General features: G+C 37.1%; 92 protein-coding genes, 1 tRNA gene and 1 riboswitch (2 of these 94 only partly in view). Of the genes, 68 read left to right on the top strand and 25 right to left on the bottom strand.

All coding sequences use genetic code 11. The features are described 5' to 3' along the window. Positions 1-436 carry the 3' portion of an alpha-amylase family glycosyl hydrolase gene (locus B176_RS0104295; RefSeq protein ID WP_017257547.1) on the top strand. Its footprint begins 1,379 nt before the window's first position, so 436 of the gene's 1,815 nt are visible here — the last part of the coding sequence; its start codon lies off the left edge, out of view; its stop codon occupies positions 434-436. Positions 437-651: 215 nt separating this feature from the next. Here B176_RS0104295 and B176_RS0104300 read toward each other — a convergent pair whose 3' ends face one another. Beyond that, on the bottom strand, positions 652-1,614 hold the full coding sequence (locus B176_RS0104300; RefSeq protein ID WP_017257548.1) for a glycoside hydrolase family 18 protein: 963 nt from the start codon (positions 1,612-1,614) through the stop codon (positions 652-654). A gap of 262 nt (positions 1,615-1,876) precedes the next feature. Here B176_RS0104300 and B176_RS18970 point away from each other — a divergent pair, with 262 nt between their 5' ends. From B176_RS18970 to B176_RS0104315, 3 genes are all read left to right on the top strand, one after another. After that, positions 1,877-4,222, top strand: a complete 2,346-nt coding sequence (locus tag B176_RS18970; protein ID WP_017257549.1) for an alpha/beta hydrolase family protein — start codon at positions 1,877-1,879, stop codon at positions 4,220-4,222. 495 nt (positions 4,223-4,717) lie between these two features. Beyond that, positions 4,718-7,756, top strand: a complete 3,039-nt coding sequence (locus B176_RS18975) for a SusC/RagA family TonB-linked outer membrane protein (RefSeq protein WP_083852680.1) — start codon at positions 4,718-4,720, stop codon at positions 7,754-7,756. Positions 7,757-7,771: 15 nt separating this feature from the next. Then, on the top strand, positions 7,772-9,175 hold the full coding sequence (locus B176_RS0104315; protein WP_017257551.1) for a RagB/SusD family nutrient uptake outer membrane protein: 1,404 nt from the start codon (positions 7,772-7,774) through the stop codon (positions 9,173-9,175). Between the two features lie 108 nt (positions 9,176-9,283). On the opposite strand, the gene B176_RS0104320 is transcribed toward B176_RS0104315, so the two are convergent. Further along, positions 9,284-9,655: a hypothetical protein gene (locus B176_RS0104320; protein WP_017257552.1), complete on the bottom strand. Its 372-nt coding sequence runs from the start codon at positions 9,653-9,655 to the stop codon at positions 9,284-9,286. A gap of 279 nt (positions 9,656-9,934) precedes the next feature. Further along, complete coding sequence (locus B176_RS20120; RefSeq protein ID WP_017257554.1) at positions 9,935-13,186, bottom strand: chondroitinase-B domain-containing protein; 3,252 nt, start codon at positions 13,184-13,186, stop codon at positions 9,935-9,937. Between the two features lie 420 nt (positions 13,187-13,606). Here B176_RS20120 and B176_RS0104335 point away from each other — a divergent pair, with 420 nt between their 5' ends. The 21 genes from B176_RS0104335 to B176_RS0104435 all read left to right on the top strand — a co-directional run bounded on the left by B176_RS0104335 (position 13,607) and on the right by B176_RS0104435 (position 48,372). Then, the gene (locus tag B176_RS0104335; RefSeq protein WP_026063147.1) at positions 13,607-14,503 is read left to right on the top strand and encodes a heparin lyase I family protein; all 897 of its coding nucleotides are present in this window, start codon (positions 13,607-13,609) and stop codon (positions 14,501-14,503) included. A 5-nt stretch (positions 14,504-14,508) separates the two neighbouring features. Further along, positions 14,509-15,324: a hypothetical protein gene (locus B176_RS0104340; protein ID WP_017257556.1), complete on the top strand. Its 816-nt coding sequence runs from the start codon at positions 14,509-14,511 to the stop codon at positions 15,322-15,324. A gap of 36 nt (positions 15,325-15,360) precedes the next feature. Beyond that, on the top strand, positions 15,361-18,066 hold the full coding sequence (locus B176_RS0104345; protein ID WP_083852681.1) for a beta strand repeat-containing protein: 2,706 nt from the start codon (positions 15,361-15,363) through the stop codon (positions 18,064-18,066). 26 nt (positions 18,067-18,092) lie between these two features. Next, positions 18,093-20,048 (top strand): sialate O-acetylesterase, encoded by a 1,956-nt coding sequence (locus B176_RS18985; protein WP_083852682.1) that lies wholly within the window; start codon positions 18,093-18,095, stop codon positions 20,046-20,048. Positions 20,049-20,151: 103 nt separating this feature from the next. Next, the gene (locus B176_RS0104355) at positions 20,152-20,892 is read left to right on the top strand and encodes a FadR/GntR family transcriptional regulator (protein WP_017257559.1); all 741 of its coding nucleotides are present in this window, start codon (positions 20,152-20,154) and stop codon (positions 20,890-20,892) included. Between the two features lie 57 nt (positions 20,893-20,949). Next, positions 20,950-23,124, top strand: a complete 2,175-nt coding sequence (locus B176_RS18990; protein WP_017257560.1) for an alginate lyase family protein — start codon at positions 20,950-20,952, stop codon at positions 23,122-23,124. Positions 23,125-23,262: 138 nt separating this feature from the next. Beyond that, entirely contained in the window at positions 23,263-23,598 is a 336-nt protein-coding gene (locus B176_RS0104365; RefSeq protein ID WP_017257561.1) for a cupin domain-containing protein, read from the top strand. 150 nt (positions 23,599-23,748) lie between these two features. Next, the gene (locus B176_RS0104370) at positions 23,749-24,630 is read left to right on the top strand and encodes an alpha/beta hydrolase (RefSeq protein WP_017257562.1); all 882 of its coding nucleotides are present in this window, start codon (positions 23,749-23,751) and stop codon (positions 24,628-24,630) included. Continuing rightward, a complete protein-coding gene (locus tag B176_RS0104375; protein ID WP_017257563.1) occupies positions 24,627-25,643 on the top strand; it encodes a chondroitinase-B domain-containing protein in 1,017 nt (338 codons plus the stop codon). Before B176_RS0104370 ends, B176_RS0104375 begins: the two co-directional genes overlap by 4 nt. A gap of 4 nt (positions 25,644-25,647) precedes the next feature. Beyond that, positions 25,648-26,940, top strand: coding sequence for an MFS transporter (locus B176_RS0104380; protein ID WP_017257564.1), 1,293 nt, complete (start codon positions 25,648-25,650; stop codon positions 26,938-26,940). 8 nt (positions 26,941-26,948) lie between these two features. Then, positions 26,949-27,701, top strand: a complete 753-nt coding sequence (locus B176_RS0104385) for an SDR family NAD(P)-dependent oxidoreductase (RefSeq protein WP_017257565.1) — start codon at positions 26,949-26,951, stop codon at positions 27,699-27,701. A gap of 247 nt (positions 27,702-27,948) precedes the next feature. Continuing rightward, the gene (locus B176_RS0104390; protein ID WP_017257566.1) at positions 27,949-32,028 is read left to right on the top strand and encodes a hybrid sensor histidine kinase/response regulator transcription factor; all 4,080 of its coding nucleotides are present in this window, start codon (positions 27,949-27,951) and stop codon (positions 32,026-32,028) included. A gap of 269 nt (positions 32,029-32,297) precedes the next feature. After that, positions 32,298-35,513 carry a SusC/RagA family TonB-linked outer membrane protein gene (locus B176_RS0104395; RefSeq protein ID WP_017257567.1) on the top strand — a complete coding sequence of 1,072 codons (3,216 nt, stop codon included), beginning with the start codon at positions 32,298-32,300 and terminating at the stop codon, positions 35,511-35,513. Positions 35,514-35,535: 22 nt separating this feature from the next. Beyond that, a complete protein-coding gene (locus tag B176_RS0104400; protein WP_154647882.1) occupies positions 35,536-37,176 on the top strand; it encodes a RagB/SusD family nutrient uptake outer membrane protein in 1,641 nt (546 codons plus the stop codon). 23 nt (positions 37,177-37,199) lie between these two features. Further along, positions 37,200-38,777, top strand: coding sequence for a hypothetical protein (locus tag B176_RS0104405; RefSeq protein WP_017257569.1), 1,578 nt, complete (start codon positions 37,200-37,202; stop codon positions 38,775-38,777). Between the two features lie 78 nt (positions 38,778-38,855). Next, on the top strand, positions 38,856-41,189 hold the full coding sequence (locus tag B176_RS0104410; RefSeq protein WP_017257570.1) for a polysaccharide lyase 6 family protein: 2,334 nt from the start codon (positions 38,856-38,858) through the stop codon (positions 41,187-41,189). Between the two features lie 16 nt (positions 41,190-41,205). Beyond that, positions 41,206-41,997 (top strand): polysaccharide lyase family 7 protein, encoded by a 792-nt coding sequence (locus B176_RS0104415; RefSeq protein ID WP_154647883.1) that lies wholly within the window; start codon positions 41,206-41,208, stop codon positions 41,995-41,997. A 138-nt stretch (positions 41,998-42,135) separates the two neighbouring features. Continuing rightward, a complete protein-coding gene (locus tag B176_RS0104420; RefSeq protein ID WP_017257572.1) occupies positions 42,136-44,598 on the top strand; it encodes a glycoside hydrolase family 2 TIM barrel-domain containing protein in 2,463 nt (820 codons plus the stop codon). A 3-nt stretch (positions 44,599-44,601) separates the two neighbouring features. Beyond that, on the top strand, positions 44,602-45,765 hold the full coding sequence (locus B176_RS0104425) for an alginate lyase family protein (protein WP_017257573.1): 1,164 nt from the start codon (positions 44,602-44,604) through the stop codon (positions 45,763-45,765). An 88-nt stretch (positions 45,766-45,853) separates the two neighbouring features. Continuing rightward, complete coding sequence (locus B176_RS0104430) at positions 45,854-47,053, top strand: glycoside hydrolase family 88 protein (protein ID WP_017257574.1); 1,200 nt, start codon at positions 45,854-45,856, stop codon at positions 47,051-47,053. Positions 47,054-47,058: 5 nt separating this feature from the next. After that, complete coding sequence (locus B176_RS0104435) at positions 47,059-48,372, top strand: polysaccharide lyase 6 family protein (RefSeq protein ID WP_017257575.1); 1,314 nt, start codon at positions 47,059-47,061, stop codon at positions 48,370-48,372. A gap of 71 nt (positions 48,373-48,443) precedes the next feature. Here B176_RS0104435 and B176_RS18995 read toward each other — a convergent pair whose 3' ends face one another. Further along, on the bottom strand, positions 48,444-49,031 hold the full coding sequence (locus B176_RS18995; RefSeq protein ID WP_017257576.1) for a hypothetical protein: 588 nt from the start codon (positions 49,029-49,031) through the stop codon (positions 48,444-48,446). Positions 49,032-49,168: 137 nt separating this feature from the next. After that, positions 49,169-49,405, bottom strand: coding sequence for a hypothetical protein (locus tag B176_RS0104445; protein WP_237739794.1), 237 nt, complete (start codon positions 49,403-49,405; stop codon positions 49,169-49,171). A gap of 56 nt (positions 49,406-49,461) precedes the next feature. Between B176_RS0104445 and B176_RS0104450 the strand changes: the two genes are divergently transcribed. After that, positions 49,462-50,901, top strand: a complete 1,440-nt coding sequence (locus B176_RS0104450; protein WP_017257578.1) for a M20 family peptidase — start codon at positions 49,462-49,464, stop codon at positions 50,899-50,901. Between the two features lie 58 nt (positions 50,902-50,959). Here B176_RS0104450 and B176_RS0104455 read toward each other — a convergent pair whose 3' ends face one another. The 3 genes from B176_RS0104455 to B176_RS0104465 form a co-directional block, all read right to left on the bottom strand. Next, complete coding sequence (locus tag B176_RS0104455; RefSeq protein ID WP_017257579.1) at positions 50,960-52,306, bottom strand: MATE family efflux transporter; 1,347 nt, start codon at positions 52,304-52,306, stop codon at positions 50,960-50,962. Positions 52,307-52,379: 73 nt separating this feature from the next. After that, entirely contained in the window at positions 52,380-52,844 is a 465-nt protein-coding gene (locus B176_RS0104460) for a GNAT family N-acetyltransferase (RefSeq protein ID WP_017257580.1), read from the bottom strand. 2 nt (positions 52,845-52,846) lie between these two features. Then, positions 52,847-53,332, bottom strand: a complete 486-nt coding sequence (locus B176_RS0104465) for a DUF4442 domain-containing protein (protein WP_017257581.1) — start codon at positions 53,330-53,332, stop codon at positions 52,847-52,849. Between the two features lie 247 nt (positions 53,333-53,579). Here B176_RS0104465 and B176_RS0104470 point away from each other — a divergent pair, with 247 nt between their 5' ends. Further along, complete coding sequence (locus B176_RS0104470; RefSeq protein ID WP_017257582.1) at positions 53,580-56,072, top strand: glycoside hydrolase family 31 protein; 2,493 nt, start codon at positions 53,580-53,582, stop codon at positions 56,070-56,072. Positions 56,073-56,261: 189 nt separating this feature from the next. Then, positions 56,262-58,460, top strand: coding sequence for a 1,4-alpha-glucan branching protein GlgB (gene glgB / locus B176_RS0104475; RefSeq protein ID WP_017257583.1), 2,199 nt, complete (start codon positions 56,262-56,264; stop codon positions 58,458-58,460). A 71-nt stretch (positions 58,461-58,531) separates the two neighbouring features. On the opposite strand, the gene B176_RS0104480 is transcribed toward glgB, so the two are convergent. Next, positions 58,532-59,362: an alpha/beta hydrolase gene (locus tag B176_RS0104480; protein WP_040539818.1), complete on the bottom strand. Its 831-nt coding sequence runs from the start codon at positions 59,360-59,362 to the stop codon at positions 58,532-58,534. Positions 59,363-59,566: 204 nt separating this feature from the next. Beyond that, positions 59,567-60,523 (bottom strand): TIGR01212 family radical SAM protein, encoded by a 957-nt coding sequence (locus tag B176_RS0104485; protein ID WP_017257586.1) that lies wholly within the window; start codon positions 60,521-60,523, stop codon positions 59,567-59,569. A gap of 58 nt (positions 60,524-60,581) precedes the next feature. Between B176_RS0104485 and corA the strand changes: the two genes are divergently transcribed. The 3 genes from corA to B176_RS0104500 all read left to right on the top strand — a co-directional run bounded on the left by corA (position 60,582) and on the right by B176_RS0104500 (position 63,838). Next, entirely contained in the window at positions 60,582-61,535 is a 954-nt protein-coding gene (gene corA / locus B176_RS0104490) for a magnesium/cobalt transporter CorA (protein WP_017257587.1), read from the top strand. A 108-nt stretch (positions 61,536-61,643) separates the two neighbouring features. After that, positions 61,644-61,928 carry a DUF485 domain-containing protein gene (locus B176_RS0104495; RefSeq protein ID WP_017257588.1) on the top strand — a complete coding sequence of 95 codons (285 nt, stop codon included), beginning with the start codon at positions 61,644-61,646 and terminating at the stop codon, positions 61,926-61,928. Further along, complete coding sequence (locus B176_RS0104500) at positions 61,925-63,838, top strand: solute symporter family protein (RefSeq protein ID WP_017257589.1); 1,914 nt, start codon at positions 61,925-61,927, stop codon at positions 63,836-63,838. The genes B176_RS0104495 and B176_RS0104500 overlap by 4 nt, the downstream gene beginning before the upstream one ends. 119 nt (positions 63,839-63,957) lie before the next feature. Here B176_RS0104500 and B176_RS0104510 read toward each other — a convergent pair whose 3' ends face one another. Continuing rightward, positions 63,958-65,253, bottom strand: coding sequence for a M28 family metallopeptidase (locus B176_RS0104510; RefSeq protein ID WP_026063150.1), 1,296 nt, complete (start codon positions 65,251-65,253; stop codon positions 63,958-63,960). A gap of 410 nt (positions 65,254-65,663) precedes the next feature. Here B176_RS0104510 and B176_RS0104515 point away from each other — a divergent pair, with 410 nt between their 5' ends. Then, the gene (locus B176_RS0104515; protein WP_017257592.1) at positions 65,664-66,794 is read left to right on the top strand and encodes a hypothetical protein; all 1,131 of its coding nucleotides are present in this window, start codon (positions 65,664-65,666) and stop codon (positions 66,792-66,794) included. A 46-nt stretch (positions 66,795-66,840) separates the two neighbouring features. On the opposite strand, the gene B176_RS0104520 is transcribed toward B176_RS0104515, so the two are convergent. Beyond that, positions 66,841-67,314 (bottom strand): hypothetical protein, encoded by a 474-nt coding sequence (locus B176_RS0104520; RefSeq protein ID WP_017257593.1) that lies wholly within the window; start codon positions 67,312-67,314, stop codon positions 66,841-66,843. 150 nt (positions 67,315-67,464) lie between these two features. On the opposite strand from B176_RS0104520, the gene ychF reads away from it, so the two are divergent. Next, complete coding sequence (gene ychF / locus B176_RS0104525; protein WP_017257594.1) at positions 67,465-68,565, top strand: redox-regulated ATPase YchF; 1,101 nt, start codon at positions 67,465-67,467, stop codon at positions 68,563-68,565. 53 nt (positions 68,566-68,618) lie between these two features. Beyond that, a tRNA-Arg gene (locus B176_RS0104530) sits at positions 68,619-68,690 on the top strand. A gap of 359 nt (positions 68,691-69,049) precedes the next feature. Here the strand turns inward: B176_RS0104530 and B176_RS0104535 are convergent. Both B176_RS0104535 and B176_RS0104550 read right to left on the bottom strand, forming a co-directional pair. Continuing rightward, positions 69,050-69,595, bottom strand: coding sequence for an REP-associated tyrosine transposase (locus B176_RS0104535; protein ID WP_017257595.1), 546 nt, complete (start codon positions 69,593-69,595; stop codon positions 69,050-69,052). A gap of 868 nt (positions 69,596-70,463) precedes the next feature. After that, positions 70,464-72,215 (bottom strand): DUF262 domain-containing protein, encoded by a 1,752-nt coding sequence (locus tag B176_RS0104550; RefSeq protein ID WP_017257598.1) that lies wholly within the window; start codon positions 72,213-72,215, stop codon positions 70,464-70,466. A 457-nt stretch (positions 72,216-72,672) separates the two neighbouring features. Here B176_RS0104550 and B176_RS20885 point away from each other — a divergent pair, with 457 nt between their 5' ends. Both B176_RS20885 and B176_RS0104555 read left to right on the top strand, forming a co-directional pair. Then, on the top strand, positions 72,673-72,876 hold the full coding sequence (locus B176_RS20885) for a hypothetical protein (protein WP_154647884.1): 204 nt from the start codon (positions 72,673-72,675) through the stop codon (positions 72,874-72,876). Positions 72,877-73,542: 666 nt separating this feature from the next. Then, the gene (locus B176_RS0104555) at positions 73,543-74,163 is read left to right on the top strand and encodes a hypothetical protein (RefSeq protein ID WP_017257599.1); all 621 of its coding nucleotides are present in this window, start codon (positions 73,543-73,545) and stop codon (positions 74,161-74,163) included. 250 nt (positions 74,164-74,413) lie between these two features. On the opposite strand, the gene B176_RS0104560 is transcribed toward B176_RS0104555, so the two are convergent. Continuing rightward, the gene (locus B176_RS0104560; protein WP_017257600.1) at positions 74,414-74,890 is read right to left on the bottom strand and encodes an SRPBCC family protein; all 477 of its coding nucleotides are present in this window, start codon (positions 74,888-74,890) and stop codon (positions 74,414-74,416) included. Positions 74,891-75,004: 114 nt separating this feature from the next. Then, the gene (locus B176_RS0104565) at positions 75,005-75,478 is read right to left on the bottom strand and encodes a ribonuclease H-like YkuK family protein (protein WP_017257601.1); all 474 of its coding nucleotides are present in this window, start codon (positions 75,476-75,478) and stop codon (positions 75,005-75,007) included. A 237-nt stretch (positions 75,479-75,715) separates the two neighbouring features. Here B176_RS0104565 and B176_RS0104570 point away from each other — a divergent pair, with 237 nt between their 5' ends. The 3 genes from B176_RS0104570 to B176_RS0104580 all read left to right on the top strand — a co-directional run bounded on the left by B176_RS0104570 (position 75,716) and on the right by B176_RS0104580 (position 77,731). After that, entirely contained in the window at positions 75,716-76,726 is a 1,011-nt protein-coding gene (locus B176_RS0104570; protein WP_026063151.1) for an NAD(P)H-dependent glycerol-3-phosphate dehydrogenase, read from the top strand. 41 nt (positions 76,727-76,767) lie between these two features. Continuing rightward, the gene (locus tag B176_RS0104575) at positions 76,768-77,121 is read left to right on the top strand and encodes a hypothetical protein (RefSeq protein WP_017257603.1); all 354 of its coding nucleotides are present in this window, start codon (positions 76,768-76,770) and stop codon (positions 77,119-77,121) included. Between the two features lie 76 nt (positions 77,122-77,197). Further along, on the top strand, positions 77,198-77,731 hold the full coding sequence (locus B176_RS0104580) for a ferritin (protein ID WP_017257604.1): 534 nt from the start codon (positions 77,198-77,200) through the stop codon (positions 77,729-77,731). Here the strand turns inward: B176_RS0104580 and B176_RS0104585 are convergent. Further along, positions 77,728-77,994, bottom strand: a complete 267-nt coding sequence (locus tag B176_RS0104585; RefSeq protein ID WP_017257605.1) for a (2Fe-2S) ferredoxin domain-containing protein — start codon at positions 77,992-77,994, stop codon at positions 77,728-77,730. The genes B176_RS0104580 and B176_RS0104585 overlap by 4 nt on opposite strands. A gap of 1,302 nt (positions 77,995-79,296) precedes the next feature. Continuing rightward, a complete protein-coding gene (gene sucC, locus B176_RS0104590) occupies positions 79,297-80,487 on the bottom strand; it encodes an ADP-forming succinate--CoA ligase subunit beta (protein ID WP_017257606.1) in 1,191 nt (396 codons plus the stop codon). A gap of 124 nt (positions 80,488-80,611) precedes the next feature. On the opposite strand from sucC, the gene B176_RS0104595 reads away from it, so the two are divergent. The 4 genes from B176_RS0104595 to B176_RS20130 are packed head-to-tail and all read left to right on the top strand — an operon-like array spanning position 80,612 to position 84,210. Beyond that, positions 80,612-81,268 (top strand): ABC transporter ATP-binding protein, encoded by a 657-nt coding sequence (locus B176_RS0104595; protein ID WP_017257607.1) that lies wholly within the window; start codon positions 80,612-80,614, stop codon positions 81,266-81,268. Positions 81,269-81,270: 2 nt separating this feature from the next. Continuing rightward, complete coding sequence (locus tag B176_RS0104600) at positions 81,271-81,972, top strand: hypothetical protein (protein ID WP_017257608.1); 702 nt, start codon at positions 81,271-81,273, stop codon at positions 81,970-81,972. After that, positions 81,973-82,578 carry an HAD hydrolase-like protein gene (locus B176_RS0104605; protein WP_017257609.1) on the top strand — a complete coding sequence of 202 codons (606 nt, stop codon included), beginning with the start codon at positions 81,973-81,975 and terminating at the stop codon, positions 82,576-82,578. Between the two features lie 57 nt (positions 82,579-82,635). After that, positions 82,636-84,210 (top strand): S41 family peptidase, encoded by a 1,575-nt coding sequence (locus B176_RS20130; protein WP_017257610.1) that lies wholly within the window; start codon positions 82,636-82,638, stop codon positions 84,208-84,210. Between the two features lie 570 nt (positions 84,211-84,780). Here B176_RS20130 and B176_RS19010 read toward each other — a convergent pair. After that, the gene (locus tag B176_RS19010; RefSeq protein ID WP_202803332.1) at positions 84,781-85,137 is read right to left on the bottom strand and encodes a GNAT family N-acetyltransferase; all 357 of its coding nucleotides are present in this window, start codon (positions 85,135-85,137) and stop codon (positions 84,781-84,783) included. Positions 85,138-85,278: 141 nt separating this feature from the next. Beyond that, a complete protein-coding gene (locus tag B176_RS0104620; protein WP_017257613.1) occupies positions 85,279-87,015 on the bottom strand; it encodes a phospho-sugar mutase in 1,737 nt (578 codons plus the stop codon). 179 nt (positions 87,016-87,194) lie between these two features. Here B176_RS0104620 and B176_RS0104625 point away from each other — a divergent pair, with 179 nt between their 5' ends. Next, positions 87,195-87,623 carry a hypothetical protein gene (locus B176_RS0104625; RefSeq protein WP_154647885.1) on the top strand — a complete coding sequence of 143 codons (429 nt, stop codon included), beginning with the start codon at positions 87,195-87,197 and terminating at the stop codon, positions 87,621-87,623. Between the two features lie 12 nt (positions 87,624-87,635). Here B176_RS0104625 and B176_RS0104630 read toward each other — a convergent pair whose 3' ends face one another. The 3 genes from B176_RS0104630 to B176_RS0104640 all read right to left on the bottom strand — a co-directional run bounded on the left by B176_RS0104630 (position 87,636) and on the right by B176_RS0104640 (position 90,216). Beyond that, entirely contained in the window at positions 87,636-88,859 is a 1,224-nt protein-coding gene (locus B176_RS0104630; protein WP_017257615.1) for a sensor histidine kinase, read from the bottom strand. 94 nt (positions 88,860-88,953) lie between these two features. Further along, on the bottom strand, positions 88,954-89,619 hold the full coding sequence (locus B176_RS0104635) for a response regulator transcription factor (protein ID WP_017257616.1): 666 nt from the start codon (positions 89,617-89,619) through the stop codon (positions 88,954-88,956). Between the two features lie 327 nt (positions 89,620-89,946). After that, positions 89,947-90,216, bottom strand: a complete 270-nt coding sequence (locus B176_RS0104640) for a hypothetical protein (RefSeq protein WP_154647886.1) — start codon at positions 90,214-90,216, stop codon at positions 89,947-89,949. 211 nt (positions 90,217-90,427) lie between these two features. Then, a riboswitch (cobalamin riboswitch) is annotated at positions 90,428-90,618 on the top strand. Between the two features lie 88 nt (positions 90,619-90,706). Between B176_RS0104640 and B176_RS0104645 the strand changes: the two genes are divergently transcribed. The 7 genes from B176_RS0104645 (at position 90,707) to guaB (ending at position 99,165) form a co-directional block, all read left to right on the top strand. After that, on the top strand, positions 90,707-92,692 hold the full coding sequence (locus tag B176_RS0104645; protein ID WP_017257618.1) for a TonB-dependent receptor: 1,986 nt from the start codon (positions 90,707-90,709) through the stop codon (positions 92,690-92,692). 4 nt (positions 92,693-92,696) lie between these two features. Then, positions 92,697-93,767: a DUF5074 domain-containing protein gene (locus B176_RS0104650; RefSeq protein ID WP_017257619.1), complete on the top strand. Its 1,071-nt coding sequence runs from the start codon at positions 92,697-92,699 to the stop codon at positions 93,765-93,767. Positions 93,768-93,823: 56 nt separating this feature from the next. Then, entirely contained in the window at positions 93,824-94,399 is a 576-nt protein-coding gene (locus tag B176_RS0104655) for a DUF6580 family putative transport protein (protein ID WP_017257620.1), read from the top strand. A 130-nt stretch (positions 94,400-94,529) separates the two neighbouring features. Further along, complete coding sequence (locus tag B176_RS0104660; RefSeq protein ID WP_017257621.1) at positions 94,530-95,765, top strand: M16 family metallopeptidase; 1,236 nt, start codon at positions 94,530-94,532, stop codon at positions 95,763-95,765. Positions 95,766-95,817: 52 nt separating this feature from the next. After that, a complete protein-coding gene (locus tag B176_RS0104665; protein WP_017257622.1) occupies positions 95,818-97,089 on the top strand; it encodes a M16 family metallopeptidase in 1,272 nt (423 codons plus the stop codon). Between the two features lie 58 nt (positions 97,090-97,147). Next, positions 97,148-97,489, top strand: a complete 342-nt coding sequence (locus B176_RS0104670; RefSeq protein WP_017257623.1) for a hypothetical protein — start codon at positions 97,148-97,150, stop codon at positions 97,487-97,489. A gap of 206 nt (positions 97,490-97,695) precedes the next feature. Then, complete coding sequence (gene guaB / locus B176_RS0104675; RefSeq protein ID WP_017257624.1) at positions 97,696-99,165, top strand: IMP dehydrogenase; 1,470 nt, start codon at positions 97,696-97,698, stop codon at positions 99,163-99,165. 57 nt (positions 99,166-99,222) lie between these two features. Here the strand turns inward: guaB and B176_RS0104680 are convergent, their stop codons facing one another. Further along, on the bottom strand, positions 99,223-99,669 hold the full coding sequence (locus tag B176_RS0104680) for an RrF2 family transcriptional regulator (protein WP_017257625.1): 447 nt from the start codon (positions 99,667-99,669) through the stop codon (positions 99,223-99,225). A 316-nt stretch (positions 99,670-99,985) separates the two neighbouring features. Here B176_RS0104680 and B176_RS0104685 point away from each other — a divergent pair, with 316 nt between their 5' ends. The 17 genes from B176_RS0104685 (at position 99,986) to B176_RS0104765 (ending at position 113,489) form a co-directional block, all read left to right on the top strand. Continuing rightward, positions 99,986-102,895 (top strand): TonB-dependent receptor, encoded by a 2,910-nt coding sequence (locus tag B176_RS0104685; protein WP_017257626.1) that lies wholly within the window; start codon positions 99,986-99,988, stop codon positions 102,893-102,895. A 60-nt stretch (positions 102,896-102,955) separates the two neighbouring features. Beyond that, on the top strand, positions 102,956-103,888 hold the full coding sequence (locus tag B176_RS0104690; protein ID WP_017257627.1) for a sulfite exporter TauE/SafE family protein: 933 nt from the start codon (positions 102,956-102,958) through the stop codon (positions 103,886-103,888). Positions 103,889-103,975: 87 nt separating this feature from the next. After that, on the top strand, positions 103,976-104,869 hold the full coding sequence (locus B176_RS0104695; protein WP_017257628.1) for an aldo/keto reductase: 894 nt from the start codon (positions 103,976-103,978) through the stop codon (positions 104,867-104,869). Between the two features lie 22 nt (positions 104,870-104,891). Further along, entirely contained in the window at positions 104,892-105,479 is a 588-nt protein-coding gene (locus B176_RS0104700) for an LOG family protein (protein WP_017257629.1), read from the top strand. A gap of 140 nt (positions 105,480-105,619) precedes the next feature. Continuing rightward, on the top strand, positions 105,620-106,438 hold the full coding sequence (locus B176_RS0104705) for a phosphatase PAP2 family protein (RefSeq protein WP_017257630.1): 819 nt from the start codon (positions 105,620-105,622) through the stop codon (positions 106,436-106,438). A gap of 69 nt (positions 106,439-106,507) precedes the next feature. Further along, on the top strand, positions 106,508-107,020 hold the full coding sequence (locus tag B176_RS0104710) for a YdeI/OmpD-associated family protein (RefSeq protein WP_017257631.1): 513 nt from the start codon (positions 106,508-106,510) through the stop codon (positions 107,018-107,020). 4 nt (positions 107,021-107,024) lie between these two features. Then, positions 107,025-107,348 (top strand): Rieske (2Fe-2S) protein, encoded by a 324-nt coding sequence (locus B176_RS0104715; protein WP_017257632.1) that lies wholly within the window; start codon positions 107,025-107,027, stop codon positions 107,346-107,348. Positions 107,349-107,459: 111 nt separating this feature from the next. After that, positions 107,460-107,897: an RrF2 family transcriptional regulator gene (locus B176_RS0104720; protein ID WP_017257633.1), complete on the top strand. Its 438-nt coding sequence runs from the start codon at positions 107,460-107,462 to the stop codon at positions 107,895-107,897. A gap of 49 nt (positions 107,898-107,946) precedes the next feature. Next, positions 107,947-108,279, top strand: coding sequence for a hypothetical protein (locus B176_RS0104725; protein ID WP_154647887.1), 333 nt, complete (start codon positions 107,947-107,949; stop codon positions 108,277-108,279). Then, complete coding sequence (locus B176_RS0104730) at positions 108,263-110,083, top strand: cbb3-type cytochrome c oxidase subunit I (RefSeq protein ID WP_237739795.1); 1,821 nt, start codon at positions 108,263-108,265, stop codon at positions 110,081-110,083. Before B176_RS0104725 ends, B176_RS0104730 begins: the two co-directional genes overlap by 17 nt. A 6-nt stretch (positions 110,084-110,089) precedes the next feature. Further along, positions 110,090-111,097 carry a cytochrome c gene (locus B176_RS0104735; protein WP_017257636.1) on the top strand — a complete coding sequence of 336 codons (1,008 nt, stop codon included), beginning with the start codon at positions 110,090-110,092 and terminating at the stop codon, positions 111,095-111,097. Between the two features lie 5 nt (positions 111,098-111,102). Beyond that, a complete protein-coding gene (locus B176_RS0104740) occupies positions 111,103-111,387 on the top strand; it encodes a hypothetical protein (RefSeq protein ID WP_040540045.1) in 285 nt (94 codons plus the stop codon). Then, positions 111,387-111,797 (top strand): hypothetical protein, encoded by a 411-nt coding sequence (locus tag B176_RS0104745; RefSeq protein WP_017257638.1) that lies wholly within the window; start codon positions 111,387-111,389, stop codon positions 111,795-111,797. Before B176_RS0104740 ends, B176_RS0104745 begins: the two co-directional genes overlap by 1 nt. Positions 111,798-111,817: 20 nt before the next feature. Continuing rightward, positions 111,818-112,201 carry a group III truncated hemoglobin gene (locus B176_RS0104750; RefSeq protein ID WP_017257639.1) on the top strand — a complete coding sequence of 128 codons (384 nt, stop codon included), beginning with the start codon at positions 111,818-111,820 and terminating at the stop codon, positions 112,199-112,201. A gap of 2 nt (positions 112,202-112,203) precedes the next feature. Next, entirely contained in the window at positions 112,204-112,584 is a 381-nt protein-coding gene (locus tag B176_RS0104755) for a group III truncated hemoglobin (RefSeq protein WP_154647889.1), read from the top strand. A 109-nt stretch (positions 112,585-112,693) separates the two neighbouring features. Next, positions 112,694-113,167 carry a hypothetical protein gene (locus B176_RS0104760; RefSeq protein WP_017257641.1) on the top strand — a complete coding sequence of 158 codons (474 nt, stop codon included), beginning with the start codon at positions 112,694-112,696 and terminating at the stop codon, positions 113,165-113,167. Further along, positions 113,145-113,489 (top strand): 2Fe-2S iron-sulfur cluster-binding protein, encoded by a 345-nt coding sequence (locus tag B176_RS0104765; protein ID WP_017257642.1) that lies wholly within the window; start codon positions 113,145-113,147, stop codon positions 113,487-113,489. The genes B176_RS0104760 and B176_RS0104765 overlap by 23 nt, the downstream gene beginning before the upstream one ends. A 100-nt stretch (positions 113,490-113,589) precedes the next feature. On the opposite strand, the gene gyrB is transcribed toward B176_RS0104765, so the two are convergent. Next, positions 113,590-115,343, bottom strand: the 3' portion of a protein-coding gene (gyrB, locus tag B176_RS0104770) for a DNA topoisomerase (ATP-hydrolyzing) subunit B (protein ID WP_017257643.1). The gene runs 205 nt beyond the window's last position; 1,754 of the gene's 1,959 nt are visible here — the last part of the coding sequence; its start codon lies beyond the right edge, outside the window; its stop codon occupies positions 113,590-113,592.

A 115,343-nucleotide genomic window follows, 5' to 3' on the forward strand; every position in this document is an offset into this window, starting at 1 on the left:
TGATACAGATCCAATTGATTGGAGCAGGTTAAAGAAATTTAAAGGCTATTTCAATCTGCATAAAGATTTGATCACGCTAAGACGAAATCTTACTGGTTTTACTGCTGGTTTAACAGGGCAACATATTCAGATTATTAGAACTGATAACGAGCAAAAAATTATTGCATACCAACGTTGGAAAGAAGGTGGTGCAAAAGATACTACATTGGTTGTATTAAATTTTTCTGACGGTGATAAAGCGGTTTACAGAATTGGATTTCCCGCTCCGGGTATGTGGAAAGTTAGGTTTAACTCTGACTGGGAAGGCTATAATGCTGAGTTTGGCAACTATCAATCATATGATGTTGAAGCTATATCCGACGCGTGTGATGGTTTTGAGCATAGCGCCGAAATTTCTATTGCACCTTATACAGCTTTGATTTTATCGCAGGATTAAATTTTAAATATATTGGCAAATTTTTTTGTGTAAACTTACCGTAGGTGTGCTAGTAGCCTTAAATTTTGGTCTAAAAACGGGTTAGCATATAACATGTGACATTATTCTAAATCAGTTCTTAACTTAATTTGTCAGGATTCAGCTTTAATATTAAAGCTGAATCCTAACAAATTCCACTCACACATTTTGTGTGGTACAAAAACTGGTCAAAATATTTACTTCTTTGCCTCTTCGTAAATAGCCCGTAACAAGGACATTGGGTTTGAGTAGGGCACATCTTGGGTTAGCTCCCAAATCATAATTCCTTTGTAGCCGGCTTCTTTAAAATATCTCACTTTCTCTCTCATCACTTCAGCGCTGTTAAAAGAAAAACCATCGTAAATCGAGATGACTTGGTTGCCAGCTAATTTGTCTGCAAATTGGTAATATTTTTGGGTACGCCTGTCTGCGTGGCGGCCATAAAAAGGAACCCCAATTAATAAGCGGTTATTGGGATAGTTTGATTTTGTATAATTCTCCAATCTTTCTTTAACTGTGTAAAGCGGTGCGTGTAATCCTTCTTTATTAAGTGTACTGTATAACATAACGCTAACATCTTCAACTAAGCCAGATATATCCGTGGCTTGTTGACCCGAAGATCCACCCAAAGCTGCAGTCAAAATAGAGTTTTTAGGCATTTGGCCCTTAATGCTAGTAAGTAACGCAATTAAGTTTTCGGTGGAAACCTTTTTTGCTGGTTTAGACTTCCAATCTGTTTCCCAATCCATATCTATTCCATCAAACTTATATTTCTTCGCAAAAGCGACCAGTTCTTTCACAAACAGTTCTCTTTTTTCTGGATTGTCACCCATTACATGCATATTGGCAACCAAACCCCCGCCTCCAACAACAAGCAGTATTTTCTGATTTTTATTCATCTTCGAGCGTACCAATTCGTAATTTTTGATGTAGGCGTCACTCACAGTAAAACGACCTTCACTATCCGGAGAAAGTCCGAAGAAGAAAATTCTATCGAGGTATTTGATGAATTCTAAATCAGTTGTTGGTTTAACCCAAGAAGAGTTTAGATAACCGGTCACTAAAAATGGATCTTTTGCAGGTTTTACGGGGTTTGTAGCTTGTAAGCTTTGGGTTGATAATAGCGCAAAAAAGAGCACTAACGCTTTGAATTTTTTCATGATTATAAATTGATTTGTTTTTTATCGAATGAAATTGTTTTAGAGAAATACCCATTTAAAAAATAGAGAGAGAAAAATTCTTGTAAATAGCTTTGCGTAGCTATAAAAAATCTTTACTTTCGGTAACGTAAACATAGCTATTTAATTTAAGTTTTCACAGGGATATCTATAAGTAATACATAGGTGTAATTTTGGAAAACTTTGCTTTTATCTTGCATGTATTACTTTGGGTATTTTTTGTAAACTTAAATAGTTATTATAAATGTTGAAAAGATTGAAACAGATCACTTTGTTTATCGCGACTTTAATTGTCGTAGCAGATGCTTATTCACAAACAGGTATAGATCGACAAAAGCAATACCTTAATGACTTTGAGAAAATCGCAATTCCGCAAAGAATACAAGCCAATACACGCCGTACAACATGGCAGGATAGTACATGGAAAGATTGGTTAAATCGTAGTGGCGAATTGCCACCAGATTTTTCGCAGATGAAATCTATTCCGTTTTTACCAGACCCGTTGATGCAGGTCAAAGACGGTAAAGATCAAAAGATTACCACGAAAGCAGACTGGGAGGTTAAAAGGGTATGGATAAAGGAGCAATACCAAAAATATATATCTGGTGTACAACCGCCTGCACCGAAAGACTTTAAAACTAGAGTGCTATCGGATAGGGTGGAGGATGGTACACGAATTCAAATGATTGAAACCAGTTTTGGACCAGGTTACAAAGCTAAAATTACTTTTGAACTGATGATCCCTGCTGGGAAAGGTCCTTTTCCAGTATATATGACGCAGTGGAATCATCGCAATTGGGCACAGCTTGCGGTAAGGCGTGGTTACATAGGCTGTGTATATGCTGCAGCTGACACCAAGGATGATACCCAAGCGTATCAAATACTCTATCCAGAATATGATTTTAGCATGTTGATGCGAAGAGCTTGGGGCGCTTCACGTGTTGTAGATTACCTCATCACACAAAAGGAAGTTAAAAAAGAACAAATTGCTATTACAGGACACTCCAGAAACGGGAAGCAGGCCTTATGGGCGGCTGCTTTTGATGACAGGTTTGCGGCAGCTATTCCCGTTAGTTCAAGTACAGGTGGCGATTCGCCATGGCGATTTGGAGATCCACAATACGCCAGCGAAACCATAGATTTAGTAACTGGTGCCAATAGCCATTGGTTTATTCCACAATTACGCTTTTTCTTCGGTCATGAAGATAAACTACCTGTTGATCAAAACTCGCTGGCAGCACTTGTAGCACCAAGACCGCTGTTGTTGCACTATTCTTTGGTTGAAGCTGGCTTAAACTCTTGGGCAATAGAACAAAATTATTATTCCGCTAAAAAAGTTTATGATTTTTTAGGTGCCCGTGATAAAATCGGTGTGTTTAACCGCTACGGTAACCACTTTGTTGCTGCGAGGGATATCGAGTACGGAATCGATTTTTTAGATATTCAATTTAATAGAAATACCAAGAAATGGCATAACAATCTATATTATGAATACGATTATGCGGAATGGGAGAAAAAACATGCGTCGGACAAAATAGTTGCTGGAAAAATTAAGCCGATTATACTTAAGGATAAATATAAAAGTATTCAAGCGTTTGAGGAAGATAAGAAGCAGATAGCCGAGAACCTCCAATGGATTTTGGGTAAAGAGCCATCAGGTGTTAAACCAACGCCGATGGTGGAAACCGTTGACTCTCGTAGGGATTGGTTGAATTCCGTAATCCAATTGCCCAATGTTCCAGGTTCAAAACTTAATTATTTTGGGGCATACACTTCTATGGGAGACAATTTAAACGGTTTTCTTTATTATCCTGTGGATAAATCGGGTAAAATGAAACTACAGCCAAACGGCAAGTTGCCAGTTATTGTTTATTCTCATCAATACGCACATTCTACTGGTTTTGCAAAAGGATATACGAAAAACGGAGGAAATGGCACAGGTTTGTTGTTTAAAGAGCTTATTAGTAGAGGATTTGCTGTTTTAGCTATAGATATGTACGGTTTTGGCGCCCGCATAGAAGAAGCAAAAGATTTTTATGATAGGTATCCGGAATGGTCTAAGATGGGGAAATATGTTCAAGACGTGAAAAGCAGTATCGATGGTTTAGAAACGCTCGATTATATAGATAAAAGTAAAATATATCTTTTGGGGAATACTTTGGGTGGTAGCGTTTCTCTCATAACCGCTGCATTAGATTCCAGGGTAGCAGGAGTAGCTGCAGTAGCTGCTTTTTCTCCATGGCGGACATCCGATGATCAATTTGAGAGTATAAGAACTTATTCCAATCTACATGGAAGTATGCCACGTTTAGGTTTTTTTGCCGAGAATCCAAAAAACACACCAGTAGATTTTGGGGAAATTATTTCAGCAATTGCGCCTCGTCCTTTACTGATTATAGCTCCAGAACTAGATCGTTATACCGATATCCCAGCCCTTAAGTCTGCGATGACGCCAGTGTTTAATGTTTATGATCTTTATAAGCAAAAAGCAAATTTAATGGTGGAGTATCCACGTGAGATTAATCGTATGACAGATAGTATGACTAAAGAAGTAGGTGAGTTTTACAGCAAACTTTTGACTACCCATTAATTTTTAAATAAATCCGAATAGCTGGTTTTTCGCTGGCTGTACGGATTTTGTCTTTTTAAGGATTAAGATCTAATGTGCTTTGTTCATTGTTTTTTTTAGTTGAAAACAATGAACTTTATTGCAAGCCTTTTGGTTTTTTGAAATTTTAGCACCTTATACGGCTTTAATTTTATCGTAGGATTAAGTTTGTTTTTTTTGTTAGTTAAAAGGAAATTTCAAGTTAAAATGAAGCTACTTTTTTTGTTTAAGTTGAATCTGTTTATCGAATAAATGTTACGCTTACGAAAATAATTTCTGTATTCCCCATTTTAGATTAACATCAAATCTTCTCTTTTTCTTTGCATATTAATCTAATAGTATGCCTCTAGGTTATTTAAATAGCTATTGCTACGCTTCCAATAAAAAAAACGTAAAACCTTTGATTTATAATATTTAATACCATATTTTTGGTAAACCAATTATTGGTAAACCAATTATTTACTAAAATTATTTTTTATGAAGTCAATGTACAGCATATGTTTGTTGTGGGCAGCGTTCTTTGTTTTTGGAACAATTTCCGCACAAGCGCAGACGTTAATTAGCGGGATAGTAAAAGATATAAGCGGGGAATCCTTACCCGGCGTATCTGTTGCCGTTAAAGGGAAACCCGGTGGAACCGTTACGGGAGCCGATGGCAGTTTTAAAATTAATGCGATGTTAAAGGATGTACTAGAAGTAAAATATCTAGGATTCGAAACCAAGCAAATTACCGTAACAAATAGTTCTTTGTTAAACATTACGCTAAGTCAATCAAGTAGCGCTTTAGATGAAGTAGTGGTTATCGGTTACGGAACCCAGCGAAAATCGTCGCTAACCGGAGCGGTGGCAAAACTTAATAATGATAATCTTAACCAAATTCCAGTTTCTAGAGCAGACCAAGCATTGGCTGGTAAATTAGCTGGTGTACAGGTTATCAATACAGATGCTACAGCTGGTGCAGCGCCAGTAATCAAAGTTAGAGGGTCGGCGTCAATTACTGCGGGAACAACACCTTTGTATGTTGTAGATGGTTACCCTATACCAGGCGATCTTTCAACCATCGATATGAATAATGTAGAAAGCATAGAGGTGTTAAAAGATGCGGCATCTGCAGCAATTTACGGGTCTAGAGGTGCTAACGGGGTAGTGTTGGTTACCACGAAAACTGGTAAAGCTGGCGATACAAAATTTAGCTTTAATAACAGTACAGGTACTAAAAGTGTTTACCGCAAATTAGACTTTCTTACCTTGACCGAATGGGCTAACCATGTTAAAGAGGTAAACAACGGTGTTTTGAGCCCAGAGATTATTGCGGCTCAAAAATATGACGTTGAAACAGACCCGCAGGATATCGCTTTCCAAACTGGTTTTTTTCAAAACACCCAGTTTAGCGTAAGTGGCGGAAGCGATAAAGTAAAGTTTTATGTTTCTGGAGAAGGTTTGTATGATAAAGGCGTAATCAGAACTAATGATTACAAGCGTTACGGCGGACAAGTAAATCTTAATATTACACCAAATAAGAAATGGGAAATTGGGGTTAATTTAACACCATCATATACCATACAAAGAGCACCAACTTTTAAAATACATGATGTTATCCGCTCTGTTGCCCTTTGGTTGCCATTATATGCAACACAAACTATTGCCGACGGAACAGGAATTCCCTTAGGATATATCGTTCATCAAAGAGATTTTGATCCTTCAACAAATACCAAGTATACTGGTGTAAATCTGTCGGCAACTGCAAATAATACGGGGTATACAAATTTGGAAGGTGTTTCAAATATGATTTATATAACAAAAACCTTAGCCAATGCTAATGTGAAATATAACATTACAAAAGACTTATCTGTAAAAGTTTCTGGTGGCGTTTATTTCAGCAATGCTAAGAACGAGTTTTTTCAAAAATCTTGGGCAACAAAAGACCCGTTAATACAAGGTATTACAGCAGCAAGGGCGTCAACTAAAGCAACTTTGGCTAATAACCAAAGTGTTGATTGGCTTTCAGAAAATCTGTTAAACTACAATAAAACTATTGGCAAAAGCAACTTTAATGCTATTGCAGGCTTTACAGCACAATCTAACTTAGCTAGTTACAGTAATTCTGCAGCGACTAATTTTTTAACGGATAATATTCCAACACTAAATGCAGGTACTTTAAACGCGGTAAGTTCATCCAAAGAAAGAAACAATTTAGCATCGGCACTTTTTAGGGTGAATTATAGCTATGATGATAAATACTTGGCCTCTTTTGCTTCTCGCTGGGACGGAAGTTCTCGTTTTGGTGCTGGTAACCGTTGGGGGTTTTTCCCTTCTGCGTCTTTAGGTTGGAGGGTTAGCCAAGAAGATTTTTGGTCGCCAGATAATTTTGTTAACGATTTAAAAGTTAGGGCAAGTTATGGCGCAACCGGAAACAATAATATTGGTAATTACAGAGCTTTTGCCAATGTAAACACCGTTGGTGCTATTTTAGATGGCAGCGGAACCACCTTGGGTTTCAATTCTGATTTATACGATAACCCTAATTTAGGTTGGGAGAAAAACTATAGTTTTAACGGAGGCGTAGATTTTGGGTTTCTTAAAAACAAGTTCACTTTATCAATTGATGCTTATAAATCAACTACTAAAGATTTATTGCTTTACCTAGCTATTCCTTCCGTTACCGGTAGTACAGGTGTTTGGGGAAATACTGGAGAGGTACAGAACCAAGGTTTAGAATATGAGCTTACTGCAAATATTCTCAGCCAAAAGAACTTCAGATGGAACGTTTCTACCAACGGATCTACTAATAAAAATACCGTCAAAGATTTAGGAAACAGTAATCTTTTAATTAATGTAGGTGATCCAAAAAGACCAAATTATTTTTTGAGTCAGGTGGGCAGTCCTTTAGTTCAGTTTTATGGTTTTGAGTATGAAAGTGATATTCCTGTGAGCGGAAACTTCTGGCCGATTAATGTACATTCTGATAAAGCTATTGTAAAGGATAGAGATAATAATGGTGTAATTAACGATTTGGACCGTGTAGTTTTGGGTCAGCCAACTCCAAAGTTTATTTGGGGATTAACCAACAGTTTCGAAATTAAAAGATTTGATGTAAGCTTTGTGCTTCAAGGGTCACATGGTGCAAGTGTTTTTAACGCCGATCCAAACTATTACGAAACGCAATTTGCAGCAACAGGAACCAACGCGTACCTAAATTTGGCTCCTGCTTTAAGGGCGAAAGTGAAGTATAAAACGGAAACTAGTTACGCTATTGAAGATGCATCTTACATCGCATTAAGAAGTTTAAATGTTGGGTATAAGATCCCTGCTAAGTTCTTAGGTAAAAACAATAGTAACTATTTACGCGTTTACGCATCTGCCTATAATTTATGGTACCATTTCGCAAGTGGTTATAGCAGCTATAACCCAGAAGGTATAAATGAATATACTGATGATCCTTTGAGAAATGGTTACCAGAGAGGTGCAGCTCCAATAACAAGGAACATCACTTTCGGAATTAACGCTAATTTTTAAATAAAACTCAATCACATGAAAAAAATTATCATAGCACTTCTGGCGGTTTCTAGCTTAGCCAGTTGCGAAAAGTTTTTAGATCAAAAGCCTATTTCATCATTAACAGAAAATACATTTTACAGAAACACCGACGAGGTTGAAACTGGAGTTATTGCATGTTATGATGGTTTGCAAAAAGTTTACGATGCCGAATACCAGCTTACGGAAATTAGAGCCGACAATACTTCTGGATATTCTTTAGAAGGAGACTGGGGCTCCATTAAATTTTTTAGAGAATCACCTGCCAATTTCTTTCTCCTAGATTTTTGGCAACGCTCTTACAATACCATTGCCCGTTGTAACTTGGTTTTAAAGTACCTGGATAATGTTACAGATCCTGTTAAAAAGAGTGCTTTTGAAGGTGAGGTGAAATTTATACGTTCTTTAATGTATTTCAATTTGGTGAGACTTTATGGTGATGTACCTTTAATTACCAAATCTATTGCGTTTGACGATCAGGCAAGCTTTGTAAAAACCACCAAAGAAGCAATTTACACACAAATTAAAATTGATTTGTTGCTAGCAGTAAGTAATTTAAATGTGAACGCTTCGGCTACTGTTCCATCTGCAAGAGCAAATAAGCAAGCTGCAGAAGCGTTACTAGCTAAAGTTTACATCACTTTGAAAGATTTTGGAAGCGCAAAGCCATTGTTGGAGGCAATTGTAGGAACAAACTTAAAAGGAATTGCGCCCTATGGTTTAAATTCTTCATACGCTGCAATATTTAGTACCGCAACAGAAATGAGCAAAGAAATAATTTTTGCAGTGCGTTATAAAGCAAGTTCAAGTAGCGAAGGAAATTCTTTTTCTTATGAATATAGCAATAGCGGAAACGCCAGAAATGTAAAAGCTTCTGCCGAATACCAAGCATTGTTTGAATCTGGAGATGTTAGAAAAGCAGTAACATTTACTACCACGGGCGCTAATATTGGGCTGGCTGCTAAATTTATTGATGCAGCAGCTCCGCAAAGAGATGCCGGAAATGATTTCCCGGTTATCCGATTTGCAGATGTTTTATTAATGTATGCAGAGGTGTTAAATGAACTTGGTACCGTACCAACTGTAACCACACTTGCACCCTTAAACGAAGTGAGGACAAGAGCAAACGTTGCTAATTACCTTCCTGCCGTGGTTACCACTAAAGAGCAAGCTCGAGATTTGATTTATAAGGAAAGACAATTGGAGTTTGGCTTTGAAAACCAACGCTGGTATGATTTGCAACGTATGGATCAGACCAAAGCAATTGCAACTTTAAACGCATATCTAACGGCAACTGGCAATAGCATCACCGTTAAACCATATCAGTTTGTTTATCCATTACCACAAACAGAAATTAATATAAGCAAAGGCAAACTGGTTCAAAACCCGGATTATCTTTAGTACAACTATTTAATTTGTTTGATAAAAGCAGTTTCAGCAGAAGTTGAAACTGCTTTTTTGTTTATAATCAACATACCTACACTAAGTTTGAGGTGTTCGTCCAAAAGTTCAATTTTTAATTTCCTTGATAAAAGTTTCAGAATTGTCCGTAAACCCATTTGTGATATACATGTTTCCAAGTACGACGCTATCTTTCTCAACTTTTAAAATTGGGTGTTGCGTTTCTTCTGTCGAATTGGGTAATCTTATGAAAAGATTTCCTCCATTAATTCGGTATAAATATTCTTCATATCCATAGTGTTTTCTTACCAAATTTTTACCGTTTATAAAGTCTAATGTGTCCGCTTTATCAAGGCTAATCCACAGCCCGGCTCTGTAATGTGTGTTGTAAAAATCATTCGCCCTGTCGTTTTCTTTTTTGCATGAAAAAACACAAATCATAAAGGTTAGTAAAATAAAAGTAATCAGAGTTTTCTTCATGTGAATAATGATTAGGTTGATAATCTGAATACGTTAAATTTGTATTCTTTGCTACACGCAGCAAAGTGGTGATTAAAGGTTAATCCCTAATAGGTAAAACGTTCTATGTACGCACTTGATTTCTGCACTAATTCTTGCTATGTCGCGGTGTGAATTGTTTGATAAAAGCACCATCTTTCGATAATTTAACAACAGTTTTAGAAGTTAAACGCTACGGCTTTTTAACAAAAAAGGGAAACTTTTTACAGCTTCCCTTCAATTTTGCACTAAAATAAAAACTTATTGCTTCATTATTTTATGCACCATTGTTCTTTTGCCATTTTGGAATAAATGCAAGTAATAAATGCCGGTTGTCAAACCTGTTAAATCAAATTGATAGCTGTTTGTAGCGCTCGCTTTTTGAACTTTTATTACCGAACCTAGACTGTTTGTCAGCGTCCATTTATCATTTGAGGTTAAATTCTCTTTAAGTTCTATATTGACAATTGAGGTAGTTGGATTTGGGTAAACGCTTGCAGAAAATGATTTCTTTATCGCAACAATGGGAGAATATCCAAAAGAGCCATCTGTATCAACTATTTTTAAGCGATAGTAATTATTGCCGGTAGCAGCATTTTGATGGATATAGGAATAATTAACCAAACTGTTGCTCTCTTGTTGTACATCAACTTTACCAATTTTTAAAAAATTAGAATTTTCCTTTTTCCACTCCACCTCATAGTGATTAAAGTTAAGCTGAGTACTTACCTGCCATACAATCTTCATGTCGTTAAGTTGCGGATAAGCATTAAAACTGATCAATTTAACCGGTAAAACTCCCTCATAGTTGTAGCTGTACGAAAAGCCTTCAGCATTTGGACCTGTATAGGTTTCTGTTAAAGCGCTTGTATTTATGGTTTTTGCACCGCTATATTCATACGCACCAATATCCTTTAATCCGGTTCTGGTCTGTTGCTCAAAATCTCCGTTTACATAAGTGAAAACACCTGTTGCCGCATCTATTGCGGGGCTGTTATCTGCTAAACGGAAAATTTGTGCGGCTGGGTTTAATTCACAATCTGGCCCTGTACATGCTGGTTTAATTAATTTAGGATTAGTGTTGTTTATTTCCGTATTACTTGCAGAAATTCCAATACTGGCTGTGGCTGTTGGGTACATCATGTTGTTTGCAAAACTTACTCCTGCTAACGAAGTGCCGCTGTAAGATTTAACAAGAGGGCTTGTATTGCCTACCACTATATTATTTGCCAATAAAACATTTACAGGCGCTTTAGGGTAACTACCTCCATTGTCAAAACCTATTTCAATATTGGATTTGTTGTTCACTAAAGTGTTAAAACTTATCTCCACATTTTCCGGAATATTGTGGCTAGAGTTGCTGGTGGTGGAGTTTAAAACATCTCCATTGGTAATAACAAGAGCTGCATCCCATTTTTCGCCAGTTAATCCTTCAAAATAATTATTGAAAACTTTATGATCTAGGCCGTAAACCCGGATTCCGCCACAGCCAATTGTACTTGTTACTCCATTATTTGTAAATGTACCCGTTTTGCCTTCCCCAAAAAAGTAGTTTCCTTCAGCAGTATTTCGTACACCTTGTCTAAAAGATAAAGTCCCTAAACATCTTCTAAAAGTATTGAAACGGACAATATTATCGCATGATTTTATGGAAACAATTTCTGGATCGCCGTCACAATCTTCAAATAAATTATGCTCAATTACGGTGTAACCGCTACTTCTGGTCAAAGTACTAACGCCCACACGAATGCTTTCCTTTTCATTGGCAACCCTTGGACCATTGTTTTTAAAAATATTATAGCTAATGGTGTCATGCTGAGACTGATGGTCTATGTTTCCATCTAAAACAATGAATTTACCTGCTTCTGTTTTGCCGTCGAATATATTATAATCAATTTTATTATGCCCAGATTTTAGCGGTTCTGTACTGCCAAAGGTATCACCAATGTAAATCCAATTACAGGAAGCATTTTCCACAATATTAAATTTATTTCTGGTAATGCGTACATGTGTACTGTTCTGAAACTTAATTCCAGTACCAATATTTGCACTTTGGAAAGAAAAACCCTGAATAGTTACATAACTAATGCTCTGTAAAACCAATGCTGTAGCTCCGTTTAAAATAGCACCGCCTTCATTTTTAGCTTTAATAACAATCGGTTTCAGCATACAGCCACCTCTGTCAATTGTTAAACTACTAAGGTTATAAGTGCCATCCTCCACAACAATAACGTCTCCTGGATTCATTGATGCTAAAGCATTTTTAAACTCAGTAACGGTGGAAACGTTCCTTGTTACAGAAGGCGTATTATTGATCGCTATATCTGCACCAATATTTACATCGCCATTTACGGTAAGGGTTTTTGAGGTCTGGTTGCCAGATAAATCTCCCGTCCAGTTGTTAAATTGGTAACATGCCTCGTAATTGATTTTGGCCGTTACCACAGTACCTTGATAATATTTGCCACCGGTTGGCGCTGGTGTTAGAGTAATGGAGCCGTTTGCAGGCTGTGTGATGTTTACATCAAAAGCAGCGGGCGGGTTTAGCGGATCAATACTTACGGTTGCACCAAATGCTGTGTTGGCTGAAAGCGTAAAAGTTTTTATGAGTTCGGTTCCTGATAAATCGCCTGTCCATCCCTCATTTTGGTAACCCGCCGGTAAAGTTAAAGTTGCAGTAACTTCATCGTTTAAATTATAACTGCTTTTTACTGGCGACAGAGAAATAGTTCCAAAAGCTGGTTGTGTCACCGTAATTGTTCTGGCTGTTGAAGAAGCTCCAAAATCAATACCTGTTATTGCGGTAGTGCCAACATACAAATCATCAATGTAAGTTTCTGTTGTGCCCGTAGAAGTGTCATCACCATGGTTAATTCTAATAGCGTGAAATTCTTTTCTGTCAGCAACTCTAGTTCCGCTTAATGTTGGCGTATAGGACTCTCTTAAACCAAAAGCAGTTGTACTTCCACCTGATACTGTGGGTTTAACCACCCCATCTAACGCAACGTAGTACTTCTCTGTCGCAAAATCTACTTTTACAGAAACTCTTACCCAAGTATTAGAAGTCCAAGTACCAATTTGGACAGCACTTGAACCGTTATAGGCTCTAATTTTATTATCCGTGGTAAAATCTATTACAAATATTCTTTTGGCACTTGCTCCAAATAGGTCATAAGCATTTATAGCAAATCCTTTTGTGGTATAAGCAACTGGTTTTACCCATAAATCGGTGTAAAATTCGGTGTGTAGTCCAGGTATACTTCCAGAATAACCGATGTAATTAGCTAAAAGAGCAGTGCCAGACGCACTAAATTTAGCAGATTGAGTACCTGATTTTGAAAACGTATTTGAGACACTGCCATTACCTGTAGTTACCGTCCAGCTATTTTGGCTAGCCAAATTTCCAATAATATAGGAAGTAATTTCAAAGGAGGTATTTATTGCTGTTTGACTTCTGGCACCTAGCATAAAAAATATTACGCAGGCTAGCGATAATAGTAGATTTTTTTTCATTTAACACGTTGTTTAATTGGTTTACCAAAAATTGGTTTACCAAAAAGACGCATTTATCTTGATATTTTAAAGAAATTAGGAAACTAAATTTTTGGTAACTAAGACGTTAGCGGGGTTAATCAATTTGAAAGAGCTTCCAGTTAAGTTTAAAAAGTCAGATTTATTGACACGTCACGTGTTTTTATAGCTAAAAAACTGACTTTAAAACTCTTTTGACCGCTTTTTAGGTAGCGTTTAATATTCTCCTCTATACATTTAAGAATATACCCTATGCTGAGTTAGTGCTTAGCGTAAATTGGTGTGCACCAAACGTTTTTCTTGTAAAAAGATTTAAACGAATTTATTTGGTTAACCAGATTATATCATTACATTTGGTTAACCAATAAAATGGTTGACCAATTTAAATTTTCTTACACCGCAATGAAAACAACAATACCTGTTTTGGTTATGCTATTAATTAGTAGCCTTTCGTGTAGTAAAAAAACAAGCAAGGAGGATTATGTTTCTCCTATTGTTAAAGTTGAAAATCCAATTGTTCCAGTTGAACCAGAAAAAACTAGCGGAGTTACGTTATCTGCTGACGGGCTCACCAATACTTATACTTTAATAAATAAATATTTTGGTGGCACTGGCGATGTTATAGAAACCCCAGATTGTGCACATTCTCCGGGTGCGCCACATATTACTCAGATTTATGATGAGCTTTTGAAAAAGTATGTTTTTGCTTTTCAAATTCATGTAAGTCCTGATAATGATCGCTGTTTGCCTGCTACTGATAGGCAACGTAACGAGATCAAGACTTATGATAAATCTCCAGACTCGCTATTGGCATCCTTAAATGAAACGGTTAGATACAGTTGGAAATTTAAACTTGATAAAGATTTTAAACCTTCTCCAAACTTTACCCATATCCATCAAATAAAAGCTTTAGACGGCGATGATGATTTGCCTTTGATCACCTTTACAGCAAGGTATAAATCATCTGGTAATAAATTGGAGGTTATCCATACTGGCGGAACAGGAACGACCTCTTTAAAATATATAGCCAGTGTGCCACTTTCTGATTTTATGGGAGAATGGGTTGAAGTAAAAGAGGAAGTTAGTTTTTCTTTCGATGGAAAATATCAGGTTTTGATTAAGCGAATTTCTGACGGGAAAACACTTTTAGATTTAACCGTTAACAATATAGATCTATGGCGTGACGCTACAACCTTATGCCGTCCAAAATGGGGGATATATAGGAGTTTATTGTCTCCAGAATATATACGAGATGAACAAATTAGGTTCAACGATTTTAACATAACTGAAATTAAATAGATAATATGATCAAGCAAACTTTATTAGGTATCTGCCTTTTGGCTTCAACATCAGTTTTAGCACAAACTAGTCCTTTCAATTATGGTTTTGGGGATGCTAAGGCTTCATTCGCTCCAAATCCTGGTGCTTCTTCCACCAAGTTTTTGCTTAGGATAATGGGGTCGGTAAAAACAATTAAACCAGTTGTTAGGATACGTACTGCTTCAGACGGTTCGGGCGAGTTTAATTTGGTAACCGATGGAGCAAGTTTTATAAACGGTGCAGGATTAGAAGTAATTGCGGGAACTACCACCAGCAAGCTTTCTATGTATGACTTGGAAATGAAAAAAACTACCAAAACGAGTTTCGATATCAAATTTGATGAAAGTAAGACTGGACAATGGATTTTTGCTAATGGCAACTCTGCAAGTGAGGAGGATGTTTTCCAAGGAAACTCAAGTGTCAAAGAAACCAATACCGAGATTTTTGCGGGCTTACGTTGGGTGCTTTCTGAGAGTAATGAATTAAGTTTTTATGTGCGTGAAGGTGCTAAGTGGGAAAAAGTTAAAGTTCATCCTTTTGTAAAAGGAAAAGAATATCATTTGGATATTATAAGCAACAACGCTGCAACAGAACAAACTATTGAAAGTTATAAAGTTTCAGAAGGTACTTATCAGATTATGCTTAGCGGAAGTCAAATTGGGCGGGCGTACAAAAGTGGGGGCTTGCAATCTGACACAAATTTAAATGCTATCCTATTTTTAGGATACAAACCGAAAGATAGCAGCGAAAAGCCTAAAGCAATATTGGATAACATTTCTATAACAGATACTCCCAAGTAAAGCCAAAATAAATTATAAACCAATTTTAAATTAAATATGATGAGAAAGTTACTTTTTACAACAGTGCTAATGGCATTTGCCATGTTGAGTTTTGGACAAACCACGTATTATTGGGTTGGGGGGACTACGGATGGTAATATTAATACTGCCGCTAAATGGAATACGCAATTAGATGGTTTAGGAGCAACAAGAGCGTCAATTGCGGCAAGTGATATACTAATTATTGACGGGGCAAATATTGGAGGAAATATTCCTATTACTGGTGTCGCGTCTATTATTGTAAATACATCCACAACTGCTCAAGTAAAATTAAAAAATAACGCCTCTGTCGTTTTGCTAAGAGCTTCAAGTAGCGGATCTCTAACGATTGCAAATAATACCCCAGGAGAAGCAGGACTAACAATAGATGCGAGCTCTTCTTTACAGTTAGGTAGACAGGAAAACCCTATAGTTAATACAGGTAGCGTTTATGTAGATTTCCCTGCTTCCACAGCTTCCATTTTAGGTAAAATAAAGATGGTGCAAGGAGGAGCAACGGGTTTTCAAAGAATAACTAGCCGTACGGTTGGTGCGATAATTTTTGAGGATGGTTCAAGTTTAGAATATGATAACGTTTTAGGTTATCCCTTTGGAACTCCAGGGGGGGGGACAAGTAACTCGTCAAACTATGCTATTGTATTTAAATCAGGAGCAAGTTTAATCAACAACAGTATTTACAGTCCTTTTGGAAATAATTCGGCGAGTTCTATAGTGGATTTTAAAAGTGGTAGTAATTATTATGTAAGAAAAACTATTACAACGGGTTCTGTTACAAATTCTAAAACATTTGCTAACGTTTTTATAGAAAATGGTTCAACTTTAACGACAGATGCCTCGATAATAAATAAAATAGAAAATCTTACTATTGATGCTGGTTCTAATTTCTCTGTGGGAGGAACTTCAAATACTCAGTTACCTATTACTGGAAATTTAATAGTAAATGGTGCTATTAATGTTGGAACTTATGGTGCTATTTTAGTAATGGGTGGTAGTGCACCTCAATCAATAAGCGGTACTGGATCTATAAAAGTAGTGAATTTTGTGGTCGCGGATAAATCTAGCGTAACCTTAGATAATGATGTGGATGTAAGCGTAGCGGTAAACGTTTTCGGTAAATTAAATTTTAAACAAAATAGAATAAAAGGAGATGGAACATTTGCGTCGCGTGTAAACTTCGTGTCTTCAACTGGTGCTACACAAGCTGGCGCTATCCTAACAGAGGGTTCGTATCAAATCACTGTTCAGACAAATTTAGCTTTATCAGCTTTACAAGGTTTAGCTATATCTGGAACAGGTATTCCTGTAAATACGAATATCGTATCCTATTCATCGGGTAATGGACAAATTAATTTGTCTAAGCCTGCTACTGTATCCGCAACAAATGTAACCTTAACATTTGGAAGCAATGTGGCTACTTTAACTACATCTAACACAAATGGTTTTGACGATGCTTTGGGTAGCGTGGTTGTAACAGGAACTAAAAATTATGAAGCTGGCACAAACTTCATTCTTAATGCCGCTACCAGTACTCCTTTTTCAATAATTAATTCAAACGATTTAGGCGATGTAACCTTTAACGCGGCAGCAACAACAAATAGAGACGTTACTATCAACGGAAAGTTAACTTTAAACAATGCAAAATTAACTATCCGTAATGGCGATAATTTAACAATGGGTTCTTCTGCTACTTTTGATGGTACTTTTGGAAATATGGCTTACATCGCAACAGAAGCCAATACCTCAACAGGCATTGTAGGGACATTAAAATTATCGACAATAGCTTCTGTTACACAAATCCCAATAGGCACAACTTTAAACTACACACCAATTAGTATAACGCCTGCTGAAGCGTCAGATTTTTCTATCAATGTTTTCCAAGGCGCAACAACAGATGCAACACCTAACGGAACCGCATTTACAGCAACCCAAAAAAACGGTGCAGTTGATGCGATTTGGAACATTAACCGGACTTCAGGAACAGGTAATTGTGATTTAACTTTTGCTTGGAACGATGCTTTAGAAGGGTCTAGTTTTAGTGGAAGCGGTTTGGGAGTTGCCAATTATACTGGTGGTGCGTACGGCGCTTTTGCTGGAACAGCAAGTGAAACTACCAATACAGCAACTGTTTCATCTACCACATTAGGTCAATTTTTAGTAGGTAAACCGTCAGTTTTACCTGTTACTTTAATTTCATTCACTGCAAAAAATAACAATAACAACGTTGCACTAGCTTGGCAAGCAACAGCAGAAGTAAATTTATCACATTACATTGTTCAACGTTCTACAAACGGAGTTGATTTTACTGATTTAACTATTGTAGAAGCAAACAATACAACTGGCGTTTTTAATTATGCTTTTTTAGATAGAACTGCAAATTTCGGAACCAATTACTATCAATTAATAAGTGTTGATACCGACGGAAAAACTCAAAAAAGCGAATTAAGATCTGCTACGTTGGGAGCGAGTGTAACAAGTGTAAAAGCGTATCCAAATCCAGCAATTAATCAGCTAAATGTTTCAGGTCTTGCGTTAGGAGATATTATTAAAATGTTCAACACTTCGGGGCAATTATTAATAAGTCAAAATGCGGAAAGCAATCAAGTAAATGCTGTAAATATGACTACAGTAAAGCCAGGGATTTATATTTTGTCTATTGAAAATGCAGGTAAAGTAAGTTCAAGTTACCGAATTGTGAAACAGTAAATTTTATAGAGTTAAAAATTGAATAAATGAACCATCTATTTTCCATTTCCAAAACATTGTTTTGTGCCATTCTATTAATGGTTGCCAACACTGGTTTTGCCGAAGTAAAATTACCGCAGATTTTCAGCAGTAACATGGTTCTACAGCGAGATAAGCCCATCCCCATTTGGGGCTGGGCAAATTCTGGCGAAGAAGTTAAAGTTAACTTTTTAGGGGATAATTATTTAGCAAAAGCAGATGCAGACGGTAAATGGGAAATAACCATGAAAGCTGTCGTCTTTGGCGGACCCTATATTCTAAATGTAAATAATTTAGTATTGACAAATATTTTAGTAGGGGATGTGTTTTTATGTAGCGGGCAAAGTAACATGGCTTTTATGTTACAGAATGCTGATGGGGGAGAAGAAGCCATAAAAAATTCGGAGAGCCAAAATATTAGGTTATTTACAGTTCCCAGAGCAATTGAATTTTATCCGTTAGATGATATTTCTGAACAAACAGATTGGCAGCTTTGTAATGCTGAAACAGTAAAAAAGTTTTCGGCTGTGGCTTATTTAATGGCCCGTAAGCTTCAGAAAGATTTAAACATACCCATTGGTGTGGTACATAGTAGTTACGGCGGAACCGTAATTGAACCCTTTATTAGCGCAGTGCCTTTAGATACCATTGCTCGTTTAAAACCCATTTTAGAAAAAATTGGAGATAAAAATGTAGAAAAGTTTATTGAAAGCAATGTTGCCGATTATCAAAAAAAGTACGGCAACGTAAATCAAGATTTAAGTGCTGAGGTATTGTGGGATACCATTAATCCTGTTTTGCCTAAATATGATAGCAGTTGGAGAATAATGAAATTACCCACTTTATGGGAAAAAGCAGGTTTACAAAATGTTGATGGTGTAATCTGGTTTTATAAAGAAATCAATTTAAATAAAAAAGACTGTAGCAAAAATGCCTTTTTGAGTTTGGGAAGAATTGCCGATCAAAGTGTTGCCTACTTTAACGGTACAAAATTAGGTTCTTCTATAGATAGCCGTGATTTTGAGAGGACGTATAATATTCCAAAAAATATTTTGCAAGCTGGAACAAATACAATTATGGTAAGGGTTGCAAACAAGGGGCGAAATGGAGGTTTTTGGGGTCCAGAAGCGCTACTTTATTTTAAAAATGCTAATCAGAAAAAGCTAAGTCTTTCTGGTAACTGGAATTATAAGGTACAAGAGATGAAGATTGCAGTTCATCCAAATGATGTTTCTTCTTCAATTTACAACGCCATGATCAATCCTTTAAAAAGTCTTCAATATAAAGGAGTAATATGGTATCAAGGCGAAAGCAGTGCAAATTGGGCAAATGAGTACGAAGAGTTACTGAAAATAATGATCAAAGATTGGCGTACGCAGTTTAATCAGCCAACGCTTCCGTTTGTCATCATCCAGCTCCCTAATTATAAAAAAATTCCACAGCAGCCTCAAGTTAATTCAACTTGGGCATTAATAAGAGAAGCTCAGGCAAATACAGCAAAATTGCCAAACGTAGGTTTAGTAAGTATTATTGATTTAGGTCTGGCTGATGACATACATCCTACTAATAAAATACCTGTAGGAGACCGAACCGCATTGAAAGTTGAATCAATGCTATATGGGAAAAAGCTTATGGCAGATGGCCCAATTTTTTACATGGTAAGTTTTGAGAAAGGAAAAGGGGTTGTAACATTTAGCAGCGCAAAAAATTTGCATGAAAGTGGAAAAATCAATCATTCTTCTTTTATGATTGCTGGTGCAGACAAAAAATTTGTCTGGGCTCAAACTAAATTGATTGATGATAAAATAATAGTTTGGAATAACGCTATAAAAAATCCAGTTGCCATTAGATATGCTTGGGCAGATAACCCTGGCGATACTTATTTTTGGAATTCTGCTAATTTGCCTATGCAACCATTTAGAACAGATAACTGGAAAATTCAAATAGAAGAAATTCCTAGATAAAAAATAAATTTATAATAATCAAAAATATGTTTTTACATTAACTGTCTTTATAGTATATTTGGTAAACCAATTAATTGGTTTACCAAAATTTTAAAAATTTTGTATGAAATCATTGATAGATACCATTACCGCAATACAAGTAGAGTCGCCGGTTGATAAGATAATTATTCAACTCAAGCAGCTTATTACCTCTGGTCAATTAAAACCAGGAGATCGGTTACCCGCAGAACGCGTTCTTTCAGAAAAATTTGGGGTTGGGCGTAGCTACATAAGAGAGGCGATTTTGAAATTGGAGTTTTATGGGCTTTTGAAAATTAATCCTCAGAGCGGTACCTATGTTGCTGGTTTAAGTATTAATGTGATTGATAGTATTATATCAGACATCATCAACTTTAATAAAGATGATTTTAACGCTTTAATAGAAGCTAGATGTTACTTGGAATTTAGTGCCGTTAAGTTAGCTGCTGAACGGAGAACTGAGGAAGATTTGGCAGCAATTAAGGAGGCATTAGTTAATTACGAAGACAAAATCAATAGCGGAGTTAATAACGCTGTTGAAGAGGATATGCTTTTTCATATTAAAATCGCTAAGGCATCAAAAAATTCAGTGATAGAATCTATGATTTTAATTTTGATCCCTGATTTGATTAAGAATATTGTTGACAATAAAGTGTGTGGCGAAAACAGAGGAAAATCTGCTATTCCAGAACATCGAGCGATCTTAAAAGCAATAGAAACTAAAGATGTTGCACTTGCCGAACAAGCAATGACAACCCATTTAAACGAAATTTGGCAGATAAGTAAAGCAGGTTTTGCCACAGAAAAAATTATAAGCGAATTATAAGATTTTGATCTAATAAATCCCAAGAGGAACACAGTTAAGATATTAATTTTAAAAAAAATGAACTACTTAAAAACAGTGGTAATTGTATTGTTTTGCGCTTTATCGAGCGTTAATATGTATGCCCAAACTCATCCAAGTTTAATGCTTACTCAAGCAAAATTAGCCGAGGTACGTTTGGGTTCTCAAAATAGTGCGTTATTAAAATCCTCTTATCAAACAATTAAAAAAGATGCAGATCTCGCACTTAAACAACCTATTAACGTTCCAGTTCCTAAAGACGGTGGCGGTGGTTATACGCATGAACAGCATAAACGAAATTATACAACCATGCTTAATTGTGCCACAGTTTATCAGATTACAAATGATGAAAAATACGCCAATTATGTAAAAGATATACTGTTAGCTTACGCCAGTCAGTACGAAAAATGGCCAGTTCATCCAAAAAGAAAAGACGACAAAGACGGTGGGCGTATTTTTTGGCAAAGCCTTAATGATTTTGTTTGGCAGGTTTACACCATCCAAGCTTATGATTTAGTTTATAATGCCATTTCAAAGAAAGACAGAGCAACAATTGAACAGCATCTGTTTATGCCAATCTTAAAGTTTTTCACAGTAGATCGGGTAGAGATTTTTGACCAGATCCATAACCACGGTACTTGGAATTTGGCAGCCGTAGGCATGACTGCTTACGTTTTAAATAAACCAGATTATGTGCAAATGGCTTTAAAAGGATCCAAGAAAGACGGTAAGTCGGGCTTTTTAGCACAGATCGACCAACTTTTTTCTCCAGACGGTTACTATATGGAAGGGCCTTACTATCAGCGTTATGCTTTATTGCCTTTCGTAATGCTCGCCAAAGCCATCAACAATTATCAGCCCGAGCTTAATATATTCGAGTACCGTAATAAATTATTGTCAAAAGCCATTCACACCGCTTTGCAGTTAACTTATACCAACAAAGCATTTTTTCCAATTAATGATGCCATTAAAGATAAAACTTATGAGTCTGTAGAGTTGGTTTACGGATTAGATATCGCTTACGCTGATATTGAGTCCGAAGCAGATTTGCTTGATATAGCACAGAAACAAGGTCGGGTTATAGTTTCAGATGCTGGTTTAAAGGTTTCAAAAGCCATCGACGAAGGAAAAATAGAACCTTTTAAGTATAAGTCTTTATGGGTTAAAGATGGTGCTAAAGGTGACGAAGGCGGTTTGGGTATTTTGAGATATGGACCAAATACAGATCAGCAATTGGTGCTGATGAAAGCGGCATCGCAAGGAATGGGACACGGGCATTTTGATCGTTTAAATTTACTTTTTTACGATAACGGAGAAGAAATTTTTCCAGATTACGGTTCGGCCCGTTTCTTAAATATTGATACCAAACGTGGAGGAGGTTATTTGCCAGAGAATAACACTTGGGCAAAGCAAACCGTGGCGCACAACACGTTGGTGGTAGATCAGGTATCGCATTTTAAAGCAAATGTAAAAGCCGGTGATGCCAAACATCCAGATCTTTTGTTCTTTTCCGATAAACCCGGTTTACAGGTTGTAAGTGCAAAAGAAGATAACGCTTACGCCGATACTAAGCTGATAAGAACAAGCGCTTTAATTAAAATTGAGGGTATTGATAAGCCAATTTTGGTAGATGTTTTTAGAGCAAGTTCTGCAAACACACATCAGTTTGATTTGCCTTTTTGGTACAAAGGGCAATTGGTAAATTCTTCTTTTAAAGTTGATGCTCAACGAAACAATTTACAAGCTTTAGGCAATAACTACGGCTACCAACACTTATGGTTCAATGCACAAAACCAGTTAGATGAAAAAGGTGGTTTCGTATCTATCTTAAACAATAAACGGTTTTATACCACCACTTTTGTTGCAGAAAATCCTTTGCAGGTTAAATTGGTTTCTATCGGTGCAAACGATCCAGAAATGAACTTGGTTGATGGTAAAGCATTTATTTTGAGTCAGCCAAATGCAAAAAGCCAAACTTTTGTAAGCATTACCGAAACACATGGTGGTACAGATCCAATTAATGAAACAGTAGCCAGCGCCACTCAAAACATAAAAGACTTAAAAATAATCAGTTCTGATGATCAGAAAGCGGTTGTTTCGTTTAAGATGAAAAATCAGCAATATCAATATTCAATAGATTATAATAAAAAGAAGGTTAGCCTCACCCCAGCCCTCTCCGAAGGAGAGGGAGCCACTACGAAGCCTAATAACTAAGTGGGTTTGGTAAAAAAACTATATATCTAATAACAACTAATAAATTAAAAGCCATCAAAACAAGCCTAATGACTAATGAACTAAATGCACTTAATAAACCTAAAAAACTAACCGCTAACAAACTAACAACCTAAAAAGATGCAGAGTAATTTATTTCAAATAGACGCAGAAACACCTTGGCAAGACTTAGGTAATGGAATTAAAAGACAGATTTACGGATACGACGATGTGATTATGCTGGTAAAGGTAAAGTTCGAGGCTGAAGCTATAGGAACGTTGCATGAGCATCATCACTCGCAGGTAACCTACGTAGAAAGTGGTGTTTTTGAAACCAGCATTGATGGTAAAACGGAAACACTAAAACAAGGCGACGGTTTTTACGCACCTCCACATAAACTTCATGGTGTAGTTTGCAAGGAAGCGGGCATGTTGGTAGATGTGTTTAGCCCGCATCGGGAAGACTTTTTGAGTTAAGCAATTTCGTCATGTTGAACAATAGCGAAACATCTCACAAATAGGTAGCGCATGCTATATGCAGACTCTGCTTGTGAGATTTCTCGTACCTCGAAATGAAGTGAGAACAACAACCTAAAAACAGTATTAGATTTAAAAACGAAAAGAAAAATGAAAAAGTTAATCGTAATTATTGGTTTTTTTGCACTCGCTTCTTGTAGCATTGCGCAAGAGAAAAAAGAATATAAACCAGTAGTTTATCCAGATGGATATAGCGCACAAATTGATGTGGTTTACACCAAAGTTGGCGACTGGGATGGCAGGATGGATTTATACCTTCCGTCAAAAGACAAAGCACCTAGCCCGGTTGTGATCAACATCCACGGCGGTGGCTGGAATCACGGCGAAAAAGAATCGCAAACTGGTTTCAATACTTTCTTTAAGATGGGTTATGCGGTAGCAAATATCGAGTATCGTTTAACGCCACAAGCAACCGCACCCGCAGCAGTTGAGGATACACGTTGCGCATTAATATACCTTATCAAAAACGCAAAAGCATTAAATATCGATGTCAATAAAATTGTGATAATGGGCGGCTCTGCAGGTGGTCATTTAGCTTTAATGGGCGGTTTGTTAGGTAACAATCCATTGTTTGACGGTAATTGTAAAGGTGTTAAAGATGTTAAAGTAGCTGCAATTATTGATAAATATGGCATTACGGATGTTTGGGACTGGGGCTACGGTAAAAATATCACCAGTAAATCTGCTAGTCGTTGGTTAGGAGACAATGCCACTAACGCCGACTTTGCAAGGTCTGTTTCGCCAATCAATTGGGTTACAAAAAACAGTCCGCCAATATTTATAGCACACGGCGATGCTGACCCAACTGTTCCGTATGAGCAATCTGTAGAACTGCATAAAAAGTTAGACCAATTGGGTGTTAAAAATGAATTTGTAACCATTCCGGGTGGTAAACATGGCGGATTTGAAGCCGATGCAAACAGAGAACTTAATGCTAAAATTGTTGCTTTCTTAAAAAGTTTGGGATTATGAGGAAGCTGAGCTTTTTAGCGCTACTTTTTGTACCTTTTTTTACACAGTCATGCAGTAAGAAAATCACGGAAACACAAGTAAAAGCAAAGCGTAATTTAATTATAGTTGCAAACAGCACCGAGCTAAAAAATGTATTGGCTGTTGCAAAAGCAGGCGATTCCATTGTTTTAAAAGATGGAGTTTACGATGGCAAATTTGTGATAAAAGCGCTAAACAGCGGAACCGCAAAACAGCCAATTACTTTGGTTGGCTCAAACAAAGCAGTGTTAGACGGCGGAAGCCTACAAACAGGTTATGTGCTAAGTCTGCAAGCTAATTATTGGCATATCAAAGGCATCACCATTACCAATGGCTTAAAAGGTTTGGTTGCTGATGGCGCAAATTATAATGTTTTTGATGATTTAACAATCTCTAAAATAGGGGAGGAAGCTATCCATCTACGTAAGTTCAGCAAACATAATATTATCCAAAATTTGCAGATCAGTTATACCGGTTTAAAAACTCCCGATTACGGAGAAGGCATTTACATTGGGTCTGCATACAGCAACTGGGCCAAATATAGTAACGGAGAACCCGATAGGTGCGATTCAAACCAAGTGCTAAACAATAAAATTGGACCGTACATAGCTGCCGAATGTATTGATATTAAAGAAGGCACAACAGGTGGTGTTATTAGAGGGAATACTTTTGAAGCACAGGGAATAACTGGTGCAAACAGTGCCGATAGCTGGATAGATGTTAAGGGAAATGCTTATTTGATCGAGAATAATATCGGTAACAATGCACAGCCGTCGGTTTTAAAAGATGGCTACCAAGTGAACTGTGCTTATAAAGGTTGGGGAAGTCATAATGTTTTTAAAAATAATGTTTGCAATGTAAATGCATCCGGTTTTGGTTTTAATATTCGATTGAAAAGCAGCAAGGGAGAGGCTGTTGGCAACCAAGTTTATTCGAACAATAAAGTAAATAATGCAGGGAGTGGAGTAGCAAATATTCCATTGATAACCAATTAAGAAAATGAAAGTAAAAGGATTAAGATGGTGGATTATAGCCTTAATTGGCTTAGCAACAGTAATAAATTACATAGATAGAAGTGCAATAAATATTTTATGGCCTTACATCTATAAAGATTTTGGCATAGCTGATGCAGACAATAAAAATGCTTTGGCTTTGATTACCACTTTTTTTATGATTGCCTACGCTTTAGGGCAAACGTTTACAGGTAAGTTAATGGATGCCGTAGGTACTAGAATAGGGATGACGATTTCCATTGTGGGATGGAGTATTTCTATTGCTTTACATGCTTTCGCAAAATCATTAATGTCTTTCAACATCTTTAGATTTATGTTAGGGTTTAGTGAGGCAGGTAACTGGCCTGGAGCAACAAAAAGTAATGCCGAATGGTTTCCGCCTCGGGAAAGAGCCATTGCGCAAGGAATTTTTGGTGCAGGTGCATCTTTGGGTTCTGTGGTTTCTGCACCAATTATTGCACTATTATTTATCGCTTTCGGTTGGAAGGTTACTTTTCTCTTGATCGCAGCATTGGGTCTAGTATGGATTATTCCATGGTTGGTTGTCAATAAATCAACACCAGATAAACATCCTTGGTTAACAGAAGAAGAGCGTCAACATATTTTATCCCGCAGTCCTTTAGCAGAAGGGCAGGTAAGTGTTGACGACGCACCAGTTTTAACCTGGAAAGAGCTGTTAAAGTTCAGAAATACCTGGGGGATTATTATGGGTAGGTTTTTTATAGATCCAGTTTGGTGGCTGTTTGTAACCTGGCTGCCTACTTTCTTAAAAGAATCTTTCGCTTTTGATATCAAGCAGATTGGTGCGTTTACATGGGTTCCGTATTTATTTGCAGCCGTTGGTAGTTTGGCAGGCGGTTATTTCTCTTCCTTTTTAATTAAAAGAGGTAGCGGTGCAGAGCAAGCTCGTAAAACTGCAATTGCGGTAGGTTCGGCAATTATGTTGGTAGCGCTAATCGCAATTGTTTACCAATTAGATAGTTTAAAAGAAACGCCAATGTTTGCCATGGTGCTCATCGGAATTACCCTTTTTGGCTTTCAGTTTTTAATCGGAAACATACAAACCTTACCATCCGATTATTTTAACGGTAAAAATGTTGGAACAGTAGCTGGTATGGCAGGCACCGCAGCAGTAGCGGGTACCTTGTTAACCACTTGGGCAGTACCAATAATTACCCAAACCAGCTACCAGTCTTTCTTTGTATTGGCGGCGGTTTTAGTGCCACTATCGTGGTTGAGTGTGAAATATATAACAAGTAAAAAATTACAAATTAAATAAATTAGATTATGCGATTAAAAAACAAAGTAGCAGTAGTAACTGGTGGCTCTAGAGATATTGGTAGAGCAGTTTCTTTACAATTAGCCCTTGAAGGAGCTAAAGTAGTGGTTAACTATTTTGGCAACCAAGCCAATGCCGACGAAACTTTGAGATTAATAAAGGAAGCTGGCGGAGAAGCGATTATTGTGAAAGCTGATATGACCAAAGCAGCAGAAGTAGAGGCTTTGGTTGCCGAAACAAAAAAAGCATTCGGAAACGAAGTCCACATTTTAGCAAACGTTGCCGGAGGCTTAGTTGCCCGTAAAACAACAGCAGAAATGGACGAAGAGTTTTTTGATTTAGTGATGGATATGAACTTGAAGTCTGTGTTTTTAGCAGTAAAAAACATTTCTCCTTTAATGCCTAAAGGCGGTTCTATCATTAACTTTACTTCACTTGCAGGCAGAGATGGCGGTGGTCCAGGTGCAGCAATTTATGCAACTTCAAAAGGTGCTTTAATGACTTACACTAGAGGCTTGGCTAAAGAATTTGGTCCAAAAGGAATTAGGGTAAATGCAGTAGCGCCCGGAATGATCGCTACCGCTTTTCATGATACTTTTACAAAACCAGAAGTTCGCGGAAACGTAGCCAATGCAACTTGTTTAAAAAGAGAAGGCGAAGCTAAAGAAGTAGCTGATTTGGTTATTTACCTAGCTTCTGACGAATCAAGCTATATCACAGGAACCAATATTGATATTAACGGTGGTTTAAGTTTCTCTTAATAACCCGTCTTAATTTTTCTAAATCCGATAGTTCAAAAAGCTATCGGATTTTTTTTGTTTGTAGAAATATCAACATCGTCTTGTATACATTTTGAAATACTTTGTTCACTAACAGGTGCCGTTTTATAATTTTAATTAGATAGGTGATTTTTGTAAAAGTAAACTTACAAACTAAAGCCATTGCGCTATCCCTTTATTAAGAAAAGATAAATATCTTTAACACTAACCACCGCTCACCAGCCAAAGTATGCTATTTCAGAAATTAAGTTCCATTGCTGACGCCTTTACAGATTACAGGCTTTTTTCAGGCTTTAGTAATCGAGTTTTAACAATTTACTTATTGTTAAGCTTTGGCTTTTATACAGCTATCGCTCAAACCGCTCAAATTTCTTTTGATAAACTTACCGTAGAATCAGGATTATCGCAAAGTGGCGTAATCGCTATTGCGCAAGATAGTACTGGCTATATGTGGTTTGGTACAAAAGATGGGCTCAATCGTTACGATTCAAAACAATTTGAAGTTTTTAGAAATAACAGTGCAGATAGCACATCCATCAGTAGCAGTCAAAATATAAATGCACTGCTAAAAGATAGTAAAGGCAATTTGTGGGTAGGTACGCAAGATGGTTTAAATAAATACCTTCCAGAAACCAAATCTTTCCAACGCTTTTTTAACAAGCCAAAATCGCAATCGAGTTTAAGTAACAATACCATCCGGTGTTTGTACGAAGACAAGGAAGGTAACCTTTGGATAGGGACAGAAAACGGCTTAAATAGGCTGAATAAAAAAGGAGAATTCGATAGATTTTTTTGCAAAGGTTCTGTTGGTGCGGGTTTGGTTAATCCAATTGTGAAGGCAATTTACCAAGCGAACGATGGCGTTTTATGGGCAGGTACGCAATACGGATTGGTTTCACTGACTAAAAAAGGAGAGGCTTATAGCTTCAAAACTTATTTTAATAACAGCAACAGTAACAGTATCTCGGATAATGATATTACCGCAATTGCCGAGGATGAAGAACATAATTTATGGATTGGTACACACTTTAAAGGTGTTAATCAGCTAGCAAAAAACACCAATGGTTTCAAGCGCTTTAACACCGCAAACAGTGGACTTGTTAACAATGTTATCCGTAAAATAATGCTAGATAACCATGGGAAACTTTGGTTTGCAACGCTTAACGGAATCAGTATTTACGATCCAGGAGCAAACAGTTTTCAAAACCAAACTCATAATCCAGAAACGCCGGGCAGCTTAAATCAGAATTCTATTTATGATATTTTTCAGGATAAAGCTGGTTCTGTTTGGGTAGGGACGTATTATGGCGGTGTAAACGTTTATCACCCAAACGCTATATCGTTTCAGATTTATAAACATTACTCCTATAAAAATTCATTGAGTAGCAATATTATTAGTGCTTTGGCAGAAGATAAGGCTGGTAATCTTTGGATAGGCACAGAGGCCGAAGGACTGAATTTCTTACACCGCAATACTGGTAAGTTTACGACCTTTAGGGTAGGGCAGGGCAAAACATCCCTAAGCTCAAATCTAATTAAAGCAATTAGTATTGATCAACAACAAAATCTTTGGATTGCAGCTTATGAAGGCGGAGTTGACTATTACAATACGAAAACACAGACCTTTAAAAACTACCAATTATCAATCAGCGAAAAGCGTATTACCTATCTGCTTGCAGACCAACAAGGTGATATTTGGGTGGGCACAAAAGGTAAGGGGCTGTTTTTGTATAATCCGGCCGGCGATGCTTTCATTTCTTTAGCAGAAAATCGAAAAGCTGGTATTTATTTGCCAGCGTCAACAATTAACTGTTTGTTTCAGGATATAGGAGGGAATCTTTGGGTAGCTACAGATGCTGGCTTGTTTTACAAGCGAAAAAATGCTGCTGTTTTTGTGCAGATAAAACTTAAAAACAGTAATTATTTTAGCCGAATTAGTGTGATTTCTCAAAACTATAATGGGAAACTGCTTTTTGGTAGTGATACCGAAGGACTAGCGTATTACAATCCGAAATCCAAAAAAGCAGTCATTTATAATAAAAAAAATGGGCTTCCTTCCAATGCCATTGCTGGAATTTTAGAAGATAATCAGCGTAGAATCTGGATAAGCACAGATAAGGGATTGGCGTTGTTAGATTCGGGCACTGTTAAAATTTACAATAACAACGACGGTTTACCCGGCAATGTTTTTAATAAACACTCTGTTTTAAAAGATAGTAAGGGAGCCTTGTTTTTTGGCGGATATAATGGTTTGATTAGTTTTTACCCAAAAGATATTTTAGAGAATAATACAGCGCCCAAGGTTGTTTTTACGCAATTGAAGTTGTTTAATAACGAAGTTTCTATTAAAAAAGGTAGTGCCATTCTCCCAAGATCCTTAAACAGAATAGGCACTTTGGTACTCAACTACCAGCAGAATGTATTTAGTGTCAATTTTGCGGCGTTAAACTTTGTAAAGCCTAGAAAAAATAGATACGCTTATAAATTACAAGGTGCTGAACATGAATGGAATGAGGTAAAAGAACCTATAGCTACGTTTACCAACTTACCTGATGGCGAATATACTTTACTGGTTAAAGGCAGTAATAACGATGGCGTATTTAATACGTCGCCAGCAAGTTTAGAGATCATTATAAAACCGCCGTTTTGGCGTACTTGGTGGGCATATTTGTTTTATACTTTGGCTTTTGTTGCGCTACTTTATTTGGTAATGAGGTTTTTATTGATTAGAGCCTTGTTAAAAAGAGAGCATGATGTGAACCAGATGAAGGTAGATTTTTTCACCAATGTGTCGCATGAGATACGTACACCACTTACTTTAATTTTGGGACCATTAGAAAAATTGATTCAAGAAACGGAAAACAGTTTTGCGGTTAACAAGCAGTTGCTGATAATTAACAGAAATGCTAAACGCCTTATGAATTTGGTGAATGAGCTGATGGATTTCCGTAAAATTGAAAGCCGGAAAATGAAACTCAAGCTTTCTGCAAGCAATATTGTGAGTTTTGTAGGCGAAATTTATTCATCGTTTGAGCAACTAGCCTCGCAAAAGCAAATAGAATATACCTTTAAAGCAGATCAAGAGTATATAGAACTTTATTTCGACAAAACACAATTGGAAAAAGCCGTGTTTAACCTACTTTCAAATGCATTTAAATTTACGGCGGAAAAACATGCAAAAATAGCAATTGAGATTACCCAAGACCACCAACAGGTTTACATACGAATAAAAGACAATGGTGAGGGTATTGCCGAAGAAAATAAAGCGAAGCTTTTTACCGATTTTTATCAAGTACCTAATCACCAGCAACGTAATTTGGGTACTGGGATAGGTTTGACTTTATCAAAGAGTATTGCAAAGCTTCATCATGGAGATTTGATTTTGGAGCAAGATGCTGCATGTACCAGTTTCTGTTTATCATTGATGATGGGGATTGCGCATTTCAAAGCCGAAGAAATAGCTAGTGCACTGGTTATTGAGGATGGCAATTTGCATTCAATTAATTATTACCCAGAAGATTTAGCAGTTGCCGATCTGGATAAAAAAACTTCTATCGTAAGTAACATGCCCTTGGTTTTGGTGGTTGATGATAATTTGGAGATCAGAGCATTTATTGCAGACGCACTCAGTCCGTTTTATCCGGTAGTGCAGGCAGCTGATGGTAAACAAGCACTGGTAATAGCTTTTGAAAAACTGCCAGACGTAATAGTGAGTGATGTGATGATGCCAGAAATGGACGGTTTTGAGCTATGTTCTTTGTTGAAAACCGACATTAGAACACGCCATATACCTGTAGTGTTGCTTACGGCCAGAGCCAGCGAAGCACATGAATTAGAAGGTTTAAAAACCGGTGCAGATGTTTACCTTACCAAGCCATTTAATACCACAAAACTTAAGCTTATTGTAGATAACCTGATTGCACTGCACCAAAATATGCGAGAAAAGTTTTCGCAACAATTTACATTGGAACCCAGCGTAGTGCAGATAGAATCTTCTGATGAAGAGTTTTTAAACAAAGTGATGCGTTTATTGGAAGACAATATCAGCAACTCAGATTTCAATGTAAATCTTTTCGCATCAGAAATAGGAATGAGCACACCCGTATTCTATAAAAAGATTGATGCGCTTACAGGTTTAACCGTAAATAACTTTATAAAATCAGTCCGTTTAAAAAGAGCCCTTCAGTTGTTGCAGCAAAAAGCTGGTAACATATCCGAAATAGCGTATATGGTTGGTTTTAATGATGCCAAGTATTTCAGTAAAGAGTTTAAAAAACAATACGGAAAATCCCCTTCCACCTATATTTAGTTATGTATTTGATGACTTTTTAAGAAATCACCCTATTCCTTTAAGATTTTTGCCCCCTAAGATTATCAATAGGCTATAAATTAGCATCACCAATAATTTGAACCATTATATCTTATTTTCAGAATAAGTTTCGACCAATTTTTATAAAAGATGGGCTAAACTTTTGTATTAGTGAAATAAAATGATATTTTTGGTAAACCAATTTTTGGTAAACCAATCAAGTGGCTTTTATAAGCCGGAGTAAACCAATTTATAACCAATAGATAATTATGAAATTTAAAGTCTACATTTCAGCTTTTACATTTTGCTTTGTGGTTTTTTTATGTTGCGGAGTAAGCAATGTGATGGCACAGAGTAAAGTAAAAGTTCAGGGCGTAATTAAAACGGAAACGGGAGAAACTTTGCCAGGGGTTTCTGTTACCGTTAAAGATTCTAACACTGGTGTGGTTTCAGATATGAATGGTAAATACGCCATTAATCTTGAAAAAGGTAAGATTTTGGTATTTACCTTTTTAGGATATAAATCTTACGCCATAGGAATTACCGAAGCAAAAACGTTAAACGTAACGCTAGAGGAGCAAAGGAGCAAATTAGATGAAGTTGTTGTAATCGGTTACGGAACGCAAAAGAAGTCGTCGGTTACGGGTGCGGTTGCTAAATTGGATAATAAAAATCTTGATGAACTTCCAACATCCCGATTGGATAATGCATTAATAGGTAAAATTGCGGGCTTATCTGTACAGATTAATAGTTCTGAAGCGGGTACAGAGCCTACGTTGCGTATCAGAGGTGCAACTTCTATTAATGCAAATGCAGATCCTTTGGTTGTGGTAGACGGGCATCCAATAGCAGATGGACTTTCTTTCATCAATCCGTCTGATGTTGAATCTATAGAAGTGCTTAAAGATGCTTCTTCAGCTGCTATTTATGGTTCTAGAGGTGCAAATGGTGTTATTTTGGTCACTACAAAAAAGGGTGTGATTGATAAGCCAAAATTTACTTTAAAAACCTATTATGGATTTAAAGAAGCTTATAGCGAGCATCCAATAATGTCTACGGCCGAGTACACAGAGTTGTTGTTTACAGAAGCTAAACTAAGAGAAAATGATCCAACAGTGGCAGTTGCTTCTCGTAATTTAATTACTGATAATGAAAGAGCGGCTTATATTATAGAAAACCAGATTAGTGGAGATGGTGTTAATTGGCAAGATGAAGCTTTGCGTAATGCAGGGATTTATAACATGCAACTGAGTGCTTCTGGAGGTAAAAAAGATATGAGGTATTATATCTCTGGAAACCTACAACAAGACCAAGGTGTGATGAAGTATAGTGAGAACAATAAAGGAAACTTCCGGGTTAAATTTGATGTTAATCTATCGCCTAAGCTTGCGCTGAACATTAACCTTAACCCAACTTATACCAAATTACAGAGACCAGCGGTGAATTTTACCGATTATTATAGGTTTCCGTCGTTTATGCCAGCTAGGCATACCGACTTTACCGCTGCTTTTGTAGGTCAGAATGCACAATGGTCTTATCTTAAAGAAGGAGATTGGGCTCAAGCTCGCCATTTCACCAACTTAAACTACTACGGAAATATGCCTGATGGTACTTTCTGGAATAGTGGCGCAAGTGTTGCTCCGTTCTCGTCGCAAAATAACTCGCCGCTTTCTATAGCAGATAGGGAAAATAGATTCACCACAACTTACCGCTTTCAAGGAGGTACAGACTTAACCTATAAATATTCTAAAGATTTATCTTTTAAAACTTCGCTTGGTACATATTATAGCACAAGAGAAGATCAAATTTTTACCAAAAGTAATGCTCGTAAAGATGGCGACGTAAACTCTGGCTCGATAACAACAGGTAGAACGTTAGATATTTTGTGGGAAAACACCATGAATTATAACAAGAAAATCGGTAATCATAATTTTACAGGTTTACTTGGTTTTACTGCACAAAACACCATGATGGATGGCACTCGTATAGTTGGATATAATTCTCCATCAGATGATTTTACCACCCTAAACCAGGCAGCATATTATGATCAAGCACCAGTTTTTCCAGTTAAAACCCAAGTAGGCTTGGTTTCTTACTTAGGTCGTGTTACTTATGATTATAAAAATAAGTACCTATTAGCTGGTAGCTTACGTACAGATATTAGCTCTAAGTTCAGGGATGGGCAGAAATCTGGTTGGTTTCCTTCTGTTTCTGCTGGTTGGAATGTTACCAACGAATCTTTTATGGAAAATACCCATGACTGGTTAGAAAACTTGAAAATTAGAGCGAGTTACGGACAAACTGGTAATAACCGTATTCCAGATTTTTCTTATTTAGATTTACTATTTAGATCAAATTATTCATTTGGCGAGGGCACTGGTCAGGTAAATCCCGGTCAATCACCTAACAACCCTGTTATTTTTGGACCTAATATTACTTGGGAAACTACAAAATCTACAAACTTAGGTTTGGATATGGGTTTTCTCAAAAATAGATTTCAATTAAGTGTTGACATTTATAGATCCGTTACCGATAATTTACTATTGCAACAAGCAACTCAAGGCTATTCCGGATCTGATTCTTACTGGAACAACAACGGAACCATTAGAAATAACGGGATAGAGCTTGAATTTAGTTCTAACAACATCAATAAGAAAAACTTTTTGTGGTCAACCTCCTTTAATATTTCTGCAAATAGAAATAAGTTGTTGAAACTAGGAGGCGAGCCTTACCAATATAATTATGGAGAAAGAAACGAAATCTATGCAGCTATTGTTGGTCAGCCGTATGTGCAGTTTTATGGCTACAAAACAGATGGTGTATGGCTTTCGCAAGCAGACATTGACGCTGCAATTGCAGATGGACAAACTTCAATTCTTCAAAGTTATTTTGCACCCGGAGGTGTAAAATTGAAAGATTTAAATGATGATAAAAGGATAGATGTGCAAGACCGTACGGTTATCGGTTCTCCATTTCCGGATTTTATTTATGGTATAACCAACACCTTTAAGTATAAAAACTTTGATTTAAATGTGTTGATACAAGGATCGCAAGGTGGACAACTTGTAAACGGCGATATCTATTATAATGAATCTAAGAAATTGAATAGAAACTTTACAGACAACCGTTGGGTAAGTGCTGCCAATCCAGGTGATGGTAAAACGCCTTATTATACCAATGGAATTGCTGCGGATATATTACTTACAGATTATGTAATTGAAGATGCTTCGTATGTTTTTTTAAGAAATATAATTTTAGGATATACCATTCCAAAAAGCGCATTAAAGAAACTTAAAGTTAATAACCTGAGATTTTATGCAACAGGTGATAATTTATTCTTTATCACTGGAAAATCATATAGAGGAATTAATCCAGAAGCTAGGTCAACTTCTTCTATGTATTCTTCTCCAGTTATTATGGGCTATCAGCGTGGTGGTTTCCCTGTAAACAGAACATTTACTTTCGGGTTAGATGTTAATTTTTAAGATTTTAAAAAAGCAAAAAGAGATGAAGAAACAATTTTTATATATAGCTAATAGATTTAGAAACACAAAATTAGCGACGCTCTCATTAGTCTTAGTGCTAGTAATGGGTGCATCTTCTTGTAAAAAATTAACAGACGTGGGTCCAATATCTAATGAGGACGCATCTAAATATTACAAAGACTATAAAGAGGTTAATGTTGCGTTAGCAGGATGTTATAATGGAATGCAGGCTCCTTTGGTTACCGAATGGATGCTTACAGAATTAAGAAGCGACAATGCAAAGCAAAGATCTACTGGTAGTACAACCAATACAAATCAGGAATTAAATGTACTTAACCTTTATACCGTTAGTCCGCAACACCAACAGGTATATAATTACTGGTTAAATGTTTATAGCAACATCCGTAATATTAATTATGTACTCAGAAGCTTAGGTATAACTTATGATGGTAATGGACACTTGGTTTACGGAGAGCCAACTGCTAATGTAACAAATGCACAAAAAGCAGAACTTGCGGGTCAAGCGTTATTTCTTAGAGCGTACCATTATTTTAATATGGTAAGGCTGTTTGGGGGTGTGTTTTTGATAGCAGAACCAGTTACACCTACGCAAGTTAAAGGCATTAACAGATCTTCTGTACAAGATTGTTATAATTTTATTATTAGTGATTTGCAGGCAGCAAGTGAGCAGGCAGGCGCTAGTAAATACGCTCAAATTCCTGTCAATACTTTAGGAAAAGCTAATTCTTGGTCGGCAAAAGCATTGTTAGCTAAGGTTTATTTAACAATGCCTTCTCCACGTCCAGACCTTGCGCTTCCATTATTGGATGATGTAATTACTAATAGTGGTTATGGCTTAGAGTCTAGCTTTAGCCGAGTTTTTTCAGTAAACAACGAAATGAATCAAGAAATTCTTTTTGCTGTTCGTTACAAAGCTGGCTTGGTAGGTTTGGGGAACTTTATGGCCAACAGTTTTGCGCCAGCAAGTAGTGGAGATGCTGTCATTAATGGAGATGGTAGTGGTTTTAACTATCCAACTAGTAATATAAATGCTGCATTTTCTACCCCTGTAACAGGCTTTAAAGATAGTCGTAAAGATGCTACCATAGCGGTGTATGCCAATAGTACAACTCCTTTGTATGTTAATAAATTTATGTCTAAGGTGGTTATAAAAGACGATGCCGAGAACGATTTTCCAGTGATTAGGTTTTCTGATGTATTGTTGATGAAAGCTGAAGCTTTAGGATACGATGGGGCCGCTGGTATTTCTGTTGGCTTAATTAATAGGATAAGAGAAAGAGCGGGAGCAGGCAATTACACAACAGGAACTTTTGGATCTGCTTTTTATAAATATCCAGCCACAGGAACGCCCGCTTTAACTAATGCTACTACTTTTAAGGCAGCTTTACTTAATGAACGCCGTTTAGAGTTAGCCTTCGAAAATCAGAGATTTTTTGATATGGTAAGATTTGGTGAGGCAGTTGATATTATGAAAAATTATTATTCTGCAGAATACAGCACACACTATGGCAAGTACAAACCGCAAATAGCTCTTGCAGATTTACAGGCAAATGTAACTACGCAGAAGTTGTTGTTACCTATACCACAGCGTGAGATAGATACAAATACACAGATTGAGATCGCTCAAAATTCAGGTTATTAAACAGTACAAATAAAGATAAGAAGATGAAAAGAATTTTAACATTATTGCTGCTTTTCGTAGTGTTTGCAGCGACCATATCTTCCTGTAAAAAAGATACAACAGGCATTAATGGTGGCGGGAAGTTTGAAGCAATAGATTACACATTTAATAAAGCTACGCGTTCTTTTGAACCAGTAGAAGCAGTTACTGCCCAAATAACTTCACCTAAGGGTATTAGGTTTGTTTATTGTTTTCTTATTAGAGAAGATCAAACTGACTCTTTAATTTATGTAAGTAACAATTCGGGAGAAAACCCTACTAGTTATGACTTATCTATCCCTACAGAATCTTTCCCGGCTTACAACATGACTAAAGTTAAAGGGGTTAAGGTGTTGGTTAAACAAACGGATAATAGCTCTATAGAAGGATTTATAAATGTTAATTTTTTCGATCCAGATTTACCTCAGTTGATAAACTTTCCAACTCAAATTACTGCGGATCTTACAGGAGGAAAAACAACAATTACAGGTAAAGTTACTTCCATTTACGGCTTAAAACGTGTTGATATTTATGATGATTACCAAACAGAAGACACTTATGTGCTGGTAAATAGTATTACTGAAGCCAATGGTTTAAAAGAGTATACGTTAAACTACGCTTATGGCTATCGTAAAGCAGCGCAACATATAAAAATTGTAGCGGTAGATATTTATAACCAGCCGAATGAAGTTATAATTAACATGCCAGTTGATGTGGCTATTTTTAAACCTAAATTTGCAAATTTTGCAACTGCTATTACACCTATTCAAACAGGTGGAACTACTTCTGTAACTGGTAAAATTACTGCTATAACAGGTTTAAAACGTGTAGATATTTATGACGATTATAAAGGTGCTTACGTTTTAGTTGGCACTGTAAATAACCTAAATGGTGTGTTAGATTATAATTTCAATTATGGCTACACCTTCCGTAAAAGAGCTGAGCATATAAAATTGGTTGCCATAGATCAGGAAGATTTACAGACCGAGTTAATTATACCTTTAAATATAACTTATGGAAGTGTAGCTTATCGAGATATAGTGATGACCGCACAAAATGCTGGTACAGCAACTGCCTTATTAATGAATGGTACTACTATAGGTAATTGTGAGTTGCTTGCAAACGAGGCTAATATAATCATGCTTTTTGGACAACAAAGTGCTGGTTTAACATTTTTTAATCCTGCTAGTCCTGGAAGTTTTCCAGCTAACTTAAAATGTAATAACGTAGGTTGGGTACCTAATAATACTGCGGTTATTCACAAAACCCAGTTTAGAGTGTTGGTTAAAGGTGTAACTGGGGTGAACAATATTTATACATTATTAGATAATAACGAAATAGACGATTTGAGTGATGCTTTCTTTACTGGCATTTCAGCTCCAACTTCTAATACCCCTAGATATACCGCTACAGCTGCAGCAACTGCATCCTTGTTTAACTTGACCGATGGTAAGCTTGTGTATCTCAAAATAACAGATCCGCTAACATCCATTACTAAAAATGCTTTAATATGTATAAAGGATGCGAAAGATGATGGAGCTGTTAATTCGACCATTAAATTCGATATCTACATCCAAAAGTAGAATCAGTTTTTTTCTTAAATAATAATTAATCAAACATCCTGTTTTAAGCAGGATGTTTGGTTTTACAATGTCTTTAATATGTTGAAATTCAAATTATTTTTAGCCTTTTTATTGATAGGCCCAAGCATAAAAGCATCAGTTATAGTTACCAACCCAAAAGAATTAAAAACCGCAGTAGCTAATGCTAAACCCGGCGACACCATTTTTTTGCAAAACAAAGAATGGAGCAATGTACAACTACAGGTAAAGGGAAATGGAACTGCACAAAAGCCAATTGTAATTATGCCCGAAAATAAAATATCGGTTTTAATTACTGGTCAATCCGATTTGAAAATTGGTGGTGAGTACTTAATCATTAAGGGATTCCATTTTAAAAATGGTTATTCGCCAAAAGCAGATGTAATAACCTTCCGTATCAATAATGATAATTTGGCCAATAACTGCCGGGTTACAGAATGTGTGATTGAGGATTTTAGTCAGCCAGATCGTTTTAAAAGTGATAATTGGGTGGTTTTCTGGGGAAAGAATAATCGGTTAGATCATACAACCTTAGTGAATAAATTGAATGCAGGCCCAACTGTTATTGCGGAGCTGAATGACGAACGCAGCCAGGAGAATTACCACAGCATTGACCATAACTATTTCAAAGTTCGAGAAAGGTTTGGTTCTAACGGTGGCGAAACCATGCGCATTGGTGTTTCTAGATATTCGTTAACAGCGTCAAGAACGCAGATAAAAAACAACTATTTTGAACGTTGCAATGGCGAGGTGGAGATTATCTCCATTAAATCTGGCGAGAACAATGTTAGTGGGAACACTTTTGTTGAATGTGAAGGTGGTTTGGTATTGCGCCATGGCTCCAAAAATGTGGTTTCCGGGAATCTTTTTTTAGGTAATAACAAACCTTTTACGGGAGGTGTAAGGGTAATTAATCCTGGTCATCAAGTGTTTAATAATGTGTTCAAAGATTTGCAAGGCACTGGCTTCCGCTCACCTTTGTCGGTATTAAATGGAGTTCCAAATTCTTTAATCAACAGGTATTATCAAGTAACAGACGCTACCATCAACAACAATACATTTATCAATTGTGCGCCCGTATTATTTGGTGGAGGTAAAGATGCGGAGCGTACCTTATCGCCTCAGAATGTTTTGTTTGCCAATAATTTATTTACAAATACGCCTTCAGCATTTTATCAAGATGAAAATAAAGATGGTGGTATTATTTTTAAAAATAACGGTGTGATAGGTGAAGTTAAAGGTGTTTTGCCTGCTAATTTTTCATCAGCGAGAGCGACAGAAATAAAAAATGGAGCATTTACATTTCCTTTCAATAAAAGCATGGGTGCTGATGTTAAAAAGCTAACCTTTGTAACCAAACAGAAAACAGGAGCAAAATGGTATCAACCTCAGGTTCAAAACGCCGAAAGATCCAATAAAAGTTTCGAACTTAAATCAGCGCAAAGCGATAAAATAGCAGATGTTTTACAGAAAATGATTGCTGGAGATACCTTAATCATAAGTGATGAAGGTTACGTAAAGCTCAATGAAAGTTTGGTGATTGATAAACCAATTACCATTATGGCTAAGCTAGGTTTAAAAACCAAACCTATTTTTGTAAATACCAGTTTTAAATCTTTACCAGCCTTTATCATTATTAAAAACGGTGGCGAATTAAATGTTAAAGGTTTGGCGTTTAAAGGTGCTTTTGAAAGTTTTGGAGATACCAAAGCAGGAATTGCATCAACAGAAGAACCCATGAATAAGCATTACAAGGTTAAAATTGACCATTGCGAATTCTACGATTATAACGAAGGGTCTTTCTCTGGGTTTAAGGGTTCAAAATCTACTTTGGCAGATAGTTTAATTATCACCAATTCACTATTTCGCAATATTTCGGGCAGTGGAATCAATTTAGGAGAAGAAAGAGACGATAAAGGAATATACGGCGCCGAATACACTATCGTGAAAAACTGTGTTTTTACCAATGTTTTAGGCAGTGCCATTAATGTTTACCGTGGTGGAAACGATGAAAGTACTTTAGGCCCGTTTGTTACCATTGACCATTGCACTTTTAACGAGGTGGAAAACAGAGAACAAGGCACAGTAGTACGCTTAGTTGGTGCACAATACGCCAGTATTACCAATTCGCTTTTTTCTAACAGCGGGCAAGGTGGTCGTTCTATTGAATTTAAAGAATACCGTTGGGACGAAATCAAAGTTGATTACTGCAACTTTTACCAATCGGGTAAAGTAGCTTCTTTTTATGATAAAGTTTTGGGTGCACATAATTACCAGGTTAAGCCCACTTATCAGAATAGCAACCAGTTTAATTTTAACCTCAGTAACTATTCTGAGTTAAAGAAAGGTAATGATGGAAAAGCAATAGGTGCCGAAATTAATAATGACTATTAAAAACAACCTACTCAGCATGCAAAATTTATCTTTAGCGTTGTTATTGATGTCATCATGTGCAACACAGCAAGTCCCCGAAAAAACGCCCACTCCACCGGTTGCCATTCTTCCGATAGAAGTCGTTGCGGATAAAAAATACCCTGCAGAGCTCATAGATTTAAGCAATTGGAAATTGAACACGCCAACAGATACACAAACACCCGGTAAAGTTGATGAGTATAAACAGCCAACATTAAATACTTTTATTGATGCCAACTGGTTTCATTTAAATGCCAATAAAAATGGAGTAGTTTTTAAAGCCAACGCGGGTGGCGTAACAACTTCGGGTTCGGGTTACCCGCGTAGCGAGTTAAGAGAGATGACCGATAAAGGTGCTGCCAATGCTTCTTGGGGTTCATCTTCTGGAGTTCATACGCTATTTATTGAGCAAGCTATTGTTCATTTACCAACCGTTAAACCCCATATTGTTATTGGTCAAATTCATGATGCTAATGATGATGTGATTGTTTTTAGGTTAGAAAAGCAAAAGCTATTTATTGATTTAAACGGCAAAAACGGTCCTACTTTAGATAATAATTACACGTTAGGTAAGCGCTTTACAGTGATGTTTAAAGTACATAATGATCAGGTAGAGTGTTATTACAACGATGTTTTGGTCTACACTTATCAGGTTAAATTCTCTGGTGCCTATTTTAAAGCTGGTGCATATGTACAATCATCCTGTCAAGGAAATAAAAAGGTAACAGGTGAAAGTTGTGATGCTTACGGCGAAGTGGAAATTTATAAGCTTTGGGTAAAGCATGAGTAAGGAGATATATATGTTGATTTTTTCAATCAAAAATCCATAAATATTAAGATTCTACATCTCTTATTTAAGATATTCCCTAACATAATTGCTTACAAGCTATATTTTAGCGATATCAATTACAAGAAAAACCCTATTCAAATGAATCGATTTAAGATTGTTTTAGCCCTAGCCCTATTTTTGTTTCCTTATATAACCACCTATGGCCAACAGAGCGAACGGCTCAGGCAGGGCTGGGAGTTCTTGAGGAGCGACCTTGGCGGGATCTGGGAGGCGAACCGCGATGCAAAGGCGGGGAGTTCGGAGACAGTTCCGATCTGGACAGGAGTAACCCTTCCGCACTGCTTCAACGCCACAGACGCGGTAGACCCAGACGTAAATTATTATCAGGGACCCGGCTGGTACCGCAGTAATCTAAAAATTGAGAATCCATATAAGAACGGTAGAACCCTACTGCATTTTGAAGGTGCCGGGCAGAAGACACAGGTGTATGTGTACAATACCAAGGTAGGCGAACACGTAGGTGGATACGATGAATGGACTGTCGACATCACGGATGCGGTTGCATCTTTCAGAAAAGACAGCGTGTTCAGCGGTAGGTTCAGGGGCAGAATCCCCATTTCCATCCGTTGCGACAATACGCGAGATTTAGAGATGATGCCTTCGGATCTTTCCGATTTCAACGTTTATGGCGGACTTTACCGTTACCTTAACCTCGTCTACGCTCCACAGCTGTCAATAGATAAAGTTTTTGCTTTGTCAGAAGTTGATGCAAAAGGCAGACAGGGAATCTTGAAGATATCATCACGTTTCTACAACCCGCTGAACATCACAAAGGCCAGTGTCAATATCAAAGTAACCGACCCGAAAGGAAAGACCATCAGCAACAGCCAGAAAGAAATTAAAGGCTTAAAGTCTGAAGAAGCGCTTTCGCTGATGAATATCAAAAAACCGATCTTATGGTCTCCAGAGACACCCAATCTCTACACCGTAGAGATCAGTGTGGAACAGAATGGCGAGAAAGCAGTACACACAGAAAAAGTAGGGTTCCGGAACTTTGAGTTCGTAAAGAAAGGACCCTTCATGCTGAACGGAAAGCGCCTGCTGTTGAGAGGGACCCACCGCCATGAAGACCATGCCGGTGTAGCGCAGGCCATGACAGAAGATATGATCCGCACCGAGATGAAGCTGATGAAAGGTATGGGCGTGAACTTTATCCGGTTGGGGCATTACCAGCAGTCACGCATCGTACTAAACCTTTGCGATAGTCTAGGGATTATGGTGTGGGAAGAAATTCCATGGTGCCGTGGCGGTCTGGGAGGCGAAGTCTACCAGGCGCAGGGCAAGCGGATGCTGACCAACATGATCGAACAGCACTACAACCATCCATCGGTCATCATCTGGGGGCTGGGCAACGAGAACGACTGGCCCAACGATTTCACCACCTTTGACCAAGGAAAGATCAGAACCTACATGAGCGAACTGAACAGCCTGAGCCATAAGCTGGACCATACCCGGCTGACCGCGATCAGACGCTGTGACTTCTGTAAGGATATCGTAGATGTGTACTCACCATCCATCTGGGCAGGCTGGTACCGCGGGATCTATACCGATTACAAAGAAGTATCCAAGAAAGAGTTCGACACGGTCGACCGCTTTATACACGTAGAATGGGGAGGCGACAGCCATGCAGGGCGCCATTCAGAATCCCCGGACGATGCACTGAGCAAGGTAAGGAAAGCAGACAGTGCAGGCGAGCGGGCAGGAGATGCCTCGCTCTACGGCGGGAGCGCAAGAGTATCCAAAGATGGCGACTGGAGCGAATCCTATATCGTGAACCTGATCGACTGGCATCTGAAAGAACAGGAGACCATGCCTTGGCTGAGCGGTGCTGCTTATTGGCCTTTCAAAGATTTCTCTACACCTGTACGTCCGGAGAATCCCGTTCCATACATGAACCAGAAGGGAGTAGTGGAAAGAGATTTTACCAGGAAAGAAGCATACTACGTATTCCAGTCGTACTGGACAGAAGGACTGATGGCACACATCTACGGGCACAGCTGGCCGGTACGCTGGGGCGATAAGGGACATAAGCGGATGGTAAAAGTGTATTCCAATGCCGATGAGGCAGAGCTTTTCGTGAACGGAAAAAGCCAGGGCGTTAAAAAACGGAATAGCCAAGACTTTCCAGCTTCTGGTTTACGCTGGATGGTGAACTACCAAGAAGGGAACAACGAGATCAGGGTTGTGGCCAAAAGAGGAAAACAGACCGTAACCGATGAGATAAGACAAGAGTACCAGACCGCCAAATGGGGCAAGCCCGCAAAGCTGACCTTGACAAAGCTACAAGAGGCCGATGGGAAGATCACGATAGAGGCAAAACTGCTGGATACCAATGGTGTCTTATGTTTGGATGCGAAAGAATACGTTTATTTCGGGCTGACCGGAGACGGGAAACTGATCGATGATCAGGGAACCTCCTCAGGCTCACGCAAAGTACAGCTGTACAACGGAAGAGCAGTAATCAGTTTATATACAAACAAGGGGAAAAGCATTGCCTCTGTAAAGTCAGATAGTATCCCGACCCAGTTCTTAAACTTGTAAAAAATGAAGAGATTCTTAAGTATTATCGGAGTGTTGTTTTTTGTGGGATGTTCGCCCAAACTGGACAAGAAAACCAATATAGCACAGCAGGCAGAAGAAGTTCTGAAACAACAGACCCTGGCCGAGGCAGACTGGGCCATGCAACAGCAACCGGTCACCGTCACCGCAGAAACATCAACAAGAAGTGCGGGCGGGAAGCATGATTTCTTTTCGGAGGGAGACTACTGGTGGCCGGATCCAAAAGACGCCAGTGCGCCCTATATCCAGAAAGACGGGCTGACCAATCCGGACAACTTTGTTGCACACCGGCTGGCGATGATCCGTCTGAACAGGATCGTGGGTGCTCTGGCATCAGCATATAAGATCACGGGAGAGGAAAAGTATGTAAAGCAGGCAGTTCTTCATCTGAAAGCCTGGTTTGTAAACGCCAGCACCAAGATGAACCCAGACCTGGAATACGCACAGGCCATTACCGGAAGGTTCAAAGGCAGGGGTATCGGTATCATCGATACCATCCATCTGCTGGATGTTGCACAGGGAGCTTTGGTGATGTCAGATAAAATCAGTCCTGCCGATCTGAAAGCCATCAAGAGCTGGTTCTCCAGCTATACCAAATGGCTGATGACCAGCAAGAACGGTATCGAGGAGATGAACGCAAAGAACAATCACGGAACCTGTTTTACTTTACAGATAGCCGGTTTTGCAAAGCTTACGGGCAATGGGGAACTGCTTAAGTTTGCCTCAGACCGTTACAAAACTGTTCTACTACCCAGCCAGATGGCAACAGACGGAAGCTTCCCCCTAGAGATGGCCCGTACCAAACCTTACGGTTATTCTATTTTTAACCTGGATGCGATGACTGTGCTCTGCCAGATACTTTCAACACCAGAAGACAAGCTCTTTACTTACACCACAGCTGATGGAAAATCGATCAAAAAAGGAATCGAGTTTTTGTACCCTTTTATCGCAGATAAAAGCAGATGGACCTTGAGACCCGATGTGATGTACTGGAAAGAGTGGCCAGTGGCACAGCCGTTCCTGATCTTCGGGGCAACTGCGTACCAGGACCAAACGTGGTTCAGCACCTGGAAAAGTCTGGAACACCGACCCAAAGTAGAAGAAGTTATCCGCAACTTACCGATCAAATATCCGTTACTATATTTGTAAACTTAACGCAATATCAGCCACAAAGCACACAAATAATCAAATTAGCTCTGTGGCCTCCGCGTCCTCTGCGGTTAAAAAAAACAATACTATGAGAAATACAATCCTATCCTTACTAACATTAACAGCAATAACCCTCAGCAGTTGCTCCCAAAAACTCCACTTCAAAAAAGAAGTAAACCAGGCAGAAAAACAGACCACGCTGATGCTCCAGGAAATTGCAAAAGCCAACAACAAAAACGGCACCTTGGTTTCTCCACGGACTTTAGAAGATGGTAAACTAAAACTGGTTGCGTCCACCGACTGGACCAGCGGTTTCTTTCCCGGCGAGCTCTGGTGCCTGTACGAGCTCACCAAGAACGAGAAGTGGAAACAGCAGGCCATCAAGTTCACCGCTCCCATAGAGCAGGAAAAGCTGAACGGAAAGACCCACGATATGGGCTTTAAGGTGTACTGCAGTTTCGGCAATGCCTACCGCCTGAACAAAAACCAGCATGACAAAGCAGTGGTTATACAGGCTGCAAGAACACTGTCAACACGGTTCAGCCCAAAGGTAGGAGCGATCCGCAGCTGGGACCACAACAGTGATAAATGGGATTTTCCGGTGATCATCGACAATATGCTGAACCTGGAACTGCTGTTTGAGGCCACAAAACTGTCCGGTGATTCCAGTTTCTACAAAATAGCCGTTGCACATGCGAACACCACCATGAAGAACCACTTCCGAAAAGATTTCAGTACCTGGCATGTGGTAGATTATGACCCGGAAACCGGTGCGGTGGAAAAGAAGAATACCCATCAGGGCTATAGCGATGCATCTGCCTGGGCAAGGGGACAGGCCTGGGCAATTTATGGCTATACCATGTGCTACCGCGAGACAAAAGATCCAAAGTACCTTCTGCAGGCGCAGAATATTGCTAAATTTCTGTTCAATAACAGAAATATGCCATCAGACTTAGTACCCTACTGGGATTTTGATGCGCCGAACATTCCAGACGAGCCCCGTGATGCATCCGCGGCAGCGCTGATTTCGTCAGCCCTGTTTGAGCTGAGCACCTACACAGAAGAGAAGAACGATTATCTTGAAAAAGCAGAGAAAATCCTGTATAGCCTGAGTACATCCTATACCTCGCCGATAGGAGCGAACAGAGGCTTTATCCTGTTGCACAGCACCGGTTCCAAACCTCATAATTCCGAAGTTGACGAGCCGTTGAGCTATGCTGATTACTATTATCTGGAAGCATTAACAAGGTCAAACCGTTTACGAAACAACCAACCCGTAATCCAATAGAAAATATGAAACACTTTTTTCAAAAAACAAAACTTACAGCCTTAGGTATGCTGTTTGTAATCAGTGCAAACGCCAAAGATTACAGGGTTGCAAGCGCACAGGAAATCTCGGCCCTAAAGCTTGTTCCGGGTGATAAGGTGATTATGAAAGCAGGTGACTGGAAGAACCAGCAGATCGTTTTCAGGGGAAAAGGAACAGCACAACAACCGATCACGCTGACTACAGAAAATCCCGGTAAGGTGATTTCTTCCGGAAATTCTACGCTCAAGATCGACGGTGATTATCTGATAGTGGACGGCCTGGCCTTTGCCGATGGTTATTCTGAGAAGGATGCAGTCGTTACGTTTACAAAAACCTCCAATAACTGCAGGCTCACCAATTCCAGTATTATTGATTATAATCATCCTGATAAAACTTTTGACTATAAGTGGGTTTCAGTTTTTGGTTTAAACAACAGGGTAGACCATAGCAGATTTTCTGGCAAAACTCACCAAGGAACCACTTTGGTGGTTTGGTTGTCTGACAAACCAAATTACACGCAGATAGACCATAATTATTTTGGTCCACGCCCAGATTTAGGCGTTAACGGAGGAGAAACTATACGTATCGGGACAAGCGAATGGTCTATGTTTGATTCTTACACCAAAGTAGAGAATAATATTTTTGATAAATGTAACGGCGAAATGGAAATTATTTCCATCAAATCCGGACATAATTCCATTTTAAATAACCTTTTTTACGAATGTGTAGGTACGCTAACCTTCCGCCACGGCAATAATTCTGAAGTTGCTGGAAACTATTTTATAGGAAATAATATAAAGGACACTGGTGGCATTAGGTTAATTGGCGAGAATCAAAGTGTACATGATAACTATTTACAAGGATTAACGGGGACGAATTTACGAGCGGCAATTTCGGTAATGAATGCTTTGGAGACTCCAAAACCCAATGAATATTTTCAGGTAAAAAATGCGTCCATTAAAAATAATATAATTGTTAATTGTAAAGAAGCAATCGTTTTAGGTTCTGGAAAAAACGAAAAAAGAATGATGCCTCCAACTAATTTAGTGTTGGAAAATAATGTGGTGATAAATCCGTCGAAATTGATTGTTTATAATGAGGATTTAAAAGATGCTTTTATTAAAGGAAACCTAGTAAAAGGTGCGTCTACAGTACCTGGTTTCGAACTATTAAAAACCAGCTTAGTACAGTCAAACGGAATTACACAATTACTCGGAAATGAGAAAACGCCATTTTGGCTAAGCGAAAAAATTGGTCCAACATGGAGCAAAGAAATTTTTAAAGCGCAAATTAAATAAGCGTTTAAAACAACAAAAGAAGCCCACGATTTAAATCAAAACGTGGGCTTCTTTTGTATTTGTGGTACACATCATCTAATATTGTATTCGGCTAATCTGTTTCTTTCATCTTGCAAAGCTCTGGCCAATTTCTTTTCATTTTCATTGGCTTTTGCTTTGTAAACTTTATACTCTTCCTGCACTTCTTCAAAAAGCTTGATCCGGTACTTTGCTTCTTTACGGGCAGCAAATGAAGAGAAGTAAAATACGCCGACCAGAATTGCTAAAATCAACACCAAACTCCACATTAACAATTTATAGCTTCCTTTCTCAAGGGTAAAAATCCCTAAAAGAGAGATTTCGTTAACACTGTTCAGCGTTTCCTGTAAGCTGTTTTCTTTGTTCGCTAAATCCGTTTTTTGTTTCTGTATAGCCGTTTTCTGATTGCTTATTTGCTGGCTAATTTCTAAATATTTAGCATCTTTTCGTTTTAAACTATCAACCGCATTACTCCACAACTGTTTAATCTGTGCTTGTTTAATTACCTTATATTCCTGATAATTATTTGAGCCGTCAACAACGGTTTTAAATTGTTCGTTGATGGATTGAGCTTGTACAGCAAAACCAAAAAATAGGCAAACTGCTAATGATAAAATCGGTAGAAATTGATTTTTGTGCATGAGAATTTAATTTTGTTATCAGAATTAAACCCCGTTTTGCACCTTTTTATTGTACCTAATCTAAAATCAGCGTACAAAAACTATAAACGAATTGTGTTTTTACCTATAAAAAAGTGGAAAATATAACTGTTTATGTGTTATTCCCTGACAAAGAGATAGACAATTAAAAGTAGTACCAAACATATCGGAATAATCCATTTTAACGCTAAGCCACCACCATTTTCGTTCTTTTCTGTCACGGCTTCTTCTGATGGAGCTGGATTTTCTTGGTGTTTGTTATAATCGTGTTCAATCCCTTCCGGCGATTTCCTAATTTCTTCTTCTCTGTTTTCCATGATGATGTTTTCCTGATTATTAAACAATTTTATTGCCAAAAAACTTTCTTAATGACCTTGCTGTTTTTGTAATTCATTTTGTAAATTGAGCAATAATGAAAAATCTGCTGAAAATTATTGGAGCCATGTTGCTGTTGCTTATTGTAACAGTGCTTGTCAAAACTTTTCTGTTTAAAAGTAAACAGGTAAGCGTACAGCCCTATAAACCACTTCTGTTAAATGATTCATGCGTTGCAAACCTTCAAAAAGCAATAAGTTTTAAAACGATTTCTTATGATGATGCTGCAAAAATGGATAGCAGTGCATTCTACGGATTTCAAGCTTTTTTAGTCGAAAATTATCCTTTGGTTTTTAGTAAAATGGAAGTAGAGAAAGTAAATATCTTTAGCTTGATTTTACATTGGAAAGGAAAATCTGCAACTGCAAAACCGGTAATTTTAATGGCCCATCAAGACGTGGTGCCAATTGAAGAAGCAACTAAAGAACAATGGGAGGTTAATCCTTTTTCTGGAGAGGTAAAAGATGGATTTGTTTACGGACGTGGCGCAATTGATGATAAAGGAAGTTTGATTGCAATTTTAGAAGGAGCGGAACATTTACTTAAACAAGGCTTTATTCCCCAAGCCGATATTTATTTTGTTTTTGGGCATGATGAGGAGATAATGGGTTTAAAAGGGGCTAAAACCATGGCTCAGCTCTTCAAAGATCGTAAAGTTGACCCCGCTTTTGTTTTGGATGAGGGTGGAATTGTTACCGAATTTAAAGTGCCTGGATTAAATAAAACCGCAGCTGTGGTTGGTATTGCTGAAAAAGGTTATCAGACTTTGAAATTAAAGATTAGTATCCCAGGTGGGCATTCGTCTATGCCTGAATCTAAAACAGCTATTGATGAGCTTGCCAGAGCGATTGTCGCTTTGAAAGATAATCCCTTTGAAGCATCTTTAGGCACAACGGTGAAGCGGTTTTTAGATTATATTGGACCAGAAATGCCTTTTGTAAGTAAAATGGCCATGGCTAATCAATGGTTGTTTACGCCCATGATTAAAAATATCTATTCAAAAACACCAACTGGTAATGCTACCATTAGAACAACAACTGCCACCACAATTTTTAACGCAGGAATTAAGGAGAATTTAATTCCCGGGGAGGCCGAAGCCATTGTGAACTTTAGAACACAGCCGGGCGTTACAAGGGCTCATGTAATAGCACACGTTAAAAAAGTGATTGCGAATGAAAGTATAGAAATTGAGCCACAGGGAGATGGAAACGAACCTACTCAGGTTGCTGATGTAAAAGATGAAAGCTTTAAATACCTTCAGAAAACCATTAGCGCCTACAAGAAAGATATTGTTGTTGCACCCTATTTGGTTTTAGGTGCAACAGACGGCAGGTATTTTGCAAACATTAGTTCTCAGGTTTTTAGGTTTATTCCTTTTACAGACCCCGAAGGTTTCCATGGTGTAAACGAACGGATAAAAATAACGGAATTTAAAAAAGGTATCGGTTTTTATTACGAGCTGATGAAAGGGATCTAACCACCTAGAAACCCAAATCCAACAACCCAATAATCTAACCACCTAACAAACGAACCACCTAACCACCTAGCTTTCTAACCATGTTTCTAAACCGGTAATACAGCAAAATAGCGGCAAGTGTAAGTGCAAAAGATAAGGAAATCCATATACCTAAAGCACCCATTTTAAATGTGAAGCCCAATAGATAGCCAAAAGGTAAACCAATTACCCAATATGCAATTAAAGTGATAATAGTGGGGATTTTGACATCTGATAAACCTCGTAAAATACCAACACCAACAACTTGTATCCCATCAGAAATCTGAAAAAACGCCGCAACAATCAGCAGTTGCGAGGCAATTAAAATCACCTCTTCGTTTCTGATATAAATCCAAGGGAGCAATTTGTTACAGGTTAAAAATATAACCGCGGTAATGCACATGTAAAAAATAACCAGGTGGTAAGAGGTAATTGCCGAAAGTTTAATTTCTTTAAAATTATTTTTCCCTAATGCATTTGCAGCTCTTATTGTAGCGGCAACGCCAATGCCACTTGCACCCATATACGTAAACGCAGCCAGGTTTAATGCAATTTGGTGCGCTGCCAGTTCTTGTGCGCCAATCCAGCCCACCATAATTGCGGCGCCAGAAAAAGCACCAACCTCAAAAAAATACTGTAATGAGATAGGGAATCCCAGTTTGATGATTTTTTTAAGCTTTCCAAAATCTGGCTGGCGTAACGTAAACTTTGCCAAATAGGGTGTGAAAAGACTAGATTTTATCACAAACCATCCCATAAAAATGGCCATAAAAACACGGGAGATAAATGTGCCTAAACCTGCGCCATATAAGCCCATAGCAGGGAAGCCTAGCCAACCGTAAATTAATAGAAAGTTGAAAATGATGTTGATGATGTTTCCTATAACAGAAATATACATGGCCTGTTTGGTATAGCCTAAGCCTTCTGCAAATTGTCTAAAGCTTTGGAACGCCATTAAAGGGATTACTGATGCGCCGATAATCAAAAGGTAATCTTTTGCGGCAACGGCCACTGCTTCTGATTGCCCTAGCAATGATAGTTTTTGTGCAATTATGGCTACCAACCCAAATAATAAAACTCCGGTAACTAAACTTATAATTACGCCTTGTTCCAAATATTGGCCGCAAATGGTTTTATTGTTTTTTCCGTCTTCTTGTGCCACCAAAGGCGTAACACCTTGTGATATTCCAATACCACTCACCATAAAAATTCCAAAAATACTGTTACCCAAAGCACAAGCAGCTAGTGGAATTGTACCCAGCTGCCCAACCATCACACTATCGGCAACCATGGTAAACATGTGGCCCAACTGTGAAATTACCACAGGGTAAGCCAATAAGAAATTGCTTTTGTAATACGGTCGGTATTTGTTAAATCTGCCAAACATGGTTCAAATAATTTGACCTGCAAAGGACGTGATAATAAAGCTTATTATTTTACAGTCCTTTGTAAAATATTGATTAGTTTTCTGAACTGTAAGGCTTAAGAATTTGCATAAAACGCTCGGGGTTGTTCAGCTTTTCGAAACCGAATTGAGCATATAATTCTTGTGCATCTGCGGTAGCTAACATCCAACGTCTTAGGTCTTTGTATTTCGGCTGGTTTAAAACTGTTTGCAACAACCATTTTGATAAACCCAGTTTTCGATAATCGCTAGCTATAAAAACATCTGCTAGGTAAGCAAAGCTGCTTTTGTCAGAAATTATACGAGCAAAGCCAACTTGTTTTTGATTGTGATAAACACCAAAACAATCCGAATTTTCAATGGAGATCTTAAATCGATCAAAAGGTAGATTTTTAGCCCAATATGATTCTTGAGTCAAAAAACTGTAAACGTAATCAAGATTGAGTAATGCTTTATCTGCGCTGATTGTAAAGCCTTTTACGGTGAAATGATTGTCGTTAATGATAACTTTAGTAAACATTGTTAATACGCTATACTTTGTTTTTCGCCTATATGTAAGTTTCTAACATAAACTTCATTCTGTACAACAGCACATAAAACGCCCGCCTCATTGTACATCTCAATAGGGTAAGTTTTTATAAACTTTTCGCCAGCTTTTAGCTGTTGTTCTGCCTCAAATATATCTTCGGGAACAATGTTTATTTTAAAACGTAGTGTGGTGTTTCCCGGTTTAAGGTATCGTATATGGGCGCTTTTTAACCAAACCTTCGTTTTAAAGCCCCGTTTTTGTAAAATCTGATCAAACAATATCGCGTAAAATGGGTCTGAGGCGCTAAATATAGTTCCGCCAAACAGCGTTTTATTATAATTTATGTTGAGTATGCTTTTGTTGATTTTTACTTCTACCGACCTAAAGTCTTCTCCAAACTTTACCACCCAAATTCTTTGGAAAAAAAGTGGTGGATAAAACCGAAGTAACCATTTTAAGGTGTTTGGACTAACATTCATGACTGGTAAATATCGAGATTTACACCATCAAACACCAAATCGTGTGTTAAATAAATGCTAAAAACATGTAATTTGTTACTTTAACAATTTGCGTAAACGGATACGCAAAGTTAATTTATTAATAATCTGTGTTTTAAGTGGGTTTAAATCATCAGGAAATATGTTAGGAAAAAATCGGGTTTTCAACATACATTTTTTTTCTAATCAAAGGATATTAAGCATCTTAGCAGATTAATTGTATAAAAGCATGGAAGAAGCAAGAAGGCCAGAAGAGGAATTAGATAAAAAAGATACATCAGAACATATAGAAGTTAGCACAGACGAGTTAGATCAAGAGGATATTCAACACGTTAATAACCCTATAGTAGGCATAAAACCTATTGAAAAGGAGTTTTTAGGTGCAGTTAAAGAAGTTCGGCAAGAAAACAATAAATTTATTTTTACGGATGGATCTGCATCGGTAGAAATAAGAGTGGTAAGCGACGAGATTATTCGCGTTCGTTTAGCGCCCCATAGCGTTTTCTTGGAAGAGTTCTCATACGCTGTTCCCTCCTTAGATCAAAAAGTTGCAGTTTTTAACTTTACAGAGGATGAAACACATTATGCTGTTTCTACAAACACAGTTTCCTGCTTAATCAACAAGTCTAATTTCCATATCTCTTTTAGAGATAACGATAGCAAAATAATCAACGAAGATTATTTGGCCATGCACTGGGAAGAAAACGACCAATTTGGCGGTTATTACGTTTATTGTACCAAAAAGTGTTATCCAGAAGAAGCATATTTTGGTTTAGGCGATAAGCCAACTGATTTGAATTTGCGAGGTAAAAGGTTACAGAACTGGAACTCTGACACTTACTCTTTTGCAAAACATCAGGATCCACTTTATAGAAGTATTCCGTTTTTTATCAGTTTAAACGAAAACATTGCCCATGGTATTTTCTTGGATAATACCTTTAAAACGCATTTCGATTTTGCACAGGAAGATAATAATAAATTAAGTTTTTGGGCAGACGGTGGTGAGTTACAGTACTATTATATCCATGGTCCAAATATGATGGATGTGGTGAAACGCTACAACTCATTGACGGGGACTCATAAATTGCCTCCAATTTGGGCTTTAGGCTACCATCAATGTCGTTGGAGTTACTACCCAGAATCAAAGGTTAAAGATTTGGCTGATAATTTTAGAAAACGAAAAATCCCTTGTGATGCCTTGTATCTGGATATTGATTACATGGACGGTTACAGGTGTTTTACGTGGAATAAAAAATACTTCCCAAATCCTAAAAAGATGATAAAAGAACTGTCTGACGATGGTTTTAAAACAGTGGTAATTATTGATCCGGGAATTAAAGTGGATGATAATTACTGGGTTTTTAAGGAAGGAAAAGAAAATAAATATTTCTGTCGCCGTAGCGATGACTACTTTATGGAAGGCCATGTATGGCCAGGCCGTTGCCAGTTCCCAGATTTTACCAATCCAGAAGTTAGAACTTGGTGGGGCGGTCTGTTTAAGGAATTGGTAGAAGTAGGCGTAGCTGGCGTTTGGAATGATATGAACGAGCCAGCCGTTTTTGGTAAAGGAACTTTTCCAGATGATGTCCGTCATAACTATGATGGATTTAGAGGTTCTCACCGTAAAGCGCACAACGTTTACGGAATGCAAATGGTAAGGGCAACTTATGATGGATTAAAGAAAATCCAGAAAAATAAACGTCCGTTTACCATTACTAGAGCAGGATACGCAGGTGTGCAACGTTACAGCTCATGCTGGACAGGTGATAACGTAGCAAGTTGGGAACATTTAAAAATTGGAAGTTTGCAGATGCAGAGACTTTCTATGTCGGGTTTGCCATTTGCTGGAACAGATATCGGCGGATTTAGTGGCGAGCCAACGGGCGAATTATTTACCCGTTGGATTCAGCTAGGCGTTTTTTCTCCATTTATGAGAGCACACTCTGCTGGAGATACTGCAGAACGTGAGCCTTGGAGTTTTGGTCAGGAGTTGGAAGATATCAACCGTAAATTTATTGAATTACGTTACAAATTACTTCCATATATCTACTCTACTTTTTGGGAGCATCACCGTTACGGTTTCCCAATTTTACGTCCGGTAGTTATGTTAGAGCAAGATAATCCAACCAACAGGTATCGCGAAGATGAATTCACGTTTGGAGATAAAATTTTGGTTTGCCCAGTTTTAGAAGAAGGCGCTACATCACGAAAAGTTTATTTACCAGGCGGAGGTAATTGGTTTAACTACTGGACTCACGAAGTTTTAGAAGGCGGTACAGAGCATGTGATTGATGCACCTTTGGATTCGATGCCGATTTTTGTAAAAGCAGGATCGGTAATTCCAGAATATCCGGTAATGCAGTATACGAGTGAGTTTGAAGTGGAGGAAATGATGTTTCAGATATTCTACTCAGACCAAGAAGTAAACTCTTTCTATTTTGAAGACCATGGTGATACTTTTGCTTACGAGCAAGATATTTACATGGAAAAAAAGTTTGTAGTTAACGGCGATAAAAAATCATTAACCATTACACAAAGTATCGAAGGCTTATTTACACCTCGTTACGAAACTTATGAGCTTAAAATTAACGGTCTGCCGTTTAAGCCTTCAAAAGTTTTAATTGATGGTAAAACGTACGCAGGAGATTTAATATTTGACGAAGTTAAGAGCTTAGTAATTAAAACACCAAAGCACTTTAAACAGATACAAGTGGTTAAATAATGCGTTTTAAAGCACAGAAGGGTTATTTCTTATCAAGGAGTAACCCTTTTTTTTGTTGAAATATTCGTCAGCGATATTTTAAAATTAAATAGCTGAAAATTCAACATTATATGTAAATTGTAAATCATATAAAATTCCAAATCTTATTATTCGGCAAATTTGCAGGTAAAGATTTCTCAATAAACTATTATGGCCAAAAAGATAAAAGAACCCGCTCCAGAAGCCGACTTGAATAAAAAGGAACAAAAGGCTAAAGCAACTGAAAAAAAGGTAGCTGTAAAAAAGGTGGCCGTAGATAAGAAGACGGATGATTCTGTAAAGAAAAGTGCTGTGAAAACTGTAACTGAGAAAAAAGTTACAAAACCAGTAGCTGATAAAGCACCTAAGCAAACAAATACGAGAGCTACAGCAAAAAAGTCGGCTTTAAGCGCTTCTTCAGCTACAGCAGAGTTGCATTTATCTTCTGTTGAAGGAGAGCCTACTTACGCAAGTGTGTATCACTATTCTAAACTAACAGATTTTGATATTTTGCTCTTTAAGTCGGGCAAACATTTTAAACTGTATGAAAAATTAGGTTCACATGTGGTAGAACATAATGGAGTTGTAGGTACTTACTTTGCTGTTTGGGCGCCCAATGCGCATTATGTATCTGTAATCGGAAACTTTAATTATTGGGATAAAGGCTCGCATCCTTTGTACGTTCGTTGGGATGAAACCGGAATTTGGGAAGGATTTATCCCGCATGTTGGTAACGGCGAATCGTACAAATATTTCATCAATGCCACTAGTGGGGAAGATTTGGAGAAAGCAGATCCTTTTGCTTTGCGTAGTGAAGAACCACCTCGTACGGCTTCCATAGTTTGGGATACTTGGTACGAGTGGAAAGATAAGGATTGGATGATGAACCGTCATCAGAAGAACGCGTTGAATAAGCCAATGTCTGTTTATGAAGTGCATTTCGGTTCTTGGGGTAGAAGCCCAGAAACGCCAGATCTGTTCTTATCATACCGAGACATGGCGGACAAACTTATTCCATATGTTAAGGAAATGGGCTTTACGCATGTAGAGTTTATGCCTTTAATGGAGCATCCTTATTATCCGAGTTGGGGTTACCAGATTACAGGTTATTTCGCCGCAACTTGCCGATACGGAACGCCACAAGATTTAATGTATTTGATTGAGGAATTCCATAAAGAGGGGGTAGGTGTAATTATGGACTGGGTTCCATCGCATTTCCCCGGGGATGCGCATGGACTATATAACTTTGATGGCTCGCACCTTTACGAACATGCAGATGTACGCAAAGGCTTTCATCCAGATTGGAAATCGTATATATTCAACTATGGAAGAAATGAAGTAAGGGCATTTTTGATTTCAAATGCAATTTTCTGGCTGGAGCGTTTCCATATCGACGGCTTAAGAGTTGATGCTGTTGCTTCGATGCTATATCTGGATTATTCGCGTAAGCATAATGAGTGGATTCCGAATGAATATGGCGGAAGAGAAAACACAGAAGCCATTTCTTTCTTAAAAGACTTTAATGAAGCCGTTTATTCTATGTTTCCAGATGTGCAGACCATTGCCGAAGAATCAACTTCCTTTAGCGGTGTAAGTCATCCAACTTACGGTGGTGGTTTAGGTTTTGGACAGAAGTGGATGATGGGTTGGATGAACGATACGCTTAAGTATTTTGCAGAAGATCCGGTAAACCGAAAGCATCACCACGCTGGTTTAACTTTCAGCACCATTTATGCGTTTACGGAGAACTTTATGTTGCCGCTTTCGCATGATGAAGTAGTGCATGGTAAAAAATCAATGATTTATAAAATGCCCGGAGACGAATGGCAACAATTTGCGAATCTAAGGGCGTTATACGGTTATATGTGGACTCACCCTGGCACTAAATTGCTTTTTATGGGTTGCGAGTTTGCGCAAACGGGGGAATGGAACCCAACGTATTCTTTAGATTGGCACTTGTTAGAACATGCGCCACACCAAGGAATGAAGCAAACCGTTATGGCTTTAAACAAGTTGTACAAGGAAGAACCTGCTTTATACGAACGCAGTTTTGATTCTGGAGGCTTTGAGTGGATTGTTAATGATGATGCAGATAATTCTGTACTGGTTTACGCTCGTAAGGGTTTAAATCCAAAAGACGATCTAATAGTTGCATTAAATTTAACGCCAATACCGCGAGAAAACTATCGTTTTGGTGTTCATAAATCTGGCAAATGGAAAGAGATTTTTAATTCGGATGATAAGAAATATTGGGGTAGCGGAATTAGAAATTTGGATAAACAATCAGAAACCATAACCAGTCATTGGAAATCAAATTCCATAGAAGTTAATTTGCCACCATTGGCAATGGTTGTTTTTAAAGCCATTTAGCTTTTTCATTAAAAAGCCGAACATTTTTTATGATGTTCGGCTTTTTTTATGGACTAAAGTTCGAGTCCTTTTTATTTCGCTGATTTGAAGTGGTTTTGGATGTAAAGTAGCTGATATTGAATAGCCTCTCCCCAATAATCCCAGTTGTGTTTTCCCGGATTGGTTATAAAAGTATGCGGAATGTTGTTAAACAGCAGTTTCTCATGTAGCTTGACATTTACGTTGTAAAAAAAATCTTCGGTTCCACATTGAATAATTAACGCTAGGGACTTTGGTGTCAATAAGTTCGTAAGCTCCATAACCGTATTATTGTCCCAATTCTCTTTATTGTCTGCATAAGTGCCTAAAGACTTTGCGATATCCCAGTTCAACGGAAAAGGTCTAAAATCTACTCCACCACTCATACTCCCAGCAACGCTGTACACATCCTGATGTTTAAATGCTAAATATAAAGCACCGTGTCCGCCCATACTTAGACCGGTAATGGCCCTATTGTTTTTATTTGCTATGGTTTTGTAGGTTTTATCAATCCATTCTACCAGTTCTTTAGCAACGTAAGTTTCGTATTTGCTTTCAGGTGCTTTTGGAGCGTCAAAATACCAACTTCCGTAGTTCCCATCCGGGCAAACAATCATCAACTGATATTCGTCAACTAAATTTTTTATTGCCGGGACTTTATTTGCCCAATTACTGTAATTTCCAGAATAGCCATGCAAAAGATAAACCACGGGGAAAGTTTTTTTGTTATCGTAGCTATCCGGTTTTAAAACCACAGCTTTAATCTGTTTGTTCATTGAAGGACTAAAAGTATTCACCGTATCAACGGTTGCGCCGAAAGATTTGAAACTTATGAATAGGATTAAAAAAAAGATGATTTTGTTTAATGAGAGATTGGTTTTCATTTTTTGGAAAGTATTGATTTTTTATTAGACGAGTCAATTTATAAAAAATATCAATGGGAGCAAAAAAAGAAGCCTCACCCCAGCCCTCTCCGAAGGAGAGGGAGCTATTTGCTAACGTTAATACTAATTGAAAATAGATTTTATCAAAGCTAATTAACTAATTCAACTTTGAACTAATTAACAAATCCCTAAAAAACGAACAACCTAATCAACTAACCAACTATTATACAAACTCCCTTGCACCACACCTTTTCTCTCAATCTCATTATCAATAAAAGTCTGGATTTCCGATTTTCTTAGGCCCCACTTTGGTGCAATCAACATGTCTAAATCCGATATCCCAAATAAGCGTTGGATAACTACATCAGGACGAAGTCTTGGTAAAAGTTCACATAAAAAGTCGGCGTATTCTTGCAGAGTGAAAAGCTTAAACGGATCTTTTTTATACTTAGCACCCATTATCGAGCCCTCCACAATGTGTAAATGGTGGAATTTTACAAAATTAATCTGTGGGTATTTATTGATTTCATCGGCGTAAGCCAGCATCATTTCATGTGTTTCGCCGGGTAAACCAAAAATCGTGTGCACACAAATATCTAATTTACTTTTTGTCAGTAAAGCCATTACATCTACAAACTCATCATGCGAGCAACCACGGTTAATCTGCGCTAAAGTTTCGTTGTAGATAGACTCCATGCCCATTTCTAAATCCACATCAACTCTATTGGTATAACTTTCTAAAAGTGCTATTTTCTCTGCATCAATACAATCGGGTCTGGTTCCTACAGATAAACCTACAACATTGGTCATATCTACACTCAAAGCCTCATCGTACATTGTTTTTAAGTAATGTGCGGGAGCATAAGTATTGGTGTTCGGCTGAAAATAGATGATAAATTTTTCTGCTTTATAATGTTTCCACGCCCTTTCCATCCCAAACTCAATCTGCTGTTTCATGGTTTCCATGGTTCTTGAGGTTGGCGTAAAGGAATCTACATTGCAATAAGTGCAACCGCCATAGCCTTTAGAGCCATCTCTGTTAGGGCAGGTAAATCCACCATCCACAATTACTTTATACACCCTTTTCACCTTATACTTGTTTTTAAGGTGGGCGCTGTAATAATTATAATTCTTTTCTCCGAAGGCTAGGGCTTTTTCCAATGTCAAATGATATTTTTGCAAAGATACGAATTGAAAATTAATGTTATCTTGATGCCAAATGCTTAGAATATATTACAAAAAGAACACTCGCTTAGCAAAAGAATCAGATGTTGAACTCTTGAGAGAGATTCCGATAGAGAGCTTGGTATGGGTTGATTTACAGAATCCAACGATACAGGAAAAAGTGACGATAGAAACTTATTTCGATATCAAATATTCTTCAGAAGAAGAGTCTCAAGAGATTGAAAGTTCATCTCGCTTTAGCGAAATGGACAATGAAATTATAATTAACTCCAATTTTTTGTCAATTACGGCAGATGGATTTGCCTATAATCCGGTATCTATTATCTTAGAAAAAGGCATTCTTTTCACTTATCGCGATGATGATATTAAAACTTTTAGCGAATCTGTAAAAAAAATAAAAGCTAATCCAACCCTTTACATCAACGGTTACCAGATTTTGTCAACTGTTTTAGAAACCTGTATTGATCAAGATGCAGATTTAATCGAAAACATTGCAAAAGAAATCGCTGATTTAAACCGAAGTTTAAAAGCAACAAACGAGCGAGTAGATGAGGATGATTTATTGAAAATATCATCTTTGCAAAGTGATAATATGATGCTTCGTGAAAATATCATCGATAAACAGCGTTTGCTATCCTCATTAATTAAATCATCTATTTTTCCGCAAGAGTTTATGGGTGTCTTGAAAATTATGATCAAGGATATCAGTTCGCTTTTAGAACACAATAAATTTGCTTTTGAGCGCTTGGAGTATCTACAAGATACTTTTATGGGTTTAATCAATATCGAACAAAACCGAATTATAAAAATTTTTACAGTTGCTACGGTTGCGTTTATGCCACCAACTTTGATTGCCAGTATTTACGGAATGAACTTTGAAGGAATGCCCGAACTACATTGGCAATACGGTTATGTAGCGGCTATCTTCTTTATGATCATATCTTCATTAGGAACACTGTTTTATTTTAGGAAAAAGAACTGGCTTTAATAAATAGCTATATCTTTTGATTGAGATTTTAGCCGAAATTTGCTTTTTCGCTTGAAATTTAAATGGATAAAACCTTATATTGGTTGCCTAAACTAATATAAACCTTTTATGAATCACGGACCCGCGGCTGAGCTCGGCGTCGATAATGCTTCCGCTAAGAAAGCAAAATTGGGCGTTTGGTTTTTCCTAATCTACTCTTTTTTTTATGCCGGCTTTGTTGTTATTGGCGTTGTTAACTACGAATTATTAAGTCACGAAGTTGCTTTTGGATTAAATCTTGCCCTTTTCTACGGGATGGGATTAATTGTATTTGCAGTGCTTTTAGGCATATTATATAACTTTTTGTGCACCCGGTACGAAGACGAATTAAATAAGGAGGAACCTACAGCATGATCTACGAAGTTTCTTATCCCGCACTTTTTTTCTTTGTATTATTTGTCGGCTTTGTGCTCTGGCTTTCATTTTATTTTGCTCGTAAAACTAAATCAGCTTCCTCATATTACGCTGCCGGTGGCCAAATCCATTGGGCGGTAAACGGTGTGGCATTTGCCGGCGATTACCTTTCCGCTGCTTCTTTTTTAGGTATCTGCGGAATGATTGCAACCGTTGGTTTCGATGGTTTTTTATACTCTATAGGCTTTTTAGCTGGCTGGATTGTCGCACTATTTTTAATTGCCGAACCGCTAAAAAGATTAGGGAAGTATACATTTACAGATGCTTTAAATTCTACTTTTAAATCTCGGGCAATCACGCTTACAGCAGCAGTTAGTACATTAATTGTTTCTATGTTTTATCTAATCCCACAGATGGTGGGTGCAGGTGATTTAGTGACACCACTGCTTGGCTTGCCACATTGGGTGGGTGTTGTTTTAGTTGGTGTTGTCGTAATTGTAATTGTGGCTAGTGCCGGGATGACTTCTACCACGTATGTACAGTTTTTGAAAGGTGGTTTATTGATTATTCTTTCTACCGTTTTAACCGTTTACATTCTTAAAAATGGATTTACATTAACACCAGATCACGAAGGTCAGCCTTATCATAAATTTATGACCATTACGCCAGAAGTGGAAAACGGAAAGGTGTTGAAGGCAGATGATTGGAAAGTTTTAGGACAGCAAGTTGTAAAAGAAAAGACCTACGTCAATCTGGAAAAAGATAACATCTCGAGGTGGTTTTCACTAGCAGAAAAAGAAGGTAATTACACTTTAAAAGAAGCATTATCTATTGAAGAAACTGCCAATGGAAAGCTTTATAACGGAGAGCCCGCTGCCAATAGAAAGTTTTACCAAGTAGGTAATATGAATAAAATTGTGGTTGATGGTAAAGAAGTTGAAAAAACTGGTCCGGTTGGTCCAGCAGAGTTTTTATCAACCATCGAAAAAAGTGAGTTGACACGCTTTGCAAAAGTTGATGTAAAAGACGGAGACCGTAACATTACGCTTTACGTCCAGAACATAACACAAGGGAAAAGCTTTATGCTTCCAGGCTTAAAATATAAAATAGGCAAAGGTTCTAGTGTTTGGAGCAAAATGGATTTCATCTCTTTAATGCTTGCATTATTTTTAGGAACAGCTTCATTACCGCATATTTTAATTAGATATTATACGGTAAAATCACAGCGTGATGCTAGAAAATCGACAATTCTAGCGATTGGTGCAATTGGTGCTTTCTACGTACTTACCCTTTTTATGGGTTTGGGCGCAGCAGTAAATGGAGTAATGGATGTTGAATCCAGTAATATGGCGGCACCACTTTTAGCAAAAGCTTTTGGTGTGGTCTTATTCTCTATCATTTCTGCGGTTGCCTTCGCCACCATTTTAGGTACGGTTGCGGGTTTAATTATAGCGTCTTCAGGTGCAATTGCACATGATTTGATTGAAAACTATTTCAAAATTAATCTAGAAGAAGACAAAAAAGTAAAAGCAGGTAAAATTGCCGCTTTTGGGGTGGGTGCGCTCGCAATCTGTTTAGGTATCGCTTTTAAAGGAATGAATGTTTCTTTTCTAGTAGGTTGGGCATTTTCTGTTGCTGCTTCGGCTAATTTACCTGCAATTTTGTTTCTTTTATTTTGGAAAAAAACAACTGCAAATGGTATAGCATCTTCTATTGTGGTAGGTATTGTATCGTCATTGGCGATTATTTTAACGTCGCCTACCATGTGGGAGCGATATGGACTAGCTCCAGCAACAGCCCTGCATCAATTAGATAATCCTGCTATCATTTCGTTTCCATTGGCGGTACTAACAGTTTGGTTGGTGTCTTTGTTGGGGAAAAAGAAAGCAGTTAAAAGTGTTTTGGCTTAACCTAAACATATAAAAAGATTAAATGCTTCCTATCAAAGTTGTTTTGATAGGAAGCATTTTTTTTTGGTTCATTCGAGCTCTTTATTGCTCGGATGGTTTTTTCCAGGCGGTTTTGGTTTTTAAAACGTTTGTATAAATTTCACCATGAGCTTGAAATAATTTTCAAATGCGGTGAGCGGTAAGTTTTCGGGTCTGTCGTAAATATCATGATAGGCTGGTGTACCGCCTAACGTGTAGATGAAAAACGCAGGTACACCTACTTCATAAAAAGGGCAATGGTCACTTTTGCATGCTTCTCCTCTTATGTCTACTTTCGGTACAAGTTTATAAATATCATTTAGTTTTACCAGCTGGTCAAATTGCGGACGAAATATCTTCCCGTTTACAACCTTAATCCCGTCTTCTCCGGTGCCTGCTAAATCAAAATTCAGCATGAATTTAATTTTAGATAAATCAATTAGCGGTTGTTTTACAAAAGCTTTCGATCCTAAAAGCCCAATTTCTTCTCCAGAGAATGCAATGAATACCGTATTGTACTTTGGTGCATTTTTAGCATAATAACGTACCAAATTAAGCATGAAAGTGGTTCCGCTGGCATTGTCGTTAGCGCCAGGAAAGTAAACCTTTTTACCAAGCAATCCAAGATGATCAAAGTGAGCGCTGATTAGGATCGTAGAGTCTGATGCAGAAGTTCCTTTCACCATCCCTACAACATTTCGGGTGCGGTAATTGGGAATTAATTTAGCTTCAATATTTACGGTAAGTGTACGAACAGTAGCCGGATCAAGGCCTTTTTTATTAACGTGTAGGACTGGTCTTGGGTTTTGATAAGTTAGTGAGGTCCAAGTCAGCTTATCTTCACTAAATAAAATAAGCCCTTTAAAGTCAAAGCTGGCGTTCGTTTTAAGTTTAATGATGTTGTCTGAGACCACTTGTTTTAAATCGGCACTTTCCCCGCTAGGGATTCTATTATCTAATAAAATAAAGGCTCCTTTAGCTCGGTTAACCAATGTCATTAGTTTTTCTGGCGTATTGATGGCTATCCGAGTGACAGGAATTACAGGATAGGTTCCTTTTACAGACGGACTTGTAGCATCTACCAAGTAGTCTACAGCGGTTTGGAGTAATTGACCATCTAATTTTACTTCTACTTTCCCTGGGAATGTATTTGCTGATAGTTCAAAATCTTGGAAATAGGAGTTTCTGTTTAAGGGTATAAGTCCTGATTTTTTAAATTCAGACGCAATAAATGCCGAAGCAATTTTATCACCATTAGCTTCATAACCTCTACCTTTAAATGCAGGGCTAGCTAGCTTTTTGATTACTTTTTTGGAATACTCCATATCTTGGGCCTTAACCGTAATACTCATTACAATTAAGACGAAACAGAGGAGAGAAGTTGTGATTTTTTTCATTTTTAGTGGGTGTTTGTTTTTTGGAAAAGCCGATATTTTAAAGCTATATTTTTTGGTGTTCCGGTATATAAAAATAGTTCAAATAACTACGCTCGTTGTTTTACTTTAAATAAAAGAGCTACTCGTTATTGACCAACTCTTCAAAAGTTAGTTTGTCAGAATATTTAATTTTAAACCGGGTTATAATTCAATTATATGCTACGTTTGCGCACACGAATGTACATTTATTTTTTTAATTCGATTATCTTGATTGATTTCGAGCGTTTTAGATTCTGTTAACCATATTTCATTTAAGCTTCTGAGTTGCTAAATACTTGACTTCCCGTCTCAGCATTTTTTAAAATAAATATGGTTTTATAGATTTCTTATATTTAAATTTAGCTTGGCTAAATTAATCGAAGGTTAAATCAATGGTTGCAACAATTTCGTTAAGGAAACTATTATTAATCTCGTTTATTTTTGTTCAAATGGTTATCTCCTGTAAAAAGGATGAACGTGGAGCTGTTAAACCACCTAAGCAAGATGATACCGCGGTGCTAGAATCCTATCTAACCTACGTTCCAAGTACCAAGAAAATTTCGCTAATGGCTACTGCAGAAGGACGTGTGTTGCCAGACGGAAGTGCCAATATCAGGCAGTTGACAGATGTGGGCTGGACCCATCCTTCGGTAATGTATTTCGAGAACGGCTGGAATAATTATAAATATTGGATGGCGATCACCCCTTACCCCTCCACAATCAACGAATTTGAAAACCCAACAATCTTCTGTTCTAACAACGGTAAGGATTGGAAAGAACCTTTAGGTATTTTAAATCCGATTGAGAAAGCACCAGTAAACCCCGGTTATAATTCAGACGTTAATCTGTTTTTTGAAAATGGTGTGATGTATTGCTTTTGGCGAGGCACTTATATTCAAGATCCGATCTTAAATAAAATGGTAGACGGAAGGAGTTTACTTTACCGCACCTCCACTGATGGTGTACACTGGTCGCAAAAGAAACTGATCAATAGCTGGAATCTTCAAGGTGTGGATTTAATTGCCCCAAGTGTTTTAAAAGAAGCCGATAAATACTATTGCTATGGTGTTTCTACTGGAGAAACAATGCCAGGGACGTATTACACAAATTATGCTATCCGAAAAATGATTCATCATGATATCCATGATTTTAAAGTGGATAAAACGAAAGGTTATGAGCTGGTGAATGTTGAAAACCGACCTTGGGGGCAAGATCAGGAACCTTGGCACCTAGAGGTGAAGAGGTTTAAAAATCTGTGGTTTATGTTAATTTCAACCACTTCAAATAATAGCTATGGTAGTGGCGGACGTTTATTTTTAGGGTACAGTAAGGACGGTACAAACTTTAAATTTGGAAATCGGCCTTTGGTAAATGTTACTTACGCTTATAAATCCTCTTTTGAACTGTATGAAGGGAAAGAAAATAAATTTCTAAACATCAAATTATGGAGGGCATCCAGCCTTGGCTGGGTTATTTTCTACGATGAGTTTTCTATAGAAGGCTATTTTGGCGAAAAAGTATAGGTTTTCAACTTGTTTTTATCAGCATTCTTAATCTAACTAGCTTAGTTTAAGCGCCACCACCAGCTATAAGACTAAATAAAAACGCAAAAAAGTAAAAACCGATCGCAACCAAAGCAAGCATCCCAATAAATTTGAACAAGGCCCGTAACCTATCAAAACTGTAATCAATAGATTCCTGATCGTTGTGCTCAATAGCTTGCTTCATATAAACTGAAAAATCATAGATGTATTTAGACGGAAAGTAATACAACACGCCCATAATTGCGTAAGCAACTGCCATGGTGTTATTCGCCATAGGTACTGATTGTCCGGCTGCGGCTAGTTGTTTTGCAATTTCATCGCCCATAAATGCCATTGCAAATGCAACAATCAGCAAAATACCACAAACAGAAAAGCCAACTATTCCTACAAATCTTGCCCACTTCGCGATTTCAGCAAATAGGTTTTTAGTTTTAGGCGTAAAATTTAAAGGCTTATCATTTTCCGTCTCAAACGATGGTTTAACTTCTTCTTCTTGCATAGCTACTAAATTTAACAGATGTTGATGTTTTAACGCTGTTTATAAAACTCTTGCGAAACTAAAAAAATATACGCTTATTCTATTATCTTTGCGCCCAAATTGCGTGATTTTACGTGGTTTATGCAAATAAGAATATTCAAATAAAAAGATATGGCTTTACAGTGCGGAATAGTTGGGCTACCTAACGTCGGAAAATCAACCTTGTTTAATTGTTTGTCTAATGCAAAAGCACAAGCGGCAAATTTTCCTTTTTGTACCATCGAACCTAATATTGGGGTAATTACAGTTCCAGATGATCGATTGACTAAATTAACCGAATTAGTTAAACCTCAGCGTATTGTGCCAAATACTATTGAAATTGTTGATATTGCGGGTTTGGTAAAAGGCGCTTCAAAAGGAGAGGGCTTAGGAAACCAGTTTTTAGGAAATATTAGAGCCACAAACGCAATTATACATGTTTTAAGATGCTTTGAGGATGATAACGTAATCCATGTTGATGGTTCTGTTGATCCAATTAGAGATAAAGAAATTATCGATACGGAATTGCAATTGAAAGATTTGGATACGGTTAGTAAGCGAATCCAAAAAGTGGAAAAAATGGCAAAAACAGGTAATGATAAAGATGCTAAACGCACTTTTGAGATTTTGTCTGTCGTTAAAAACCATTTAGAAAGCGGAAAATCTGCTCGTACAGCTCCAATAACTGTTGATGATTTCGAGTTTATTGAAGATTTAAGTCTGCTTACCGTAAAGCCGGTTTTATATGTTTGTAACGTAGACGAGGCATCTGTAAATACAGGAAACAAGTATGTTGATCTGGTAAAAGAGGCAGTTAAAGATGAAGACGCTGAGGTGTTGATTATTTCTGCTAAAATCGAGTCTGAAATTGCCGAACTAGAAGATTACGAAGAGCGTACGATGTTTTTAGATGATTTAGGCTTAAAAGAATCTGGTGTTGCAAAGTTGATCAGAGCGGCTTACCGTCTTTTAGATTTATATACTTATTTTACAGCAGGAGTACAGGAGGTTAGAGCCTGGACAATTACCAAAGGCTTCACCGCACCACAGGCAGCAGGTGTAATTCACTCCGATTTTGAAAAAGGATTTATTAGAGCAGAGGTAATTAAATATAACGACTTTGTAACTTTAGGTTCGGAAAACGCATGTAAAGATGCTGGTAAACTAGGTGTAGAAGGTAAAACTTATGTAGTTGAAGATGGTGATATTATGCATTTTAGATTTAACGTATAATTTTTAATGCAGAGCTTGCGAAATTTTTGCAATTTCGCCATCAGATAAATATTGCATCCGTAGTTTAATGGATAGAATGTAAGATTCCGGTTCTTACGGTACAGGTTCGATTCCTGTCGGGTGCACAAGCCTCTTCGTTAATCGGAGAGGTTTTTTTATTAAGCTAGTTTTTTAAAAGCCTCCGCTAGTGCGAGCTTGTAGCTCGTTCTTTTTTACTTCTTAGACCAAGTCTATCTCTAAAACTCCCTTTCCTCCGCTAGTGCGAGCTTGTAGCTCGTTCTTTTTTATTTCTTAGACCAAGTCTATCTCAAAATCTCCGCTAGTGCGAGCTTGTAGCTCGTTCTCTTTTACTTCTTAGACCAAGTCTATCTCTAAAAGTCCTCCGCTAGTGCGAGCTTGTAGCTCGTTTACTTTTACTTCTTAGACCAAGTCTATCTTCTAAAACTCCGCTAGTGCGAGCTTGTAGCTCGTTCTTTTTTATTTCTTAGATCAAGTCTATCTCTAAAACACCCTTTCCTCCACTGTAATCAATTGCACTACTGTATTTCCAATGATGTGCCTCGGTAACGAAACCGGATATTACTGGGTTCTGATGAATATAATCTACTTTCTGGTCGATCACTTCTGCACTCCATAACTCTATGGGATGGTTGTCTTGTTGCCAGAATTGTCGTCTCTTTACATTGCTGTTTTTTAAACCTGCCCGTTCCATTAGCCATAACATCCATTCCTTTCTGCTTTCCTGCGTATTGTTTTCAATTTCATGCTGTAAAGCCTTTGAAGTAAATGTTTTTAGACTCTTCATTAATTCTCCAGGATTATTATCTTTTGCCCTAAATATTAAATGCACATGGCTTGGCATTATACACCAGCAGTACAGCTCCAGGCCTTTCTCTTTTCTGCAATAGTCCAAGCTTTCAATTATTTTAATAAAATATAAATCCCTTACAAAAACATCCATCCAGTAAACTGTGGCGAAGCTCACAAAGTACAACCCTTCTTTATTATGAAATTTATATTTTCTGCTCATTTATTGTTGTTGAAGGAACGAGCTACAAGCTCGCACCAGCTTGGGGAGTTCCATCAATTTCATCAATTTTCGTCTTCATTTGTTTCAATTTCTGATTTCGGTTAAAATTACCGCCAACTTACATATGTGCAACACTCCGCTAGTGCGAGCTTGTAGCTCGTTCTCTTTATTTCTTAGACCAAGTTTATCTCTAGAACTCTCTTTCTCCGTTAGTACGAGCTTGTAGCTTTCAATTATTTTGATAAAATATAAATCCCTTACAAAAACATCCATCCAGTAAAAGTGGCGAAGCTCACAAAGTACAACCCTTTTTTGTTATGAAATTTACATTTTCTGCTCATTTATTGTTGTTGAAAGAACGAGCTACAAGCTCGCACCAGCTTGGGAGTTCCATCAATTTTCGTCTTTTTTTGTTTCAATTTCTGATTTCGGTTAAAATTACCGCCAACTTACATATGTGCAACACTCCGCTAGTGCGAGCTTGTAGCTCGTTCTTTTTTATTTCTTAGACCAAGTCTATCTCTAGAACTCTCTTTCTCCGTTAGTGCGAGCTTGTAGCTTTCAATTATTTTAATAAAATATAAATCCCTTACAAAAACATCCATCCAGTAAACTGTGGCGAAGCTCACAAAGTACAATCCTTCTTTATTATGAAATTTATATTTTCTGCTCATTTATTGTTGTTGAAGGAACGAGCTACAAGCTCGCACCAGCTTGGGGAATTGGGATACAAACTGGTCTAAATACTATTTAGATTTTATCGACTGTATAACAAGAGCCGTATGAATTGAGAGGTTCACGTACGGGTCTGTGAGAGGTTTAGGGGTGAAATCCCCCTTTGCCTACTCGACTAGATGCAGTTTGTTTTTTAGATTGTCTTTCCAATAATTTTTGTGTAATATATTTTGCTTAATTCTTCAGCTCTTAAAATTATAGACTCTTTATCCCAATCATCGTTAGAATTAGTAAATTCTTTAATCCATTTATAAGAAGATTTTAAATATATTTCTTTTTTGTCCTTAAACGATTTATCTCCAGCTTGATTATTTAATTTTTCTTCCAACAATATTAGATTACCGATATTTAAAGACTCGCTATCAACTTTTTCAGATCTTATATGTTCAATTGTTCCATTGTCAGAAAAGACATCAACATTCTCATAATAAGAGTTTATCTTATTTATAATATACTTTGATTTTATATTATTTGGATGGTCTTTCTTTGAAAATGTAAGTTCAATAAATTTCTTTGAGAATTCTGAGTAATTGGGAAATAAGTTATCTAAAGGTGCTATTAAATTTTCATCAATAATGTCATTTGCATTAGTCTTGTTTTTTGCTGAATTTAAGCCTATTGCAAATTTTGAATATGTGTTCTCAAACCTGTTTGCTCTTCCAGAAAAAATTGAGCTGTATGCGAAATGAAAATTTTCCAAAAATGTAATTGTATTTTTGAATTTTGCAGTAGAGATTAAATCTTTATCTTTTGCTTTATATAAAGAAAGAATAGCGATTCTGACTTGAACTATATTGAAATAATTCATTAAAACATTTAAACTTTGAACTAGCCAAAAATATTCTTTTCTATTTCCGTAATCTTCACGGTTAGGGTTTAATATTTTTATATATGTAGTTGAATCGCTTTCTATTTCCCTCAGGAAATTTTTATATCTTTCTTTTGTTTTTGGTTTAATCTCTTTTTGAAAATCATCGTATAGTTTTGATCCAGAAGTTTTTTTATAATTACTGATCCAAAAATGTCTATAAAATGTAGCTAATCCTATTGTTTCCTTTCCAGAAATTAAATTTTGTTTAATAACATTCCATTTTATTTCTGCAAAGTCAGCAGATCCTTTATCATCAACTATTTCAAATATTTTATTTTTAATTAGATCAACATGGGATAGTTTTTTTCCTTTTGCGTTTAAAATTTCAAATATCATATTAGCATTCTCTTTATCGAATGTTGATATTGAAATAAAAATCGTATTTAAAATTTGATCACGTATAGCTTTTAAAATGTCAATATAAGATAGATCGTCTACATCTTTACTACCTAATTTTTTTTTAAGATGAATTCTTAACTTTTTCTCTTCAAGATTTTCAAACAAATATTGGAAGGATTCTTTGATACATTCTTCTTCTTCTGTTGTTGTAGGTTGAGTGTCGATTTTATCACGATCTTGAATGTAAAATGAAAAATATGGATAATGAGTTTTGCTTTCTAAAACTCGAACTTCATTTCCATCGTCATCTTCATTCATAATATATTTAAATATCTGAGTACTTAATTTTTCTTCTCCAAGTATTTTAAATCTATCAGATAATGCAGAAAATATTATGGTTATCGTTGTAATTCTTTGTTGTCCATCAACAACTAATATTGATTTTGACTCATCAGTATTTTCAGAATAATCACCAATAAATAACATAGTGCCTAAAAAATAACTTGAAGTTTCTAATTTTCCTTCTTTTATATCTAAACAACTAATCATGTCATCAAGGAACTCTTGATAATTTTTTTTATCCCAAGAATACTCTCTTTGAAATCTTGGAATAGAAAATTGTTTGCCTGAATTTAGAAGTTCTCTAATTGTTTTATCTATTGGTTTAATATTCATAATTAAATATTTGTTATTTTATTGGTCTGGTCACTTTTTCAAATTGCATCTAACTTACATATATGTGCAACACACCCCCCCCACATATACAACTCACATCAGCTAAACACACTCAACTCCTCATCACACAAATACATTATTAAATCTACGAAAATAAAATACACAATAAAACATAATTATTCTCATAACTTCATTCATGTGCAACAATATTGTTTATAAGGAAAGCTATAGGCTAAATAGAGAAAGTGTATGAAAGCATCTATCTTCTACAGAAATCAATAACGATTTAAAAGCCGTCTGTGGCAAAAAAGAGGCTTCTATTTTAAAGAGCGGATTAGAAATATAAACCAATAAAAATTTTTATTAAAAAAAACGAAACTTTTTTAAAATCGCATACGTTAAAATTTACAGCTTAATATAATTAATTATTACCTACTGATTAAAACAGATTTCATTTATGCAAGAACCTTTTAATAGAAGGCTGGTATTCACTGTTAAAGATTTGCAGGATATAACAGGTTTTGGCTTAGTAAAGTGTCGTGAGATCATGAAAGATATGCGAACAACCTATAAGCTACCCAAACATCAGTTCTTGCTGGTGTACCACGCCAGTAAATACCTTAGGGTGCCTACAAAAGAACTATTGTTGCGGATGCGCTAAAAACAATGGAGTATTTTAGGTGTTGCTAAAGCTGGCAATTTGGTTTTACAGCTCATGTTTTGCAAAGCAAAGGGCTTTTTCTTCTTTCTTAAAAGCCAAAATAAGCTATACGTATACCCCCTGTGATGGATTAGAGCTTGTGTTTTTATCCATTGCTGCTTATCATCAAAGGTTGCAAGAACGATTGCGTTCAAAACAAAACTTCATATGTTCGGTACATGGCCTCTTTTTTTACACACAAAGCTGTATGTTTTCAATCCGAGCTTGATGTATTTAAAACAAAGCTCTGTGTATTTAAGATAAACCTCTGAGTTTTTAATACAGCGTTTCGTGTTTCCAGAGGAAACCTTCCTGTTATTAATACCTGGCCTTATGTTTTTAAAATAAATGCCGATGTATTCTTTAAGGAGGTAATGTCTCCTCCGTCTAATTGGTTTCTTGAATACCAATGTTGGAATAAGGCGTTTTTGCGTTTGAAATTTTGCCAATTGCTGGCTTAAACAAGTGAAACGAGCTGAAAGCAATGCGGGAAATAGCTATAATTTAAAACAAAAAAGAACATATTGTATCCTATTGTGTTTTTTCCGATGGTGGCTATTGTATTGTTTTTTAATGTCTTACTAAATTTAATATGCAGGAACTAATTCCTGCCCTAAATCATTTTTTATGAAGACACCATCTTTAGTTACAGATTACTCTAGATTATCAGATGCTAACTTAGAGTTTAAAGGACAATCAATTATCCTATCACTTACCGGCAACCCTACATTTCCGGTAACAACGCCTACACTTGCCGACTTTACCGCCTTGAAAGTTGCATTTTCTACTTCGCTAGCCAATGCGTTGGATGGTGGGCGCACAAACATTGCAATAAAAAATACAGACCGTTTGGCTTTAATTAACAGCATGCGTTTTTTGGCCGCTAACATTGAGTCTTTGGCGCAGGGTGATAAAGCCAAATTGCTAAGCAGTGGTTTTGACTTGTCTGCTACCGGTGAAACCGTTCCACCACTCTCGGCACCTGTGGAGTTTAAACTTGTGGACGGGATTAATCCTGGCGAAATCAGTTCGGTAGTTAAACCAGTAGCACAAGCAGTGGCTTACAGTCACGAGTACACCTTCACGGCGCCAGACGAAGCTACTGTATGGTCTGTTAAATCTGGCACTAGCCGAAAAATTTTGCTGTCGGGTTTACCTAGCGGACAAAGAATATTTGTACGAGTGGCCGCTATTGGCCGGAAAGGGCAGGAGGCTTATACCAATACCCTTTCTAGGGTGGTACAGTAGTGGTAAATACAATCCGTTTGCTAAAAAGCTTAAAATTTTTTGGCAAACGGTTTTTGTTGATCTATTAACGTTTTATGGGGTACAGATTTTAAAGCGAAACCAATTGCGTCGGGCTTTATCCCGATGATCAGTTAGATTTAAAAATGCTTTACCCAAAACAAATGATTCCATTATAACAAGGGGAAAGCCCGTTTCGAGTGATATTAACCCCCAACAACCCAACCAACTAACCACCCAACCAACTAACCACCTAACCACCAACATAACGCCCAAAAAGCTCCTCCACCGCCTTCTCTCTATAATTAAAAATCTCTTGAGTTTGCTTAGCTACAATAATAGCGTTTGCAATTTGCCCGATAAATCCAAACGGAATACCATAAGTTAATCGGTCTTTCATCAATACGCCACCATCAATTTCTTCAAAATGATGCTCGTGGTGCCAGAATTTGAACGGACCAAAACGTTGCTCATCAATAAAGTATTTGTTTTCCTTAACCGTGGTAATCTCCGTCATCCAATCCATTTTAATGCCTAGCAAAGGCGAAACTTTATAGGTGATGATCATACCTTCGTACATCTTGGTTTTCTCCGTATAATCGGAAGTGACCACAAAACTCATACTAGGCGGCGTAATTTTAGATAGGTTTAGCGGAGAAGAGAAAAAATCCCAAGCTTCTTGCAAGGTAATAGGCAGTTTCTGTTCAAAAAATTGATGATAAGTTTTCATATCAGCTTAAACAGTTGATTTAAGAAAAGGTTTGTACAAACGCTCTATTTATAATTCAAACTATGCTACTGGGTTTGAAGGTGTATTTCGCCTGTTTTTGCGATATAGGCCACGTTACTGCACCATTTTATTAGCACAATATGAACTTGCAAAAGCTTCTGGTTTAGCTTTAAACACAAATCCCATCCCTAAAATATAACCCATCGCTTCATGCAGTGCTACGTTCGACTTAAAACTCGGACTCGTATTAATATCTGCATGTACTTCTAAATCTACATGGTATAAATCCAATAACGGGCAAATAGCATAAGCGCATTCAATAGATTTTTGTACTTCAGAAAGCATACGTTCCTTAATTGTCATCTTTTGCGAAGTTCTTTCTTGGTTGATGTACATAAATCCGCCACGGTGCTCTCTTAAAAATACAATTACGGTTGCAAAATCAGTTACGGAGCCTTTTACCTGCGAGTCGGTACCAATACAAACCTTTAGTCGGTTACCTTGCAGGTACTCCCGCTCAATCGTACTTTCAACTTCTTTTAAAATAGGGTTATGGAGGATTTCCCCGCTAAATTTTTTCCAAGACATAATGGTAGATTTATCTGACCCATTGTTGAGACTTATAAAAATAACTGATTTTTATTTTAAAATTTGTTAGATCATAGTAATTTAATTCTTAACATCTTTCTTGTTATCAACTATTTACGGATATTTAAACTAAAATTCAACCATTGTAGTGGATAACAAGCTAGTCAATTGTCGGAAAGATTTATTTAATTTGTGACTATTAGCGTTTTTGAGCTGGTTTTTATTTTTGATGTAGGAATGACTGATAAGAAAGAAAATAAGATTGCAATAATTGGGGGAGGAAGTTGGGCGACTGCCATTGTAAAAATGCTTTCTGATAATATTGAACAGAAAGAGATTTTTTGGTGGCTTCGCGATGAGGATGCAGTAGCTCATATTTCAAAATACAAGCACAACCCTACTTATCTTTCATCAGTTGAACTTAAAGTAGATGCAAAAAATGTATCTACAGATATTAAGCACATCATCTCTTCTGTTGATACTGTGGTGTTGGCAGTTCCTGCGGCTTTTTTAAAGTCGGCTTTGGCAGGATTAAGCGTGGCAGATTTTAAAGACAAAAAAATTGTTTCTGCCATAAAAGGAATTGTGCCAGATAGCAATCAGATTATTGGAGATTTTATCCATCAAGAATACCATATTCCTTTAAAAGACGTAGCGGTAATCAGCGGACCCTGCCATGCCGAAGAAGTTGCGCTCGAAAAACTGAGCTACTTAACCATTGCTAGTCAGGATGTGGATTTGGCAACTTATTTTGCTGCTTTAATAAACACGCGTTATATCAAAACCAATGTCTCTAATGATATTTATGGTACAGAATATAGCGCTGTTTTAAAAAATATATACGCTGTGGCTAGTGGTATTTGCCATGGTGTAGGCTTTGGCGATAATTTTCAGGCTGTTTTGGTTTCAAACGCAGTGCAAGAAATGAGCCGTTTTGTAGATGCCGTACATCCGATAGATCGGGATATTAAAGAGTCGGCTTATTTAGGCGATCTTTTGGTTACTGCCTATTCGCAGTTTAGTCGGAACAGAACTTTTGGCAACATGATAGGGAAGGGATATACGGTAAAATCAGCGCAGTTAGAGATGAACATGGTTGCTGAGGGTTATTATGCGGTAAACTGTATCCATCAGATTAATAAGATATATAAGGTAAATATGCCGATTGCTAGGGCGGTTTACGCAGTGCTTTATGAAAGGCATGCGCCACATACAGAGATGAAGCTTTTGGCAGAAGAAATTTCTTAAGCTTTATTTGGATTTAATCTAAATTGCCTTATTTTTGCAATATGGATTGCACATCGTTTATAGAAGTTTTTAGCAATAATTCTGGCGTTGTATACCAGTGCGATAATGAATTGTGCTTTTACGTAGAATTTGAAGGCAGAAGAGCGAAGTACAGCGTTAGAAACTTAAAGCAGTTAAAAGTTAAACTGAATAACTTCAAAATCGAAGAAATTTTTGCTGTTGATTCGCTAAACCCAAGCGGAACCGAGATTGTAACCATTTCTACCACCAACTACTGCTATATCTTAAATCCATTGCAGATTATTCGTTTCAGAGAACTGCTTGCTCAAACTTTTTTCAATTTACACGTTAATCAAGTGTTGAGAGATAAGTTACATTACGCCGTGTTCGCTTAATTAGTTTAATTCTTTATTGCATAAAAATGTCTCGTAATAAATTTGGATTACCTATTTTTAGGTAAGTACAATAATTATGAAAGATTTACTTCGGGTTAAAAGTTTGATTTCTACGGAGCTAGAAACCTTATTAAATAGTCAGATAAAAAAAGAGGCACATTCTAGTGCTCAATATTTAGCCATGTCATCTTGGTGTGATCAAAATGGCTTCGAAAATTCAGCAGATTATTTCTTTGCCCAAGCATCAGAAGAAAGAGAACACCAGCTTAAATTATTTAAATATGTTTTGGATATGGGCGGGCAGGCACTATCGCCAGAAGTTAGTTCCTTAAAACATGAGTTTGAAAGCTTTAGAGAAGTATTTGAATTTGCTTTAGAAACCGAAATCGCCATTACACAATCGTTTAAAAAAATTGCTTCAACTTGTCATAAAGAACAAGATTTTGTAACGATGGAGTTCTTAAATTGGTTTTTAAAAGAACAACGCGAAGAAGAGTACAAAGCCAGACGAGCTGTTGAGTTATTCGATGTTATCGGTGAAGAAGGTACAGGGCGTTGGGAAATTGATAAGGCAGTTACTAAAATAAGCTATACCAGCGAGCAAGGTTAAGATTCTTTTTTAACAAGGTGAAGTACTTTAGCTAGTATTTCATCTTGCTTATACATCAGCATCCACTTGTTTTCTGGCTGGTAACATGCTACTGGCGCAAGTTTACACCGATCGGTACATTCCGTACGTATAATCTCCACGTTTTTACTCTTCGAGCTTTTAATTATTTTTTTGCCTTTCTTGTAGCATTCTTTTCCTCCTTTTTTGTCGCATTTGCTACCTGTACAGATGTATATGATATGGTCGGGCTGATTCATTTTCATTGTTTTTATTTTTGATTGTTCCCAGTATTAATTCAAAAATGATGCGAGGAATTGTCTCGTCATCATTTAAATAAGTTGTTTTTTTTGAGCTTTTCTTTTTTATATACTGTTGACAAAAAAGAAAGCGCCAAATTAGCCATCTGCACAGCCCTTTTTTACTTTTTTCTTTGTTTTTCATAAACTCAAGAATATAATGTATTCCCTGCCCTCTGCGGTAGGCAGGCAACCGCCAAGGATCATGTCATTAAGGTAATTAAAATCGCCGTAGTTGAGGTTTGATATATTTCATAAAAATCAATATTAAATGACGTTACTTAATTGTTGATGATTTTTTTCGGTTTCGCCATTGAGATTAATCTTTTGACAATAAGCCTCGTAGAGGCTACTGCTTTGTAAGTTGATATACGACAGGAAATGCTCCGTAGGAGCTTCCCAGGGCCATTTGTGGATAAAAGACTACAAAGGGTAGCTCCTACGGAGCAGACACCTACATAGTAGCTGAGGTTACAAAGCGGTAGCTCCTAACGGAGCAGGCATGTTCTTTTAGCGTTTTTTTTCTCTCTCTATTTCCACATTGATAAAAAATAATAATCGTTTGAACAAAAAACGTCAATGGTAGCGGAATCGAAGAGAGCTTCCGGTTTTATGCTTAGACTTCACTACGTAAGACAATACTAAAGTGTCAGTCTGAGCGGAGTCGAAGACAAACGAAGAGTTATTCAGCATGATAGAGAAGTAGAGAAATTCCAGCTATATGGGCGTAGTGGTTTAGCGAACGACTATATGCTTCGACTGAGTTTATCCTGAACTTGTTGAAGGGCTCAGCAGGGCAAAATGGCTATGCTCTTAATAGCTTAATTAACAGATGGTTATTAAATAACGTCAATTTAGCGGAGTCGAAGGGGAGCGATACATTATTTAAGAGATTGCCTCTTCACGGCGTCATCGTTGAGGATACGAGACATCTCACACGCTAGGTCTACGTATAGCATGTGACACCTGTTTGTGAGATATCTCAAGTCGTTCGATATGACGAACGCCTTTACTAAATGACATTAGTCGAAGGGGTGTATGGGACTCAAACTTTGCATACGGAAAATGCTTCGACTCCGCTCAGCATGACAAACGACTGATACCCTGAACTTGTTGAAGGGCTCAGCAAAATGGCTCTGCTCAGACTTGATAAGACTGATGAACCCAAACCTGCTGTTGAACTGTCCAAACAAAAAATCCTGATTTTTCAATCAGGATTTTTCTATTCAGTTTAAGCTTTTAACTTTCCACTTTTAACTTTCCGCCTTACTACGCTAATACTTCAGAAACTAAATCAGCAGCCTCTTTCAATAAAATTGCAGAAAATACCTTTAATCCAGAATCGTCAATTAATTTTTTAGCTTCAACAGCATTTGTACCTTGTAGTCTTACAATAATTGGAACAGTAATATTGCCCATTTCTGTGTAAGCATCAATTACGCCTTGTGCAACTCGATCACAACGTACAATACCGCCAAAAATGTTGATCAGAATTGCTTCAACTTTAGGATCTTTCAAAATAATTTGGAAAGCAGCCTTTACCGTTGTAGCGTTTGCAGTTCCACCAACGTCTAAAAAGTTTGCAGGTTCGCCACCAGCAATCTTAATAATATCCATGGTAGCCATCGCTAAGCCAGCTCCGTTAACCATACAGCCAACGTTTCCGTCTAACTTAACATAGTTAAGGTTTGATGCTGATGCTTCAACTTCTGTTGGATCTTCTTCCGTTGTATCACGCATTGCTGCATAATCCGGGTGACGGAAAAGTGCGTTATCATCTAAATTAACTTTAGCATCAACCGCTAAAATTTTATCGTCAGATGTTTTTAATACGGGGTTAATTTCAAACATTGCAGAATCTGTAGCCTCATATGCTTTGTAAAGAGAAGCTATAAACTTCGTCATGTCTTTAAAAGCAGCACCAGATAAACCTAAGTTAAAAGCGATTTTACGAGTTTGGAAAGCTTGCAAGCCAACTTTAGGGTCAATTTCTTCTTTAAATATTAAGTGTGGGGTATGTTCAGCAACTTCTTCAATGTCCATTCCGCCTTCGGTAGAATACATAATGATGTTTTTACCGCTAGAACGGTTTAACAATACAGAAACATAAAACTCTTTAGTTTCAGACGCTCCAGGATAATAAACATCCTGTGCAACTAGAACCTTGCTCACCAACTTACCTTCGGCACCGGTTTGCGGAGTAACCAATTGCATCCCGATAATGTCGGTAGCTCTTTGTTTTACTTCTTCTAAATTTTTAGCCAGCTTTACACCGCCACCTTTTCCTCTTCCACCAGCATGAATTTGTGCCTTAATTACAACCCAGTCAGAATTGTAATCTTCCTTCAGTTTCTTGGCAGCTTCTACCGCTTGTTCTGGCGTATCAGCTACAATACCTTCTTGTATCCTAACACCAAAACTTTTAAGAATTTGTTTACCTTGATATTCGTGAATGTTCATCGTCTAAAAATTTGATGTGAAATTACGAATACCATCCTAATAAAGAAAGTTTAAGCTTAATAATTTACTGTTTTTTACATTTTTAAGCCCTTTTTTTGATAATACTTTTATCTATTTTTGAAAAATGCTAAAAGCCTTAAATATTGTAAAAAACTATGGTGCCCTCCAAATTTTAAAAAACGTTAGTTTAGACGTTGTTAAAGGCGAAATCGTGAGCATTGTAGGTGCTTCGGGAGCGGGGAAAAGCACTTTGTTACATATTATCGGTACTTTGGATAAACCAGATAGTGGTCAGGTTTTTATAAACGATACTGATATTACCAAACTTAGTGCAAAAGCTTTAAGTGCCTTTAGAAATAAACATATCGGATTTATATTTCAGTTTCACCATTTACTGCCAGAGTTTACCGCTTTAGAAAATGTTTGTATGCCAGCTTTTATTGCCAAACAGCCTAAAGCCGAAGCAGAAAAAAGAGCATTAGAATTACTGACTTTGCTTGGTTTAAAAGATAGGGCACACCATAAACCGGCAGCAATGTCTGGCGGAGAGCAACAACGTGTGGCCGTTGCCCGGGCTTTAATCAACAAGCCAGATTTGATTTTGGCCGATGAGCCTTCGGGGAATTTAGATTCGCACCACGCAAAAGAGCTGCATCAACTGTTTTTTGATTTACGCGATCGTTTTAACCATACTTTTATTATCGTAACGCACAATGAAGAGCTGGCAGATATGGCCGACCGCAAAATTGTGATGAAAGATGGTTTAATTTATAACAATTAGGTTTGAAAGTTTTAATTACAACATCACAACATGTTGCCAGTTTCCAGTTGGCAGCGCTTTTAAAAGGTAGCGAGATTATATTTGGAGATCACTTTACCGATTATCCAACAGATGCAAGCAACTCCATAGCACATCAAATTCTTAAATTCTGTTTAGATCACCAAATAGAAAAAGTGTTTCCTTTAGCTTTTGCAGAAGTTGCAGAACTTCGAAAATCAATAATCCTGTTTGATGAATTTGGGATTGAGGTTATGCTTAGCGCCGATAGCCGTAGATTTTTTACGGAAGCTAGTAAAATTGTAAACTCGTTTGCCAACTTGTCTGCTGGTTTAATAAGTTTGGGTTATCCCACCAAAAAGATAGCGATAGCTAATGTCGAGGGAAGGGGAGAACTGATTTTAATTGATGATGCGGTTAAGGATAATCTACAGATTTGGAACCGGGTGAAAGCGATAAACTTTAACCAGCTGGGCAAATGGTTTAACCAGAGTAATTTCCAACCCGTTGCACTTTATCAGCCAGGTGATGGTTTTCAAGCTTTTTATATGTTGGTTGAAAACGGAGAGCTTAAGTGCTTTAATCCAGTTGCAGAAGATACTCGCAAAATACTCGCACACGTTATACAAACCAATAACATGAAAGGTTTTTACCATGTAGCTATCGCTAACCGAACAGTTTTAAGAATCGTTAACGCCAGTTTTTAAATGCTAAAATTCAGCCAAATAAATTCTTCTAAAAAAGCAATCATTTTTGAATTAGATGATGTTCTGGTTCCTCAAAAAGATTACGATTTACAGGTTTACTATCTTTTTTCAAACTTTATCGAATACTTAGAAACTTTTCCGCCAGCACAGGAAATGTTAGCTTTTATAAAAAAAAGATATGAAGTTCATGGCAATGAAGGCATGTTTGATGAGGTAGCGAATACTTTTGGAATAGCCGAGAAATTTAAAGAGAACCTTGCCTTACTGTTCAATAATGCAAAACTGCCATTAAAGATGTTGCTTTACAAAGAAGCTTTAGATCTGCTACAGGAGTTGGTGGTAAACAGAAACGATATCTATATTTTAACATCGGGAAAGCCAGAACAACAACTGAATAAAATTAAGCAGACCGAATGGAATGGGTTGGACAAGTATTTAAAGGTTTATTTTGCTGATGAATTTGCGAACGAATTGCCGAATGAAGCTTTAACATACCTGATGAAAGAGAATAATTTGGTTGCTGATGAAGTATTGATTGTTGGAAATTCCGATGATCAAAAAGAGAAGGCAAATTTAGCTGGAATAGATTTTCTGCCAATTAAATAGTAACGCTTAAACTAAAAAACCGTAAATCAGCGTTTTACGTTTGTAAAATAAAAACCAATGAATAACATTTCATTAGCATTAAGGTTAGCTGTTTTTGGTGCGTTTGCGCTAGTTGCCTGTAAAAAAGATAAAGCCTTACCTAAAGAAGCCGGACCAACGCCAACAACAAATAGAAACGAGCTCAGCAAAGATTCTATGTTTTTGTATGCCAAGGAGGTTTATTTATGGAACGATGCGCTACCGGCTTACGGTGTTTTTGATCCGCGAAGTAAATTTAACGGGTCTTCTGACCATTTTACAAACTTGAATGCAGAACTTTTCGCTTTAACACGATATGGGATAAACCCTTTGACGGCTCTTCCGTACGAATACAATCCCGAGGAGAAAGACCAAACCAAGTACTCTTTTATCGAAGATCTGGTTGCAGAGGGTAAGCTCGCGGTTTTAAAAAACTCAAAAAGTAATATCGACTTTAACGGCGACGGTGACGATTTAGGTTTTTCTTTGGCTTTAACCGGTTACCGCGACAACTATAGAATATACCTCAGGTTTAGCTCTCCAGGTTCTCCTGCTGCGTTGGCCGGATTAGACAGAGGAGATTATATCAACAACATAAATAATAAAAGTATAGGAACAGATTTTGACTCGGAGGAGAGTTATATTAATGACGCAATCAATAAAAGTACCATAAAGATTAGTGGTAAAAAAAGAAACGGAACCAGCTTTAATGTCACTTTAAATAAAACTAAATACAATAGTAGTCCTATTTTTAAAGATACTGTTTTGGTGACTGGAGGTAAAAAAATAGGTTATTTGGCTTACGCCAGATTTACTGACGATGAAAACTCTTTTGCACCATTAACTGCTGTATTCGCTAAGTTTTCTGCAGCAGGCGTATCTGATCTGGTAATTGATTTGCGCTACAATCCTGGGGGATATGTAAATACTGCAGAGCATTTAATTAACCTAATTGCACCAAGTAGTCTAGACGGAAAAACCATGTTTGAACAGACTTATAATGCAACCATGGAAGCAGGGAAAGCCACAATTTTAAAAAATCAGCCATTAAGAGATCAGCAAGGAAAAATACTTTATGATAACGGGAGAATGCTTACGTATGCAGATGAATCGTTTAAAAAAGCGGATAATAAAACAGTTTTTAGCAAAGAAGGAGCGTTAGATAATATAAGTAAAGTAGTTTTTATAACCACCGAAGGAACGGCTTCTTCAAGCGAATTGGTGATCAATAGTTTAAAACCTCATATTACAGTTAAAACAGTAGGCAGTACTTCTTACGGTAAACCGGTGGGTTTCTTCCCAATCCGGATTGATAAATATGATCTTTACCTCTCTTCTTTTTTTACCACCAATGCGAACGGAGAGGGTAATTATTTTGCAGGAATTACACCCGATGCAGTACGTGAGGATGACGTAGAAAAGGGATTTGGAGACCCAAACGAAGAATCTCTGTCCTCTGCGATTTCTTTTTTGACCGTTGGAAAATTTACCACAAGCACTTCAACCAAAAAGGTTAACAGCGAAAGTACAAAAGCCAGCAGTTCTGCCGTACTTAAGGTTTATGGACCGGCTGTATTGAAAGGAATGATTGAAACGCCGAAGGTTAGGAGGTAAAGGGTTTATCGAGCCTTGCGCTGTTCGAGATGTTAGCATAGCGCATCTCGAACTGATAAATATGGCGGATTTGAAATCCGCGTTTTTCAAAAAATGACTTTAGATAAACCTAAGTGGCGGATTGCAAATCCGCATCATCATTAGTTCGACATGACCCTTCGGAACATGTCGAATTCGGAACATGTCGAACAGCCAGTGTCCGTCAGAAATTGTATTCTCGCTGTTCGAGATGTTAGCATAGCGCATCTCGAACTGATAAATATGGCGGATTTGAAATCCGTGTTTTCCAAACAATGCCTTTAGATAAACCCTAAGTGGCGGATTGCAAATCCGCATCATCATTAGTTCGACATGACCCTTCGGAACATGTCGAACAGCCAGTGTCCGTCAGAAATTGTATTCTCGCTGTTCGAGATGTTAGCATAGCGCATCTCGAACTGATAAATATGGCGGATTTGAAATCCGTGTTTTCCAAACAATGCCTTTAGATAAACCCTAAGTGGCGGATTGCAAATCCGCATCATCATTAGTTCGACATGACCCTTCGGAACATGTCGAATAGCCAGATTTTTAGTGCTCATGTCCTTGATAAATCCACATTGGTTTTGTTTCTCCCGCTTTTCTAAATCCGCTTTTTTCGTAAAAATCTATTGCTTTTCCGTCAGCAATTAAAATTTGTTGATGGAAGTCTGCGTATTTTTCTTGAAGTTTTTTTAAGATAAGCTTACCAATTCCTTTTCCTTGAAAGTCGGGATGAATAATTAGGTGAGGATAATAAACAACCAAATGTCCGTCAGAAATTGCATTTCCTAATCCAACAAGTTTTTCATTGTGCCATGCAGTAACAAAGGAATGGGAATTTAATAAAGCTTTGTAAAGATTCTGGCTTTTCAGCAGAAGACCATTGATTCGCTTTATAAATTTCAATGATGTCGTCTTGTTTGATGTTTTTGGTTTCTTTTATGATGAAGTTCATCCTCGATTTAATTTAAGGTTACTGCTAACATATAGCTTGCAGACAAAAAAAGCCAGAGAATCCTCTCTAGCTTTTTAAATTTCGATGTTTTCCTAAACCGCCAAATCCTTCATAATAGTATCAACTTTATCTTCCAGCTCCTGATTCACTTTATAAAAATCCGCTTTAGAAGCTAAAGGCTTGTTTACACTGCAATAGAACTTTATTTTTGGTTCTGTACCAGATGGGCGGGCAGAAATAATACAGCCATCTTCAGTAATAAACTGTAAAACATCCGATTTCGGCAATGGAATTTCTGAAGTAGTGTTATCAACCAAATTGGTTTCTTTTCTTTGTCCGTAATCTTTTAAAGTAACCACTTTTGAGCCACCTAAACTTTTTGGTGGGTTGTTTCTAAAACGTTCCATCATGGCTACAATTTCTTCAGCGCCTGATTTGCCTTTTTTGGTAATTGAAACTAGTTTTTCTTTATAGAAGCCGTACTTCACATACATGTTAATCATGGCTTCGTATAAACTACTGCCTTGATCTTTATAAAAAGCGGTCATTTCTGCAATAAAAGCGGCAGAAACCACAGCATCTTTGTCTCTTACAAAATCGCCAACCAAGTAACCGTAGCTTTCTTCGCCACCTACAATAAAAGTTTCTTTACCTTCTAATTCGGTCATAATCTGACCTATAAATTTAAATCCGGTTAAAGTGTTGTAGCATTTAACTTTTTTATCGGCTGCAATTTTATCAATCAAATAAGAAGTAACAATGGTTTTAATTACATACTCTTTGCCTGTGAATTTTCCTTCTTTTTCCCAAGCCTCTAACATGTAATTAATCAATAAGCTGCCTGTTTGATTTCCGTTCAACAGTTCAAACTCACCTTTCAAGTTTTTTACAGCAATACCCACGCGATCGGCATCTGGGTCTGTTGCCATCACCAAATCAGCATCGGTTTCTTTAGCTTTTTTAAGCGCTAAGGTGAGAGCTTCTTTTTCTTCTGGATTTGGATAAACTACTGTAGGGAAATCGCCATCTGGTGTGGTTTGTTCCTCAACCAAAATTACGTTTTCAAATCCAAAACGCTTTAAGGCAGCGGGAACCAAGGTAATTCCAGTTCCGTGTATTGGTGAAAAAACTATTTTTAAATCTTTTTGACGTTTAATGGCATCCGGCGAAACCGAAAGCGAAGTAATTTTGTTTAAGTAGTCTTCGTCCATTTCTTCGCCTATGTAAGAAATGTTCTCTGGTTTTGCATCAAACTTTATATCGTCTACGCTTTCTACTTTGGCAACCTCATCCATTACCAGTTGATCATCAGGCGCAACAAATTGTCCACCATCTTCGCCATAGGCTTTATAACCGTTATATTCTTTTGGATTGTGCGATGCCGTTAACATTACGCCACTTTTGCAGCCTAATGTGCGTACAGCAAAAGAAAGTTCTGGCGTAGGGCGTAAAGCTTTAAAAAAGTAAACATGTATTCCGTTTGCAGAAAAAACATCAGCTGTAATTTTACCCAAAACATCAGAGTTGTTGCGGCTATCATGCGCAATGGCAACTTTGATTTTTTCCCCCGGATATTTATTGATCAGGTAGTTTGCTAAACCTTGCGTTGCAGCGCCAATGGTGTATTTGTTAACTCTATTAGAACCAGCTCCCATAATGCCTCTTAAACCACCTGTCCCAAATTCTAAACTTTTATAGAAAGAATCTGTTAATTCTGTAACGGCATTGCTATCAACTAAAGCTTTAATTTCTGCTTTGGTTGCTTCGTCGTAATTTCCGTTTAACCATTGGTTTACGCGGTCTTGTGTGGCTTTATCTAATTCTTGCATATATCTGGTTTTTTATATAACCAAAGTTAAACTTTACATATTATAAGTGAAACATATTATAATTAATTATGGTGTGTTTTTTGTTTTACTGCATGCAACCACTGATGCTGTTTTTTCGTCTTCCATATAACTAGGCAATTATGGCATCTTTATTCAATTCACCTTTTAACAAAACAGCAATGAAAAAATTATCTCTTTTTATAATAGGCTTTATGATACTTGGAGTATCGGCCTGCCGTAAAGTAACCAACGAGTATTATACCACGCCAAACCAAACTATTTATACAACAGTGGCTGCTAATAGCTGGGTTAAATCAAGCAATGCTGGAAACGAAACCTACTCTGCCGATATCAAATTTGCCAATACTGATATTTATCAAAATGGTTTTGATGGGGTTTTGGTGTACTTAAGTTACGATGGCGGTACAGATAATACGAATAGTACATGGGAGCCAATTCCACAGACTTATGAAGGTTTATCTTATAGTTATATTGTTACCCAACAAAAAATAACAATTCAAGTACAGCCTTCTAGTGGTACAGGTTCTTTTACAAATGCTCCTGGCGCTGTTAGAGCTAAAGTAGTGATGATATTATCTGATTTGTAATTAAAATAATAACTAAACGGAGTCCGCTTTTTGGACTTCGTTTGGTTGTTTAAAACTTACAGAAAAGTGGTGTTTTGCATTGATATATTCGTAGTTAATCGAAAAACCGTGAGCATTTGCAATTTTATTAGAAATTGCCAAGCCTAAACCATTTCCTTTTTGATCTTTCTCGATGGTTTTAGAAAACCTCGAAAATAACTTCTCCTCACTAAAATCCAGTTTTGGTCCTTCATTTACAAAGGATAAAGAACGCTCTGTCAACAAAATATTTACAATACTTCCTTTGGGCGAATATTGGATGGCATTAATTGTTAAGTTCTGTATCATCTGATCTATCAGCACTTGGTTTCCTTTAAAAACTTTAGCTTCTGGTCTTGGGAAAAGGAGTTGTTGATATTTAGCCTCTGCAAAAAAGTTTAAACTTGCTACAACTGTACTCACTGTTTTAATGCAATCAACTTTATCCTTCAGTTCAAACTGCTGATTTTCAATTTTTGATAACAATAATAAGTTTTTATTTAAGTCAGTTAATCTTTGCAATACATGGTAAATCTGATCGATCAATAAGCTTTGGTTGCTGTTAAGGTCTTTGTCTTGTATTAATAAATCCAGTTTAGATTTGATAATTGCAATAGGGGTTTGAAGCTCATGCGCAGCATTCTCGGTAAATTCTTTTTGCAGTTGATACGCTGTGTTTTTTTGCTGTAACAGGTTTTTTATATCAGCATTCAAATCGTTAAGCTCATCAATTTCTATGTTTTCTGCTTCCTCTTCTTCTCCTTCATGAGATATTTCTTCATTTGCTTCCTGTTGTTTTAAGGCATCAAGTGTTTTATTAAATGGTTTCCAAATTTTTGCATTCACCCTTCTGTTTACAATTAAAAAGCCAATTAAAATAATTACCAGAATAAAGAGCTGAACAATTATGATATTTCTTAATACAGTTTCTTTATTTGTTAAGGATGTTTTAATGGTGACTGTATGGTTTACCCCAAATATTTTAATTTGTTTTTGTAGGTAGCGATAGTTTTCTACTTCTTTAGTTTCAGAATTAAGCACTTTTGTGGTAAAAGGTTTTTCTTCAAAACGGCTGAGGTCAAAAAAAGAAATGGTAATGTTCTTGTCCAACTTTTTCCATAGATCTAAATCATCTGGAGTTTTAATTTCTTTAAGCTGTTCCGGAATTAAGGCTAAGCGATTTATCAAGGCATCATCTGTTGCCCTTAAAAGAAGCATCTTTACGATCAAATAAAAAATAGGGATACTTAATAAAACTAACAGTGATGATAGCCATAAGTGTTTTCTTGAACTGTAGGTAAGTAGTTTCAAATTATTCTAATTTATATCCGGTACTGTATATTGCTTGTATGTAAGTGCCAGCAGTACCTAGTTTCGTCTTTAAGTTTTTGATGTGCGAAGTTATAGCATCAAAGTTATCAAAATATAAAGCAGAGTGGCTACTTAAATTTTCTGCAATGGCATTTTTAGAAACTACCTTGTTCTTGTTAAGTAATAAAAATAAAAAAAGCGTAAATTCTGTTGCGTTCAGCTCCGTGTCTTCACCGTTGATTTTAACTTCTTTTGACTCTAAATTAAGGGAAATGTTTTTATAATCTAAAATAGTGGGGCTTTTAAGGTTTCGCTTTCTAATTGTAGACTGTATTCTGGCACTTAGTTCGGCTAAATGAAAAGGTTTAGCCAAATAATCATCGGCACCCAAATTTAGAGACTTTATGCTGTCGTCGACGGAGTTTTTTGCTGATACGATAATAATTCCGGCTTGTTTTCCGGTGCTTTTTAATTCCTGCAAAAGTATTAAGCCACTGCCCAAGGGTAACATTACATCTAAAACGATACAATCGTAACTGAAGATTTCCATTTGCTCGCGAGCTTCATCAGCATTATAAGCTAAATCACATTGGTACTCCTCGCTTTTTAGGTAGTGAAAAATACTGTTACTGAGCTCCACTTCATCCTCAACAATTAAAACTCTCATTAAGGTAAAAGTATAGATTTTAAACAAAAAAGCGGAGTTTGGTTATTTGTTTGGTTTGTATGAGGGAAAATAATGTTAAAACTTAAGAAAATACAGGGTTAAATTTTGTTGCAAAAAATGCCGCGAGTGTTAAAATTATAAAGTAATACAAGTATTTAGCCGGCAAAATGGGAATTAAACTGCAGATAAAATTGAACAAATTATAGCAGTAAGTGAGAAGTCAGAAAATATATTGAGGAAAAGAAATTAGGCAATACAAATCCAGTTACTAAGTAGGGCTACTTAATAGTTGCGAAATAGCGTTAAAAAATGGGAAGGTATAACATGTTATAACCTAACCCACTTAAAAACTAAAATGTTTATCAAAAGAACCGCCGAGCCTAAAAGGAACTGAAAAATATGCCCAAAAGGTAAAATATTGAGCGATACTACCCAAAGTACAATGCTTACTAACGAAAGCGCAAACAAAAAACCTGTGTAAATTTTAGATTTTATTGCTACTGATTTTCTTGGTTCGGCTTGGTTGTAAGAATTAAGAATTGAGAATTCTCCACCGTAGTTCTCTGACTTAAAAAATTGTTTGTTTATCGTATCCATATCTTTAATTTTTATATAATTTCTAATGCCATAAGTGTACCAAGATCTGTAGTTGAGTAAGTTTATTACAACCTCATGTTCAAACACGCTATCCTTACCTTTTTACTGCTAATGATGTGCTAAATTGTCAACATCATAAAACTCATGACTGTCTTGTATAACATCTTTTACAATTTTAAGTTTTCGATATGTCTTAATTATAAATATAATGTTACTTTTGCAGCGTTATGGTTTCCTACTTCGGTCGGAATTAAAAGGGAATAAGGTGTAAATCCTAAACTGTCCCGCAGCTGTAAGCTCTAGAAGGTTTTTCAATCTAATGGTCACTGTTCTGATAATCGGAATGGGAAGGCCGAAAAACTAGGAGTAAGTCAGAAGACCTGCCAAACATTTTTAATTCATAGCTTTCGGGGATTGGAGCTTTTGAGTGTAGGTACCTCGCAGTATTTTCATTTCAATTAATTTCCTGTAAGCTTATTTTTTAAGCTTTATGTATTCAAAAATTTATTTTTTTGCCTGTTTTAGTCTGTTGTTGGTTTCAACCCAATGTGTGTTTGCGCAAAAAATAGATTCTGTTCAAAAAGTAAAAGAAGTAAGTGTTAAAGCAAGTGCAAATAAGCCAAGTTTAAGAGCTACCCAAAAAGCAGATTCAGCTTCGTTTTTAAAAACAAGTTCTTACAATGTTGCGGATGCCATTAGAAACTTTGCAGGCGTGGTGATTAAGGATTATGGTGGAATAGGGGGTTTAAAAACAGTTTCTGTCCGCAGTTTAAGTGCCATGCATACGGGAGTTCAGTATGATGGAATCAATATTGGCGAAGCGTCAACTGGGCTAATCGATTTAGGGAAGTTGGCCTTGGATAATGTAGAGTCAATTTCTTTGTATCAGGCCCAGCCTGATGATTTGCTAACAAATGCCAGATCTTTTTCGTCTGCAAGTTTAATCGTTGTAAAAACTAAACTGCCCAGTTTTGAAGAAGGCAGATCCAATAAATTGATGCTTAAATATACGGGTGGTTCTTTTGGATTGATAAACCCAGTTATCCGTTACGATCAAAAAATAACTAAAAATTGGGCCTTCAATATCAATTCTGCTTGGCAAAAAGCTACTGGAGACTACAAGTTTCAAGTTATTGGCGATGGTTCCGATACCTTATCTACCAGAGAAAATTCGGCAATTAATGCCATACAGTTAGGTGGTGGAGTGGATGGAAAGCTGAGCGAAAAAAGTAGTTTAGCTGTTAGGGTTAGCTATTATGATTCTAAAAGAGGATTACCAAACGCAGTTATTTTTTACAATCCAACCGGCAGTCAAAAACTTTGGGATAAAGATTTTTACGCTCAGGCGCAATACAAACAGAAGCTCGGCGAAGACTGGAATATTTTGGTAGCCGCAAAGTACTCAACAATCTGTACGCGTTACAACGATCCCGATTACTTAAATCAACAAGGCGAGCTGGATAATAGATACACCCAGAAAGAATATTATCAATCGGCATCAACAACCTACAGCCCTATTAAAAATCTTACTTTTAATTACGCTGCAGATGTTTTTTTTACCACGCTATACACTAACTTATACCAGTATGCCTACCCAACCCGTACCTCTATTTTGCAGGTGTTAGGTGGTAAATATCAGCTTAACAAATTTACGTTTGAAGGCAATGTGCTTAACACTTATATTAAGGAGAAAGTGAAAACCGGCAAACATTCGCCGGAGCGACTAGTTTTTAACCCAACGGTTTCTCTGGGTTATCAGGTTACTTCAGATGTAATATTGCGGGGTTTTTATAAAAATATTTTTAGATACCCAACTTTTAACGATTTGTACTATACCAATTTCGGTAACAGAAAGCTAAACCCTGAAAAAACGAAGCAATACAACTTAGGTTTTTTATATGATAAATTTAGGGATGCAAAATTAAATTGGATATCGCTTAGCGCCGATGTTTATTTTAACCAGGTTAATGACAAAATTATCGCTTTGCCTAATAAAGATTTGTTTATCTGGACAATGTACAACTTGGGCAAAGTGAATATTTACGGAGCAGATTTCACCAGTAAGTTTAATTATACCTTAAATCAGAAATCAGAAATTCAAGCCAATCTTAATTATAGCTATCAATTAGCATTAGATAAATCCGACCCTACATCATCTCTTTATAATAACCATATTCCCTATGCACCAGAGCACACCATCGCATTTAATGTTGGTCTTCAGAAAAAGCGTTGGGGCATTTTTTATAACCAGATTTTTTCATCAGATAAGTACTGGTTTGGGGAGAATACTCCTGATTTTTTGATTTCAGGGTTTTCGGTAAGCGATGTGTCAGCAAATTATCGCACAAAAGTGTATGCTAAGCCAATAATGCTTTCCGCCGAAGTAAACAATATTTTCAACTTAAATTATGATATCGTCCGGAGCTTTCCAATGCCCGGTACATCCATTCGTTTAACACTTAAAACAACTATATAAAATCATGAAAACAATTAACTACAATTTGAAAACTCTTTTTGTCGCTGCGATAGCGGTATTAACAATTAGTAGCTGTACTAAAGACGACGGTTATGTGGAACTTCCGGTAGTAAGATCCGGCTATTACATTTTAAACGAAGGTGGTTTCAACTCTAATAACTCAAGTATGAGCTATTATAATTTAGAAAACGGCTCAGTAGTAAATGGCTTTTTTGCTCAGAAGAATGGAAGAGGCTTAGGCGATACAGGTAATGATGCGCAAATTTACGGTTCAAAAATGTATATCGTGGTAAATGCTTCAAACACAGTTGAAATAGTTGATGCGGTTACTTTGAAAAGTATTAAGCAATTAGACTTTAAAAACAATGGTGTTGGAAGACAGCCACGTTACGTTGTATTTAATAAAAATAAAGCATTTGTATCTTCTTATGATGGTACCGTTGCAGTTATTGATACTGCAAGTTTAGCTATTGAAAAATACATAACTGTAGGTCCAAATCCAGAGCAAATGGCAATTGCAAATAATAAAATCTATGTTGCAAACTCTGGTGGTTTAAATTACCCAAACTATGACAACACGGTTTCGGTAATTGATCTGAACACCTTGACTGAAATTAAAAAAATTGAAGTAGTATTAAATCCAGGTGGTGTTACTGCCGCGGCAGACGGAAGGGTTTACGTAAAATCGACAGGTAATTATGGCAATATAAAGCCTTCTTTAACCATTATTGATAGTAAAACAGATTTAGTGAAATCTACTAAAGTGTTTTCCGGAAGCGGAATGGTTATCAATGGGGATAAAGCGTATTTCTTATCTGGAAAAGGTATTAAGCTTTATGATATGAAAGGCGACTCTGTTTTAAAAGATAATATTATTACAGACGTTTCTGACGAAGCAAAAATTACCACACCTTCTGGATTAACGTATGATTTTGTGAATAAGCAATTTTTTGTTTGCGACGCAAAAAACTATGCCAGTAACGGACAAGTTTATTGTTTCGGACAAGATGGAATGTTGAGATATAAATTTACAGCGGGCGTAATACCAAATAGCATTATATTCCTTAACAAGTAAATTTTAATACCGTAAAAAGAATTTGTAGTTTTACAGCTTAAATCCAAAAAATAATTATGTCTTTAAAAAATTGGAACGCTAGAAACTGGGTACTGTTTTTAATAATTTTAGTAGCAGCGGCAACACGTTTTATACCTTTAATGGGAGATGCAAACTGGTTCAACTTTACGCCAGTCGGTGCAATCGCTTTATTTGCAGGTACGCATTTTAAAAACAGATGGAAAGCTTATTGCTTGCCACTATTGCTTTTGTTTGTGAGCGATATTTTTATTAACTACATGTACACAGGTCAATGGAGTGCTTTTTATGGTGGTTTTGCTATAGTTTATCTTTGCTTTGCAGCAATGGTATTTATAGGTAGCCTTATTAAAAAAGTAAGCGTAGGCAGTGTGCTTTTAGCGTCTTTAGTTGGGGTGTTAATTCATTGGTTAGCTACAGATATTGAGCCTTGGTTATCATCACCATTGTATAGTAAAGATATTACAGGTTACTATCAATCTTTAATTGCGGCAATTCCTTTCGAGCGAAACTTGTTGTTAGGTAATTTAGTTTTTGGCGCTGTACTTTACGGAGGCTTTGAATTAGCGAAATCTAGATTCACGGTTTTACAAACTAAAAAGGAGATCGCTTAAACGCGGAAAATATATTATTTAAGAGCGTCTCGGAATCAATTTTCGAGACGTTTTTTGTTTTTAATAATTCACCAATTAATGACATCCATTTTAAAGGATAAAGTTAGCTTTGTTTGCAAGGAAAATATTTATGGTTCAGTTTGAAAGATTTACTTTAGAAAACGGTTTAAGGGTTTTGGTGCATGAAGACCATACCACACCCATGGCTGTTTTAAATATATTATATGATGTTGGTGCAAGAGATGAAAACCCCGAACAAACAGGGTTTGCCCATCTTTTTGAGCATTTAATGTTTGGTGGTTCGGTTAATATTCCATCTTACGATGAACCTTTACAACGAGTTGGTGGCGAAAATAACGCCTTTACCAGCAACGATATGACCAACTATTACATCACTTTACCAGCTGCAAATTTAGAAACTGCTTTTTGGTTAGAGTCAGACAGGATGTTGAGTTTGGCTTTTTCTGAGAAAAGCCTAGCCGTACAACGTGATGTGGTTTGCGAGGAGTTTAAACAACGTTATTTAAATCAGCCTTATGGCGATGTTTGGCTCAAACTAAGACCATTGGTTTACAAAGAACACCCTTATAAATGGGCAACCATTGGTAAAGAGCTTTCGCATATTGAAGATGCTAAAATAGAAGATGTAAAAGCATTTTTTAAAAAGCATTATAATCCAAAAAATGCCATTATGGTAGTTGGCGGAGCGGTCAATCTGGAAGATGTTAAAAAATTAGCCGAAAAATGGTTTGCGCCAATTGAAGGCGGTACAAAGCCAGAGCGTAACTTACCTAACGAACCTATTCAAACAGAAGAAGTAAAAGCTACGGTTACAGCAGATGTGCCAACAAATGCAATTTACAAAGTGTTTAAAATGCCGGGTAGGATGGAAGACGGTTATGCGGCTACAGATTTAATTTCTGATATTTTATCGCAGGGAAAATCATCTCGCTTATACCAAAACTTGGTACAGCAGAATGCGGTTTTTTGTGATATCAATGCGTACATCTACGGAAGTATTGATACCGGTATGTTTGTGGTTGAAGGTCGTTTATTGCCCGATGTGGAAATGGGTTATGCAGAGGAATGTATTTGGAAAGAACTTGATTTTTTGAAATCTCAAACTGTGCTTGCAGATGAGTTGACCAAGGTTAAAAACAAGTACGAATCTACCAAGGCTTTTGGCGAAATGAGTTTGTTGGATAAAGCAATGAACCTAGCTTTCTACGAGCTTTTTGGCGATGCAAACCTGATCAATACCGATATTGAAAATTACCTGAAGGTTTCTGCAGAAGATATTCAAGCGCAAGCAAACACATTGTTTAAAAAAGAAGCAGCCACAACCCTATATTATTTAGCCAAGTAACGAATAGATAAGTCTTTTTGACTTTCTACTTTTGACTTTTATTTTAAAAAAAATGTTAAACAGAGCACAGCAACCAGAATTTAAACAAGTTGAAGATATCAATTTTGTAAAAGCAACAAAGCATGAATTAGCAAATAAGATTCCTGTTTTTGAGATAAATGCTGGCGAACAAGATTTGATTCGGATTGAATTTATTTTTCAGAACCGTGGTTGGGACGTTAAAAAACCTTTATTGCCTGGCGTAACAAATAGCATGTTAACCGAAGGCACACATTCACTTTCGTCGGCTCAAATTGCTTCTAAAATTGATTATTACGGCGCTTTTTTTCAAACAGAATACAGCCAAGATCAGTCGTCTTTAACTTTATATTCTCTCAATAAATACCTGCCACAAACGCTCCCGATTATTAAGGAGATGTTGACAGGGTCTATTTTTCCCGAAAAAGAATTAAAAACCTTTTTGCGTAACCAAAAGCAAAAACTAAAAGTTGGTTTAGAGAAGAACTCCGTTTTAGCGAGAAGAGCTTTTGGAGAAGCTTTATTTGGAGATAGCTTGTATGGTTACGCTACACGGCTTTCCGATTATGACAAGCTTGATCGCGTAGATTTATCAGCGTATTATAAGGAAGTTTATCACCCAGCAAACTGTACCGTGGTAATGTCGGGTAAAATTGAAAGCAGCACATTATCCTTAATTGATGAGCTTTTTGGCACTTGGGATAACAGTGAAGCGGTTGATGCAATTGATATGACTTATCAAAGTTCATTGGAAAAGCTACACTATACCGAAAAAATAGATGCCTTACAATCGGCAATACGAATCGGTATTCCATTGGTAAACCGTACACACCCAGATTTTATTGGTTTGCAAATTTTAAATACTGCATTGGGTGGATATTTTGGTAGCCGTTTAATGGCAAACATCCGCGAGGATAAAGGTTATACTTACGGCATTGGTTCTGGAATTGCATCGTTACAGCAAGCAGGCTATTTCTTTATTTCAACGGAAGTTGGTGTTGATGTTACCGCTGCAACTTTAACAGAGATAGAAAAGGAAGTTAACCTACTAAAAAACGAACTAATTGCAGATGAAGAGCTTGCGCTGATCAAAAATTACATGATGGGTAGTTTGCTCGGAAGTTTAGAAAATGCTTTTAGTCATGCAGATAAGTTTAAAAATATTCACTTTTTTGGTTTAGGTTACGATTATTACGAACGCTATATCCAAACCGTGAAAGATATCAGTCCTCAAAAACTGAGAGATTTAGCCAATAGGTATTGGGATTATGATGCTTTTTATAAAGTTGTAGTAGGGAAAATGTAATTAGCTAACAGTTTTACGAATTGTTGTAATCTGTACGAAGCTATTAACTCAAATCCGAATGAAATTTCACTATCATAATAAAAAATTTAGACCAATAAGCGGCTCTCCAAATTCGGAAACAACACAAGAAACTATTTTTGTTTATCAACAAGAACAGAACGTGTTGACATCTGAATATTCGGGAGGAGAAATTTTAAAGGGCCATTTAATTGGTTTGGTAAATGATGATGGTAGCATAGAAATGTGCTATCATCAGGTTAACCTTAGCGGAGAATTAATGACTGGCATTTGTTTTTCTAAACCAGAATTACTTCCCAACGGTAAAATAAGGCTCCATGAACGTTGGAAGTGGACTTCTGGTGATTTCTCTGAAGGCGAATCTGTATTGGAAGAGGATTAATAGCTTCCGAGTGGCGAAATATTAAGGTGAGTCTCCCTGAAAAATCAAAGCATATTGATAACAGTGTTTCTGTAATCTTAATGAAATATTTATAGTCCGAACATGGGTAAACACGTTCCAATTTAAGATTACTGAATTTTTAATAATAATAAATCCCAAAAAAAACTATCTTTGTGCGGCAAATAGAGTACCCTAATTTATTTGCTATGCAACTTGATCCACATAAATTTTTACCCGACGGTTTAACCTATGACGATGTACTTTTAGTACCCGCCTATTCAGAGGTTTTACCACGCGAAGTTGACACTTCCACCTATCTTACAAAAAAAATAAAGTTAAACGTTCCTATTGTATCCGCAGCAATGGATACCGTTACCGATTCTAACATGGCTATCGCAATTGCGCAAGCTGGTGGTATTGGGATTTTACACAAAAACATGAGTATAACCGCTCAGGCAGATGAAGTTCGCCGTGTTAAGCGTTCAGAAAGTGGGATGATTCAAGATCCGGTTACCTTACATAAAGATGCTTTGGTTGGCGATGCTTTTAAAATTATGCGTGAGTATAAAATCGGCGGTATTCCAGTTATTTCTGAAGATAATGTTTTAGTAGGTATCATCACCAACAGAGATTTAAGGTTTCAAAAAAATATGAATCATAAAATCGCTGATGTGATGACCAAAGAAAATTTAATCACAGCGCCAGAAGGAACAACTTTAACCCAGGCAGAAACAATTTTGCAAGAGCATAAAATTGAAAAACTTCCGGTTGTTAATAAGGAAGGTAAATTAAGCGGTTTAATTACTTTTAAAGATATTCAAAAATTCAAAAATTTCCCTCTAGCCTGTAAAGATGAACACGGTAGATTAAGAGTAGGAGCGGCGGTTGGTGTTACTCCTGATACTATGGATCGTGTTGCCGCGTTGGTAAAAGCAGGGGTTGATGTAATTGCTATTGATACCGCTCACGGACATTCTGTTTATGTAATCAATCAGGTTAAAGCGGTTAAAGCGGTTTATCCAGATTTACAGGTAATTGCAGGAAACGTAGCTACCGCTTCCGCTGCCAAAGCGTTGGCTGATGCTGGTGCTGATGCCGTAAAAGTTGGTATTGGTCCGGGTTCAATTTGTACGACTAGAATTATTGCAGGTGTGGGTGTTCCACAGCTTTACGCAGTTTACGAAGCAGCAAAAGGTTTAGAAGGCACAGGCGTTCCAGTTATTGCAGATGGTGGAATTAAGCACACAGGAGATATTGCGAAAGCAATTGCAGCCGGTGCAAGCTCAATTATGGCGGGTTCATTATTTGCGGGCGTGGATGAATCACCAGGCGAAACCATCATTTACGAAGGTAGAAAATTCAAATCATACCGTGGAATGGGTTCTGTTGAAGCAATGGAGCAAGGTTCGAAAGACCGTTATTTCCAAGATGTGGAAGACGATATTAAAAAATTAGTTCCAGAAGGAATTGTTGGTAGAGTAGCTTATAAAGGTACTTTAGCAGAAGTAATGCACCAACTGATTGGTGGATTAAAAGCTAGTATGGGTTATGTTGGTGCTAAAGATATTCCAACTTTACAGAAAGCACAATTTGTACGTATCACTTCATCTGGTATCAGAGAATCTCACCCACATGATATTACCATCACTAAAGAAGCTCCTAATTATAGTAGATAGTTAGTTAGTTAGTTAGTTAGTTTTTAGTTTTAAAATATAAAATAGTCCGTAAGTATTTTACGGACTATTTTTTTTATCAATCATTTCTTTCTCTTGATTCATTAAATCAGCGATGCTGGTATTTCCCATAATAGCAATAGAGGCATCTCTTACTTTTACCATCATCTTTCTTATACTGCAAGTAACCTCATCCTTACATTCTTCACAGCGTTGATAAAAATTTAAACTCACACAAGGAAGTAATGCAATTGGCCCGTCTAAAATTCTAATAATTTCAGAAACCATAACATCTGAGGAATTTTGCATCAAAAAATAACCTCCGCCAGCTCCCATTTTACTGTTCAAAACTTTCGCTCTTTTTAAATCCAATAAAATAGATTCTAAAAACCTTTTGGGTAAACCTTCTTGCGTAGCTATTTCTGCAATTAGCATTGGCTTATTGTCTATGCTTCTGGCTAATGCAATCAGCGCTTTAATGGCGTACTTGGTTCTTTTGGTAAGCAATGGGTTATGTTTTTATCAAAAATAACATCTTTTATTTGATTTTTTATTTATCATCTTATTTCATTGTTAATCAGTTATTTATGTTCTTCAAATTAAGATGCCTTAGTTATAATCTATATAATCAGTAGATTTTATATTTTGTTTTAAAAATATCTTCGTATAATTGTCGACTAGTTTAGTAGATTATTAAGAATGAAGTTCAAAAGCTATCCATCACATCATTATTATATTGTCTTTGATTCCCGATGTTGTTGATTATTAGAATTCAAAAACCAAGGAACAATCACACAATATCAAATCGTTAAAAAATCAAAAAATGAAACTTATATATTACACAATTTTATTCATTCTTATATCCTTTGGTACAAAAGCCCAAGGCAATAATTTCATTATTATTTCAGGCACTATCATCAATCAGGATGACCAACTTCCTTTACCGGGAGCTAGCGTTACTATAAAAAATACAGTCAATGGATCATCTACAGATGCTAACGGAAAATTTCAACTCAAAACAAAAGCAGTTTACCCGTTTTATCTGTTAGTTACCAGTTTAGGTTTTAAACCTCAACAATTTGAGGTAAAAGGACCAGGGTCAGAGTTGAAAATTGCGTTAATTACCCAATCGCAATTGGGGCAAGAAGTAGTAGTAACTGCTTCTCGGGTAGAAGAAAGTATTTTAAAATCGCCAGTAGCTATTGAAAAATTAGACATCCGGGCAATCCGCGAATCTCCAGCACCAAGTTTTTACGATGCGCTCGAAAATGTAAAAGGCGTACAAATGACCACCTCTAGCTTAACCTTTAAAGTGCCTAACACCAGAGGTTTTAACATTCCTAATAACTTCCGCTTTGTACAATTGGTAGACGGTGTGGATATGCAAGCCGGTACTTTAGGTGTGCCACTTGGTAATGCAATTGGTCCAACGGAGTTAGATATTGCAAGTATAGAAATTACACCGGGGGCGGCGTCTGCTTTATACGGAATGAATGCCATTAACGGAATGGCCAACTTATTAACCAAAAGTCCGTTTTATTACCAGGGATTAAGCGTTTATCAAAAAACAGGTCTAAATCATGTGGGTGGCGGTACCGGCAGAGATTTAAGTAACCTTACCGAAACTGCGGTCAGATACGCCAAAGCCTTTAACAATAAAGTGGCTTTTAAGTTAAATGTAGATTATTTGAGAGGAACCGACTGGTTGTCTAATACAACGACCAATCAAAACCCTAATAACTTAAATACTGCAAATCCCAAATTTCCGGAGTTAAATGCAGACGCCGATAACCCAGCCTATGATGCCTGGAATAAATACGGAGATGATAATGGAAGTAACGCCGTTACGCTTAGTGGGCTAACTATTCCTGGTAAAACAGGGAGCCAAAGCATTTTGGTAAGGAGAACAGGTTATTGGGAAAAAGATGTAACCAATCCAACGGTAGATAATTTAAAATTTGATGCGGCTTTGCATTATCGTTTTAACGATAAAGCTGAACTTTCTTACAGCTACCGTTATGGGAAACTAGACGGACTTTTTCAGCGAGGAAATAAAATCCAGATGGATAATGTGGTGGTTCAAAACCATAAGTTGGAACTAAAAGGAACTGATTATTTTGTGAAATCATACATTTCTACGGAGAACAAAGGAGATTCTTACAACATTAAACCTTTGGTAGATAACTTAGAAATTACCAGCGGTGGAACAAATTCAGTTTGGGGTGCAAAGTATAAAACTGCTTTACAAAATGAATTAAATTCCGGAACTCCGCTTGTTGACGCGTTGAGAATTGGTAGAGCTGCGGCAGATGCAAGTAGGGTGGAGCCGGGAACATCAGAATTCAACCAATTGAAGAAAACCATTATTGGAATTAATAATTGGGATAACGGGGCGGTAATCACAGGAGCACCAGCAACTGGCGGTGCATGGTTAACGCAAAAAAGCAGAACTTATCACACAGATGCGCAATGGGACTTATCTAAAAAAGTAAAATACTTTGATTTGCTGATTGGCGCTGATGCGAGAATTTATGAGGTAATTCCTGATGGAAATAACTTCGTAGATTTTTCAAGACCAGTTGCGGAAAGAAACACGCCATTAGCAGATGGTACTTTCGGCGACAACGTTTACTATAAAAAGTTTGGTGGTTTTGCACAAGCTACCAAAACATTCTTCGAAGAAAAATTAAAGCTTTTTGGATCTTTAAGATTGGATTATAACCCAGAGTTTCAAGCCAAGTTTAATCCAAGATTAGCTACTGTTTATACCCTTGCAGAGCGTCATAATTTTAGAGTGTCTGTGCAAAACGGATACCGTTTCCCAGCCTTATTTGAAGCACTGTCTTTTGTGAATAACGGAAATGTAAGGCGTGTGGGAGGTTTATCTTACATTAATGATGGTTTAAATTATTTAGATAATTCTTATACTTTAGCATCAAGCGACGTATTTAACGCAGCATTAAATACAGATCTGGCTAACGGTTTAACCCCACAACAAGCAGCTTTAAAAAACAGAGATCTATTACAGGTAACTAACCTTTCTGCTACCAGACCAGAGCGTATTAACTCTTTAGAGGCCGGTTATAAAAGTATCTTGCTTGATAACAAATTAGTGGTTGATGTGGATACGTACTTAAACCAATATGATGGTTTCTTGGGCCAAGTAGAAGTTTCTGTCCCTTATACAACCGGCTTTGATCAGCAAGTAGAAGTTGGTTCTAATGAAGCTGTTTACGCCATGATCAGAGCAAATCGTGATAAACAACAAACCCGCTACCGCGTTTATACCAATGCTAAAAACACTTATAATAATTATGGCTCTTCCTTGGGCTTAACTTATAATTTCTTCCAGAAATATACGGTTGTCGGAAATATAAGCTACAATGCAATCTCCGAAAATAAGCAAAAAGACGTATTTGTAACCGGCTTTAATACACCTGCTTGGGCTACCAATCTGTCTTTCGGAAACAGGGAAATTGCTAAAAACCTAGGGTTCAATATCGTTTGGAAATGGCAGGATGCGTTCTTGTGGGAAAGCCCCTTGGTTAATGGCGAGGTTAAAGCTTTTAATACATTTGATGCCCAAGTTACCTACAAAGTTCCTCAGGCAAAAGCAACTATTAAAGCTGGCGGTACAAATCTTCTTAACACTAAATATGTGCAATACGCAGGCGGACCAACTTTGGGCGGTTTGTATTATATAGCCATAACGTTTGATGGATTATTAAATTAACAATTTATAGAAAATGTGACGGTCGGAATTAAAACACCGGCCGTTTTAATTTGAAAAAAAATGATACCCCAAAAAGAATATATAAATACTTCCTCAGAAATTTCGAGTTTTTCAGAATGTAAATGGAAAAAAACTGCAACCATTAGTTTAGTGATTTTGGGAGCAATCATAATCGTGGCATCAATTATTCAATATTATTCCTTTGAGGAAATAGAAGCATTTTTTGTCAAACATGTAGATAATGCTTTTCTATTTATGCTTGCGGTAGGCTTTTTTGCGCAATTGGTTGATGGCGCTTTGGGTATGGGTTACGGCGTTATCTCTACTACATTATTGTTGTCTGGTGGATTAAGTCCCGCAGTAATCTCTGGAAGTATACACACTGCAGAAATGTTTTCGAGTGGTGCCTCCGGTTTTAGCCATTACAAATTTGGCAACGTAAACAACAAGTTGTTCAAAACACTTTTAATCCCTGGAGTATTAGGGGCAATTGGTGGTGCTATTTTATTAAGCTATGCAGGTGATAGTTTCGGAGGTTATATAAAACCTATTATTTCAGTTTATACGCTAATATTAGGCATCCGAATTTTATCTCACGCTTTCAAAAAAGAAAAAAAACCTAAAAAAATAAAACGGGCAGGCTGGCTTGCTGGTTTCGGTGGGTTTTTAGATTCTTTTGGCGGTGGTGGTTGGGGACCAATTGTGACCAGTACTTTAATTTCAAAAGGAAAAACAGCTAAATACGTCATCGGTTCGGTAAGTTTAACAGAGTTTTTTGTAACCATGTCCAGTGCAATAACTTTTTTCGTGATCTTAGGAGTAAGTCATGTAAGCACTATTTTAGGATTAATTACCGGAGGATTGTTAGCAGCACCAATTGCCGCAAAGTTAGCTGGAAAACTGCCTGTTAGAAAGATGTTTATCGGCGTGGGAATTGTAGTATTGATTTCTAGCATCCGTATCTTGTGGATATCTGTTCATCAGTTCTTATAAAATGCAATGATTTAATAATAGACAAAGCTATTTCCATAATTAAAGCGTTAAATTTAACATCAACATTTATACATTAATCTATACAAAATGAAACCTATTTATTTAAGCGATGCCGGACCAAAAGTTTCTCCTGCAGTATACGGATTTTACAGATGGAATGACCTGGAGAGTGACCTTCCTAAAACGATGGAAGAAATCTTTAACCTTTGTATCAGTTTAGGAATTAATACTTTTGATCATGCAGATATTTACGGAAATTATTCTTGCGAGGAAGAGTTTGGTAAAATGCTAAAGAATAGCTCCGTTAAAAGGGAAGATATTGTACTGTTCACTAAATGTGGTTTGTGCGAACCTCATCCATCAAGGCCACATATTAAAACTCGCTACCTGGATTCTTCTGCAGAGCATATCAACGCAACTTTACACCAATCCTTAAAAAATTTAAAAACGGACTATGTCGATGTTTTTTTGTTGAACAACTTAGATCCAACTGCTAATTTGGAGGAAACCGCAGCGGAATTGTTGAAACTTAAACAAGCAGGAAAGATTAGAACGGTTGGTTTAAGCAATTTTACGGTGTTTCAGCACCAGCTTTTAACCTCTTATCTTAAATTACCAATTGTAACCAACCACGTAGAGCTAAATTTACTGAACACCAGCGCTTTAGAAAACGGACAGATTGATTATATGAAAGAGAAATACATGCGTCCGTTTGCTTTGGCGCCGTTAGCCGAAGGTAGAATTGCCATGGGTATGGATATTTCTGAAGTTGTGATTCGTGAAAAACTGGATGTTTTAGCGACAAAATACAATACAACTATTGAATCTGTAGCGATAGCTTGGCTATTGAAATTAGGCGCTTTGCCGTTAATTGGTACCAGAAACGAGGGTAGGATAAGAAATATCGTTGCTGCATTTGATATCGAGCTTGACAGGCAGGATTGGCATAATCTTTACAACAGCACTCGTTTATCCAAATAGTTCTAAAACATCAATTCTAACAATGATCAAATCCATTTGCGTTTACTGCGGAGCCAATTTCAATGGTGATGAAAATTTAAAAGCCGTTATTGAAGAATTAGCTACGTTGATGGTTGCCAATAATATCAAATTAGTTTTTGGAGGCGGAAGCGTGGGCGTAATGGGGCTAATTGCCGATGCTGTTTTAAATAGAGGAGGAGAAGCTATCGGCGTTATCCCTCAGTTTTTAATGGATAAAGAAGTTGGGCATAAAGGCTTAACAGAAATGATTGTAACAGAAAATATGCATCAGCGAAAGCAAAAAATGGCTGATATCGCTGATGCATTTTTAATTCTTCCCGGCGGGTTTGGAACCTTAGAAGAGTTTTTTGAAGTGTTAACTTGGTTGCAGTTGGGCTTACACCAGAAAGCAATAGGCGTTTTAAACTTTAATGGCTTTTACGATTTTCTGTTTAAACAGATGGATGTAATGGTGGAGCACAAATTTTTGAAACCCATAAATAGAGATTTGGTGATCAATGACTCATCACCTCAAAAGATTATAGACGCCATGAACATGTTTTCCGCTAAACCGGATGAAGTTTGGTTTAGAGATCGGAATTTGAGCTAAAAAATCTATTCTACCTTTTCGATTTCATAAATAGGTCAGATCTATTTTATGAAATGAGACCTTATTTTTTTTGGATTTTAACTCTTGGCAAAGGAATTGAATAGTGTGTCCAAAATGTACAATCATTAAAAAACAACAGCATGAAAAAAAGTAATTACTTCAGCATTTTAATACTTTCCATATTTATTTCCACAAACCTACTGGCTCAATCAGAGTCACCATACGAAACTAGTTTCAAATATGACGGGCCTGCAGTGGCTGCAGGTTTAGGATTAAGCTATTTAGGAGTAACATTGATCAAAAATAAAAGTGAATTAACCCCATCAGAAGTTTTAAGTAAATCAAAAGACGATGTCTTTTTTATAGATCGGTTTGCTGCAGGTAATTATTCTGAGCAAGCAGATAAGGATAGTTACATTCCTTTTTATGCTTCATTTGCAGTAGCGCCAATTGTAGCATTGATTGATGGAAAGCAAAGAAGTCATTACGGACAAGTTTCTGTGATGTTTTTAGAGACAATGTCTGCCGCTGCAGCCTCTTTTACAATTGCAGCCGGCTTGGTAGAACGTAGTCGCCCATTGGTTTACAACACCTCGTTACCAGTTGCGGACAGACAGGATAAAGACGAGCAACGTTCTTTCTTCGCTGGTCATACAACTGCAACTGCCGCTGCAACGTTTTTCGCGGCTAAAGTATTCAGTGATTTTAACCCCGATTCTAAATTGAAACCTTACGTTTGGGCTGCGGCAGCGGCGGTTCCTGCTTTAGTAGGCTATCAAAGACTAAGAGCGGGAAAGCATTTTTTAACAGATAATATCTTAGGTTATGGTGTTGGTATGGCTTGCGGTATTTTAATTCCGCAACTTCATAAAAAAACAAACAACACAAATTTATCTGTTGCACCAGTGGTAGGTTTCAATTATCAAGGCATGGGACTTACTTACAAATTTAAAAACTAGTTTCAAAAAATTAATTTTAAAAGACTCACTACAACATTTGTATTGAGTCTTTTTTGTTTCTATATTTCAATGATGATTGAATTACAGACCATTATTCATCAGTTTGACGAAAAAGGTGAGAAAACCGGCTGGACTTATCTGGATATTCCCCAGGCTATCGCGACCGAATTAAAACCAGATTGCAAAGTTAGTTTTAGAATAAAAGGAAAAATAGACAATACACTTGTTAAGGGAATTGCCTTAGCCCCAATGGGGGGTGGCGATTTCATTTTACCGTTAAAAAAAGCGATTCAAAAACAAATTGGAAAGGGAAAAGGAGCAATTGTAAACCTGTTGATAGAAGAAGACAAAGATTTTAAACTGGAAATGCCAGAAGATCTGAATGTTTGCTTATCAGACTTGGAGGGTAGTATGGAGCAGTTTAATGCAATGCCTAAATCACATCAAAACTATTATTTTAATTGGATCAACGCCGCAAAAACAGAGTTAACCAGGGTAAAGCGGATTGCACAAACCGTTGATGCCATGGAGAAGAAAATAGACTTTGGTGAAATGATTAGATATAACAAAGCCAAAAAATAGATTAATGAAATGGTTTACAATCCCACTCTCATCTTTAAGCAGTGCAGATGTGCAACTAATAGTAGTCAATAGTAAAAAACTGACGTTGGTGCAACACCAAGGAAATTATCATGTTTTTGCTAATAAATGTCCTCACGCTGGTGGCGATTTAACGAATGGCTGGTGCACAGAAGGATTTTTAGTTTGTCCTATCCATAGATATCAATATAATTTAGAAAACGGGAGAGGGGCAATTGGTCAGGGAGACTATCTGAGAAAATATCCAGTTAAAATAGTTGGAGAAAATTTGATGGTTGGTTTTAAAAAGCTGTGGTTTAAGTTTTGGTAATTCCCCAATGAACTGGTAATATTTATAATTCAGTTGATAATGTTGCGCTTTAAATAAAAGACAAAAAACTCTTTTATTATTGATGGTAGTCCATTATATTTGTACCATCAAATGGGGATTTTTTCAAAAACTTGCGAGTACGCTATCAGATCTGTTTTTTTTATTGCACATCGTACAGAAAACGGCAGTAGGGTTGGTATTAAAGAAATTGCTACGGGGATTAGTTCTCCAGAACATTTTTTAGCTAAAATTTTACAGGATTTAAGTAAAAAAGGAATTGTAAAGTCTGTTAAAGGTCCGCATGGCGGTTTTTATATGGATGAAAGTACTTTACAAAGACCTTTAGCAGATGTGGTTGAGGCAATTGATGGAAACGGCCTTTTTACCGGTTGTGGCTTAGGTCTGGTTTCTTGTTCAGAAAGCAAACCCTGTCCGCTGCATAACGAATTTAAAGTAATCAGAAAAAACATCCATGAAATGCTACTTAAAACAACTATTAAAGAGTTCAATGGCGATTTAAATTTGGGTGTAACAAATTTGAAAAAGTAATCTTTAAAAACAATAAAGGATAAAAAGGTATTAATATCAATTAAGTAATATGTATTTACAAGTGATAGATTTATATATTTCGAGTCTGTGCCAAGTGTATTCAATAAAAGGCTTAGCATTTGTTTTAGCACTCCAAACGCAAGATTATCGTTTCTTAATCAATAGCCTATTGGTTATTGCTATTGTAGTGATGATTCTGTTACTCGCTGTGATGGCGAAAAGTTTGAGGAACTTAAAAGAATCTTCCTTAAGCAGTAAAGAAAAAGGATCAGCGTGGATCAATCATAAACTATATGACTTTGATGCTGAGCAATTAAAAATCTTAATTAAAAAAATCAATAAAGCAGACAAAAATGATCAACAGGTTGAAACCAAAAATTAGTAAACAAGGCAGTTTTGTGCTGATTTTTCTTTTGTTATCAAGTATCTGCGCTTTCGGGCAAGAGCAGAAAACGAAAGATATCATTACAAACCCCGGGGTGTTAATTACTATAGTTTTGATATTAATTCCGCTTCTGATAGCTGTTTATTTAGCTACTGCGAAGGTGAGAAATCTGGTAAAGAAGGTAAAAGCACAGGATGTTAATGAACAGAAAACTGCTATTTCACAAAGTTTGCGTGAGGATGAGCTGAAAACCCTAAGGCAGTCTCTAGAAAATAGAAAAACGGCAGTTGAGTATAAATTAACCAATAAAGAACTGGGTGGAGATTTACCTCCAGAGGATGCGAAGGGTATGATCCATCGGGTAAGCGAAGTAAATATTGCTCGTTTTATTCCTGATAAAAAGCGATCTACCAAAAGACCATCAGTAAACCCCGAATTAGCTAAATTAATCATCTGGTATTTGGGCGGCGCCGCGTTCTGGTTGGTTTTAGGGACTTCCATTGGTGAGTATTTAGGGATAAAATTTGTAGCACCAGATGTTGATCATATCAGTTGGTTAAGTTTTGGTAGGTTACGCCCGGTGCATACCAATATGGTTTTCTGGGGCTGGTGTTCTTTAGCGATGATTGGCTTGGGTTATTACGTGGTTTATACGGTTAGTAATACCATAGTTAAATCGCTAAAAAGTGCTTGGTTAGCTTTCTGGCTCATCAATGCGTCCGTAATGCTGGGCTCCCTGTCTTTAATGGCAGGAATCAACAATGGTGGTGGCGAATATCGCGAGTATATCTGGCCAATCATGTTGCTTTTTGCAATTGGCGTGGTTATCACTTTAATAAATTATTTGAACATCATCGCTAAAAGAGCTACAAAAGAAATTTATGTTTCCAACTGGTACATTGTATCGGCTGTAATATTTACCATCGTAATTACTTTGGTTGCTTACTTGCCTTTTTGGCAAAATGGCTTGGGAGAAACCATTGCGCAGGGTTATTATATGCACCAAGGCGTAGGAATGTGGTTTATGCTTTTTGTGTTAGGCTTAGTTTATTATTTCCTTCCGCAACAGCTTAACACGCCAATCTATTCTTACAGTTTAGGAATTTTAGCTTTTTGGACGCAGATTTTGTTTTACACGGTAATTGGAACGCACCATTTTATTTTTAGTGCAATTCCTTGGTGGTTGCAAACTACTGCAATTGTGGGTAGTGTGGGTATGTTAATTCCAGTAGCGGCCGGTACCACCAACTTTTTGATGACCATGCGTGGTAACTTTCATAAAGTGGGCTCAAGTTATACCTTGCCGTTTTATTTAGTAGGTATTGTTTTCTATTTTACTGGTTCTTACCAAGGAACAGCCGAAGCATTTAGATCTGCCAATTTATACTGGCACTTTACAGATTTTACCGTGGCACACTCGCATTTGACCATGTATGGGATCATTACATTTTTTCTTTGGGCATTTATCTATACGTTGGTGCCTAGGTTAACTGGTAAAGAACCAACCCATGGTTTGGTTGGTGCGCATTTTTGGATGGCCTTAATTGGGATGATGTTTTATACCGTTCCGTTAATGATCGGTAGTACGTTGCGTGGTGTAGAATGGATGGAAGGAAAACCATTTATTGATACAGTGGCTAACATGGCGCCTTACTGGGTGTGGAGAGCAATTGGTGGTTCTTTAATGTGGGCATCGCATTTGATTTTTGCTTATAACCTTTACACAATGACAAGGAAAAGTGGTGACATTGATACACAAACCGTACTTTTTAATCAGTTAAACCGAGAAGATAATATTTAGATTAAGATGGAAATTTACAATAATCATAAACGCTTATTTATTGTTGCAACGGTTATGTTTCTTGCATTAACATTGTATGCAGCATTAATTCCAGCATATAGGGCGCAAGAGGATAATGCGCCATTACCCAATAGCAAGCCATTAACAGAACAAGAACTCGCTGGTAAAGCAGTTTACGTGAAAGAAGGATGTATAGCTTGCCATACACAACAGGTGCGTAACGTAGATATGGATAAAGTTTGGGGAGAACGCCCAAGTATCGCATCCGATTATGCAAGAAATAAGAGAACAGATTTTTGGCGTAACACTGCAAATCTGTTAGGGTCTGAGCGTACTGGACCGGATTTGACCGAAATTGGAAAACGTCAGCCTAGTAAAGAGTGGAATTTAATCCACCTTTTCAATCCGCGTTCGGTAGTTGGGCAATCGGTTATGCCAGCTTACCCATGGCTTTTTGAAATTAAGGAAAGTGCAGCTGCTGCAGATGTAATTGTTCAAGTTCCGGAAGAATATAGAAAAGGAATCACGGGCGATATTGTGGCTACAGAAGATGCTTTAAATTTAGTGGCTTACCTACAATCTTTAAAGCAGGTAAGTTTGCCTGATGGTAGACCAGTGCCCAAGTTCTTATATCCGAAAGAAGCAACACCAGCTTTGGCGGGCATGCCAGCAGCGGAAAGTGGAGGACTTGACGGAGCAAGTCTGTATGCTGCAAACTGTCAAAGCTGTCACCAAGCAAACGGAGAAGGTTTGCCAGGTGCTTTTCCTTCTCTTAAAGGAAGTAGTATTGTTTTAGATCCAGACCCAACAGCACTGATTACGGTAATTATGAAAGGGTATAATGGAAGAGCGAAGGAAGGTTTTCCAGAAATGCCGGCAATTGGTACAAACAATAATTTGAAACCAGAAGAAATTTCTGCAATCATCAGTCACGAGCGTACCAGTTGGGGTAATGATGCAAAAAAGGTTTCAGTAGAAGAGGTAAAGGCAATTTTAGATCAAATAGGGAAATAATGATTATGACTCAACTAAAAAAATATAAAAGTTTTTTACTGACTGTTTTGCTGATGGTTACGGCCAGTCTTACAACGTTTGCTTGTGAGGTTTGTAATAAAAACCAGCCAAAAATTTTAAGAAACATTACTCACGGAAGTGGACCACAAAGTAACTGGGATTATTTTGTGGTAATTGCAATGGTGCTTATTGCTGTTTATACTTTATACGCAACAATCCGCTGCTTTTTAAGCCGCAAAACGGAGAGCAAATATAACGACATCAAAAACACAATTTTAACACCACAATAATGAAAAGTAAAAGCGAAGTAACTTTATTTATTGACGATGAATTACAGCCAGTAGGGGTTTTTCCGACGCCAGTTTCTTTTGATTTGGATACTACAAAATTACCCGACGGCCAGCATATTCTTAAAATTGTTAGTAAAGACCATAAAGGTAAAGAAGGTATTAAAAAAATTCCTTTTGTTGTTAGAAACGGACCAGCAATAGCTATTGAGGGCTTAAAGAAAGATGAAGTTGTTGATGGTATTGTACCATTAATGATTAACTCGTACGGTAAAGGAGATCAAACTTCGTTTGTATTACATGGTAGTGAAACACCACGCAGTATCCCAATCTGGATTATTATTCTTTTGATATTGTTTGTCGGCTGGGCAGCGTTTTTTACAATCACATCTGATTCAATCTCGTTATTTTAACGAGCTTTAAAATTTGCAGTATGAAAGATATTGAGGGATTGGAAGAGATAAAGGTTTTTGTAGACGATTTCTACCAGAAGGTTAGAGAAGACGATTTTATAGGGCCTATTTTTATGAATGCCATTACCGACTGGGGGCCACATTTAGAACAGATGTATAAGTTCTGGAATGCCGCTTTGTTCGGGGTTCCGGGCTTTAGAGGAAATCCTTTCGCCAAACATGCGCCATTAGGTATTATACCTGCTCATTTTGATAGATGGCTGGTGCTTTTTGATGAAACTATAGATAGCAAATTTGAAGGTATAATGGCAGACGATGCTAAAAACAGGGCGCAGTTAATGGCAACCATGTTTATGAAAAGATTAGCAACCTTAGGCGGAGATGATAAGAAAGTAATCTATTGAGGATGATGGACTCCGATAAGCAAGATATCGCTACAGTTGCCGATATTGAAAACCTGGTTTATAGTTTTTACGATAAAGTACGGGCAAACGAAAGTTTATTCGCTGTTTTTGATCCCATTATAAAAAATAATTGGCCCGCCCATTTAGCCAAAATGGTGAGTTTTTGGTCTACACTGCTTTTATATACACGAGAGTACAAAAGCGATCCTTTAACAAGTCATATGCCTTTACCCTTAACTAAACAACACTTTGAAACATGGATGTTGTTATTTACAGAAACCTTAGATGAATTGTTTAAAGGCGAAATAGCGGAAAATGCTAAAAAAAGAGCGTTTAGCATAGCCCGGATAATGAAAGCAGTGAAAAACATCGACGTGAAATAAGTTTATTTTATAGAATAGCATAAGTTCTTCTAATTATTATCCCGGATGTGACGGAAGTCAATTTTTTATTGTTCTAAAAATTCGACATTGGAAGTCCTAAATTAAAATAATGGCAATTAAAAGTAATTCTTATATCGCAAGGCTTTCTCAAGACCATCATCTAGAGCATTCTTTTTGTAAAAGAATTGAAAAGGGAATCGAGCTAGATGTTTCTTTAGACCGCATCCGTAATTACGTTAGTTTTTTTTGGGAACAACATTTAAGAAAACATTTTTTAGAAGAAGAACAGCTTTTGTTTAAGAGTATAGATGATGTTTTTTGTACCAAAGGAAAAGAAGACCACATCTCCATAATTTCAGAAATCGAAAAAATTGTTTCGGGAAATAATGTAGGGAAGCATAATTATCTTCATTTGGTGTCCTCAATTTACCAGCACATCAATTTCGAGGAAAGAGTTTTATTTCCACATTTAGAGCTTTTACTACCCGAAGAAGAACTCAAAAATATTCAAGAACGTTTGTCGCAGTCACACTTAGATAGTTTTGAGGATGACTTTAGCGATGAATTTTGGCAGAGCAATTAATATCAGTTTGGATAATATCTCTTTTGAAATAATATACGACGGCGAACCTCACCAAATTACTACCCGTAACAATGAGTATGTAAATTTAATGATGTTGATTTATGATCGCTTTGCAGATGAAGAGTTTGGCGACTGCCGAGGAATGGGAAAATGTGGTACTTGTATGGTGGAGATATTAAACGCAAGAGAAAAGCTAGCGAGTTTCGACAGGAATGAAGCAACAACATTAGCTAAAATGGATGTAAATCAGCAAAATATCAGACTATCCTGTCAACTGATGATTGATAAAAACCTAAACGGACTACAGATTAGAGTTTTGTGATTTTAACATATTGAGATCGATCTGTTGATGCTATAATTAGCTAAAAACAAAAAAGCCAATGTTGAAAAACATTGGCTTTCACTTTATACATTAAAATCGACTAAGCGTCAATCTTAGCGTATTTCGCATTCTTTTCAATAAACTCTCTACGTGGTGCAACTTCGTCACCCATTAACATAGAGAAAATATGATCAGCTTCTACGGCGTTATCAATAGTAACTTGTTTTAAAGTTCTAGTTGCTGGATTTAAGGTGGTTTCCCATAACTGCTCGGCATTCATCTCTCCTAAACCTTTATAGCGTTGTATGTGTACGCTTTCTTCTTTACCCGCACCTTTTAAACGTTGAACTGCAACATCGCGTTGTGCATCATTCCAGCAATATTCAAACTCTCTACCTTTTTTAACTTGGTAAAGCGGTGGAGCGGCAATATATACGTTTCCAAACTCTATCAAAGCTTTCATGTAACGGAAAAAGAACGTTAAGATCAACGTGGTAATGTGCGAACCGTCGATATCAGCATCCGTCATGATGATGATTTTGTGATACCTTAATTTCTCTAAGTTTAAAGCCTTATCATCTTCCGCAGTTCCTATACTTACACCTAAAGCAGTGAAGATATTCTTGATCTCGTCGTTCTCATAGATTTTGTGCTCCATGGCTTTCTCCACGTTCAAGATCTTACCTTTCAAAGGTAAGATAGCTTGGAAATCACGGTCACGACCTTGTTTTGCAGTTCCACCCGCAGAGTCACCCTCCACTAGGTATAATTCGCAGGCGTAAGGATCTTTATTAGCACAATCGGCAAGTTTTCCTGGTAAGCCAGAACCGCCCATTACGTTTTTACGCTGTACCATTTCTCTGGCCTTACGGGCGGCAGCTCTAGCGGTAGCAGCTAAAATTACTTTATTTACAATCAGCTTAGCTTCCTTAGGGTTTTCTTCCAAAAAGTTTCCTAAAGCTTCTCCAACTGCAATGTCAACAGCTCCGGTCACCTCGTTATTACCTAACTTGGTTTTTGTTTGACCTTCAAACTGAGGTTCCATTACTTTTACCGAAATTACAGCAGTTAAACCTTCTCTAAAGTCATCACCGGTAATCTCAATTTTTAGGTTTTTTAACAAACCAGACTTATCTGCATACGATTTTAAGGTACGCGTTAATCCACGTCTAAAACCAGCGATATGTGTACCACCCTCATGCGTATTAATGTTGTTTACATAAGAGTGTACATTTTCACTATAAGAGTTGTTGTAAGTGAAAGCAAGCTCAACGGGAATGCCGTTTTTCTCACCTTCAATATAAATTGGCTCCGGAATTAAAGGAGTACGTGTATCGTCTAAATACGCTACAAATTCTCTTAAACCGCCTTCACTGTAAAAATATTCTGATAAAAAAGAACCATCCTCATTAACCTCTCGTTCATCCGTTAGGGTTAATTTAATACCTTTATTTAAGAAAGCAAGCTCTCTTAATCTGCTTGCAATAGTATCAAACTTGTATTCAGTAGTTTGGGTGAAAATGGTATCATCAGGTGTAAACGTTACAATAGTTCCCGTATCGGTTGATATTCCAACTTCTTTAACCGGGTATTGTGGTTTACCGCATGAATATTCCTGAACAAATACTTTGCCTTCGCGGTGTACTTCTGCTTTTAAATGGATAGATAATGCGTTAACACAACTTACACCAACTCCGTGTAAACCACCAGAAACTTTATAGGTATCCTTGTCAAATTTACCACCTGCGTGTAAAACCGTCATTACTACTTCTAAAGCAGACCGTTTTTCTTTGGTGTGCATCGCAGTTGGGATACCACGACCGTTATCACTAACTTTTATTGAATTATCTTTTA

The organism is Pedobacter arcticus A12 (assembly GCF_000302595.1).
In the GTDB taxonomy this organism is placed as follows: domain Bacteria; phylum Bacteroidota; class Bacteroidia; order Sphingobacteriales; family Sphingobacteriaceae; genus Pseudopedobacter; species Pseudopedobacter arcticus.

Bases quoted from the DNA above. Each gene is read 5' to 3' on its own strand.
- B176_RS18995 (WP_017257576.1), bottom strand. From the start codon at position 49,031: ATGCACAAAAATCAATTTCTACCGATTTTATCATTAGCAGTTTGCCTA.
- B176_RS0104550 (WP_017257598.1), bottom strand. From the start codon at position 72,215: ATGAATATTAAACCAATAGATAAAACAATTAGAGAACTTCTAAATTCA.
- B176_RS0104555 (WP_017257599.1), top strand. From the start codon at position 73,543: ATGAAGACACCATCTTTAGTTACAGATTACTCTAGATTATCAGATGCT.
- B176_RS0104580 (WP_017257604.1), top strand. From the start codon at position 77,198: ATGAAAGATTTACTTCGGGTTAAAAGTTTGATTTCTACGGAGCTAGAA.
- sucC (WP_017257606.1), bottom strand. From the start codon at position 80,487: ATGAACATTCACGAATATCAAGGTAAACAAATTCTTAAAAGTTTTGGT.
- ychF (WP_017257594.1), top strand. From the start codon at position 67,465: ATGGCTTTACAGTGCGGAATAGTTGGGCTACCTAACGTCGGAAAATCA.
- B176_RS0104500 (WP_017257589.1), top strand. From the start codon at position 61,925: ATGATCTACGAAGTTTCTTATCCCGCACTTTTTTTCTTTGTATTATTT.
- B176_RS0104595 (WP_017257607.1), top strand. From the start codon at position 80,612: ATGCTAAAAGCCTTAAATATTGTAAAAAACTATGGTGCCCTCCAAATT.
- B176_RS0104535 (WP_017257595.1), bottom strand. From the start codon at position 69,595: ATGAGCAGAAAATATAAATTTCATAATAAAGAAGGGTTGTACTTTGTG.
- B176_RS18970 (WP_017257549.1), top strand. From the start codon at position 1,877: ATGTTGAAAAGATTGAAACAGATCACTTTGTTTATCGCGACTTTAATT.
- B176_RS0104735 (WP_017257636.1), top strand. From the start codon at position 110,090: ATGGAAATTTACAATAATCATAAACGCTTATTTATTGTTGCAACGGTT.
- B176_RS0104745 (WP_017257638.1), top strand. From the start codon at position 111,387: ATGAAAAGTAAAAGCGAAGTAACTTTATTTATTGACGATGAATTACAG.
- B176_RS0104430 (WP_017257574.1), top strand. From the start codon at position 45,854: ATGAGAAATACAATCCTATCCTTACTAACATTAACAGCAATAACCCTC.
- B176_RS0104650 (WP_017257619.1), top strand. From the start codon at position 92,697: ATGAAAACAATTAACTACAATTTGAAAACTCTTTTTGTCGCTGCGATA.
- B176_RS0104370 (WP_017257562.1), top strand. From the start codon at position 23,749: ATGAAAAAGTTAATCGTAATTATTGGTTTTTTTGCACTCGCTTCTTGT.
- B176_RS0104380 (WP_017257564.1), top strand. From the start codon at position 25,648: ATGAAAGTAAAAGGATTAAGATGGTGGATTATAGCCTTAATTGGCTTA.
- B176_RS0104420 (WP_017257572.1), top strand. From the start codon at position 42,136: ATGAATCGATTTAAGATTGTTTTAGCCCTAGCCCTATTTTTGTTTCCT.
- B176_RS0104620 (WP_017257613.1), bottom strand. From the start codon at position 87,015: ATGCAAGAATTAGATAAAGCCACACAAGACCGCGTAAACCAATGGTTA.
- B176_RS0104415 (WP_154647883.1), top strand. From the start codon at position 41,206: ATGCAAAATTTATCTTTAGCGTTGTTATTGATGTCATCATGTGCAACA.
- B176_RS0104315 (WP_017257551.1), top strand. From the start codon at position 7,772: ATGAAAAAAATTATCATAGCACTTCTGGCGGTTTCTAGCTTAGCCAGT.
- B176_RS0104365 (WP_017257561.1), top strand. From the start codon at position 23,263: ATGCAGAGTAATTTATTTCAAATAGACGCAGAAACACCTTGGCAAGAC.
- B176_RS0104400 (WP_154647882.1), top strand. From the start codon at position 35,536: ATGAAGAAACAATTTTTATATATAGCTAATAGATTTAGAAACACAAAA.
- B176_RS0104355 (WP_017257559.1), top strand. From the start codon at position 20,152: ATGAAATCATTGATAGATACCATTACCGCAATACAAGTAGAGTCGCCG.
- B176_RS0104520 (WP_017257593.1), bottom strand. From the start codon at position 67,314: ATGCAAGAAGAAGAAGTTAAACCATCGTTTGAGACGGAAAATGATAAG.
- B176_RS0104395 (WP_017257567.1), top strand. From the start codon at position 32,298: ATGAAATTTAAAGTCTACATTTCAGCTTTTACATTTTGCTTTGTGGTT.
- B176_RS0104405 (WP_017257569.1), top strand. From the start codon at position 37,200: ATGAAAAGAATTTTAACATTATTGCTGCTTTTCGTAGTGTTTGCAGCG.
- B176_RS0104570 (WP_026063151.1), top strand. From the start codon at position 75,716: ATGACTGATAAGAAAGAAAATAAGATTGCAATAATTGGGGGAGGAAGT.
- B176_RS0104750 (WP_017257639.1), top strand. From the start codon at position 111,818: ATGAAAGATATTGAGGGATTGGAAGAGATAAAGGTTTTTGTAGACGAT.
- guaB (WP_017257624.1), top strand. From the start codon at position 97,696: ATGCAACTTGATCCACATAAATTTTTACCCGACGGTTTAACCTATGAC.
- B176_RS0104765 (WP_017257642.1), top strand. From the start codon at position 113,145: ATGAATTTTGGCAGAGCAATTAATATCAGTTTGGATAATATCTCTTTT.
- B176_RS0104345 (WP_083852681.1), top strand. From the start codon at position 15,361: ATGATGAGAAAGTTACTTTTTACAACAGTGCTAATGGCATTTGCCATG.
- B176_RS18990 (WP_017257560.1), top strand. From the start codon at position 20,950: ATGAACTACTTAAAAACAGTGGTAATTGTATTGTTTTGCGCTTTATCG.
- B176_RS0104435 (WP_017257575.1), top strand. From the start codon at position 47,059: ATGAAACACTTTTTTCAAAAAACAAAACTTACAGCCTTAGGTATGCTG.
- B176_RS0104715 (WP_017257632.1), top strand. From the start codon at position 107,025: ATGAAATGGTTTACAATCCCACTCTCATCTTTAAGCAGTGCAGATGTG.
- B176_RS0104455 (WP_017257579.1), bottom strand. From the start codon at position 52,306: ATGTTTGGCAGATTTAACAAATACCGACCGTATTACAAAAGCAATTTC.
- B176_RS0104480 (WP_040539818.1), bottom strand. From the start codon at position 59,362: ATGAAAACCAATCTCTCATTAAACAAAATCATCTTTTTTTTAATCCTA.
- B176_RS0104630 (WP_017257615.1), bottom strand. From the start codon at position 88,859: ATGCTTCTTTTAAGGGCAACAGATGATGCCTTGATAAATCGCTTAGCC.
- B176_RS0104495 (WP_017257588.1), top strand. From the start codon at position 61,644: ATGAATCACGGACCCGCGGCTGAGCTCGGCGTCGATAATGCTTCCGCT.
- B176_RS0104760 (WP_017257641.1), top strand. From the start codon at position 112,694: ATGGCAATTAAAAGTAATTCTTATATCGCAAGGCTTTCTCAAGACCAT.
- B176_RS0104700 (WP_017257629.1), top strand. From the start codon at position 104,892: ATGATCAAATCCATTTGCGTTTACTGCGGAGCCAATTTCAATGGTGAT.
- B176_RS0104515 (WP_017257592.1), top strand. From the start codon at position 65,664: ATGGTTGCAACAATTTCGTTAAGGAAACTATTATTAATCTCGTTTATT.
- B176_RS18985 (WP_083852682.1), top strand. From the start codon at position 18,093: ATGAACCATCTATTTTCCATTTCCAAAACATTGTTTTGTGCCATTCTA.
- B176_RS0104450 (WP_017257578.1), top strand. From the start codon at position 49,462: ATGAAAAATCTGCTGAAAATTATTGGAGCCATGTTGCTGTTGCTTATT.
- B176_RS0104625 (WP_154647885.1), top strand. From the start codon at position 87,195: ATGAAAAAATTATCTCTTTTTATAATAGGCTTTATGATACTTGGAGTA.
- B176_RS0104340 (WP_017257556.1), top strand. From the start codon at position 14,509: ATGATCAAGCAAACTTTATTAGGTATCTGCCTTTTGGCTTCAACATCA.
- B176_RS0104640 (WP_154647886.1), bottom strand. From the start codon at position 90,216: ATGGATACGATAAACAAACAATTTTTTAAGTCAGAGAACTACGGTGGA.
- B176_RS0104605 (WP_017257609.1), top strand. From the start codon at position 81,973: ATGCTAAAATTCAGCCAAATAAATTCTTCTAAAAAAGCAATCATTTTT.
- B176_RS0104585 (WP_017257605.1), bottom strand. From the start codon at position 77,994: ATGAAAATGAATCAGCCCGACCATATCATATACATCTGTACAGGTAGC.
- B176_RS0104635 (WP_017257616.1), bottom strand. From the start codon at position 89,619: ATGAGAGTTTTAATTGTTGAGGATGAAGTGGAGCTCAGTAACAGTATT.
- B176_RS0104710 (WP_017257631.1), top strand. From the start codon at position 106,508: ATGATGATTGAATTACAGACCATTATTCATCAGTTTGACGAAAAAGGT.
- B176_RS0104465 (WP_017257581.1), bottom strand. From the start codon at position 53,332: ATGAATGTTAGTCCAAACACCTTAAAATGGTTACTTCGGTTTTATCCA.
- B176_RS0104695 (WP_017257628.1), top strand. From the start codon at position 103,976: ATGAAACCTATTTATTTAAGCGATGCCGGACCAAAAGTTTCTCCTGCA.
- corA (WP_017257587.1), top strand. From the start codon at position 60,582: ATGCTTAGAATATATTACAAAAAGAACACTCGCTTAGCAAAAGAATCA.
- B176_RS0104300 (WP_017257548.1), bottom strand. From the start codon at position 1,614: ATGAAAAAATTCAAAGCGTTAGTGCTCTTTTTTGCGCTATTATCAACC.
- B176_RS0104670 (WP_017257623.1), top strand. From the start codon at position 97,148: ATGAAATTTCACTATCATAATAAAAAATTTAGACCAATAAGCGGCTCT.
- B176_RS0104755 (WP_154647889.1), top strand. From the start codon at position 112,204: ATGATGGACTCCGATAAGCAAGATATCGCTACAGTTGCCGATATTGAA.
- B176_RS0104335 (WP_026063147.1), top strand. From the start codon at position 13,607: ATGAAAACAACAATACCTGTTTTGGTTATGCTATTAATTAGTAGCCTT.
- B176_RS0104725 (WP_154647887.1), top strand. From the start codon at position 107,947: ATGTATTTACAAGTGATAGATTTATATATTTCGAGTCTGTGCCAAGTG.
- B176_RS0104460 (WP_017257580.1), bottom strand. From the start codon at position 52,844: ATGTTTACTAAAGTTATCATTAACGACAATCATTTCACCGTAAAAGGC.
- B176_RS0104655 (WP_017257620.1), top strand. From the start codon at position 93,824: ATGTCTTTAAAAAATTGGAACGCTAGAAACTGGGTACTGTTTTTAATA.
- B176_RS0104740 (WP_040540045.1), top strand. From the start codon at position 111,103: ATGACTCAACTAAAAAAATATAAAAGTTTTTTACTGACTGTTTTGCTG.
- B176_RS0104385 (WP_017257565.1), top strand. From the start codon at position 26,949: ATGCGATTAAAAAACAAAGTAGCAGTAGTAACTGGTGGCTCTAGAGAT.
- B176_RS18975 (WP_083852680.1), top strand. From the start codon at position 4,718: ATGAAGTCAATGTACAGCATATGTTTGTTGTGGGCAGCGTTCTTTGTT.
- B176_RS0104645 (WP_017257618.1), top strand. From the start codon at position 90,707: ATGTATTCAAAAATTTATTTTTTTGCCTGTTTTAGTCTGTTGTTGGTT.
- B176_RS0104470 (WP_017257582.1), top strand. From the start codon at position 53,580: ATGGAAGAAGCAAGAAGGCCAGAAGAGGAATTAGATAAAAAAGATACA.
- B176_RS0104660 (WP_017257621.1), top strand. From the start codon at position 94,530: ATGGTTCAGTTTGAAAGATTTACTTTAGAAAACGGTTTAAGGGTTTTG.
- B176_RS0104320 (WP_017257552.1), bottom strand. From the start codon at position 9,655: ATGAAGAAAACTCTGATTACTTTTATTTTACTAACCTTTATGATTTGT.
- B176_RS20885 (WP_154647884.1), top strand. From the start codon at position 72,673: ATGCAAGAACCTTTTAATAGAAGGCTGGTATTCACTGTTAAAGATTTG.
- B176_RS20130 (WP_017257610.1), top strand. From the start codon at position 82,636: ATGAATAACATTTCATTAGCATTAAGGTTAGCTGTTTTTGGTGCGTTT.
- B176_RS0104720 (WP_017257633.1), top strand. From the start codon at position 107,460: ATGGGGATTTTTTCAAAAACTTGCGAGTACGCTATCAGATCTGTTTTT.
- B176_RS0104690 (WP_017257627.1), top strand. From the start codon at position 102,956: ATGATACCCCAAAAAGAATATATAAATACTTCCTCAGAAATTTCGAGT.
- B176_RS0104665 (WP_017257622.1), top strand. From the start codon at position 95,818: ATGTTAAACAGAGCACAGCAACCAGAATTTAAACAAGTTGAAGATATC.
- glgB (WP_017257583.1), top strand. From the start codon at position 56,262: ATGGCCAAAAAGATAAAAGAACCCGCTCCAGAAGCCGACTTGAATAAA.
- B176_RS0104425 (WP_017257573.1), top strand. From the start codon at position 44,602: ATGAAGAGATTCTTAAGTATTATCGGAGTGTTGTTTTTTGTGGGATGT.
- B176_RS0104510 (WP_026063150.1), bottom strand. From the start codon at position 65,253: ATGAAAAAAATCACAACTTCTCTCCTCTGTTTCGTCTTAATTGTAATG.
- B176_RS20120 (WP_017257554.1), bottom strand. From the start codon at position 13,186: ATGAAAAAAAATCTACTATTATCGCTAGCCTGCGTAATATTTTTTATG.
- B176_RS0104390 (WP_017257566.1), top strand. From the start codon at position 27,949: ATGCTATTTCAGAAATTAAGTTCCATTGCTGACGCCTTTACAGATTAC.
- B176_RS0104705 (WP_017257630.1), top strand. From the start codon at position 105,620: ATGAAAAAAAGTAATTACTTCAGCATTTTAATACTTTCCATATTTATT.
- B176_RS0104375 (WP_017257563.1), top strand. From the start codon at position 24,627: ATGAGGAAGCTGAGCTTTTTAGCGCTACTTTTTGTACCTTTTTTTACA.
- B176_RS0104410 (WP_017257570.1), top strand. From the start codon at position 38,856: ATGTTGAAATTCAAATTATTTTTAGCCTTTTTATTGATAGGCCCAAGC.
- B176_RS0104685 (WP_017257626.1), top strand. From the start codon at position 99,986: ATGAAACTTATATATTACACAATTTTATTCATTCTTATATCCTTTGGT.
- B176_RS0104565 (WP_017257601.1), bottom strand. From the start codon at position 75,478: ATGTCTTGGAAAAAATTTAGCGGGGAAATCCTCCATAACCCTATTTTA.
- B176_RS0104575 (WP_017257603.1), top strand. From the start codon at position 76,768: ATGGATTGCACATCGTTTATAGAAGTTTTTAGCAATAATTCTGGCGTT.
- B176_RS0104560 (WP_017257600.1), bottom strand. From the start codon at position 74,890: ATGAAAACTTATCATCAATTTTTTGAACAGAAACTGCCTATTACCTTG.